The 111,991-nt window shown below is 66.0% G+C and carries 105 protein-coding genes, 1 tRNA gene and 1 pseudogene (1 of these 107 cut by a window edge); 52 read left to right on the plus strand and 55 right to left on the minus strand.

The window, feature by feature from the left end; all coding sequences use genetic code 11:
* Positions 1-161: 161 nt before the first annotated feature.
* Together ABIB42_RS15215 and ABIB42_RS15220 are read right to left on the minus strand one after the other, a co-directional pair.
* The gene (locus ABIB42_RS15215; protein WP_005664361.1) at positions 162-842 is read right to left on the minus strand and encodes a response regulator transcription factor; all 681 of its coding nucleotides are present in this window, start codon (positions 840-842) and stop codon (positions 162-164) included.
* A 123-nt stretch (positions 843-965) separates the two neighbouring features.
* Positions 966-2,096: an ATP-binding protein gene (locus ABIB42_RS15220; RefSeq protein WP_429248603.1), complete on the minus strand. Its 1,131-nt coding sequence runs from the start codon at positions 2,094-2,096 to the stop codon at positions 966-968.
* A gap of 182 nt (positions 2,097-2,278) precedes the next feature.
* Between ABIB42_RS15220 and ABIB42_RS15225 the strand changes: the two genes are divergently transcribed.
* Positions 2,279-2,527, plus strand: a complete 249-nt coding sequence (locus ABIB42_RS15225) for a DUF3297 family protein (RefSeq protein ID WP_005664358.1) — start codon at positions 2,279-2,281, stop codon at positions 2,525-2,527.
* Between the two features lie 85 nt (positions 2,528-2,612).
* Here ABIB42_RS15225 and ABIB42_RS15230 read toward each other — a convergent pair whose 3' ends face one another.
* On the minus strand, positions 2,613-5,726 hold the full coding sequence (locus ABIB42_RS15230; RefSeq protein ID WP_005664356.1) for a DEAD/DEAH box helicase: 3,114 nt from the start codon (positions 5,724-5,726) through the stop codon (positions 2,613-2,615).
* A 228-nt stretch (positions 5,727-5,954) separates the two neighbouring features.
* Here ABIB42_RS15230 and ABIB42_RS15235 point away from each other — a divergent pair, with 228 nt between their 5' ends.
* Positions 5,955-8,309 (plus strand): Tex family protein, encoded by a 2,355-nt coding sequence (locus tag ABIB42_RS15235; RefSeq protein WP_429248604.1) that lies wholly within the window; start codon positions 5,955-5,957, stop codon positions 8,307-8,309.
* 4 nt (positions 8,310-8,313) lie between these two features.
* Positions 8,314-8,760: a GNAT family N-acetyltransferase gene (locus ABIB42_RS15240; protein WP_429248605.1), complete on the plus strand. Its 447-nt coding sequence runs from the start codon at positions 8,314-8,316 to the stop codon at positions 8,758-8,760.
* 24 nt (positions 8,761-8,784) lie between these two features.
* Here the strand turns inward: ABIB42_RS15240 and ABIB42_RS15245 are convergent, their stop codons facing one another.
* Both ABIB42_RS15245 and ABIB42_RS15250 read right to left on the minus strand, forming a co-directional pair.
* Positions 8,785-9,069, minus strand: coding sequence for a hypothetical protein (locus tag ABIB42_RS15245; RefSeq protein WP_005664350.1), 285 nt, complete (start codon positions 9,067-9,069; stop codon positions 8,785-8,787).
* Positions 9,070-9,131: 62 nt separating this feature from the next.
* Entirely contained in the window at positions 9,132-9,443 is a 312-nt protein-coding gene (locus ABIB42_RS15250) for a hypothetical protein (RefSeq protein ID WP_005664348.1), read from the minus strand.
* Between the two features lie 171 nt (positions 9,444-9,614).
* On the opposite strand from ABIB42_RS15250, the gene grxD reads away from it, so the two are divergent.
* The gene (gene grxD / locus ABIB42_RS15255; protein WP_005664345.1) at positions 9,615-9,929 is read left to right on the plus strand and encodes a Grx4 family monothiol glutaredoxin; all 315 of its coding nucleotides are present in this window, start codon (positions 9,615-9,617) and stop codon (positions 9,927-9,929) included.
* A 4-nt stretch (positions 9,930-9,933) separates the two neighbouring features.
* Positions 9,934-10,527, plus strand: a complete 594-nt coding sequence (locus ABIB42_RS15260; RefSeq protein ID WP_071361026.1) for a UbiX family flavin prenyltransferase — start codon at positions 9,934-9,936, stop codon at positions 10,525-10,527.
* Between the two features lie 31 nt (positions 10,528-10,558).
* On the opposite strand, the gene ABIB42_RS15265 is transcribed toward ABIB42_RS15260, so the two are convergent.
* The 3 genes from ABIB42_RS15265 to ABIB42_RS15275 form a co-directional block, all read right to left on the minus strand.
* Positions 10,559-10,729 (minus strand): hypothetical protein, encoded by a 171-nt coding sequence (locus tag ABIB42_RS15265; protein WP_005664342.1) that lies wholly within the window; start codon positions 10,727-10,729, stop codon positions 10,559-10,561.
* A 127-nt stretch (positions 10,730-10,856) separates the two neighbouring features.
* On the minus strand, positions 10,857-11,276 hold the full coding sequence (locus ABIB42_RS15270; RefSeq protein ID WP_040775023.1) for a hypothetical protein: 420 nt from the start codon (positions 11,274-11,276) through the stop codon (positions 10,857-10,859).
* A 278-nt stretch (positions 11,277-11,554) separates the two neighbouring features.
* Entirely contained in the window at positions 11,555-12,607 is a 1,053-nt protein-coding gene (locus ABIB42_RS15275; protein ID WP_005664338.1) for an MBL fold metallo-hydrolase, read from the minus strand.
* Between the two features lie 136 nt (positions 12,608-12,743).
* Here ABIB42_RS15275 and ABIB42_RS15280 point away from each other — a divergent pair, with 136 nt between their 5' ends.
* Entirely contained in the window at positions 12,744-13,148 is a 405-nt protein-coding gene (locus ABIB42_RS15280) for a MerR family transcriptional regulator (protein ID WP_005664336.1), read from the plus strand.
* Positions 13,149-13,319: 171 nt separating this feature from the next.
* Here ABIB42_RS15280 and ABIB42_RS15285 read toward each other — a convergent pair whose 3' ends face one another.
* Complete coding sequence (locus tag ABIB42_RS15285; RefSeq protein WP_005664334.1) at positions 13,320-13,529, minus strand: hypothetical protein; 210 nt, start codon at positions 13,527-13,529, stop codon at positions 13,320-13,322.
* A gap of 613 nt (positions 13,530-14,142) precedes the next feature.
* On the opposite strand from ABIB42_RS15285, the gene ABIB42_RS15290 reads away from it, so the two are divergent.
* The 5 genes from ABIB42_RS15290 to ABIB42_RS15310 all read left to right on the plus strand — a co-directional run bounded on the left by ABIB42_RS15290 (position 14,143) and on the right by ABIB42_RS15310 (position 19,015).
* Complete coding sequence (locus ABIB42_RS15290) at positions 14,143-15,327, plus strand: isovaleryl-CoA dehydrogenase (RefSeq protein ID WP_005664332.1); 1,185 nt, start codon at positions 14,143-14,145, stop codon at positions 15,325-15,327.
* Positions 15,328-15,349: 22 nt separating this feature from the next.
* Positions 15,350-16,549 carry an acetyl-CoA C-acyltransferase gene (locus ABIB42_RS15295; protein WP_071361025.1) on the plus strand — a complete coding sequence of 400 codons (1,200 nt, stop codon included), beginning with the start codon at positions 15,350-15,352 and terminating at the stop codon, positions 16,547-16,549.
* Between the two features lie 74 nt (positions 16,550-16,623).
* A complete protein-coding gene (locus tag ABIB42_RS15300) occupies positions 16,624-17,292 on the plus strand; it encodes an SDR family oxidoreductase (protein WP_429248606.1) in 669 nt (222 codons plus the stop codon).
* A 35-nt stretch (positions 17,293-17,327) separates the two neighbouring features.
* On the plus strand, positions 17,328-18,467 hold the full coding sequence (locus ABIB42_RS15305; RefSeq protein WP_429248607.1) for an acyl-CoA dehydrogenase family protein: 1,140 nt from the start codon (positions 17,328-17,330) through the stop codon (positions 18,465-18,467).
* Complete coding sequence (locus tag ABIB42_RS15310; RefSeq protein ID WP_429248608.1) at positions 18,464-19,015, plus strand: GNAT family N-acetyltransferase; 552 nt, start codon at positions 18,464-18,466, stop codon at positions 19,013-19,015. The genes ABIB42_RS15305 and ABIB42_RS15310 overlap by 4 nt, the downstream gene beginning before the upstream one ends.
* On the opposite strand, the gene ABIB42_RS15315 is transcribed toward ABIB42_RS15310, so the two are convergent.
* The 3 genes from ABIB42_RS15315 to ABIB42_RS15325 form a co-directional block, all read right to left on the minus strand.
* Complete coding sequence (locus ABIB42_RS15315; protein ID WP_429248609.1) at positions 19,008-20,060, minus strand: S66 peptidase family protein; 1,053 nt, start codon at positions 20,058-20,060, stop codon at positions 19,008-19,010. The genes ABIB42_RS15310 and ABIB42_RS15315 overlap by 8 nt on opposite strands.
* An 83-nt stretch (positions 20,061-20,143) precedes the next feature.
* Positions 20,144-22,996 carry a TonB-dependent receptor domain-containing protein gene (locus ABIB42_RS15320; RefSeq protein ID WP_429248610.1) on the minus strand — a complete coding sequence of 951 codons (2,853 nt, stop codon included), beginning with the start codon at positions 22,994-22,996 and terminating at the stop codon, positions 20,144-20,146.
* A 219-nt stretch (positions 22,997-23,215) separates the two neighbouring features.
* Entirely contained in the window at positions 23,216-24,961 is a 1,746-nt protein-coding gene (locus ABIB42_RS15325) for an ABC transporter substrate-binding protein (RefSeq protein WP_005664318.1), read from the minus strand.
* 163 nt (positions 24,962-25,124) lie between these two features.
* Here ABIB42_RS15325 and ABIB42_RS15330 point away from each other — a divergent pair, with 163 nt between their 5' ends.
* The 3 genes from ABIB42_RS15330 (at position 25,125) to ABIB42_RS15340 (ending at position 29,148) form a co-directional block, all read left to right on the plus strand.
* On the plus strand, positions 25,125-26,363 hold the full coding sequence (locus tag ABIB42_RS15330) for a nucleoside recognition domain-containing protein (RefSeq protein WP_005664317.1): 1,239 nt from the start codon (positions 25,125-25,127) through the stop codon (positions 26,361-26,363).
* A gap of 10 nt (positions 26,364-26,373) precedes the next feature.
* A complete protein-coding gene (dacB, locus tag ABIB42_RS15335; RefSeq protein ID WP_429248611.1) occupies positions 26,374-27,834 on the plus strand; it encodes a D-alanyl-D-alanine carboxypeptidase/D-alanyl-D-alanine endopeptidase in 1,461 nt (486 codons plus the stop codon).
* Positions 27,835-28,011: 177 nt separating this feature from the next.
* Positions 28,012-29,148 carry a GGDEF domain-containing protein gene (locus ABIB42_RS15340; protein ID WP_429248612.1) on the plus strand — a complete coding sequence of 379 codons (1,137 nt, stop codon included), beginning with the start codon at positions 28,012-28,014 and terminating at the stop codon, positions 29,146-29,148.
* Here the strand turns inward: ABIB42_RS15340 and ABIB42_RS15345 are convergent, their stop codons facing one another.
* From ABIB42_RS15345 to ABIB42_RS15385, 9 genes and pseudogenes are all read right to left on the minus strand, one after another.
* Positions 29,149-29,760, minus strand: coding sequence for a M15 family metallopeptidase (locus tag ABIB42_RS15345; RefSeq protein WP_071361016.1), 612 nt, complete (start codon positions 29,758-29,760; stop codon positions 29,149-29,151).
* A gap of 3 nt (positions 29,761-29,763) precedes the next feature.
* Entirely contained in the window at positions 29,764-30,663 is a 900-nt protein-coding gene (locus ABIB42_RS15350; RefSeq protein ID WP_005664309.1) for a LysR family transcriptional regulator, read from the minus strand.
* A 325-nt stretch (positions 30,664-30,988) separates the two neighbouring features.
* Positions 30,989-31,753, minus strand: a pseudogene (locus tag ABIB42_RS15355) (N-acetylmuramoyl-L-alanine amidase); the annotation flags it as partial.
* A 28-nt stretch (positions 31,754-31,781) separates the two neighbouring features.
* On the minus strand, positions 31,782-32,699 hold the full coding sequence (locus tag ABIB42_RS15360; RefSeq protein WP_429248613.1) for an N-acetylglucosamine kinase: 918 nt from the start codon (positions 32,697-32,699) through the stop codon (positions 31,782-31,784).
* Between the two features lie 18 nt (positions 32,700-32,717).
* On the minus strand, positions 32,718-34,307 hold the full coding sequence (locus ABIB42_RS15365; RefSeq protein WP_169331313.1) for a glycoside hydrolase family 10 protein: 1,590 nt from the start codon (positions 34,305-34,307) through the stop codon (positions 32,718-32,720).
* A 33-nt stretch (positions 34,308-34,340) separates the two neighbouring features.
* The gene (locus ABIB42_RS15370) at positions 34,341-35,483 is read right to left on the minus strand and encodes an acyltransferase family protein (RefSeq protein ID WP_429248614.1); all 1,143 of its coding nucleotides are present in this window, start codon (positions 35,481-35,483) and stop codon (positions 34,341-34,343) included.
* 6 nt (positions 35,484-35,489) lie between these two features.
* On the minus strand, positions 35,490-36,755 hold the full coding sequence (locus ABIB42_RS15375; protein ID WP_005664299.1) for an MFS transporter: 1,266 nt from the start codon (positions 36,753-36,755) through the stop codon (positions 35,490-35,492).
* Positions 36,756-36,796: 41 nt separating this feature from the next.
* Positions 36,797-37,675 carry an N-acetylmuramic acid 6-phosphate etherase gene (gene murQ / locus ABIB42_RS15380; protein WP_005664298.1) on the minus strand — a complete coding sequence of 293 codons (879 nt, stop codon included), beginning with the start codon at positions 37,673-37,675 and terminating at the stop codon, positions 36,797-36,799.
* 95 nt (positions 37,676-37,770) lie between these two features.
* Complete coding sequence (locus ABIB42_RS15385) at positions 37,771-38,511, minus strand: GntR family transcriptional regulator (protein ID WP_005664296.1); 741 nt, start codon at positions 38,509-38,511, stop codon at positions 37,771-37,773.
* Between the two features lie 124 nt (positions 38,512-38,635).
* Between ABIB42_RS15385 and ABIB42_RS15390 the strand changes: the two genes are divergently transcribed.
* Positions 38,636-39,931 carry a serine hydrolase domain-containing protein gene (locus tag ABIB42_RS15390; RefSeq protein ID WP_005664294.1) on the plus strand — a complete coding sequence of 432 codons (1,296 nt, stop codon included), beginning with the start codon at positions 38,636-38,638 and terminating at the stop codon, positions 39,929-39,931.
* A 116-nt stretch (positions 39,932-40,047) separates the two neighbouring features.
* A complete protein-coding gene (locus ABIB42_RS15395) occupies positions 40,048-41,280 on the plus strand; it encodes a D-amino acid dehydrogenase (RefSeq protein WP_005664292.1) in 1,233 nt (410 codons plus the stop codon).
* 17 nt (positions 41,281-41,297) lie between these two features.
* Here the strand turns inward: ABIB42_RS15395 and ABIB42_RS15400 are convergent, their stop codons facing one another.
* Positions 41,298-41,600, minus strand: coding sequence for a HigA family addiction module antitoxin (locus ABIB42_RS15400; RefSeq protein WP_081589847.1), 303 nt, complete (start codon positions 41,598-41,600; stop codon positions 41,298-41,300).
* 168 nt (positions 41,601-41,768) lie between these two features.
* Here ABIB42_RS15400 and ABIB42_RS15405 point away from each other — a divergent pair, with 168 nt between their 5' ends.
* The 10 genes from ABIB42_RS15405 to ABIB42_RS15450 all read left to right on the plus strand — a co-directional run bounded on the left by ABIB42_RS15405 (position 41,769) and on the right by ABIB42_RS15450 (position 53,226).
* Positions 41,769-42,230, plus strand: coding sequence for a YchJ family protein (locus ABIB42_RS15405; protein WP_005664290.1), 462 nt, complete (start codon positions 41,769-41,771; stop codon positions 42,228-42,230).
* Positions 42,231-42,276: 46 nt separating this feature from the next.
* Positions 42,277-43,884, plus strand: a complete 1,608-nt coding sequence (locus tag ABIB42_RS15410) for a carboxyl transferase domain-containing protein (RefSeq protein WP_005664288.1) — start codon at positions 42,277-42,279, stop codon at positions 43,882-43,884.
* A 13-nt stretch (positions 43,885-43,897) separates the two neighbouring features.
* The gene (locus tag ABIB42_RS15415; protein WP_005664286.1) at positions 43,898-44,686 is read left to right on the plus strand and encodes an enoyl-CoA hydratase/isomerase family protein; all 789 of its coding nucleotides are present in this window, start codon (positions 43,898-43,900) and stop codon (positions 44,684-44,686) included.
* A 16-nt stretch (positions 44,687-44,702) separates the two neighbouring features.
* Positions 44,703-46,043, plus strand: a complete 1,341-nt coding sequence (gene bioA, locus ABIB42_RS15420) for an adenosylmethionine--8-amino-7-oxononanoate transaminase (protein ID WP_005664284.1) — start codon at positions 44,703-44,705, stop codon at positions 46,041-46,043.
* Between the two features lie 2 nt (positions 46,044-46,045).
* A complete protein-coding gene (gene bioF, locus ABIB42_RS15425; RefSeq protein ID WP_005664282.1) occupies positions 46,046-47,233 on the plus strand; it encodes an 8-amino-7-oxononanoate synthase in 1,188 nt (395 codons plus the stop codon).
* Positions 47,230-48,078 carry a dethiobiotin synthase gene (gene bioD / locus ABIB42_RS15430; protein WP_005664281.1) on the plus strand — a complete coding sequence of 283 codons (849 nt, stop codon included), beginning with the start codon at positions 47,230-47,232 and terminating at the stop codon, positions 48,076-48,078. Before bioF ends, bioD begins: the two co-directional genes overlap by 4 nt.
* A 19-nt stretch (positions 48,079-48,097) precedes the next feature.
* On the plus strand, positions 48,098-49,123 hold the full coding sequence (gene bioB, locus ABIB42_RS15435) for a biotin synthase BioB (RefSeq protein ID WP_081589885.1): 1,026 nt from the start codon (positions 48,098-48,100) through the stop codon (positions 49,121-49,123).
* 77 nt (positions 49,124-49,200) lie between these two features.
* Entirely contained in the window at positions 49,201-51,213 is a 2,013-nt protein-coding gene (locus tag ABIB42_RS15440) for an acetyl/propionyl/methylcrotonyl-CoA carboxylase subunit alpha (RefSeq protein ID WP_005664279.1), read from the plus strand.
* A 164-nt stretch (positions 51,214-51,377) separates the two neighbouring features.
* Positions 51,378-52,307 carry a 2-hydroxyacid dehydrogenase gene (locus ABIB42_RS15445; RefSeq protein WP_005664278.1) on the plus strand — a complete coding sequence of 310 codons (930 nt, stop codon included), beginning with the start codon at positions 51,378-51,380 and terminating at the stop codon, positions 52,305-52,307.
* A 1-nt stretch (position 52,308) separates the two neighbouring features.
* On the plus strand, positions 52,309-53,226 hold the full coding sequence (locus ABIB42_RS15450; protein ID WP_005664277.1) for a hydroxymethylglutaryl-CoA lyase: 918 nt from the start codon (positions 52,309-52,311) through the stop codon (positions 53,224-53,226).
* Between the two features lie 71 nt (positions 53,227-53,297).
* On the opposite strand, the gene ABIB42_RS15455 is transcribed toward ABIB42_RS15450, so the two are convergent.
* Positions 53,298-53,374, minus strand: a tRNA-Pro gene (locus tag ABIB42_RS15455).
* Between the two features lie 105 nt (positions 53,375-53,479).
* Between ABIB42_RS15455 and ABIB42_RS15460 the strand changes: the two genes are divergently transcribed.
* Positions 53,480-54,085, plus strand: a complete 606-nt coding sequence (locus ABIB42_RS15460) for a hypothetical protein (protein WP_157225432.1) — start codon at positions 53,480-53,482, stop codon at positions 54,083-54,085.
* A gap of 4 nt (positions 54,086-54,089) precedes the next feature.
* Here the strand turns inward: ABIB42_RS15460 and rsmI are convergent, their stop codons facing one another.
* Positions 54,090-54,995 (minus strand): 16S rRNA (cytidine(1402)-2'-O)-methyltransferase, encoded by a 906-nt coding sequence (gene rsmI, locus ABIB42_RS15465; protein ID WP_005664275.1) that lies wholly within the window; start codon positions 54,993-54,995, stop codon positions 54,090-54,092.
* An 11-nt stretch (positions 54,996-55,006) separates the two neighbouring features.
* Between rsmI and ABIB42_RS15470 the strand changes: the two genes are divergently transcribed.
* The 5 genes from ABIB42_RS15470 (at position 55,007) to ABIB42_RS15490 (ending at position 58,598) form a co-directional block, all read left to right on the plus strand.
* Positions 55,007-56,347, plus strand: coding sequence for a penicillin-binding protein activator (locus tag ABIB42_RS15470; RefSeq protein ID WP_005664274.1), 1,341 nt, complete (start codon positions 55,007-55,009; stop codon positions 56,345-56,347).
* Position 56,348: 1 nt separating this feature from the next.
* Positions 56,349-56,708, plus strand: a complete 360-nt coding sequence (locus ABIB42_RS15475; protein WP_005664273.1) for a YraN family protein — start codon at positions 56,349-56,351, stop codon at positions 56,706-56,708.
* Between the two features lie 56 nt (positions 56,709-56,764).
* A complete protein-coding gene (locus tag ABIB42_RS15480; RefSeq protein ID WP_005664272.1) occupies positions 56,765-57,361 on the plus strand; it encodes a phosphoheptose isomerase in 597 nt (198 codons plus the stop codon).
* On the plus strand, positions 57,354-57,998 hold the full coding sequence (locus tag ABIB42_RS15485) for a BON domain-containing protein (RefSeq protein ID WP_005664270.1): 645 nt from the start codon (positions 57,354-57,356) through the stop codon (positions 57,996-57,998). The genes ABIB42_RS15480 and ABIB42_RS15485 overlap by 8 nt, the downstream gene beginning before the upstream one ends.
* Positions 57,999-58,070: 72 nt before the next feature.
* A complete protein-coding gene (locus tag ABIB42_RS15490) occupies positions 58,071-58,598 on the plus strand; it encodes a TlpA disulfide reductase family protein (protein ID WP_005664269.1) in 528 nt (175 codons plus the stop codon).
* Between the two features lie 3 nt (positions 58,599-58,601).
* Here the strand turns inward: ABIB42_RS15490 and ABIB42_RS15495 are convergent, their stop codons facing one another.
* The 3 genes from ABIB42_RS15495 to ABIB42_RS15505 all read right to left on the minus strand — a co-directional run bounded on the left by ABIB42_RS15495 (position 58,602) and on the right by ABIB42_RS15505 (position 61,593).
* On the minus strand, positions 58,602-59,024 hold the full coding sequence (locus ABIB42_RS15495) for a PaaI family thioesterase (protein WP_143054479.1): 423 nt from the start codon (positions 59,022-59,024) through the stop codon (positions 58,602-58,604).
* Between the two features lie 83 nt (positions 59,025-59,107).
* Positions 59,108-61,123 carry a helicase-related protein gene (locus tag ABIB42_RS15500; protein ID WP_071361000.1) on the minus strand — a complete coding sequence of 672 codons (2,016 nt, stop codon included), beginning with the start codon at positions 61,121-61,123 and terminating at the stop codon, positions 59,108-59,110.
* Between the two features lie 62 nt (positions 61,124-61,185).
* Positions 61,186-61,593 (minus strand): rhodanese-like domain-containing protein, encoded by a 408-nt coding sequence (locus tag ABIB42_RS15505; protein WP_005664265.1) that lies wholly within the window; start codon positions 61,591-61,593, stop codon positions 61,186-61,188.
* Positions 61,594-61,683: 90 nt separating this feature from the next.
* On the opposite strand from ABIB42_RS15505, the gene ftrA reads away from it, so the two are divergent.
* On the plus strand, positions 61,684-62,676 hold the full coding sequence (gene ftrA / locus ABIB42_RS15510) for a transcriptional regulator FtrA (protein WP_429248615.1): 993 nt from the start codon (positions 61,684-61,686) through the stop codon (positions 62,674-62,676).
* On the opposite strand, the gene lipA is transcribed toward ftrA, so the two are convergent.
* The 7 genes from lipA to ABIB42_RS15545 all read right to left on the minus strand — a co-directional run bounded on the left by lipA (position 62,673) and on the right by ABIB42_RS15545 (position 68,232).
* Positions 62,673-63,665 carry a lipoyl synthase gene (lipA, locus tag ABIB42_RS15515; protein ID WP_071360997.1) on the minus strand — a complete coding sequence of 331 codons (993 nt, stop codon included), beginning with the start codon at positions 63,663-63,665 and terminating at the stop codon, positions 62,673-62,675. The two genes, ftrA and lipA, sit on opposite strands and share 4 nt — an antisense overlap.
* Before the next feature lie 24 nt (positions 63,666-63,689).
* On the minus strand, positions 63,690-64,385 hold the full coding sequence (gene lipB / locus ABIB42_RS15520) for a lipoyl(octanoyl) transferase LipB (protein ID WP_429248616.1): 696 nt from the start codon (positions 64,383-64,385) through the stop codon (positions 63,690-63,692).
* A 118-nt stretch (positions 64,386-64,503) separates the two neighbouring features.
* Entirely contained in the window at positions 64,504-64,770 is a 267-nt protein-coding gene (locus ABIB42_RS15525; protein WP_005664257.1) for a DUF493 family protein, read from the minus strand.
* A 47-nt stretch (positions 64,771-64,817) separates the two neighbouring features.
* Complete coding sequence (locus ABIB42_RS15530) at positions 64,818-66,734, minus strand: DUF6600 domain-containing protein (RefSeq protein ID WP_429248617.1); 1,917 nt, start codon at positions 66,732-66,734, stop codon at positions 64,818-64,820.
* A 136-nt stretch (positions 66,735-66,870) separates the two neighbouring features.
* Positions 66,871-67,509 carry a LysE family transporter gene (locus ABIB42_RS15535; RefSeq protein ID WP_005664254.1) on the minus strand — a complete coding sequence of 213 codons (639 nt, stop codon included), beginning with the start codon at positions 67,507-67,509 and terminating at the stop codon, positions 66,871-66,873.
* A gap of 124 nt (positions 67,510-67,633) precedes the next feature.
* On the minus strand, positions 67,634-67,921 hold the full coding sequence (locus ABIB42_RS15540; RefSeq protein WP_005664253.1) for an HU family DNA-binding protein: 288 nt from the start codon (positions 67,919-67,921) through the stop codon (positions 67,634-67,636).
* Between the two features lie 89 nt (positions 67,922-68,010).
* A complete protein-coding gene (locus ABIB42_RS15545; protein WP_005664251.1) occupies positions 68,011-68,232 on the minus strand; it encodes a BrnA antitoxin family protein in 222 nt (73 codons plus the stop codon).
* 219 nt (positions 68,233-68,451) lie between these two features.
* Here ABIB42_RS15545 and ABIB42_RS15550 point away from each other — a divergent pair, with 219 nt between their 5' ends.
* Positions 68,452-69,393, plus strand: a complete 942-nt coding sequence (locus ABIB42_RS15550) for a DUF808 domain-containing protein (protein ID WP_005664250.1) — start codon at positions 68,452-68,454, stop codon at positions 69,391-69,393.
* Between the two features lie 43 nt (positions 69,394-69,436).
* On the opposite strand, the gene ABIB42_RS15555 is transcribed toward ABIB42_RS15550, so the two are convergent.
* Positions 69,437-69,910, minus strand: coding sequence for a hypothetical protein (locus ABIB42_RS15555; RefSeq protein ID WP_071360994.1), 474 nt, complete (start codon positions 69,908-69,910; stop codon positions 69,437-69,439).
* Between the two features lie 36 nt (positions 69,911-69,946).
* Between ABIB42_RS15555 and ABIB42_RS15560 the strand changes: the two genes are divergently transcribed.
* The 3 genes from ABIB42_RS15560 to ABIB42_RS15570 all read left to right on the plus strand — a co-directional run bounded on the left by ABIB42_RS15560 (position 69,947) and on the right by ABIB42_RS15570 (position 73,009).
* Positions 69,947-71,239 (plus strand): SDR family oxidoreductase, encoded by a 1,293-nt coding sequence (locus ABIB42_RS15560; RefSeq protein WP_005664246.1) that lies wholly within the window; start codon positions 69,947-69,949, stop codon positions 71,237-71,239.
* A complete protein-coding gene (locus tag ABIB42_RS15565) occupies positions 71,239-71,703 on the plus strand; it encodes a DUF2269 family protein (RefSeq protein ID WP_005664245.1) in 465 nt (154 codons plus the stop codon). The genes ABIB42_RS15560 and ABIB42_RS15565 overlap by 1 nt, the downstream gene beginning before the upstream one ends.
* Before the next feature lie 280 nt (positions 71,704-71,983).
* Complete coding sequence (locus tag ABIB42_RS15570) at positions 71,984-73,009, plus strand: zinc-dependent alcohol dehydrogenase family protein (protein ID WP_005664241.1); 1,026 nt, start codon at positions 71,984-71,986, stop codon at positions 73,007-73,009.
* A 14-nt stretch (positions 73,010-73,023) separates the two neighbouring features.
* On the opposite strand, the gene ABIB42_RS15575 is transcribed toward ABIB42_RS15570, so the two are convergent.
* The 3 genes from ABIB42_RS15575 to ABIB42_RS15585 all read right to left on the minus strand — a co-directional run bounded on the left by ABIB42_RS15575 (position 73,024) and on the right by ABIB42_RS15585 (position 74,721).
* Positions 73,024-73,812, minus strand: a complete 789-nt coding sequence (locus ABIB42_RS15575) for a glutaminyl-peptide cyclotransferase (protein ID WP_219861899.1) — start codon at positions 73,810-73,812, stop codon at positions 73,024-73,026.
* A 64-nt stretch (positions 73,813-73,876) separates the two neighbouring features.
* Positions 73,877-74,281, minus strand: coding sequence for a DUF6644 family protein (locus tag ABIB42_RS15580; protein ID WP_005664237.1), 405 nt, complete (start codon positions 74,279-74,281; stop codon positions 73,877-73,879).
* Positions 74,282-74,364: 83 nt separating this feature from the next.
* Positions 74,365-74,721: a DUF6152 family protein gene (locus tag ABIB42_RS15585; RefSeq protein ID WP_005664235.1), complete on the minus strand. Its 357-nt coding sequence runs from the start codon at positions 74,719-74,721 to the stop codon at positions 74,365-74,367.
* Positions 74,722-74,871: 150 nt separating this feature from the next.
* On the opposite strand from ABIB42_RS15585, the gene ABIB42_RS15590 reads away from it, so the two are divergent.
* The gene (locus tag ABIB42_RS15590; protein WP_005664234.1) at positions 74,872-75,351 is read left to right on the plus strand and encodes a GNAT family N-acetyltransferase; all 480 of its coding nucleotides are present in this window, start codon (positions 74,872-74,874) and stop codon (positions 75,349-75,351) included.
* Between the two features lie 91 nt (positions 75,352-75,442).
* Positions 75,443-76,081, plus strand: coding sequence for a DUF6624 domain-containing protein (locus ABIB42_RS15595; RefSeq protein WP_429248618.1), 639 nt, complete (start codon positions 75,443-75,445; stop codon positions 76,079-76,081).
* On the opposite strand, the gene ABIB42_RS15600 is transcribed toward ABIB42_RS15595, so the two are convergent.
* From ABIB42_RS15600 to ABIB42_RS15610, 3 genes are all read right to left on the minus strand, one after another.
* On the minus strand, positions 76,041-76,802 hold the full coding sequence (locus ABIB42_RS15600) for an SDR family oxidoreductase (RefSeq protein WP_005664231.1): 762 nt from the start codon (positions 76,800-76,802) through the stop codon (positions 76,041-76,043). The two genes, ABIB42_RS15595 and ABIB42_RS15600, sit on opposite strands and share 41 nt — an antisense overlap.
* Positions 76,803-76,981: 179 nt before the next feature.
* Positions 76,982-77,635: an oxygen-insensitive NAD(P)H nitroreductase gene (gene nfsB / locus ABIB42_RS15605; protein ID WP_071360985.1), complete on the minus strand. Its 654-nt coding sequence runs from the start codon at positions 77,633-77,635 to the stop codon at positions 76,982-76,984.
* 47 nt (positions 77,636-77,682) lie between these two features.
* Positions 77,683-78,690 (minus strand): zinc-binding alcohol dehydrogenase family protein, encoded by a 1,008-nt coding sequence (locus ABIB42_RS15610; RefSeq protein WP_429248619.1) that lies wholly within the window; start codon positions 78,688-78,690, stop codon positions 77,683-77,685.
* Between the two features lie 108 nt (positions 78,691-78,798).
* Here ABIB42_RS15610 and ABIB42_RS15615 point away from each other — a divergent pair, with 108 nt between their 5' ends.
* Complete coding sequence (locus ABIB42_RS15615) at positions 78,799-79,713, plus strand: LysR family transcriptional regulator (RefSeq protein WP_429248620.1); 915 nt, start codon at positions 78,799-78,801, stop codon at positions 79,711-79,713.
* On the opposite strand, the gene ABIB42_RS15620 is transcribed toward ABIB42_RS15615, so the two are convergent.
* Together ABIB42_RS15620 and ABIB42_RS15625 are read right to left on the minus strand one after the other, a co-directional pair.
* A complete protein-coding gene (locus tag ABIB42_RS15620; RefSeq protein ID WP_005664222.1) occupies positions 79,710-80,993 on the minus strand; it encodes a metal-dependent hydrolase family protein in 1,284 nt (427 codons plus the stop codon). The genes ABIB42_RS15615 and ABIB42_RS15620 overlap by 4 nt on opposite strands.
* A 72-nt stretch (positions 80,994-81,065) precedes the next feature.
* A complete protein-coding gene (locus tag ABIB42_RS15625; protein WP_312486066.1) occupies positions 81,066-81,683 on the minus strand; it encodes a LysE/ArgO family amino acid transporter in 618 nt (205 codons plus the stop codon).
* A 96-nt stretch (positions 81,684-81,779) separates the two neighbouring features.
* Here ABIB42_RS15625 and ABIB42_RS15630 point away from each other — a divergent pair, with 96 nt between their 5' ends.
* Positions 81,780-82,673: a LysR family transcriptional regulator ArgP gene (locus ABIB42_RS15630; RefSeq protein WP_312486067.1), complete on the plus strand. Its 894-nt coding sequence runs from the start codon at positions 81,780-81,782 to the stop codon at positions 82,671-82,673.
* On the opposite strand, the gene ABIB42_RS15635 is transcribed toward ABIB42_RS15630, so the two are convergent.
* Both ABIB42_RS15635 and ABIB42_RS15640 read right to left on the minus strand, forming a co-directional pair.
* Complete coding sequence (locus ABIB42_RS15635; protein ID WP_312486068.1) at positions 82,598-83,065, minus strand: hypothetical protein; 468 nt, start codon at positions 83,063-83,065, stop codon at positions 82,598-82,600. The two genes, ABIB42_RS15630 and ABIB42_RS15635, sit on opposite strands and share 76 nt — an antisense overlap.
* Positions 83,066-83,188: 123 nt before the next feature.
* Complete coding sequence (locus ABIB42_RS15640; protein WP_429248621.1) at positions 83,189-85,453, minus strand: PhoX family protein; 2,265 nt, start codon at positions 85,451-85,453, stop codon at positions 83,189-83,191.
* A 221-nt stretch (positions 85,454-85,674) separates the two neighbouring features.
* Here ABIB42_RS15640 and ABIB42_RS15645 point away from each other — a divergent pair, with 221 nt between their 5' ends.
* Positions 85,675-88,014, plus strand: a complete 2,340-nt coding sequence (locus ABIB42_RS15645) for a PAS domain-containing protein (protein WP_429248622.1) — start codon at positions 85,675-85,677, stop codon at positions 88,012-88,014.
* A gap of 9 nt (positions 88,015-88,023) precedes the next feature.
* On the opposite strand, the gene ABIB42_RS15650 is transcribed toward ABIB42_RS15645, so the two are convergent.
* From ABIB42_RS15650 to tssE, 4 genes are all read right to left on the minus strand, one after another.
* Positions 88,024-88,431 (minus strand): DUF2750 domain-containing protein, encoded by a 408-nt coding sequence (locus ABIB42_RS15650; RefSeq protein ID WP_005664212.1) that lies wholly within the window; start codon positions 88,429-88,431, stop codon positions 88,024-88,026.
* Between the two features lie 70 nt (positions 88,432-88,501).
* Positions 88,502-89,641 carry a type VI secretion system baseplate subunit TssG gene (tssG, locus tag ABIB42_RS15655; RefSeq protein WP_429248623.1) on the minus strand — a complete coding sequence of 380 codons (1,140 nt, stop codon included), beginning with the start codon at positions 89,639-89,641 and terminating at the stop codon, positions 88,502-88,504.
* On the minus strand, positions 89,605-91,446 hold the full coding sequence (gene tssF, locus ABIB42_RS15660; protein WP_005664208.1) for a type VI secretion system baseplate subunit TssF: 1,842 nt from the start codon (positions 91,444-91,446) through the stop codon (positions 89,605-89,607). The genes tssG and tssF overlap by 37 nt, the downstream gene beginning before the upstream one ends.
* Before the next feature lies 1 nt (position 91,447).
* Positions 91,448-91,966, minus strand: coding sequence for a type VI secretion system baseplate subunit TssE (gene tssE / locus ABIB42_RS15665; RefSeq protein ID WP_429248624.1), 519 nt, complete (start codon positions 91,964-91,966; stop codon positions 91,448-91,450).
* Between the two features lie 149 nt (positions 91,967-92,115).
* Here tssE and tssK point away from each other — a divergent pair, with 149 nt between their 5' ends.
* The 8 genes from tssK (at position 92,116) to ABIB42_RS15705 (ending at position 101,689) form a co-directional block, all read left to right on the plus strand.
* The gene (tssK, locus tag ABIB42_RS15670; RefSeq protein WP_314436380.1) at positions 92,116-93,468 is read left to right on the plus strand and encodes a type VI secretion system baseplate subunit TssK; all 1,353 of its coding nucleotides are present in this window, start codon (positions 92,116-92,118) and stop codon (positions 93,466-93,468) included.
* A gap of 18 nt (positions 93,469-93,486) precedes the next feature.
* Positions 93,487-96,255, plus strand: a complete 2,769-nt coding sequence (locus ABIB42_RS15675) for a type VI secretion system Vgr family protein (protein WP_429248625.1) — start codon at positions 93,487-93,489, stop codon at positions 96,253-96,255.
* 20 nt (positions 96,256-96,275) lie between these two features.
* On the plus strand, positions 96,276-97,007 hold the full coding sequence (locus ABIB42_RS15680) for a hypothetical protein (protein WP_219861921.1): 732 nt from the start codon (positions 96,276-96,278) through the stop codon (positions 97,005-97,007).
* Between the two features lie 130 nt (positions 97,008-97,137).
* Complete coding sequence (locus tag ABIB42_RS15685) at positions 97,138-97,710, plus strand: hypothetical protein (protein ID WP_429248626.1); 573 nt, start codon at positions 97,138-97,140, stop codon at positions 97,708-97,710.
* 107 nt (positions 97,711-97,817) lie between these two features.
* Positions 97,818-98,081 (plus strand): PAAR domain-containing protein, encoded by a 264-nt coding sequence (locus ABIB42_RS15690; protein WP_071360974.1) that lies wholly within the window; start codon positions 97,818-97,820, stop codon positions 98,079-98,081.
* A 4-nt stretch (positions 98,082-98,085) separates the two neighbouring features.
* Positions 98,086-99,318: a hypothetical protein gene (locus tag ABIB42_RS15695; protein ID WP_005664195.1), complete on the plus strand. Its 1,233-nt coding sequence runs from the start codon at positions 98,086-98,088 to the stop codon at positions 99,316-99,318.
* Positions 99,315-100,805 carry a hypothetical protein gene (locus tag ABIB42_RS15700; RefSeq protein ID WP_005664193.1) on the plus strand — a complete coding sequence of 497 codons (1,491 nt, stop codon included), beginning with the start codon at positions 99,315-99,317 and terminating at the stop codon, positions 100,803-100,805. Before ABIB42_RS15695 ends, ABIB42_RS15700 begins: the two co-directional genes overlap by 4 nt.
* 146 nt (positions 100,806-100,951) lie before the next feature.
* Positions 100,952-101,689: a DNA-binding protein gene (locus ABIB42_RS15705; RefSeq protein ID WP_229409726.1), complete on the plus strand. Its 738-nt coding sequence runs from the start codon at positions 100,952-100,954 to the stop codon at positions 101,687-101,689.
* 115 nt (positions 101,690-101,804) lie between these two features.
* Here ABIB42_RS15705 and mqo read toward each other — a convergent pair whose 3' ends face one another.
* The 6 genes from mqo to ABIB42_RS15735 form a co-directional block, all read right to left on the minus strand.
* Complete coding sequence (gene mqo, locus ABIB42_RS15710) at positions 101,805-103,394, minus strand: malate dehydrogenase (quinone) (RefSeq protein ID WP_429248627.1); 1,590 nt, start codon at positions 103,392-103,394, stop codon at positions 101,805-101,807.
* A 476-nt stretch (positions 103,395-103,870) separates the two neighbouring features.
* The gene (locus ABIB42_RS15715) at positions 103,871-104,146 is read right to left on the minus strand and encodes a DUF6150 family protein (RefSeq protein WP_005664187.1); all 276 of its coding nucleotides are present in this window, start codon (positions 104,144-104,146) and stop codon (positions 103,871-103,873) included.
* 14 nt (positions 104,147-104,160) lie between these two features.
* Positions 104,161-105,309, minus strand: a complete 1,149-nt coding sequence (gene tssA, locus ABIB42_RS15720; protein WP_005664186.1) for a type VI secretion system protein TssA — start codon at positions 105,307-105,309, stop codon at positions 104,161-104,163.
* 148 nt (positions 105,310-105,457) lie between these two features.
* Positions 105,458-107,554 (minus strand): putative bifunctional diguanylate cyclase/phosphodiesterase, encoded by a 2,097-nt coding sequence (locus tag ABIB42_RS15725; RefSeq protein ID WP_429248628.1) that lies wholly within the window; start codon positions 107,552-107,554, stop codon positions 105,458-105,460.
* A 390-nt stretch (positions 107,555-107,944) separates the two neighbouring features.
* Complete coding sequence (locus ABIB42_RS15730; RefSeq protein ID WP_429248629.1) at positions 107,945-109,753, minus strand: amidohydrolase; 1,809 nt, start codon at positions 109,751-109,753, stop codon at positions 107,945-107,947.
* Between the two features lie 105 nt (positions 109,754-109,858).
* Entirely contained in the window at positions 109,859-110,728 is an 870-nt protein-coding gene (locus ABIB42_RS15735) for a LysR family transcriptional regulator (RefSeq protein WP_005664180.1), read from the minus strand.
* A gap of 133 nt (positions 110,729-110,861) precedes the next feature.
* Here ABIB42_RS15735 and ABIB42_RS15740 point away from each other — a divergent pair, with 133 nt between their 5' ends.
* A complete protein-coding gene (locus ABIB42_RS15740) occupies positions 110,862-111,608 on the plus strand; it encodes a glucose 1-dehydrogenase (protein ID WP_005664177.1) in 747 nt (248 codons plus the stop codon).
* A protein-coding gene (locus tag ABIB42_RS15745) for an NAD(P)-dependent oxidoreductase (RefSeq protein WP_005664175.1) crosses the window boundary here: on the plus strand, positions 111,608-111,991 show its beginning. 465 nt of this gene lie beyond the right edge of the window; 384 of the gene's 849 nt are visible here — the first part of the coding sequence; the start codon lies at positions 111,608-111,610; its stop codon lies beyond the right edge, outside the window. Before ABIB42_RS15740 ends, ABIB42_RS15745 begins: the two co-directional genes overlap by 1 nt.

A 111,991-nucleotide genomic window follows, 5' to 3' on the forward strand; every position in this document is an offset into this window, starting at 1 on the left:
GGGATGGCATCAGAAAGCATGGCCGAAAGTTAACATTTCTGAGCCACGTTTACAACGAAAAAATGCCGCAAAGATCGTTAACTTAGCGGCATTAGACTCTGACCCTAATTGTCCGAGCGGCTATTGGCCAATAATTCGACGCTGACCCTAATTAACCCTGATTAGGAGAGGGTGAAGCCGGCGGAGAGGCTGTAGCCTTCGCCATAGGCGCTGCGCAGGGGGAGGTCCTGGCCGAGGCCGGAACGGGCTTTCTTGCGCAGGCGGTAGACCAGCATGTCGACCCGGCGGCTGGCGTCCGGGTCTTCGCCGCCCATGCCTGCCACGATCACGTGGCGCGGCACCGGACGGGTATTGATCGTCAACAGGTGCAGGAAATTGCACTCTTTTTCGGTCAGGTCGATCACCTTGCCCATCAGCTCGAGCTGGCGCGCGCTCACGCGCAGGGTCCACTTGCTCGGCGTCGGGACCGGATCGGGCGGACGCACGCGCCGGTCCAGGGCTTCGATGTGGGCCGCCAGTTCGGGGAACTTGATCGGCTTGGTCAAATAATGGTCGGCGCCCAGGCGCAGGCCCAGGATGCGGTGGTCGAACGCCACCCGGCCCGTCAGCACCAGCAGGCCGATCTCGGGATACAGCTGGCGCATGCGCGGAATGACATTGAAACCGTCCTCGTCCGGCAAGCCAAGGTCGAGCACGACCACCGCGGCCGGGGTGCGCGTCAGCGCCGCCCACATCTCGCTGGCGGTCCTGGCGATCGTCACTTCATGGTCGAGCTCCTTCAGGAACTCGGCCATGTCGTCGGCGTATTCGCCATTGTCTTCAACAATCAGTATCTGCGTCATTCCTTGGCCGTAGTGTTCTTTAACCCGACAATGATACCAATGGTAGCGTTATCCTTGCCGGGTCGCGGTCCGATTATCGTTGCTGAGGCGGTCTGAAGCAAGGAGTTGTTCCTCTATAACTCCCTAAAGGCTCAAAGCAGGCATCCATAAACGGAATTCGGCGCCCGCCCCTTCCTCTCCCGGCGCCAGGCTCAGCACACCGCCATGCACCTCGACGATCGAGCGCGCCATGTACAGACCGAGGCCGCTGCCGGGCAGGCCGGCGGCGTTGCGGCCGCGGTAGCCCTTGTCGAAGACCCGCGCCACGTCCTCCGGCGGCACGCCGGCGCCGCCGTCCAGCACCGCCAGCTCGACCCCGCCGCCGCTGCGCCGCGCACGCAGGATCACGGGCGCCGACGGCGGCGAAAACGCCAATGCATTATCGATCAAGACCTTGAGCGCCAGGCGCAGGCCTTCCGGCTCCCCGCGCAGGGTCAGTGGCAGTTCTTCCAGCCGCAGCGCGGCTTCGCGGCCGGCCGCGCGGATCTGGACGGCGCCGCTGTCGACCAGGTCGCTCACGGTGATCGTGTTCGGCTGCCGCGCGCGGCCGAGCGCGGCCATGCGATCCGGCGACAGGTATTCATCGAGCATCCCGATCAGGCGGTCGACCGCGGCGCCGATCTTGCGGTAGCGCGTGCGCGTGGGCTCGTCGGCGTGGCTCGACGTCGCCTCGAGGCGCTGGATGGCGCCGTCGATCGTGGCCAGCGGGGTGCGGAATTCGTGATTGAGCATGCTGGCAAAACGCTTCTGCTCGCTTTGGTGGGCGCGTCGCGCCGACAGGTCGCGCAGCAGCCCGACCAGGGTCGCGCCATGGTCGGCAACACCGTCGGCAGAGCCGTCGACCAAGGCCGTGGCCAGGCCTTCCAGCGCCAGCGGCCGGCCCTCGGCGTCGAACAGGTCGAATTCGCGCTGGCTGCGCGCGCCGGGCGCGCCGCCGGCCGCCTCGCGCAGCCAGGCCGCGAGCGGCGCCAGGGGCGAGACGGCGTCGCCGTCGAGCGCACGCTGCAGCGCCTCGCGGTCGAAGCCGCTCAGTGCGCCGAAGGCGGGGCTGAGATACACGAAGCGGTGCGCCGGCAGCGCGATGGCGAAGGCGACATCGCCGCCCAGTTCGGCGATCGCGCGGAACTGCCCGGCCGGCAGCGCATCGTCGTCAGGGCGGCCCGCGATGGGAGGGGAGCCTGGCGACGAGGCGGCGGCATGGGGGCTGGACTTCATCGGGCTCTTTCTTGACCAACTAGCAAGGATGTCAGGTTTACCATCAAGTATACAGCCATGAAACAGTGTTTGTGAAATATCTCTCGATGGGCACGCCATGATTCGGGCCAGGCCCGGGCCAAAGGCCGCCCGCGCAAAGAAATGCGCCATGTCCCGGCGAGTTGAGGGATAATTCGCGCACCATGAACGATACCGCAACCCTCCCCCCGCTCCCAGACCGGCTGTCGATCGATCCGAGCAGCCCTTTCCACAACCGTGACGTGTTCCAGCGCGAAATCGGCATCCGCTTCAACGACAAGGATCGCTACGACGTCGAAGAATATTGCCTCAGCGAAGGCTGGATCAAGGTCGCCGCCGGCAAGACCCTCGACCGCCGCGGCAAGCCGATGCTCATCAAGCTCAAGGGCAAGGTCGAAGCCTTCTACAAATAAGCTGTCTTGACAGCGTCGCACGCGGCCTTGCGCCGCGTGCTTTCTTTTCGGCCGCGCTCACGCCAGCGAGCGCGGCCCCATCCAATCAGTCGTCCAGCGGCGCGAAGATCGCCTGCAGGTCTTCCTGCGTCAGCGCCATCTTCTGCGATTCGCCTTCGGACAGGATCGACTGCGCCAGCTCCGACTTCTTCTGCTGCAGCTGCTGGATTTTTTCTTCCAGCGTGCCTTTCGCGATCAACTTGTACACGAACACGGGCTTGTCTTGCCCGATGCGCCAGGCGCGGTCGGTCGCTTGGTTCTCGGCCGCCGGGTTCCACCACGGGTCGTAGTGGATCACGGTGTCGGCCGCTGTGAGATTGAGTCCTACACCGCCGGCTTTCAGGCTGATCAGGAAGATCGGCACCGCGCCCTGCTGGAAGGCCGCCACCTGGGCCGAGCGGTCGCGCGTCTCGCCGGTCAGGATCGCGTACGGGATGTTGCGCGCGTCGAGTTCTTCCTCGATCAGGCCGAGCATGCTGGTGAACTGCGAGAACACGAGGATCTTGCGGCCCTCGCCCAGCAGGTCTTCGACCATCTGCATCAGGTCCAGCAGCTTGGCCGACACGGCGGCCGTGTTCTTCTTGGACGGCATCGCCTTCACCAGGCGCGGATCGCAGCAGACCTGGCGCAGCTTGAGCAAGGCCTCGAGGATGACGATCTGGCTGCGCGCCACGCCCTTGCGGTCGATCTCGTCGCGCACCTTCTTGTCCATCGCCAGGCGCACGGTCTCGTACAGGTCGCGCTGCGGGCCGGCCAGCTCGATGCGGCGCACCATCTCGGTTTTCTCCGGCAGCTCCTTGGCCACGTGGTCTTTCGTGCGGCGCAGCAGGAAGGGACGGATGCGGCGGTTCAGCAGGGTGCGGCGCACCGGGTCGTCCTGGCGCTCGATCGGATGGCGGAACTGCGTGTTGAAGGTCTTCTCGTCGCCCAGGAGGCCCGGGAGCAGGAAGTGGAACTGCGACCACAATTCGCCCAGGTGGTTCTCGAGCGGGGTGCCCGACAGGCACAGGCGGTGGCGGGCGTCGAGCGAGCCGGCCGTCTGCGCCGCCTTGGAGCGGGTGTTCTTGATGTAGTGCGATTCGTCGAGGATCACCAGGTGATAGTGGTGCTTGCGCAGTTCTTCTTCGTCGCGCGGCAGCAGCGCATAGGTGGTCAGGACGATGTCGGCGTCGTCGATCTGGTCGAACAGGTCCATGCGCTCCTTGCCCTGCAGGAGCAGCACCTTGAGGCTCGGCGCGAAGCGCGCGGCTTCGTCGAACCAGTTGGCCATCAGGCTGGTCGGGGCGATCACCAGGGCCGGGCTGGTAAGACGGCCGGCCTCTTTCTCGGTGAGGATGTGGGCCAGCGTCTGCACCGTTTTACCGAGACCCATGTCGTCGGCCAGGATGCCGCCCAGGTCGTACTCGCGCAGGAACTGCATCCAGGACAGGCCGTCGAGCTGGTAATCACGGAGGGTCGCTTGCAGGCCCTTGGGCGCTTCGACCTTCTTGACCGCGCCGAACTGGCTCAGCTTGCGGCCGGTCTCGCGCAGGCGCTCGCCGCCGGTCCAGCGCAGCTCGACGCCGCGCGCCAATTCTTCGAGGCGCGCCGCATCGAGGGTCGACAGGCGCAGCTTGCCCTTGATCTTGTCGTTGAAGTACAGCTCGCCCAGGGTGGCGAGGATCGGCTTGAGGCGGCCCCACGGCAGCGCCACGCGCACGCCGTCAGGCAGGACGGCCAACATCTGGTCGGCCTCGGCATGGGCGGCCAGCACGGCAGGGTCGAATTCGAGCGGCGCGCTGCGGATCAGCTGCACCAGCACCGGCAGCAGCGGCACGCGCTTCTTCGCCACCACGATGCCCAGCTCCAGCTCGAACCAGGCGTTGCCTGCTTCGGCCGGCTCGTCGATGTCGGCATACCAGTCTTCGACCGGTACGACGTCATACCGGTACTTGTTAGATTTCTGCAGGTGCCAGCCGGCGTCGGACAGCGCGTCGACGTCGTTCTCGGCAAAGCGCAGCCAGTGCGCCTGGCTTTCGAGCTGCAGCGCGCCGGCCATGGCGTTGAACGGGGCGGTGACCGGCTTGCGGAAGCCGATCTCGCCCAGTTTATCGAGGGCGTCGCTCTCGGCCTTCGGGTCGCGTTCGATGATTTCGGTGAGGTCGCCGATCTGGCGCACCACGCGCTGCGACGGGTCGAACGAGACGCGCTGGCCGTCGTAGTCGAAGGCCAGCACGGCGAAGTCTTGCCAGCGCGTGACGTTGCCGTCGGCCAGCTGCACGGCATCGAGCAGCAGGTGCGGAATCGGCTTGACGTCATTGCGCAGGCGCTGGGTCAGCGGTTGCGGCAATGGCATCAGCTGCTGCAGGCCGTGGGCCAGCAGCAGCTGCGAGACGCGTTTCTTGTCGGTGCCGGTCAGGGCCGGGGCTTGCGCCACCAGGGCCTGCAGTTCGGCCAGCGAGATGTCGATGCCGCCGCGATTGAGTTCGAGCGGCCCGCAGGACAGATTGTCGATGTACCACGGCGGATCGGTCGGCAGCATGTAGTCGATCTGGTCGGCCGCGCTGTGGGTGGCGGCGCCACCGACCGGCTCCACCGACCACCCGAGCTTGGACACCCGGCCTTCGTCGCGCCAGGCCAGGCTGGCCAGGCGGGTCGGGCCACCCTGCAACGGATAGACAAGGCCGCTGGCCATGTCGGACCACGAGTTCGCCCACAGCAGCTTGCCCTGATCGAGCAGCATCTGCAGCAGGATCGCGCCCACCTTGCCCTTGGGTTCGGTGGCGCTGGTGCCCTGGGCCGACCCGCTGCGCATGGCGATGAAGAAGCGCACCAGGTCGACGTCGTCGCCTTCGAGGTAGGCGGGCGGCGCCGACAGCAGCGAGAACACTTCGCTGACCGGGCTGGCCGCGGCCACGTCGCCGTTCGGACGCAGGCGCGCCTTGCACAGGCACAGCGCGACGTGGCGGCCGCCGCTGGTGGGCGCCATGACATAGACGAACTTGTATTGCGCGGCCTTGGGGTCGACGACTTCATCGGTCAGCTTCGGCTGGGGATGGGCCGCGGCCTCGACCCGTTGCAGCCAGCTCACCACCGGCGCCGGAAGGGCCGGGGAACGTGCGGGAGCGCGGACCGGAGGTGCGTCGCTGGCTTTCTCGCGAAGATAATCGACTGTGGTCATTGGGTCTCGTGGCTTCGTATCAAAAAAGGCAATAAACGGCATTATCTCGCATACGATCACTTCCGTTTTGTTCGGAATCGCACGTAGCGGACAAATCTCATCCGTGCGCAGTGCGCACGCTTTCTCGTCAACCGGTTGTTCTCTCATGTCCGCGACACGCTGTCAAGACTGGCGCATCGTCGATGAGCGCGTATCATTGGCCGCTTGATCTTCGATACAACGATTCACATGCTGCCCTCCATCGAACAACGCCTCGCCCAAGAACTCGCCGCCCGCCCGGCCCAGGTGGCCGCCGCCATCGCCTTGCTCGACGAAGGCGCCACCGTGCCCTTCATCGCCCGCTATCGCAAGGAAGCCACGGGCGGTCTCGACGACACCCAGCTGCGCCTGCTCGAAGAACGCCTGCGTTACCTGCGCGAGCTCGAAGACCGGCGCGCCACCATCGTCGCGTCGATCACGGAACAGAACAAGATGACGCCCGAGCTGATGCAGGCGATCGCCATGGCGGAAGACAAGACCCGCCTCGAAGACCTGTACCTGCCCTACAAGCAGAAGCGCCGCACCAAGGCCCAGATCGCGATCGAGGCCGGCCTGGCGCCGCTGGCGGATAGCCTGCTGGCCGATCCGACCCTGAACCCGGAAGAAGTGGCAAACGGCTACCTGCGCGAGGCATTCACCAATGCCGATGGCGGCGCCAACCCCGGCGTGGCGGACGCCAAGGCGGCCCTGGACGGCGCGCGCCAGATCCTGATGGAGCGTTTTGCGGAAGACGCAGAACTGCTGCAATCGCTGCGCGAGTACGTGCAGGAGCACGGCGTGGTCGAATCGAAGGTCGTCGCCGGCAAGGAAGACGAGGGCGAAAAGTTCGCCGACTACTTCGACTACAACGAGCCCCTGGGCGCCGTGCCGTCGCACCGTGCGCTGGCCCTGCTGCGCGGCCGCCGCGAGGGCGTGCTGGACGTGAGCCTGCGCCTGGATTCGGAACCCGAGAAGCCGAAGTGGGATGCGCCGCTGAACCCGTGCGAGGGCCGCATCGCGGCGCGCTTCGGCATCAAGGCGCAAGGCCGCCCGGCCGACAAGTGGCTGCAGGACACCGCGCGCTGGACCTGGCGCGTGAAAAGCTTCATGCACCTGGACACCGAGTTGATGGGCGCCCTGCGCGACAAGGCCGAACTGGACGCGATCGGCGTCTTCGCGCGCAACCTGAAAGCGCTGCTGCTGGCGGCGCCGGCCGGACAGCGCGCCACCATGGGCCTCGATCCGGGCCTGCGCACCGGCGTCAAGGTGGCCGTGGTCGACGCCACCGGCAAGGTGGTCGACACCGCCACCGTCTATCCGCACCAGCCGCGCAACGACTGGCATGGCGCGCTGCACACGCTGGGCCAGCTGGCGGCCAGGCACAAGGTGTCGCTGATCTCGATCGGCAACGGCACCGGCTCGCGCGAGACCGACAAGCTGGCGCAAGACCTGATCAAACAGAGTCAGGAACTCAAGCTGACCAAGATCGTGGTCTCGGAAGCGGGCGCCTCGGTGTATTCGGCGTCCGAATTCGCGTCGCGCGAACTGCCCGACATGGACGTCTCGCTGCGCGGCGCGGTCTCGATCGCGCGCCGCCTGCAGGATCCGCTGGCCGAACTGGTCAAGATCGATCCGAAGTCGATCGGCGTCGGCCAGTACCAGCACGACGTCTCGCAGACCCAGCTCGCGCGCTCGCTCGACGCGGTGGTCGAGGATTGCGTGAACGCGGTGGGCGTGGACGTGAACACCGCCTCGGCGCCGCTGCTGGCGCGGGTCTCGGGCCTGTCGAATACCGTGGCCCAGGGCATCGTGGCCTACCGCGACGCCAACGGCGCGTTCGCCTCGCGCGCCGCGCTCAAGAAGGTGCCGCGCCTGGGCGACAAGACCTTCGAGCAGGCGGCCGGCTTCTTGCGCATCGTGAACGGCGCCAATCCGCTGGACGCGTCGGCGGTGCACCCGGAATCGTATCCGGTGGTCGAGAAGATCCTGGCCGACGTCAAGCGCGACGTCAAATCGCTGATCGGCGACGGCCCCTTGCTGAAAGCCCTGTCTCCGTCGAAGTACGCGGACGAGAAATTCGGCGTGCCGACCGTGAGCGACATCCTGAAGGAGCTGGAAAAGCCGGGCCGCGACCCGCGTCCGGAATTCATCACCGCCACCTTCAAGGAAGGCGTGGAAGAGATCTCGGACCTGCGTCCGGACATGATCCTGGAAGGCGTGGTGACCAACGTCGCCGCCTTCGGCGCCTTCGTGGACATCGGCGTGCACCAGGACGGGCTGGTGCACATCTCGGCGCTGTCGAACACCTTCGTGAAGGATCCGCACACGGTGGTCAAGGCCGGCCAGGTGGTCAAGGTCAAGGTGCTGGAAGTCGACCCCAAGCGCAAGCGCATCGCGCTGACCATGCGCCTGGCGGACAGCGCGCCGCAGGCGGGTGCGCGGCCTGAGCAGCGCGGCGATCGTAGCGACGCCAAGCGCGTGGCCCAGCACCAGCGCCAGGAACGTTCGGCGCCGCCGTCCAACAATGCGATGGCGGACGCCTTCGCCAAGCTGCGCGGAAAATAAGCGGATGCCGCGGCTGGCCAGCGTCGATCCGGACAGCCCCGATGCAAGGCAGCTGATCGCCGAGCTCGACGCGGCGCTGGCCGCCATCACGGGCGACAGCGGCGCCTCGTCGTTCGATCCGCAGGATTGCCGTGGGGCCGGCGCGGTCTTCGTGATCGCCTATGACGCGCAAGGCGTCGCGGTCGGCTGCGGCGCGCTGCGATCGCTCGAAGGCGAGGTGGGTGAAATCAAGCGGATGTATGCGCGTGCCGGCAGCGGCGCCGGCGCGCCCATTCTGGCCGAGCTGGAACGGCGTGCCGCTGCCTGCGGCTACCGCCGGTTATCGCTGTCGACGCGGCGCGTGAACGTGCGCGCGGTCGACTTCTATGAACGGCACGGTTACGTGGAAGTGCCGCCTTACGGCCGCTACGTCGGCCGCGCCGTGTCGATCTGCCTGGGCAGGCAGCTGTGAGCGCTCATCTTGTGAGCGCTCATCTCAGGCGTGCTTCATGAACATGCCGATCAGGTAGACCGTCAGGCAGCCGAAACCGATCAGGAGCATGCGCGCCTGCGGGATGGCCGGCAGGCCGGTCTTCTTGATGTGCACGGCGTCGCGCACCAGCAGCACGGCATACACCAGGGCCGCCACGCCGGACAGGATGTCGCCCACGCTGGAGCGTGTGACGCCGCTATAAATGTTCAGCAGGCCGGGAATGCCCAGCAGGGCGGCGATCACGAAGTTCATGTTCGGCGATGGTACGCGCGGGCGGGGTTGCTGCATCGTTACTCCAATAATCTGAATGACAAACCGGGCGATCATACCGCAATGCCGGCCGCATGCCGTCACATCCCGGGCAGTCTCAGGGTCGCGCCCTGGGTCATGATCTTCACCAGGAAGCTGCCGACGAAGGCGCCGAAGCAGATGTAGCCGATCAGGGTGACGCGCGGCGACGCCAGCAGCGCCGTGCGGCCGGCCCGGCGCTGCAATGCGCACCAGGCCAGGTACAGCGCCATCATCAGCGGCCCGAGCGCGAAGAAGATGCCGGCGAACCAGCCACGCGAGAGGGCGCTGGCGATATCGAACAAGGCGGGCAGCCCCAGCACGGCCGCGAACACCCACATGGCCACTGGAGGCAAGGTAGCAAACGTCTTCATCGTGTTTCTTGGTAATCTTTAACTGGTCGATGATACCGCAGACCACCGGCGGTCGACGGCGATATGAACTTGGCCCACCACCTGCGTGGGGGCGACTTGGCCAACTTTGTCGGCCAAGTCGTTATAGAATGTCGCCATCTACTTATTCCTTTTCTTCAAAGGCAAAATCAAATGAGCGACGTGCAAACCTGGATCAAAGAAACCGTGACCTCCACCCCGGTCGTGCTGTTCATGAAGGGCACCGCCCAGTTCCCGCAGTGCGGCTTCTCGGGCCGCGCCATCCAGATCCTGAAAGCCTGCGGTGTTGACAACGTTGCCACCGTCAATGTGCTGGACGACGCCGAAGTTCGCCAGGGCATCAAGGACTACTCGAACTGGCCGACCATTCCCCAGCTGTACGTGAAGGGCGAGTTCATCGGCGGCACCGACATCATGAACGAGATGTACGAATCCGGCGAACTGCAGACCTTGCTGAAGAACGGCTGAGCGCATGGCCGAACGTCCGCGCCGGATTATCATCGCCATCACCGGCGCGACCGGCGCGACCTACGGCGTGCAGCTGCTGCGGCGGCTGCACGGCGCCCCGGGCGTCGAGACCCACTTGGTCGTTTCCGACGCCGCCTCCCTCACCCTGCACCAGGAACTCGGCCTGCAGCGGCGCGACGCCGAAGCGCTGGCCCACGTCGTCCACCGCAACCGCGACGTCGGCGCCTCGATCGCCAGCGGCTCGTTCCAGACCGACGGCATGGTGATCGCCCCCTGTTCGATGAAAACGCTGGCAGCGGTCGCGCATGGTTTTTCTGACAACCTTGTGACACGCGCGGCCGACGTGATCCTCAAGGAACGCCGGCGCCTGGTCCTGATGGTGCGCGAAACGCCCTTCAACCTGGCCCACTTGCGCAATATGACGGCCGTGACCGAAATGGGCGGCATCGTCTTCCCTCCCCTGCCCAGCTTCTATCATCGGCCGGCGACGATCGCGGACATGGTCGAGCACACGGTGGACCGTGTCGTGGATTTATTAGGGATAGAGAATGCCCAGGCCGCCCGCTGGGGCGGCATGAAGGGCGAACAAGACGCCTGAACGCGCGCCAGCGTCCTGCCGGCGCACGCGTTCAGCGTTTGTCGTCGTACTTGTCTTGGGACTTCTTCAACTCGCGCGCCTCTTCAAGCATTCGGCGCCGGGCATTGCGTTCTCGCATGACCTCGGCATGACGCGCTGCCGTCATGGGGGGCGCCGTCATCAAATCCTTGAGCTGGGCGGTATTGGCGTAGTTGTTTCGCATGCGTCAGCTGCTCCTGGGTAGACCTGGGGCGGTGGCGGACATGCTGCCACCTGAACAGATTATGACCCAGCTGCGGCCGTTTGTGCGGCCCGGCATGACGAAAAGTGCAAGCCCCTGCGGGGCAGGCTTACTTTGCTTCCGCTTTCTGGTGGTTCATGCGCACCAGCATGCGGATGAACTCGCGCGCCAGCTGGCGGTGGTGTTCATCCAGGCGCTGCAGGTCGGCGATCAGTTTGACGTCGGCCGATTCGAAGCGAGCGCCACCACCGTTGGCGGCGTCAAGGCTGGCGGCCTGCTCGGCGCCGCCGAAGCGCAGCCAGTCGGCCGGCACGCCCAGCCACTGGGCGATCATGCGCAGCTTTTCCTGGGTGGGAATGGCTTCGCCTACCAGCCATTTACGGGCCGCGTGAACCGTGATCGGACGGCCTTCGAAGCGGATATTAAATTCTCGGGCAAGGCGGGTCGGACTGTCGGGCGAGTAGTGTGCGTTCTTCAGGGCCTGCTGCAGTCGCTCACTGAAGCTCTCCCGTTCATTCGTTGAATTCATCGTGATACTGGGTTGTTGAGACTGGACGGGCGGCTTCTCCATCCCTTGCGGATGAGAAGCCATGGGGTCCAAATCATACAACTAAAATGTAACAATGATGTGGTTTTTTAAGAGTTTTTACGCTCAGTGCAACTAATACCCAACAGCAATACAGCCAAGTAGGATTTCCACAAAATTTTCTATTATTCGAAATGAATAAGTCTACGCACCATTACTTAGACAGGATGACTGGAATGCACGTACCAAAAAAATTGTATCCAATGGTTACAATTTAAATGTTAGATTTGTTGAAATCTCACTACGCCGTCGTGACCAATCATGCGGCGTAGGCGACCGTCGCGCCACAGCTTGTGCAGGTGGGCCAGCGCCTCGCCCAGCGCAAAGCTGAGCTGGTGCGCGTCGAGCGGCCTCCGGAACATGATCGGCACGATGTCGGTCGCCGAGCGTGGCGCGGCGCAGGCCGCGATCACCTCGGCCAGGCGCGCCGTGTGGTGCTCGCGCAGCTGGGCGATGCGGGTATGCAGGCCGCGGAAGGGCTTGCCGTGCGACGGCAGCACCAGCACGTCCTCGGGCAGGTCGGCGAATTTCGACAGTGAGTCGAGATAGAGCTGGAGCGGATTGCCCTCGGGCTCGACCGCGAATACCGAGACATTGGTCGAGATCCGCGGCAACACCATATCGCCCGAGACCAGCACGTTCAGCGCCGCGCAGTAGAGCGAAGCATGTTCCGGCGAGTGGCCGAAGCCGGTGATCACGCGCCACGCCTGGCCGCCGATCGTGACGACCTGCCCATCCTGCAGCCGGGTATAGGCTTGCGGCACCGACGGCACCAGCGAAGGATAGTAATTGCGGCGGCTGCGCATCTGGTCCAGCATCGCCGCATCGACCAGGCCGTGGCGTTCGAAATGGGGAATGGCCGACGGCCCATCCACGCCCGGCAGCGCCGCCGCCATCATGCGCATGAAGCCGAACTCGCCGGTGGTGGTCCAGAACGGCGCCCCAAAACGCGTGCACAGCCAGCCGGACAGGCCGACGTGGTCGGGATGACAATGCGTCGCGATCAGGCGCAGCAGCGGCCGGCCATCCAGCCCCCCGGCCAATACCTGTTCCCAGGCGGCGCGGGTGGCGTCGGTGCTGGCGCCGGTATCGACCAGGCTCCAGCCGCGCCGCTCCTCGAGTTCGTCTTCCAGCAGCCACACATTGACATGGTCCAGCGCAAACGGCAACGGCATGCGCGCCCAGCGCAGGCCCGGCATGACCTCGTGCACGGCGCCGGGAACAGGGATGGTGTCGCCAAATGGATAATCCAGCTGGGCTTCGAGGGCATTCATGGCATTCTTTTCATTTTCCGGGTCGGTGGACCGCGCTACAATGTGGCGAAACCGACAGTTAACGTAAACGGCAATCACGGTATCATTTTTCGATTCTAAGCGATTCCGCCAGCGTTTCCCAATTGCCTTAAATCTCATGCCCACTACCTATACCATTGCCGAACTGGCGCGCGAATTCGACATCACCGCAAGGGCGATCCGTTTTTATGAAGACCAGGGCCTGCTCAGCCCCAAGCGCGAAGGCGTGGGCGGACGCAACCGCGTGTACACCCCGCGCGACCGCACCCGCCTGAAACTGACCCTGCGCGGCAAGCGCCTCGGCCTGACGCTGTCCGAAATTAAGAGCATCGTCGACATGTATGAGTCGCCAAGGGACACCGTGGCACAGATCAACCGCTTCCTGGGCGTGCTGGCCCAGCAGCGTCTGACCCTGGAACAGCAGCGCGCTGACATCGAGATGGCGCTGGAAGAGATTTCGGCCCACGAGGAAGAATGCCGTCGCCTGCTGAGCGAGGACGAGGCGGCGCGCGACACGGCGTGACATTCGCCTGGTCCGCGGCAAGGCCTGCAGTGATTCAGCCGATCAAAAGTGGTTGATCAACTCAACTGTCGCAGCACGAAGACATTCAATCCGCAATGGCGATCGACGCCGTGCGGATTGCATGCATGCTGTTCAGGGTTCCGGTTCCAGGAGTCGGAACGATCTCGTGAACTAGATATTGAAGCATCCCCCCGCCCATCCTGAATTAGCCTTGCGGAATTCGGCGAGCGCCGTCCGGCATTGACCCAATGTCGCGTATTTCCCGATACTCTTGAGATTCTGATTATTGCTCTGCCAAACCTTCAATTCGTAATGCGCCGTATTGGCGAACGCAAAGGTGGCACTCGTTGACAGCAATAGGATAAGCAATAGCGTTTTCATGGTTTGTCTCCAGCTATGATTGGCAGCCATCAGAACTTTGTACGCGACAGAATTTCCTCGACCTCCTTCCCGTTATTCCCCCCTGTTCGGCGCCCAGACCGCGGCGCGACCCGGACCATGTCTGCTCCCCTGTCGAGCGCATTGTTCTGGATTGGCTGGGAGCATCACTAAGGCTTTGCGAGCGCTGAACGGGCAATAAGATCCAGCAAAGAAAACAACCACATATTGCCATAAAAAAATCTTTATTTTTCATCCGTGGCGATATGACGTAGTGCGTTGTTTGAGGATAACAACAAAGGCGACTCGATGGCCACCTTATGGTGTAAATACCACATTTAACATTTATCAATCTGCCCCATTCCTTTTCTGCCTTTTAAGAATCGTAGAATCGCCGTTTTCTACCCTGTTCAATAACCAGACATTTATTCTTGGTGAATGCATTTATTGTCATTCTCATCAGCGTGACGTCCGTGCTGGTGCGGCGGGCTTGTCGCCGGTTGAAGAGGCTGTCGTAGACCACTTCACTTTACGTTTACGTTAACGTAACAGGCGAGTATGATATTCCTTCACTGGCTGCCCACTCTGCCCAACCACCGTTCACCGTGAGGACGACATGCTGCATCTCCCAGGCTTGACCTTTGACCATGGCGAAGACATCGCCGCGCTGCGCGAAGCAGTCCAACAATTCGCGGCGAGCGAAATCGCCCCGCGCGCGGCGGAGATCGACCGCAGCGACCAGTTCCCGATGGACTTGTGGAAGAAGATGGGCGAACTGGGCCTGCTGGGCATCACCGTCGGCGAGGAATACGGCGGCGCCAATATGGGTTACCTGGCGCACATCGTGGCCATGGAAGAAATCTCGCGCGCCTCGGCCTCGGTCGGCCTGTCCTACGGCGCCCATTCGAACCTGTGCGTCAACCAGATCAAGCGCAACGGCACCGAGGAACAAAAACGTCGCTATCTGCCGCAACTGATCTCGGGCGAGCACGTCGGCGCGCTGGCGATGTCCGAGCCGAATGCCGGTTCCGACGTGGTCAGCATGAAGCTGCGCGCCGACCTCAAGGGCGATCGTTACGTCCTGAACGGCAACAAGATGTGGATCACCAACGGTCCGGATGCCGACACCCTGGTGGTGTACGCCAAGACCGACCTCGAGGCGGGCCCGCGCGGCATGACCGCCTTCCTGATCGAAAAAGGCTTCAAGGGCTTCTCGATCGCGCAGAAACTGGACAAGCTGGGCATGCGCGGCTCGCACACCGGCGAACTGGTGTTCCAGGATTGCGAAGTACCTGTGGAAAACGTGCTGGGCGGCGTCGGCAAGGGCGTCAACGTCCTGATGTCGGGGCTGGACTTCGAACGCACCGTGCTGTCCGGCGGCCCGCTGGGCATCATGTCGGCCTGCATGGACGCCGTGGTGCCGTACATCCACGAGCGCAAGCAGTTCGGCCAGGCGATCGGTGAGTTCCAGCTGATGCAGGGCAAGATCGCCGACATGTATTCGACCATGATGGCTTGCCGCGCCTATGTGTATGCCGTGGGCCAGGCCTGCGACCGCGCAACGATGCCGGAACAAGTGCGCGCCCTGCGCAAGGACGCCGCCGGCGCCATCCTGTACAGCGCCGAAAAGGCCACCTGGATGGCGGGCGAAGCGATCCAGACCCTGGGCGGCAACGGCTACATCAACGAATACCCGGTCGGCCGCCTGTGGCGCGACGCCAAGCTGTACGAGATCGGCGCCGGCACCAGCGAAATCCGTCGCATGCTGATCGGCCGCGAGCTGTTCGGCGAAACCATGTAACCCTTCATTGGAGACAGATACCATGAACGATCCAGTCGTCATCGTCGGCGCAGCGCGCACCCCGATGGGCGCCTTCCAGGGCGATTTTTCTTCCAAGACCGCGAGCGACCTCGGCGCGGTGGCGATCAAGGCCGCGGTCGAGCGCGCCGGCGTCGCCCCTGACGCGGTCGAGCACGTCTACTTCGGCAACTGCCTGATGGCGGGCCAGGGCCAGGCCCCGGCGCGCCAGGCGCTGATCAAGGCCGGGCTGCCGCTGTCGACCGGCGCCGTCACGCTGTCCAAGATGTGCGGCTCGGCGATGCAGGCCGCCATCTTCGCCCACGACCAGCTGGTGGCCGGCAGCGCCGACATCGTGGTCGCCGGCGGCATGGAGTCGATGACCAATGCGCCCTACCTGATCCCGAAGGCGCGCGGCGGCTACCGCATCGGCCACGCGCCGATGTTCGACCACATGATGCTCGACGGCCTGGAAGACGCCTACTCGCGCAACGAGAAGACCGGCGAAGGCCGCTCGATGGGCACCTTCGCCGAAGAGTGCGTGGCGACGTACCAGTTCACGCGCGAGGAGCAGGACGCGTTCGCGATCGCCTCGGTCAAGCGTGCGCAGGCCGCCAGCCTCGAGGGCGGCTTCGACTGGGAAATCGCCCCGGTCAGCGTCACCAGCCGCGCCGGCGACACCGTGATCGACAAGGACGAAGGCCCGCTCAAGGCCAAGGTCGACAAGATCCCGTCGCTCAAGCCTGCGTTCAAGAAGGATGGCACCGTGACCGCCGCCTCGTCGTCGTCGATCAACGACGGCGCCGCCGCGCTGGTGATGATGCGCGAATCGAAGGCCAAGGAACTGGGACTGACGCCGATCGCGCGCGTGCTGGGCCACGCCACCCACGCGCAGGAGCCGAACCTGTTCACCACCGCCCCGATCGGCGCGATGCACAAGCTCTTCAAGAAGACCGGCTGGACGGCCGGCGACGTCGACCTGTTCGAGATCAACGAAGCCTTCGCCGCGGTGCCGATGGCCGCCATGCGCGACCTCGACATCCCGCATGGCAAGGTCAACGTCCACGGCGGCGCCTGCGCGCTGGGCCACCCGATCGGCGCCTCCGGCGCGCGCATCATCGTCACCCTGCTCGGCGCGCTCAAGCGCAGCGGCGGCAAGCGCGGCGTGGCTTCGCTGTGCATCGGCGGCGGCGAGGCCACCGCGATGGCGATCGAGCTGGTGTAATCCTTCGACCAGCGCGGCAATGATGAACGAACCATGCGAACATTGAGGATTCAACCGTTCACAGGGAGTTCATCATGCCAACCGCACTGATCATCGGCGCCTCGCGCGGCATCGGCCACGAAATGGTCCGCCAGTACCGCGCGGACGGCTGGCGCGTCATCGCCACTGCGCGCAAGCAGGAAGATTGCGACGAGCTGGTTCATATGGGCGCAGTGGCGCACCAGCTGGACGTCACGAGCGCCGAATCGATCGCCGCGCTCGGCTGGCGCCTGGACGATGAAAAGATCGATAGCGCCTGGCTGGTGGCGGGTGTCTACGGCCCGGATCACGGCAGCTTCCCGACCGGCCCGGAATTCGACGCCGTCATGCACACCAACGTGCTGGCCGCGATGCGACTGATCCCCATCATCGGCCCGCTGCTGGCCGACACGCGCGGCAAGCTGGCGGTGGTTTCCTCGCGCATGGGATCGATCGGAGAGCGCACGGGCACCGAAGGCACGCTGTACCGCGCCAGCAAGGCGGCGCTCAACTCCGTGCTGAAGGACGCGTCGATCACCTATGGCGCGCAAGGCGTCACCTGCGTCGCCTTCCATCCGGGCTGGGTCCAGACCGATATGGGCGGTTCGGGCGCCAGCCTGACGCCGGAGCACAGCGTGCGCGACCTGCGCGCTACCCTGGCGAAGGTGGACGCCAGCGCCAACGGCAGCTTCCTGAACCACGACGGCGCCGCCATCGCCTGGTAGGCAATCACTACACATAAAAAGACACACGAGACACCATGATCCTGAGCGAAGAACACCAGATGATCCGCGACGCCCTGCGCAGCTTTGCGCAGGAGCGCCTGGCCCCCAACGCCGCGCGCTGGGACCGCGAACACCATTTCCCGAAAGAGGAACTGAAGGAACTGGCGGCCCTGGGCGCCTTCGGCGTGGCGGTGCCGGAGCAGTATGGCGGCGCGGGCCTGGACTACGTGTCGCTGGCGCTGGTGCTCGAAGAGATCGCGGCCGGCGACGGCGGCACCTCGACCATCATCTCGGTCAACAACTGCCCCGTGTGCAGCATCGCCATGATGTATGCGAACGAAGAGCAAAAAGCACGCTGGCTGCGCCCTCTCGCCCAGGGAGAGCTGCTGGGCGCCTTCGCCCTCACCGAACCGCACACCGGCAGCGATGCGGCGGCGCTGCGCACCACAGCAGTACGTGACAAAGGCGGTGACGGCGACAGCTACGTCATCAACGGCGCCAAGCAGTTCATCACCAGCGGCAAGCATGGCGACGTGGCCATCGTCATGGCCGTCACCGACAAGGCGGCCGGCAAGAAGGGCATCAGCGCCTTCTGGGTGCCGACCGATACGCCCGGCTACATCGTGGCCGGCATCGAGCAGAAGATGGGCCAGCACTCGTCGGACACGGCGCAGATCGTGTTCGACAACTGCCGTATCCCGGCGGCCAACCTGATCGGCGAGGAAGGCATGGGCTACAAGATCGCCCTGTCCGGGCTGGAGGGCGGCCGCATCGGCATCGCCTCGCAATCGGTCGGCATGGCGCGCGCGGCCTACGAGGCGGCGCTCGGCTATGCGAAGGAACGCGAGAGTTTCGGCAAGCCGATCTTCGAGCACCAGGCGGTGCAGTTCCGCCTGGCCGAGATGGCGATGAAGATCGAAGCCGCGCGCCAGCTGATCCTGCACGCCGCCGCGATGAAGGATGCGGGCCTGCCCTGCCTGAAGGAGGCGGCGATGGCCAAGCTGTTCGCGTCAGAGATGGCCGAGAACGTGGTGTCGAGCGCGATGCAGGTGTTCGGCGGCTATGGCTACGTGGCCGACTTCCCGGTCGAGCGCATCTACCGCGACGTGCGCGTGTGCCAGATCTATGAAGGCACCAGCGATATCCAGAAGATCCTGATCGCGCGCGCGCTGTGAGCCTGCCCTTACTGCGGATCGTGCCGCTCGAGCCCGAGCGGCTGGCGCAGCTGTTCCAGTATCTCGACGACCAGCTGCAGGAAAATGGCCGCGGCGGCATGCCGCTGTTCCAGCCGCTGTCGCGCCTCCAGTCGCGCGTGCCGCCCGAGAAGGCGGCGGCCTTCGCGGCCAGCTTCTCGGTGCCGTTCGGCCAGCCGGGCTGGCGCCATATGTGGATCGCGCTCGACACGCTGGGGGCGATCGCGGGCCATGTCGACCTGCGCGCGCGGTCCGATCCAGCTTCCAGCCACCGCGCGCTGCTGGGCATGGGGGTGCAGCGCGACTACCGGCGCTTTGGACTGGGCCGGCAACTGGTCGAGACGGCGCTGGCCTGGGCTGCCGCCACGCCGCCGCTCGAATGGGTCGACCTCGACGTGCTGTCGGTAAACCTCCCCGCGCGCCGGCTGTACGAACGCGCCGGCTTCGTCGTCACGGGCGAGGTGCCCGACCTGTACCGCATCGATGGCGAATCGCACGGCTCGGTCATGATGAGCCGGCGCGTCAGGTAACGGCAGGCTCCAGCAGCGTGATCGTCTGCGCCCGTGTATCGATCCGCGCCTGGATCCCCATCGGCAGGGTGAACTGGTTGCGGATATGCCCGATCGAATAGCCCGACACCGCCGGAATCGTCAGCGGATGCAGGTGCAGGCCCAGGGTCCGCTCCAGCGTCAATGAAATGTCTTCGTGCTCCGGCCCGCAGTTCTCGCAAATGCCCACCACCAGCGCCGCCGCGTTCTTGAAGCCGCCCGCCAGGTCGAGCTGGGTCATCCAGCGGTCGATCCGGTACGGCGCTTCGTTCACCTCTTCCAGGAACAGGATGCTGCCCGCGATGTCGGCCGCATACGGCGTGCCGGCCAGCGCCGCCACCAGCGACAGGTTGCCGCCCATGAGCGGACCGGTGGCCACGCCGTGGGTGAAGGTGTGGACGCCGAAATGCGGCTCGCTCGCGGCGCGCTGCGCGTTCTCGTGCGACATCGGGATCGTGTAGCCTGCCTGCGGCTCGGTCAGCACCGCCATCATGTGCTGGCTCGAATACGCCGTCATCGTCGACGAGGCCACCGGGCCGTGGAAGGTCACCAGGCCGGTCTGTTTAAAAATCGCGAGATGCAGCGCCGTGATGTCTGAATAGCCGACCAGGACCTTGGGGTTGCGGCGAATGAGCTCGTAGTCGAGGCTCGAGACCAGCGAGATGCAGCCCGAGCCGCCGCGGATCGGCCAGATCGCTTTCACTTCCGGATCGAGGAACATCGCATGCAGGTCGGCCAGGCGCTGCTGCACCGAGCCGGCATAGTTGCCGAACACTTCGCGCAGATAGGCGCCCGTCTTGACCTTGAAACCCAGCGCTTCGATATTGCGCACCGCCTTCTCGATGGCGCGGTCGTTGGTATAACCGCCGGGCGCGATCAGGCCGACGGTGTCGCCGCGCTTCAGGCGCGGTGGTTTGATGAGTTTTTTCATGGGGCGTGAGGGGTGCTGGCGCGCTGCGGCAAGGCCGGGCAAGGCAAGGGACAAGGCGGCGGCGATGGCGCCAAAGCTGCGACGGCTGATCTTCATGCGTGAGGCAGGACTCCAGATGAACAAAGGCCCGCGCCGGGAGGCCGAAAACCTCCATGGCGCGGGCCCTCAGTGTAGGCCAATCAGAAGAACTTGTAGTTGGCCATCAGGGTGAACGAGCGGCCCCGTGGATCGGCGACGCGCGGTTCCCAGCTGCTGCCGGCGCCGGTGTTGCTGTCGTAGGTGATCGCGAACGGCGGATCTTCGTCCAGCAGGTTCTTGACGCCCGCGGTCAGGGTCAGGTTCTGGAAGCCCGTGTAGTTCACCGACAGGTTGAAGATCGAATAGTCGTCGACCTTGCTGCTGTAGTTCGACGGCACGATGCGACCGCTGGCCACGCCCGGCAGCACCTGGTCTTCATAGCCCGAACGGTAGATGTTCTGCAGCATGCCGCTCCAGTTGCCCTGCTTGTAGGTGACGTAGGCGCTATGCTTCCACTTCAGGCCCAGGTCGCCGGTGAACAGGAAGCGGCCCACTTCGCTTTCGCCGAATTCCGAGTTCTTCGTGGCGCGCGACTTCTTCTCGAGCAGGCGCGAGCCGTCCAGGCCCACGGTCCACACGGCGCCGGTGCTGAACTTGCCGTTCAGGCGGGCGCCGACTTCGACGCCGCGCGTGATGCGCTCGCCGGCATTGAGCCAGCGCTGGTCGATCGCCACCAGGTTACCGGCCGGGTCGCGGAAGAACTGGTCCTGGAACAGATTGTAGTTCTCGACCATGGTCGCCACGTTGAACGAGTCGATCGTGTCGTACTTGCGGATCTCCCACAGGTCGGCATTGGCCGAGAAGTAGTTGGTCGGCTCGAACACCACGCCCAGGCTGCCCTGTTTCGCGGTTTCCGGTCCCAGCGTATTCTTGCCACCGGTCAGCGTGATCGGATTGACGGCATCGCAGCCCGGCACGGTGGAATCGACGCGGCCGATCGGGCAGGTGGCCGGGTCGGCCAGATCCTTGCCTGCATACGGCGACTCGGTCACGCCGTTGAACAGCTGGTTGAACGACGGTGCGCGGAAGCTTTCGTTGTACGAGCCGCGGAACATCAGTTGCGGGATCGGCTGGTAGCGGAACGACACCTTCGGATTCGTGGTGGCGCCGAAGCCCGTGTAGTCGTCGCGGCGGATGGCGAAGGTCAGTTCCAGCGCCTGGGTCACCGGCACCAGCACCTCGGCGTAGATCGCCTTGATGTCGCGCTTGACCTGGTCGAGCGCGTTGACGTCGTCGAACGGCGCGTTCAGGATCGCCGGACGCGCGTCGGCGGCGCGGCGGTCGCCATTGAACTTGTATTCCTCGCGGCGCAGGTCGGTGCCCAGCGCGGCCATGACGGGGCCGGCCGGCAGGTTGAACAGTTCGCCCGAAATCGCGGCATCGAACTGCGTCATGGTCACTTTGCCGCCATACATCACCACGCCGGCGGCCGAGGTGGCGCGGATCGCGTCGATCGCTTCCTGGCTCTGGCTCTGGCCCGGCAGCAGGAACGGGTTCACGATGCCCGAACCCAGCACGTCGGCCAGCGCCCGGGTGTAGTTGTAGCCGGTGCCCAGCGTCGAATCCGATTCGCTGAAGGCGCGCGACAGGCCCACGCGGTAGTCGTAGCGCTTGCCGAACAGGCTCAATGGTCCGTCGGCGCCCAGCAGCAGGCGGCCGGCCTTGGTCTCGGTCTCGATCTCGCGGTTGCCGCACTCCATGCAGCGCCAGCGGTAGGCGATCGGCAGGCCGTAGTTGGCCGAGATGCTCGGGAAGACCTTGACCAGCGCGTTGTACACGTCGTCGTAGGCGGCGCCGGTGCTTGGGTAGAACGAGGTCGGACCGAAGGTCGAGGCGGAAGGAGAAATCTGATTCGGCGAGAAGCGCTTGGCTACTTCGACGCGCGAGGCCACGCCTTCGGCATAGAACTCGTGCTCGCCCATGCGGAAGGTGGCGCGCGCCAGCGCATTCGAATTCTTGACCGGCTGCTGCAGCACGGCGGCGCGGCCGGTATCCCAGGCGCAGCCATAGGCGGCGCCCGGCGAATCCCAGAGCTTCTCGTCGTAGGCGCCCATGCCGTCGATGCTGTCGCAGCCAGGGCCGCCCGGCAGGTCGAGCAGGCTGATGCCGTTGTAGGCCACGGTGCCGCCGCCCGGGATGGTCGGACCGGTGCCGGTGCGCGACAGCAGGGTCGGCGCCAGGGTGGTGGCGAAGATGTTGCCGCTCGGCGTGCCGCGGGTATCGACCGACACGCCGCGGTTCGGCTGGAAGGTATTCACGAAATCACGCTGGTCGCCGCGCAGCGCCTTGTTCTCGCTGTGCGCGGCCGTCACCAGCACGTTCCAGCCCTGGGTGTCGAGGTCGCCCCAGCCGCCGGTGATGGTGGCGCGGCCGATTTCGCCGCCGCTCTCTTCGGCGATGTCGGTGAAGGCCTGGGCTTCCAGGCCCTTGTAGTTCTTGCGCAGGATGAAGTTGATCACGCCGCCGATCGCGTCGGTGCCATACACGGCCGAGGCGCCGTCCTTCAGCACTTCGACGCGCTCGACCGCCGCCATCGGGATCGAGTTCAGGTCGACCGCCGAGCCCTTCATGCCGTGGGTCGCGACGCGGCGGCCGTTGAGCAGCACCAGGGTCGAATCGGAACCCTGGCCGCGCAGGTTGGCGCTCGAGGCGCCGTTGTTGCCGCGCTGGGCGCCGGACGTCACGTCGGCGTTCGACGCCAGGTTGTCGGAACCGTTGCCGTTGACGTTCAGGGTCGCGATCAGCTGCTCGGCCGTCACGATGCCCTGGTCCTCGAGCTGTTTGCGCGAAATGATTTCAACCGGCAGCGCACCTTCCTTGGCGATGCGCTTGATGCTCGAGCCGGTGATTTCCACCCGCTGCATCGACGCTTCCGCCTGTGCCTGCGCTTGTGCCACGATCGGGGCGGCAGCGCCCATCAAGGCCATCCACTGTGCCAGCTCTTTTAATTTCACCGTGTTTCTCCTAACGTTTCCCTTGGCGGTCTTGGGCCAGTCTGGTGCACCGCAGGGGTGCGGCGCCTGGCCTGCTCTCTTCGTAATGGCTAGTTCGCTCTTAGCATTACGTTATGTTGTGAATTCAGAGTACGCCCACAAAAATCTCAGGTGCCAATGAATTATCTGGAGGGCAGTATAACCAGCAGGAATATTTTATTTAGGAAAAACTAACGGAATCTATCGCTTAGCTCTGGCGGAGCGTGCTCTTTGCGCAACATCGACATCGAGGTAACGCCAGGTCGTGAATTCGACCGGATGCCGTTTGTAGTTTTTCAACCACGGATGACGCAGGTCGCCGGACAGCACATGGGTCAACGGCACCCATGGGTTATAGGCGTGGATGAGCTGATTCATCTCGAAATACAGCTGGTTGCGCTGCGCACCATCGCCGAGCAGACGCGCTCTTTCGTAGCGCACGTTGTACTCGGGCAGGTTGAAACGCGCGTAGTTGGCGCGGCCCGCATTGGGTCCGTACAGCAGCTGGTAAAAATTGTCGCCGTCGGGGAAGTCGGCAATCCAGTTACTTTCGAACATCTGCACCGTGCCCAGGCGCGACGCCTTGATGATCTCGGTCTTCTTGTCCGACTTGAACACCACGCGCAGGCCGATCGCGTTCAGGCATTTTCTCCACAACTCGTCGCGCAGGCGGCCGCCGACGGTGGCTTCGCTGTGCATCGTGAGCGTCAGCGGCTTGCCACCAGGCGCGCGCCGGAAACCATCGGCATCGCGCCCGTCGTAGCCATGGCGGTCCAGCAGCGCGTTGGCCAGCGCCGGGTTGTAGGGCACCGGGCTGCGGTAATCCGGATCGTAGCCGAGCACGTTCGGCGGCAGCGGCGATTCGGCCTTGATCGCGAATCCCTTCTTGAGCAGCGCGATGTCTTCCGCGCTGTTATACGACATCGAGATCGCGCGCCGCAGCGCTACCCTGTCCTTTCCGTAGCCGCCGACCACCGGGTCGTTCATGTTCATCCACATGTAATAGGTCTGCAGCACCGGGAAGCGCGACAGCACGATGCCGCGCGCCGCCAGCTCGGGTTTGAGTTCGCCATCGCGCACCACCATCTCGGTCATCGATTCGGGAATCTGTTCCAGGTAGTCGTATTCGCCATTCAGGAAGCCCAGCATGCGGCCCTGGAATTCCTCGGCGATCTTCACGTCGATCCGGTCCACCCGCGGCAGGCGTTTTCCGTTCAGGGCGGCGGCAATCGCCCGGTCTTCCGGGTCGTCTCCCGGCGTGGCATGGAACACGGCCGTCGAATAGGGATTCGCCAGCAGGACGATGCGGTCGCTGCGCTTCCATTCCTTGACCATGAAGGGGCCGGTGCCGACCGGATGGTTGCCGGCCTGGCCCGGATAGGCCTCGATCACCTCGCGCGCCACCACGCCGGTGGCCGGGGTGGCGAGATAGAACAGGAAGTTGTTGTCGGGCGCGGCCAGGCGGATGCGCAGGGTGTAGCGGTCGACCGCCTCCACCTGCTTGCCTTCGAGCATATACGACCAGGGCGACCTGAGCGACGGGTCGCGCAGGCGCTCGAGGCTGTAGACATAGTCGGCGGCGGTGACTTCGCGCTTCACGCCCTTGAAGGCCGGGTCGGGCGTGAAATGGATGCCGGGGCGGATGCGGAAGGTATACGTCAGGCCGTCGGCGCTCACCTGGGGCATCGCAGTTACCGTGTTCGGCCGCAGCTTGGCCGGCCGCGCCAGGTAGTCGTAGCGCAGCAGCGGATCGAACAGGTTTTCCAGCAGCGACAGGGTGGCGTTGTCGGACGCCATCGCCGGGTCGAGCCCCGTTTCGCTGGTGGACAGGAACATGCGCAGCACTTTTTGCTCCGACTGCGCCGGCGGCTGCGCCTGGGCTCCGGCCGCCTGCGCACCAAGGCAGGACAGGGTGAATACAAGGGCGGCGGCGTAGCGGAATGTCATGACGGCGGGGCGTGTTGGGCGTTGCGTATCATAGGCCGGCGCCCTGCCCGAGGCAACGCTCATAACTTTTGCACATGGTGCGGCTGCATTCTTTCATCCACGCGGCTTGCCCTCAGCCCCTGTCCACTGCACAATCGTGCGATACCCAGCAGCGACCTACTTCATGGCACTCAATTACATCTGGACTGGCTTCTTCCTCGTCGGCTTCATCGCAGCGCTATTCCAATGGCTGTTCCTCGGCGATACCGAGATTTTCAAGCGCATCATCGACGGCACCTTCGACTCGGCCAAGATGGCCGTGATGGACATCGCCCTGCCGCTCGCCGGCGTGATGACCTTCTGGCTGGGCATCATGAACGTCGGCGAAAAGGCCGGCGCCATCAACCTGTTCGCGCGCGTGATCGCGCCCTTCTTTTCGCGCATCTTCCCCGGCGTGCCGCGGGACCATCCGGCCAATGGCCACATGGTGATGAACTTCTCGGCCAATATGCTGGGGCTGGACAACGCCGCCACGCCCTTCGGCCTGAAGGCGATGGAAAGCCTGCAGTCGATCAACCCGAAGAAGGACGAGGCCAGCGACGCCCAGCTGATGTTCCTGGTGATCCAGACCTCCGGCCTGACCATCATCCCGCTGGCCGTCATGGCCCAGCGCGCGGTGCTCGGCGCCGCCAATCCGGCCGACATCTTCATCCCGACCCTGATCGCCACCTATACCGCCACCATCTTCAGCATCATCGCGGTGGGCATCCGCCAGCGCATCAATATGTTCGACCCGGTGGTCTTTGCCTGGATCGGCGGCACCGCCGCGCTGATCGCGTCGATGGTGTTCAGTTTTACCTACTTCCTCGATAAATCGCAGATCCAGCTGGTGTCGACCGTGGTCGCCAACCTGGTGCTGTTCTCGGTGATCGCCGCCTTCATGACCGGGGCCCTGATGAAAAAGGTGAACGTGTTCGAGGCCTTCATCGAAGGCGCCAAGGGCGGAGTCGAGACCGCGATCAAGATCATCCCCTACCTGGTCGGCATGATCGTCGCGATCAGCGTGGTGCGCAACTCCGGCATCCTGGGCCTGATCGTGAACGGCTTCGCCTGGGTGTTCGCCTCGCTCGGCCTGCAGACCGACTTCGTCGGCGCGCTGCCGACCGCGCTCATGAAGTCGCTGTCGGGCAGCGGCGCGCGCGCCATGATGATCGATGCGATCAATACCTACGGCGTCGATTCCTTCGTCGGCCGCCTGGCCAGCATCCTGCAGGGCGCCTCGGACACCACTTTCTACATCATCGCCCTGTATTTCGGCTCGGTCGGCATCCGCAAGACCCGCTATGCGGTCAGCTATGGCCTGCTGGCCGACCTGATCGGCATCGTCGCCGCCATCTTCGTCGCCTATCTCTTCTTCGGTTAAAAGGAACAGCATGCTCCAACGCTCCGTCTTCGCTCTTGCCGCGCTCTTCACGAGCATCTCGTTCGCCCACGCCCAGCTGCCGCAACCGGTGGCCCAGGCGCTGCAGCAGAACGGCATCGGGCAGGACGAGATCGGGGTGCTGGTGCTGCGCGGCGACGCCACCGTGCTGGAACACCGGGCCGGCCTGCCGATGCAGCCGGCATCGACCATGAAGCTGGTGACGACCCTGGTCGGCCTGGAACGCCTGGGCCCCGCCTTCCGCGGCCGCACCGAGCTGCGCACCACTGGCCAGGTCGAGGACGGCGTGCTGCGCGGGAGCCTGTACATGAAGGGCGGCGCCGATGCCGACTTATCCGGCGAACACATCGCCGACATGCTGCGCGCGCTGCGCTACGAGGGCATCGAACGCATCGAGGGCGACCTGGTGCTCGACCGCGCCCTGTTCCAGCCGGACCGTCCGGATGTCGGCCTGCCGCCGTTCGACGAGTCGCCCGAAGCGTATTACAACGTGATCCCCGACGCCCTGCTGGTCAACAAGAACATGCTGCAGCTCGACATGCGCTCCACCGCGTCAACCCTGCGGCTGCGCATGCATCCGCAACTGGAGCGGGTCTCGGTGGCCTCCGAGATGACCCTGGTCGACGCCGACTGCGCCCAATGGGAGGCCGGCTGGAAGCTGCCCGAGGCGCAGCGCCAGCCCGATGGCCGCATCAAGGTGGTCTTGCGCGGCACCTTTCCGAAGAACTGCAACCGCAGCTACGGCGTCAACGTGCTCGATCGCGACGATTACGTGAGCCGCCTGGTGCGCCAGGCCTGGAGCGATCAAGGAGGCGTGCTGAGCGGCCGCACCATCACCGGCGCGACGCCGCTTGACGCCCGTCTGCTCGCCGCCCACGTGTCGCGGCTGCTGCCGGAACTGGTGCGCGACACCAACAAGCCTTCCGACAACGCGCTGGCGCGCACCCTGTTCCTGAGCCTGGGCAGCCTGCAGGCCGATCCGGTGGCGGGCAGCCTGGCGCTGCCGCTGGCCGGGGAATCGACCTTCGCCCGCGCCGACGCCGCCGTGCGCGCCTGGCTGCGCGAAAAGCAGATCGACGACACCGGCTTCGTGATCGACAACGGCTCCGGCCTGTCGCGCATCGAGCGCATCAGCGCGCAGCAGATGGCGCGCCTGTTGCAGGCCGGGCTGCGCAGCCCCTGGGCGCCGGAATTCCAGTCCAGCATCCCGATCGGCGCGGTCGACGGCACCATGCGCCGCCGCCTGCAGGACAGCCCCGCCGCCGGCCGCGCGCGCCTCAAGACAGGCTCGCTGCGCAACGTCACCGCCCTGGCCGGCTACGTGCCGGACGCGAGCGGCATTCCTTGCGTGTTCGTGGCGATGATCAACAGCGAGCAAAGCGGCAATGGCCGCGGACGCATCGTGCTCGACACGCTGGTGGACTGGGTGGCGCGCTCGGGCGCGGCGCCCTGAACCGGGAATGCACAGGTAAACAATGCTGTCGAAACAAGGTCACTATCGAATTACTATAATTCGTTAGTTTTCGATAGCAAAAGCTGACACAATAGCGGCCTGGTGTGTGTCCCGCGCTCCGGTTCCGCCTCCGCAGGACGCGTTGCCGACCTTCAAGTTTGGCTGTCCTGATCATCCATGAAATTCCATCCCCTGACCGGAGAATTCGCGCGCGCCGCAGACGAGACCGAATTCCTGAACAGTCAGCTCCCCCGTACGCGCTCGCTGCTCGGCTTCACGCTGCTGTTCTGCGTCGTGTTTTTCCAGTTCTTCTTCCTGACCGATATCGCGGCGCTGGGCCTGGACACCGCGCTCAGGGAGACCCTGCCGGCGCGCCTGGGCGTGGCCCTCAATGGCGGCGTCTGCGCCTGGCTGGCCTATCGCCGTCCGCTGTCCATACGCGGCACCCGGCTGGCCGCGTCGAGCGCCGAGATCCTGTCGCTGGGCTGCTTCATGGTGGTCGCGCTGGCCCGTCCGAACGAGGTGCACTGGCATACGCTGTCGATGGTGGTGATCCAGGTCGTGATCTACCTGTACATCCCGAACCGGCTGGCCTACGCCACCGCGATCGCGAGCGGCGGCGTCATCGTCTTCCTGGCGCTGGTGCACACCCTGCTGCCGCCGCGGCCGGTGGCCGACCTGCTCACCATGGGCATGCTGCTGGCGATGATCAACACCTTCGGCATCCTGGCGGCGCGCCGTTTCAACCGGGTGGCGCGCGAGGAATTCCGGCTGCAGACGCAATTGAAGCGCCTGGCCGAGCGCGACCAGCTCACCGGCTGCTACAACCGCCACTACCTGAACGACCATCTGCTGGGCGCCGAGCTGGCGCGGGCGCGGCGCTTCGGCCATCCGGTCTCGGTGGTGCTGTGCGATATCGATCACTTCAAGCACATCAACGACACCTTCGGCCACCACCAGGGCGACCACGTGATCCAGAACTTCGCCACCCTGCTGCAGCGGATGACGCGCCAGGGCGTCGATGCGGTGGTGCGCTACGGCGGCGAGGAATTCCTGCTGATCCTGCCCGAGACCGGGCCGGCGGGGGCGACCGTCCTGGCCGACCGCCTGCGCGATGCCTTCGCCGCCAGCACCTTCACGGTCGACGGCGAACCGGTGCCGACCAGCGCCAGCTTCGGCGTGGCCGCCTTCGATTTCGCCAGCGCCGACCTGCGCGTCACCCTGCCCGACCTGATCGTGGCGGCCGACAAGCAGCTGTATGCGGCCAAGCGCAACGGCCGCAACCGGGTCGAGTCGGTCGAGCTGGCCGCGTAACTACAGCACCCGGCGGAAGGTCGCGCGCACCAGGTCGCGGTCGCCGCAATCGAAGTGCCACCATTCGGTCTTGATGCCCAGGAAGCCGGCCTGCAGCATCGCCGTGCGTAGCAGGCGGCGGTTGGCCAGCTGCTGCTCGGTCAGTTGCCCGGCCAGCAAAAAGCCTTCTTCCAGCGCCGGATGCGACAGCTCCGTCATGTCGTCGAAGCCGGTGCCCATGTCCAGTTCGACGCCGTCGGCATCGAGCAAGGTGATGTCGAGCGCCATGCCGTAGGAGTGGATCGAGCCGCGCGCCGGATCGGCCAGATACAGGCGCAGGTCGGTGCCCTCGAGCGCATCCCACAACTGCTGCTGGACGCGCTGCGGACGCAGGGCGTCCAGCACCAGCGGCTTCAAGCCGGGCGCATGCACGGCCAGCCAGGCCACCGCGCGCTCGAGCGCCGCCGCCGCCTCGACGTGCAGCCAGGCGCAGTCGTAGGGCGAATACAGGTCGCGTCCGACGAAGTTGTTGGCCGTGGCGTAGCGCAGGTCGACGTCGATGCCGGCGATGCTGTCCAGGTGGCGAAATTCGGGGCTGCCGGCGATGTCCTCGCTGGCGAGGGTAAGCGTCATGGTCTACTTTTGTTCAAGGCAGGCGCGCGCGGTCGCGCCGATGCAGTTAGCCAGCTCGCGCGCCCCGTGCGACAGGGGCGAATGGCTGGCGGTGAGCAGGTACAGGTGCACCGGGATCGATGGCGACCACTGGCGGCACTGCACCTTGCTTGGGGCCGCCGAAGCGGCGGTGAACGGGTCGAGGATGGCGGTGCCGGCGCCGGCCTCCACCAGCGAGCGCGCGATCTGGTAAGTCTGCACCACGGTGCGGAACACCGGCTGCACACCCTGGGCCTCGCAGGCGGCGACGACCATCTCGCCCAGCGGATCGCGGTCGGCCAGGCCGATCAGTTCGCCGCTCAGGTCTTCGGCCGAGATCGGCTTCTTGCATTCGTCGTCGGTCCAGGTGCCGGCGGGCGCCACCACGGTCAGCAGGCCGTGGGCGATCGGCTCGGCCACGATGCCGGGATGGCGCGGATCCTGCAGCGACAGCGCGAGGTCGGCTTCGCCCAGGCGCAGCGCATTGACGATCTCGCTCGTGTGATGCGTTGCAAGCTCACAACGGGTTTCGGGAAAATCGCGGCGCCAGGCCGTCATCCCCACCGGCAGCACGCTGACCGCGATGGTCGGCGTCGACACCAGGCGCACGGTCTCGACCGCGCGGCCCTTGAGGCTGGCGGCCAGGCGGCGGATGCCCTGCAGGTCGCGGTTCAGTTTCTCGGTTTCGGCGAACAGGCGGTGCGCTTCCGGCTTGGGATACAGCTTGCCGCGCACGCGCTCGAACAGCGGCATGCCCAGCTGCAGCTCGGCGTGCTGCAGCACCTTGGTCACCGCCGGCTGGGAGATATGCAGCACCTGGGCGGCGCCGCTGATGGTGCCGACTTGCATGATGGCGTGGAATACCTCGATATGACGCAGACGCATTGCTTCATCCTTCAGTAGAAAACCCACCCCGCATACGCACAGGGTGGATGGGCGAAGGATACAGCGAAAATTGCTGTACGGCGATGGGTCACGGTGTATTCACTGGCGGCGTGGCAGGCACGGGCGCAGGCACCGGCGCGGTCGGCGGCACGTTCTCCAGCGCGCCCGGCAGCGGCTCGGCAGTCGGGGCCGGCGCCGATGGCGGCACTGGCGTACCGACCGGCGGCATGGGCGCCGGCATGGGCGCCGGCGCTTGCTGCGGCAGCGGCAGCGGCTGGGCCGGGATCACCGGCATCGGCGGCGGCGGAGTGCCGGCCGGCGTGGTCAGCACTTCGAGCAGCGCCGCCGTCTCGGCGTCCGGATTGCCGGAAATGTCCAGCGGACGGTATTTCATCTGGAATGCCGCCAGCGTGGTGCGGGTGGCTTCGTCGTACACGCCGCTTTGCACAATGCCGAAACCGTGGGTCGCCAGCTTGCGCTGGAACCAGCCGACGTCGGGCAGCAGGGCGTCGAAGGCCGGGCGCACGGCCGCCACGCGGGCGGCGTCCGGCCACAGCACCAGGCCCTCTTGCGCCAGGCGCTGCCACGGAAATTGCGGACCCGGATCCTGCTTCCTCAGCGGCGCGATGTCGCTGTGGCCCAGCACGTTCTCGGGCGCGATACCGTGGCGCTGGACAATGTCTTTTACCAGCGGAACCAGGGCGTCCACCTGCGCCTGCGGGAACGGCGCATAGACGCGGCCGGTCGGCGTGTCCTTCCAGCCGGCGTTGACGATCTCGATGCCGATCGAGCTGTTGTTCAGCTGGGTGAAGTTCTTCCAGCTCGAGTTGCCGGCATGCCAGGCGGCGCGGTTCTCGTCGACCAGGCGATAGATCTTCGGCGTCGCCTCGTCGGTCAGCAGGTAGTGCGAGCTGACCTGCTGCTCGGTCAGGATCTTGATCGAGCTCGGCGTGTTGGCGACCGTGTAATGCAGCACCAGGAAGCGCGCCCGGCTCGACTGGCCCTTGGCGGTATAGGTGGTGTCGTAGCGCGGGACGGTGGAGCAGCCCGCCAGCACGGTCAGGGCGAGTAAGGCGGCGATCGATTTCATCTTGTTCTCCTTGGTGGTTTCTTGTCGTTCAACCCAGCGCCAGGCGCGCGGCCGCGTGGTGGGCGCGCAATCCGGTCTGCGCGAAGTCGATATTCGGGGGCAGCGCTGCGCGCATGGTGTCGGCGATCAGCGGATGCAGTTCGGCGGCGCGTCCGCTCAAGGCCACCGGACGCGCCCCGAAGCGCGCGATCAAGGCCGACGCCAGGCGCGCCAGTTCGCGGCCGGCATCGGCCAGGATGGCGCGCGCCGCCGGATCGCTTTGCGCGCTGGCGGCGACGGCCAGCGCCAGCTTGCCGACCGTCCCGCGCTCGCTTTGATAGATGAACTTTCGCGATTCGGCCCAGTCCGATCCGCCGACGTATTCGAACACGGCATGCGCCATCGGCGAATCCCGCCAGCAGCCAGGACGTTCGTCCTCATTGCGCCAGATGTGGCGCAGCGCTTCGCGCGCGATCCAGAAGCCGCCGCCGCCATCGTCCAGCACCACGCCGCGGCCGCCGGCGCGGTGGAACACGTCGTGCTCGTCGATGAAGGCCCCGATCGAACCGGTGCCGGCATAGACCAGGTAACCTTCGCCCGGCGCGAAGCTGGCGCGGTAGGCGATCTCGATGTCGTTGCACAAGGTGACCGCGCCCGGCGCCACGCCCAGCAAGGCGGCCAGCCAGCCCTGCAGCAGTTCGCCATCGCCGCCGAAGCCGGTCAGGCCGGCCTGCACCCGCACCGGGTTCGCATGCTGCAATACCGCCGCCGCCAGCCGTTCGAAGGTGGCGCGCACGGCGTCGCGGCCGTGGGGCGTGGCCATCTGCAGGGCGGAGAGACCGTCGACCGTGCCCTCGGCCAGGATCGCGCCGCCGGGCGCCGCCAGCGCCCAGCGGGTCTGGGTGCCGCCGGCGTCGATGCCCAGGCCGGCGCCTGCTACGCGCAGAATGTCTTGATCAGTCGGCATACCGTGATGCTACCCGCATTATGGTTTCGACCACACACGCACGCGCTCGCCCTCGTTGCCGAGGCGGTCGACCGCGCTCACCACGACGATCTCGGCCGGGCCGAGGCGTTCGTCGTCGGAAATCGTCCAGGTCGCGCGCGCCGCCGGCGCCACGGCGAAGCGCCATTCATTGCCGTGGCGGGCCCAGATCGCATACAGGGCATTGCCCTTGCCCGCCTTCAGGCTCAGGTCGACCGATCTGGCGCCGCGGGTCGCCTTGATCGCGGGCGTGCCGGGCCGCGTGCTGCCCAGCCACGGCGTGGCCGGCACCAGCGCCTGGCCGGTGTAGCGGGTCGTGCGCAGCTGGTCGCTGATGCCCTTGCGGTTCTGCATCAGGGCCACCATGCTGAAGTGGATGTGGCCGGTGGCCAGCGGACGCGAACGGGTCACGCTGACCTGCTGCAGCACTTCGTCCGGCTCGTAGTCGCGGGTCGGCGCGCCGATGCGGCTGGTGAACAGACCCGGCCAGATATGGCGGCCGAGCGGGTTCTGGCCGATCCAGTAGTCCAGCAGCACGTCATAGGCCTGGCCCGGCGGCTTGATCGGCCAGTACAGCTGCGGCACGAAGTAGTCGAGCCAGCCCTCCTGCAGCCACAGTTCGGCGTCGGCATACAGCTTGTCGTATTGCGAGAAGCCGACGATGCCAGGCGGACGGCGGTCGGGCCGGCCCAGGCCGAAGGGGCTGATGCCGAAGCGCACCCAGCTTTTTTCGGCATGGATGCCCTTGTACATGGCCTCGATCAGGCGGTTGACATTGTCGCGGCGCCAGTCGGCGCGCGCCAATGTGCCGCCGCTCTTCAGGTAGCGCTGCCAGGCCGGATCGTCGGGGAAGTCCAGTTCGGCCCTGGCCGCGCGGCCATCCAGCGCGGCGGCATTGCCGGCCACGGCCGGCGTGGCCTCGATCGGGTAGGGATAGAAATAGTCGTCGATGTGCACGCCGTCGATGTCGTAGCGGCGCACGACGTCGAGGATCACGTCCATGGTCTGCTTGACGGCTTCCGGCTCGCCCGGGTCCATCCACATGAACTTGCCATAGCGCTTGACGATGTCGGGATTGGTGTTGGTGATGTGGTTCGGCGCCGACTGCGAGCGCGCCGCGTCCATGCGCGCACGGTAGGGGTTGAACCAGGCGTGCAGCTCGAGGCCGCGCGCATGCGCCTGGTCGATCCAGAACTTGAGCGGATCGTAGGCCGGCATTGGCGGTTTGCCTTGCGCGCCGCTCAGGTACTCGGTCCACGGCTCGATCTTCGACGGATAGATCGCATCGGCCGAAGGACGCACCTGCAGCACGATCGCATTCAGGTTCAGCGACTTGGCGCGGTCGAGGATGGCGATGGCTTCCTGCTGCTGCTTGGCGGACGACAGGCCGGGCTTGCTGGGCCAGTCGATATTGGCGACGGTCGAGACCCAGGCGGCGCGCAGCTCGCGCGGCGCGGCGGGCGGGTCGTCGCCGCCGCTGGTTTCGGCGACCGGCACGTCGCGGGTGAGCGGCTTGGTGCCGCAGCCGGCCAGCAGACCGCCCAGGGCGAAGGCGCTGGCCATGCCGAGCGTGAAAGCGCGTTTGTTCATATCGGGAAGCAAAGTGGCTCCTTTGTGTTCTGTTCAGACTTTGACGAACCAGCGCTTGCGCCACATGCACCAGGCAATGGCAAACATGCAGGCGTTGAAAGCGATGGCGTACAGTAATGAGGTGTTGCGTGGGTCCAGCGGCAGCGCGGCGAACGGCGCGTACAGGAGTCGGCCGAGCGCGAGCTGGCTACCGTCCGGCTGCGTGAGTTGGATCAAACCGAGCATCTTGGCGATGAGGCCGGATAAAGCGAAGATGAACAGCGCGTTCATGCCGTAGATGACGAAGGGGGTGCTCAGGCGCTGCATGCGCTCGCGCAGTGCCGTTGACGGCGCCGCGTCCAGCAGCCAGTAGCTGGCGCCGAAGGCCAGCAGCGCCCAGCCGCTCATCAACAGGCAGAACGATGGCGTCCACAGGCTTTTATTGATCGGCATGAGGACCGCGTCGAGCGTGGAGCCCAGCGCCAGGCAGGCCAGGCCGGAGAGCATCAGCCACACCACCTGCTCGACCCGCGGCAGCGCCGAGAGCAGCAGGCGGCCGGCCAGCACGCCGAACAACAGGCTGCACACGGCCGGGAGCGTGGACACCAGGCCTTCCGGGTCCCAGGTCTTCGCCTGCGCCCACAGGTGGCCGTCCATCAGCGCGCGGTCGATCCAGGCGCCGACATCCCGGCCCGGCTCCAGGTTGCCTGCGCCGATGCCGGGCACCGGCACCAGCAGCATCAGCACGCTGTACAGCGCCAGCAGCAGGAAGACGGCGAGCGCCTGGCCGCGCCACGTCAGGTAGACCACCAGCGGCGCCGCCAGCAAGGTGCACAGGGCGATGCGCTGCAGCACGCCGGGAATGCGCACGCTGTCGAAATCGAAACGCGGGATCAGGTTGAGCAGGAAGCCGATCAGGAAGATCAACGCGGCACGCTTGGCCAGCTTGAGGAGCAGCTGCGGCTTGTGCGCGCCGGCGGCGGCCAGGCGGCCCAGCGACAGCGCCATCGCGACGCCGCCAATGAATAAAAAGAAAGGGAAGATGGTGTCGGTGAACGTCCACCCATGCCAGGCCGCATGCGCGAGCTGCGCATGCAGGTGGCCCCAGTCGCCCGGATTATTCACGAGCACCATCGCGGCGATGGTGAAGCCGCGGAAGGCGTCGAGCGATGTCAGGCGCACCGGTGCGTCGATCATGGCCCGTTATTTTTTCCCGAATTCGGGATCGATCTTCACCAGCGCCGCCACGATGAATGCGGGGATCGTCGCCAGGCAGGTCCAGATGAAGAAGTGCTTGTAGCCCAGGTATTCCTGCAGGTCGCCGCTCCACATGCCCGGCACCATCATGCCCAGCGCCATCAGGCCGGTGCAGATTGCATAGTGCGCGGTTTTATTGGGACCATCGGCCACCATGATCATGTACATCATCATGGCCGTGAAGCCGAAGCCGTAGCCGAACTGCTCGAGCGCGAGGAAGGCGGACACCGTCACCAGGTCGGTGGGCTGCGTCTGCGACAGATAGACGAACACCAGGTCCGGCAGGTGGATCGCGAACACCATCAGCCACAGGCAGCGCTTGAGCCCCAGGCGCGAGATCAGCCAGCCGCCGGCCAGGCCGCCCAGCGTCAGCGCGATGATGCCGACCGTGCCGTAGGCGATGCCGTATTCGGCGGTGGTGAGCCCCAGGCCGCCTTCGCTGACCGGGTCCTTCAGGAACGGCGCCACGAGCTTGAGCAGCTGGGCCTCGCCCAGGCGGAAGGTGAGGATGAAGGCGACGATCATCCAGATGTCGCGCTTCCTGAAGAAGGCGGCGAAGGTGCCGAAGAAGTCGCGCAGCGGATTATTGGTGGTCGGGGCGGGACGGTCGTCCTCGGGCACCGGCAGCACGAACTGGTGCCAGGCGAATGCGGCGAAGAAGATCCCGGCCAGTACGTAGAACACGATCGCCCAGGCTTGCCTGACGTCGCCCAGGCTCACGGCCAGGTAGCCGGCCAGCACCACCAGCGGGCCTTGCCCGACCAGGGTCGCCAGGCGATAGAAGGTGCTGCGCACGCCGACGAAGGCGGCCTGCTGCTGCTGGCGCAGGCCCAGCATGTAGAAGCCGTCGGCCGAGATGTCATGGGTGGCCGAGCTGAACGCCATGATCCACATGACGGCCAGGCTGACGGCGAAAAAGGCCGGTGTGTGCAATACGGTGCCGACCGCGATCAGCGAAGCGCCGACCACGATCTGCAACAGCACGGTCCAGCGGCGCTTGGTGCCGAACATGTCGACGATGGGCGACCACAGCGGCTTGACGACCCACGGCAGGTACAGCAGGCTGGTGTAGAAGGCGATGTCGGAATTCGAGATCCCCATGTCCTTGTACATGATGACGGTCAGGTTCATCACCACGACATAGGGGATGGCCTGGGCGAAGTACAGGGACGGCACCCACAGCCATGGGCGGTTCGCTTGCGGTTTCTGCATGTCTCTTTCTTGTGCCCTTAGGCAAGGCTGCGGAAACGCGCTTACGCGAGCGCCTGGCGCACGCTGCCGCGCGCCGCTTCCAGCAGCGCTTGCGCCTGCTCGACACTGGTTTGTTTGGACAAGGCCACGATGGCGGTCTTGACGTGGAATCCGCATTGCTCCAGCACCGCCCGCGCGGCCTCCTCGTCGGCGCCGGTGGCGAAGCTGGTGAGGCGGATCGCGCGCCGTACCAGTTTGGCATTGGTAGCCTTCAAGTCTACCATCAGGTTGCCGTAGACCTTGTTCAAACGCACCATCAGCGCGCTGGAAAAGGTGTTCAGCGCGATCTTTTGCGAGGTGCCGGCCTTCAGGCGCGTGCTGCCCGAGACCACTTCCGGCCCGGTGTCCAGGGTGATGCCGATTTCGGCTTCCCGCGTGACCGGCGCGTCCGGGTTGTTGGCGAAGCCGATCGTCAGCGCGCCGACCGCGCGCGCGGCCCGGATCGCGCCCAGCACATACGGCGTGCCGCCCGATGCGGCGATCGCCAGCACCACGTCGTCCGGCCCCACGTTCACGCCCTCCAGGTCCGCGCCGCCCTGCTCCACGTCGTCTTCGGCCCCTTCGACCGCGACGAACATCGCGTCGCTCCCGCCGGCCAGCAGCGCCACCGCGCGTCCATGCGGCCAGGAGAAGGTCGGGTACAGCTCGACGCTGTCGAGCACGCCGAGGCGGCCCGAGGTGCCGGCGCCGACATAGATCAGGCGTCCGCCCGCCTCCATGCGCGGCAGCGCGGCGGTGACGGCGGCGGCGATGCGCGGCGCGGCCTTGCGCACCGCCTCGACGGCCTGGAACTGGTCGTCGACGAAGACGTTCACCAGTTCGGTGGTCGGATACTGGTCGAGGGCGGCGTGCGCCTGGGAAGGGGTTTCGGTATTGAGCATCGCCGTGTCTCGAGGATGGAATTGTGATGAAACCAGTGTAATACCAATTCGGCAAGCCATCCCATGAAAGGATCGGCCGCCGCCATGCCGCGAGGTTATGCGGGTCGGCGCAGCTCAGCCACGAAGTCGTAGTGATCGCTGCGGCAGTAGGAATGGGTCAGCTCGACCGGCTCGCCCGATTCCAGGTAGCCGACGCGGGTGATGAACAGCACCGCGCGGCCTTCCGGCACGTCCAGGCGCGCCGCCAGCTCGGCGTCGGCGTTCATGGCGCGGATATGCTGCAGCGCGCGCACCGGCATGTGGCCGGTCTTGCCGAGGTGGGCGTACAGCGAGGCGGCCACGCCATCGGGACGCGGCAGCACCGTGGCCGGGATCACGCTGACCTCGTAGGCCATCACGACGTCGTCGGCCAGGCGCAGGCGTTCCAGGCGCGCCACCCGCGCGCCGGGCGAGAGGCCCAGCGAGAGCTGCTCGTCGGCGTCGGCCAAGACCACTTCGCGGCGCAGCCACTCGGAGCGCGGGGTGTAGCCGCGCTGCTGCAGTTGTTCCGAAAAACTCGACAAGTTCGACAGCGGCTGCTCGATGCGCGGCGCGATATAGTTGCCCGAGCCGCGACGGCGCACCACGAGGCCCTGCTCGACCAGCTGGTCGATCGCCTTGCGCGCGGTGACGCGCGAGACGTCGAGCTGTTCGGACAGCATGCGTTCGGAGGGCAGCGCCTGGTCGGCCTGGTAGCGGCCGTCGCGCACGTCCTGCGCCAGCTTGCGCGCCAGCTGCATGTAGAGGGGAGAATTGTCGTCCAGGTTGACCTGGAATCCGGGACCGGGGGTGTTCATACCGTGGAAGCATACCACTTGAGACCAATACAAAAGAGTTATGGCGTCCCCACGGCTATTCATTAGGCAAGGGTTTCGGGCTGTCCGTATCCTGATCCCGCAAACTCAATAAAAAAGGAATGACATGAATCACGGCAGGCGATCCCTGCTCGGCATGGTCATGCTGGGCGCGATGGAACCGCTGTTCGCGGCGATGCCGCCGGCGTCCGGCGGTGTGGCCTCGCTCGACGCCGAGCTGGCTGCCATCGCCGATGATCCCGCCTTCCCGCTGGCCAGCCTGTCGGTGGTGGCCCTGCGCGCCGGTCGGCCGGTGTACGAAGGCGCGTTCGGGCGCCGCACCATCGGCAACGGCGCCATGCCCGACCGTCCCGCCACACCGGATACTTTGTTCCGCATCGCCTCGATCTCGAAGCTGGTCACCACGCTCGGCCTGATGCGCCTGCTGGAAGACGGCAAGGTCGATCTCGATGCCGACGTCTCGGACTACCTCGGTTTCGACTTGCGCAATCCGCATTTCGCCAACCAGGCGATCACCCTGCGCCACCTGTTGCTGCATACCTCCTCGCTGCGCGACGACGCCGGCTACTTCTGGCCGGCCACGACCGCGCTGAAGGACGTGCGGCCCGCCTGGTCGAGCCTCGCCGGCCCTGACGGCGCCTATTACAGCTACTGCAACCTGGGCTTCGGCCTGATCGGCACGATCATGGAGCGCGTGACCGGCGAACGCTTCGACCGCCTGATGGCGCGCCTGCTGTTGCAGCCGCTCGGCCTGCAGGCCGGCTACAATCCGTCCGAACTGCCGAAGGCGGCGCAGGACCGGCTGGCGACCATCTACCGCAAGCGCGCGGTGGACAGCGACACCTGGCAATCCGACGGCCCCTGGGTCGCGCAGGTCGACGCCCCCGGCATCCAGCCGCCGCCCGGCCTGGCCGGCTACGTGCCGGGCACGAACGCCACGCCGTTCAGCCCGACCGGCGGCCTGCGCATCTCGGCGCGCGACCTTGGCGTCGTCATGCGCATGCTGATGGCGGGCGGCGTGCATGACGGCAAGCGCCTGCTGCAACAAGCGACGCTCGACCGGATGTTCGCCCGCCACTGGCGTTACGACGGCGTCGGCGGCAACGGCAACCCGCTGGGCAGCATCCTCAGCCCGCGCGGCCTGGGCAACGCCCACTATCCCGACCGTCCCGGGATGTGGCTGACGCCCGGCTTCGACGCGGTGGGCCACCTGGGCGACGCCTACGGCCTGCGCTCGGTCTTCGCCATGGACCGCGCCAGTGGCAACGGCATCGTGGTGCTGGCCGGCGGCAGCGCGCGTGACCCGTCGACCGATCCGGGCCGCGATTCCTCGCTGGCGCGCTACGAGGAACGCGTGCTGGCAAGTGTTTACCGGCGCGCCATCCTCGGCCAATCTTCGTGAACGCTCGCGCAAATGCGTACATATATGCCGGTTATGACTGTTCGCCCACCATTCATTGGCGGGCCGTCCAACCAGCCTCTAAGCTCTCTCCCCCAATCTGAACAAACGAGTCTGGCATGCAGCACATCATCGTGATCGGCGGCGGCGTCGTCGGCCTGGCATCGGCCTGGTGGCTGGTGGAAGCCGGCTACGGCGTCACCCTGCTCGAGCGCGCGCCGGAAGTCGGCAGCGGCGCCAGCTACGGCAACGGCGGCCAGCTCAGCTACCGCTACGTCTCGCCGCTGGCCGACGCAGGCATTCCGCTCAAGGCCGTCAAATGGCTGTTCCAGGCCGACGGCCCGCTGCGCTTCAAGCCGGAGGCCGACCTGCGCCAGTACCGCTGGCTGGCCAGCTTCCTGGCCCACTGCCGCGCCGACGTCAACCGCCGCACCACGGCCAAGCTGCTCGAGCTGGGAGAATGCTCGCGCCGCGCGATGGGGCAGCTCGATCTGGTGGTGCCGCCCGAATCCTTCCACTGGCGCGACGCCGGCAAGCTGGTGGTCTACCGCTCGCGCGAGGTGTTCGAGGCAGCGGCGTCGAAACCCGGCGCCGGCCAGGTCTGGTCGCCCGAAGAGTGCGGCGCGCGCGAACCGGCGCTGGCGGCAAGCCAGCACCTGCTGGCCGGCGGCATCTACAACGCCGGCGAGGCGGTGGCCGACTGCCACGCCTTCTGCCTGGCCCTGGCCGGGCGCCTGCGAGAACACCCGCGCTTTCGCGGCTTCGTCCATGGCGAGGCGCGCGGGCTGTACGCCGAGCGCGGACGCATCCGCGGCGTCGAGACGGCCGGCGGCCTGCTCACGGCGGACGCCTACGTGCTGGCGGCCGGGATCCAGAGCCGCGACCTGGCCGGATCGATCGGCATCGACCTGCCGCTGTATCCGCTCAAGGGCTACAGCCTGTCCGCCCCGATCCGCCAGGACGACGTGGCGCCCGAGATCAGCGTCACCGACTTCGAACGCAAGGTGCTGTATGCGCGCATCGGCGACCGGCTGCGGGTGGCGGCGATGGTCGACATGGTGGGCGAGGACCTGCGCCACGATCCGAAGCGGGTCGAGGGCCTGACGCGCCAGGTGCGCGACACCATGCCGCGCGCGGCGGATTATTCGCAGGTCTCGGTGTGGGCGGGCTTGCGGCCGGCCACGCCGAGCAGCGCGCCGATCATCGGGGCCACCCGGTATGACAATCTGTGGCTGAACGTCGGGCACGGGCCGTTGGGGTTTACGTTTGCCTGCGGGACGGCGGCGGTGCTGGCCGACCTGGTGCAGGGGAAGGCGCCGCCGTTTGGGTTGGATGGGTTGACGCTGCGTTAATAAATTCCGTTCATGCGTCAACGGCTACAACGTGGCTGGATCATCTTGGTGATCGATTCTCCAGACAGGGACTTGGCTGTTTGAAGCTCGTACATCATCTGCAAGTTCAACCAGAACTCTGGAGTCGTTCCGAAGTAACGTGAAAGGCGCAACGCCATGATTGGACTGATACCAGACTTTTCGCGCCTGATTCTATTCACTTGTGCGGGACTGACGAGCAACGCGACGGCTAATGCATCACCTGACATTTTCAGTGGCACCAAATATTCTTCACGCAGAACCTCTCCAGGATGAACTGGCCGCATTCGATTGGCAAACATATAAGCTCCAGTACAAGTCCATACCCAACTGCTGAATTTTTTAGCTGCGGTCCACTTTTACGATGAAATAGACACTTCGCCTGTCTATACGTTCCAGCAATTATCCTTGGCGCCGGAGTCATGCAGCCCGCATGACCCACAGTCGCGAAATCGCGGATAATTGCCGCCATGTCCACCCGTCCCACCTCTCCCTGCCCCTGCGGCGGCCCCGCGTTCGCGCAATGCTGCGGACCCTACCTGGCCGGCGCGGCCCTGCCGCCGACCGCCGAAACCCTGATGCGCTCGCGGTATACCGCATTCACGCTCAAGGACGAGTCCTATCTGGTTGCCACCTGGCATCCAAGTACCCGCCCGCAGGAAGCGATCATCGACGAGTCCGAGCCCATGCGCTGGCTCGGACTCGAGATAAAAACTGCTTTACGTTTACGTCAACGTAAAGCAGAATTGCCGGACGATCCAGAGCAAGACCCGAACCGTATCAACGAGGATAGCGTCGAATTCGTCGCCCGCTTCAAGGTTGGCGGCCGTGCGCACCGCCTGCACGAAGTCAGCCGCTTCGTGCGCGAACCCGGCCCGGATGGCGCGCTTCGCTGGTTCTACCTGGACGGCAGTTTCCCTGACAAGAAGTAGCGCCGCGAGAGGCGGACAAAAAAGAGACGAAAGCAGAGGACGGCACATGCCCCAGATCGAGAGCAAACTGAACCCGCGCGGCGAGGACTTCAAGACCAATGCCGCGGCAATGCAGGCGGTGGTGGACGACTTGCGCGCGCGCGTTGCCCAGATGTCCCAGGGCGGTGGCGAAGCGGCCTGCGCCAAGCACGTTGCGCGCGGCAAGCTGCTGCCGCGCGAGCGCGTCGAACACCTGCTCGATCCGGGTACGCCCTTCCTCGAATTCTCGCAGCTGGCCGCCTATGAGATGTATGACGGCGCCGCCCCCAGCGCCGGCATCATCACCGGCATCGGCCGCGTATCGGGCCAGGAATGCGTGATCGTCTGTAACGATGCCACCGTCAAGGGCGGCACCTATTACCCGATGACGGTGAAAAAACACCTGCGCGCGCAGGAGATCGCCGAGCAGAACAACCTGCCCTGCATCTACCTGGTCGACTCGGGCGGCGCCAACCTGCCGAACCAGGACGACGTCTTCCCCGACCGCGACCACTTCGGCCGCATCTTCTACAACCAGGCGAACCTGTCGGCCAAGGGCATCCCGCAGATCGCCGTGGTGATGGGTTCGTGCACCGCCGGCGGCGCCTACGTGCCGGCGATGAGCGACGAGTCGATCATCGTCAAGGAACAGGGCACGATCTTCCTCGGCGGCCCGCCGCTGGTGAAGGCCGCGACCGGCGAAGTGGTCAGTGCCGAAGACCTGGGCGGCGGCGACGTCCACACCCGCCTGTCGGGCGTGGCCGACCACCTGGCCCAGAACGATCCGCATGCGCTGGCGCTGGCGCGCACCATCGTCTCGAACCTGAACCGGGTCAAGCCGGTGCAGGGCGCGCTGCGCGAGAGCGTGGAGCCGAAGTACGCCCCTGAAGAACTGTATGGCGTCATTCCGGTCGATACCCGCAAGCCCTTCGACGTGCGCGAAGTGATCGCGCGCGTGGTGGACGGTAGCGAATTCGACGAATTCAAGGCGAGATATGGCACCACGCTGGTGTGCGGCTTCGCCCACATCTACGGCATGAAGGTCGGCATCATCGCCAACAACGGCATCCTGTTCTCCGAGTCCGCCTTGAAAGGCGCCCACTTCATCGAACTGTGCTGCCAGCGCAAGATCCCGCTCGTCTTTTTGCAGAACATCACCGGCTTCATGGTCGGCCGCAAGTACGAAAACGAAGGCATCGCCCGCAACGGCGCCAAGATGGTCACCGCCGTCGCCACCGCCTCGGTGCCGAAGTTCACCATCATCATCGGCGGCTCCTTCGGCGCAGGCAACTACGGCATGTGCGGCCGCGCGTTCTCGCCGCGCTTCCTGTGGATGTGGCCGAACGCGCGCATCTCGGTGATGGGCGGAGATCAGGCGGCGTCGGTGCTGGCCACCGTCAAGCGCGATGGGCTGGAAGCGAAAGGCGGCCAGTGGTCGCCCGAAGAAGAAGCCGCGTTCAAGCAGCCGATCAAGGACCAGTACGAACACCAGGGCCACCCCTACTATGCCAGCGCGCGCCTGTGGGACGATGGCGTGATCGATCCGGTTGATACGCGCATGGTGCTGGGCCTGGGCTTATCAAGCGCCATGAACAAGCCGATCGAGGACACGAAGTTCGGCGTGTTCCGCATGTAAGGGAGAGATGAATATGGACTATCAGACCCTCACCATCGCGATCGCCGACAAGGTCGCCACCGTCACCCTGAACCGCCCCGAGCTGCGCAACGCCTTCAACGAGCACGCGATCGCCGAACTGGCGCTGGCCTTCGATGAACTGGGCCGGAGCGACACGGTGCGCGCCATCGTCCTGGCCGCGAACGGTCCGGCCTTCTGCGCCGGCGCCGACCTGAACTGGATGAAGAAGATGGCCGGCTACTCGCATGAAGAAAACCAGGAAGATGCGCTGCGCCTGGCCGACATGCTGCGCACGATCTACCTGTGCCCGAAGCCCACCGTGGCCAAGGTGCAGGGCGACTGCTACGCCGGCGGCATGGGGCTGGTGGCCGCCTGCGACATCGTCGTCGCCATCGACACCGCCGGTTTTTGCCTGTCCGAAGTGAAGCTCGGCCTGATTCCGGCTACCATCTCGCCTTACGTGATCAAGGCCATGGGCGAGCAGGCCGCGCGCCGCTACTTCTTGACGGCCGAACGTTTCGATGCGCTTGAGGCGCGCCGCATCGGCTTCGCGCATGAAGTGGTGGCCGCCGACGCGCTCGACGCGACGGTCGCCGGCATTGCCCGCGCCCTGGTCAACAACAGCCCGAACGCCCTGAAGGAAGCCAAGACGCTGGTGCGCGACATCGTCGGCAAACCAGTCGACGATGCGCTGCTGCTCGATACCGCCGGCCGCATCGCCGCCATCCGCGCCTCACTGGAAGGGCGGGAAGGCGTGGCTTCCTTCCTTGAAAAACGCAAGCCCACATGGCTGCAATCATAGATATTGGAATACAGAAGTGACTCAATCGACCTCCTCCGAGTGGATCGCGCGCAGCCTGCGCAGCGTATGGCATCCCTGCACGCAAATGCAGCATCACGAGGAGGTGCCGCTGATCGCGGTCAGCCATGGCAAGGGCCCGTGGCTCTATGACTATGACGGCAAGCGCTACCTGGACGGCATCAGCTCGTGGTGGGTCAATCTGTTCGGCCATGCGAACCCGCGCATCAACGCCGCGCTGAAAGACCAGCTGGACAAGCTCGAACACGCGATGCTGGCCGGCTTCACGCATGCGCCGGTGGTCGAGCTGGCCGAACGCCTGTCGAAGCTGACCGGCCACGCGCTGGGCCACGCCACTTTCGCCTCGGATGGCGCTTCCGCGGTCGAGATCGCGATGAAGATGAGCTTCCACGCCTGGCGCAATGCCGGCAAGCCGGCCAAACAGGAATTCGTCTGCCTGCAAGGCAGCTACCACGGCGAGACCATCGGCGCGCTGTCGGTCACCGACGTCCCGCTGTTCAAGGATGCCTATGGCCCGCTGCTGCGCGCCTCCCACGTGGTGAGCGCGCCCGACGCGCGCAACGCGGGCGAAGGCGAAACCGCCCAGGACGTGGCGCGCCGCGCGATCCTGGAAGTGAAGGAACTGTTCGAGCAGCGCGGCGACAACATCGCGGCCATCATCGTCGAACCGCTGGTGCAGTGCGCGACCGGCATGGCGATGTACGACCCGCTCTACCTCAAGTTGCTGCGCGACCTGTGCGACCAGCACCATGTGCACCTGATCGCCGACGAGATCGCGGTCGGCTGCGGGCGCACCGGCACCTTCTTCGCCTGCGAACAGGCGTCGATCTGGCCCGACTTCATGTGCCTGTCGAAAGGCATCAGCGGCGGCTACCTGCCGCTGTCGCTGGTGCTCACCCGCGACGACATCTACCAGGCCTTCTACAGCGAAGACATCACGCGCGGCTTCCTGCACTCGCACTCGTACACCGGCAATCCGCTGGCCTGCCGCGCCGCGCTGGCCACGCTCGACATCTTCGAGGAAGACGATGTCTTGAACCGCAATCGCGAACTGGCCACCAAAATGACGATCGCGCTGGCGCCGCTGGCGGAACACGAGCGCGCCCGCCACTTCCGCCAGCGCGGCATGATCTTCGCGTTCGACGCCATCGAGCCGGACAAGGATCGCGCCTCGACCTTCTCGCGCCGCTTCTTCTCCACCGCGGTCGAGAACGAACTGCTGCTGCGCCCGATCGGCCGCACCGTCTACCTGATGCCGCCCTATGTGCTGGACGACGAGGACGTCGCCGGCCTGGCCGCGCGCACCATCAAGACCTTCGAATCGGTGATTGCTGCGTGACCATGAACCTGATTGCCGCCATCGACCGCAAGCTCGACGCGCTCGCCGCCCACAGCCTGGTGCGCAAGCGTCGCGTGACCGACGGCGCCTGCGCGCCGCGCCAACGGGTTGACGATCGTATGCTGCTGGCCTTCTGCAGCAACGACTACCTCGGCCTGGCGTCGCATCCCGTGGTCATCGAAGCATTGCGCGCGGGCGCCACTTTGTACGGCGCCGGCAGCGGCGCCTCGCACCTGGTGTCGGGCCACGGCCGCGCCCACCACGTGCTGGAAGAGCGCCTGGCCGAGTGGATGGCGCCGCACCTGCAACAGGCGCGCGCGCTCACGCTGTGCACCGGCTATATGGCCAACCTCGCGATCCTGACCGCGCTGGGCCTGGATGCCGATGCGACGATCTTCTCGGAGGAGCTGAACCACGCCTCGCTGATCGACGGCGCGCGCCTGGCGAAGGCCGGCGTCACCGTTTATCCGCATGGCGACGTCGATGCGCTCGAGGCGCAACTGAAGGCCAGCACCGCCGCCACGAAAATCGTCGTCACCGACAGCGTCTTCAGCATGGACGGCAACCTGGCCCCGCTGCCGGCGCTGCTGGCCGTGTGCGAGCGTCACGGCGCCTGGCTGGTGGTCGACGACGCCCATGGCTTCGGCGTGCTGGGGACGAACGGCCGCGGCGCGCTCGAACACTTCGGCCTGCGCTCGCCCAACCTGGTGTATATGGGCACGCTCGGCAAGGCGGCCGGCGTCGGCGGCGCCTTCGTCGCCGCGCACGCCAGCGTCATCGAATTGCTGGTGCAGCGCGCCCGTCCCTACATCTACACCACGGCCTGCCCGCCGGCCCTCGCGCACGCCCTGCTCGCCAGCCTTGATATCATTGGCGGCGCCGAAGGAGAATCACGACGCGCCCACCTGGCGGGGCTGGTCAGGCAGTTGCGCGAGTCGCTGGATTTCCAACGTTGGAAACTGGCGGCGTCGACCACCGCGATCCAGCCCGTCATCATCGGCAGCAACGACGCCGCGCTGCGCGCCTCCGCCGCCCTGCATGAACAGGGCCTGTGGGTGCCGGCGATCCGCCCGCCGACCGTGGCGCCGGGCACGGCGCGCCTGCGCGTGACCTTGTCGGCCGCCCACGGCATCGACGACGTCGCGCAACTGGCGCAGGCGCTCAACAGACTGGAAAAGGCCGCACCATGAACAACCCGAACAACCTGAACGACAATGACGACCCGATCGCGGCGCCGCCCGCTGCGGTGCCAGAGGTCGACCTCCACGAGCCGGCTCATAGACCGGAACTTGAGCCAGAGCTCGAGGCGCGCGCCATCGACGGCCTGCCTTCGCGCTTCGCCTGCTTCGTCACCGGCACCGACACCGAGATCGGCAAGACCCTGGTCTCGAGCGCCATCCTGCACAAGCTCGCCGCCAGCGGCGTGCGCGCCTGCGGCATGAAGCCGGTGGCGGCCGGCGCCGAACTGCGCGACGGCGAACTGCATAACGACGACGCCGACATGCTGGTCGCTGCCGGCAACGTGCACCTGCCGTCGTCGATCACGACGCCGTATATGCTGCGCGAACCGGCGGCGCCGCACATCGCCGCCGCGCTGGAAAACGTCACCATCGAATCGGCGCCGATCATCGCCGCCTTCGCCGAGATCCAGGCCGCCTCCGACGCGGTCGTGGTCGAGGGCGTGGGCGGCTTCCGGGTGCCGTTCAACGACAACTTCGACAGCGCCGACCTGGCCGCGCAACTGAACCTGCCGGTGATCCTGGTGGTCGGCATGCGCCTGGGCTGCATCAGCCACGCCCTGCTCACGGTCGAAGCGATCGTGGCGCGCGGGTTGGTGCTGGCCGGCTGGGTCGCCAACACGGCCGACCCGAATATGAGGTTCGAGCAAGAGAACATCGAGGCGCTGGCACAGCGCATCCCGGCGCCGCTGCTGGGCCGCGTGCCGCGCCTGCAAACACCGACGGCCGCCGCGGCGGCCGAATTCATCGATCTCGCTGGACTGCCGGGATGGCCGTCCACGCGAGGCCAGTCCTGAAGGAACCACCATGTCCAATATGAACACCGTCGCCCTGCACCGCCCGGCGGCCCCGATCAAACCAGCGGAAAACGCCACCTGGCCGCTGGCCGACGTGCTCGCGCTGTTCGAGCTGCCATTCCCGGAACTGATGCACCGCGCCTCGACCCTGCACCGCGAATACTTCCCGGACGGCGACGTCGAACTGGCGACCCTGCTGTCGATCAAGACCGGCGGCTGCGAGGAAGACTGCGGCTACTGCCCGCAGGCGGCGCGCTACGACACCGGCGTCGAAGCCAAGAAGATCCTCGACATCGACACCGTGCTGGACGCGGCGCGCGCGGCGAAGGCCAGCGGCGCGACGCGCTTCTGCATGGGCGCCGCCTGGCGCAGCCCGAAGGAGCGCGACATGGAAAAGGTCGAGACCATGGTGCGCGAAGTGAAGGCGCTGGGCATGGAGACCTGCGCCACGCTGGGCATGCTCGAAGCCGGCCAGGCCGAGCAGCTGAAAAAAGCGGGCCTGGACTACTACAACCACAATATCGACACCGCGCCTGACTTTTACAACAACGTCATTTCGACCCGCGAATACCAGGACCGCCTGGACACGCTGGGCCGCGTGCGCGAAGCGGGCCTGAAGGTCTGCTGCGGCGGCATCGTCGGCATGGGCGAGACGCGCGAGCAGCGCGCCGGCCTGATCGCCCAGCTGGCCAACCTGAACCCGTATCCGGAATCGGTGCCGGTCAACCACCTGGTGCAGGTCGAGGGCACGCCGCTGCACGGCCTCGACAAGCTGGACCCGATCGAATTCGTGCGCACCATCGCGGTCGCGCGCATCACCATGCCGCAAGCGCGCGTGCGCCTGTCGGCGGGCCGTCGCGAGCTGGGCGAAGCGGTGCAGGCGATGTGCTTCATGGCCGGCGCCAACTCGATCTTCTACGGCGACAAGCTGCTCACCACCGACAATCCGGAAGCCGACGACGACCGCGTGCTGCTCGAGAAGCTGGGCCTCAAGACGCGCGCTGCCACGCTCGATTCGGTACAGAAGGAAGCTTGCGGCTGCTGATGCAGCACCCTGCGCGGCCGGGGAGACACGGCCGCGCCCACAATTCGTCCGAACAACCATCAGCGAAAGATAAGCGCATGTTCACCAAGATCCTCATCGCCAACCGTGGCGAAATTGCCTGCCGTGTCGCCGCCACCGCGCGCCGCATGGGTATTCGTACCGTCGCCGTGTATTCCGAGGCCGACGCCGGCGCCAAGCACGTCGCGGTGTGCGATGAGGCGGTCCTGATCGGCCCCGCGGCCGCCAAGGACAGCTATCTGCGTGGCAGCAAGATCATCGAGGTGGCCAGGGCCACCGGCGCCCAGGCGATCCATCCGGGCTACGGCTTCCTGTCCGAGAACGCCGAGTTCGCGGAGGCGGTGCAGGCCGCCGGACTGGTGTTCATCGGCCCGCCGGCTTCCTCGATGCGCGCGATGGGCTCGAAGTCGGCCGCCAAGCAGCTGATGGAGAGCGCCAACGTGCCGCTGGTGCCGGGCTACCATGGCGACGAGCAGAGTCCGGATTTACTGCATATGCAGGCCGACCGCATTGGTTACCCGGTGCTGCTCAAGGCCAGCGCCGGCGGCGGCGGCAAGGGCATGCGCGTGGTCGAGCGTTCGGAAGATTTCGAAGCCGCGCTGGCCTCGTGCAAGCGCGAGGCGATCTCCAGCTTCGGCGACGACAAGGTGCTGGTCGAGAAGTACCTGATCCGCCCGCGCCACATCGAGATCCAGGTCTTCGCCGACAGCCTGGGCGGTTGCGTCTACCTGCACGAGCGCGACTGCTCGGTGCAACGCCGCCACCAGAAAGTGCTGGAAGAAGCGCCGGCCCCGGGCATGCCGGCGGACCGTCGCGCGGCCATGGGCGAAGCGGCGGTGAATGCCGCGCGCGCGGTCGGCTACGTCGGCGCCGGCACGGTGGAATTCATCGCCAACCAGGACGGTTCGTTCTACTTCATGGAGATGAACACCCGCCTGCAGGTCGAGCATCCGGTGACGGAAATGATCACCGGGCTAGATCTGGTCGAATGGCAGTTGCGCGTCGCCTTTGGCGAGCCGCTGCCGAAGAAACAGCATGAACTCGGCATCCACGGCCACGCGATCGAGGCGCGCGTGTATGCCGAGAATCCCGAAAAAGGCTTCCTGCCGTCGATCGGCGCCTTGCGCCACATGGACGTGCCGCAGGCGGTGGCGTTCGAGCTCGGCGCGGATGCAATGCATCCCGCCGCCGTGCGCGTCGACTCCGGCGTACGCGAAGGCGATGCGATCTCGCCGTTCTACGACCCGATGATCGCCAAGCTGATCGTCTGGGGCGCGGACCGCACGCAGGCGCTGGCGCGCATGTCGCAGGCGCTGGCCGAGTTCCGCATCGTCGGCCTGGCCACCAATATCGCCTTCCTGAAACGCCTGGTCGAAGGCGAAGCGTTCGCTAGCGCCGACCTGGATACGGGTTTGATCGAGCGCAATCATTCCTCACTTTTCCCGCCACCGGCCCCGGCCCCGCTCGGCGCGCTGGCCCTGGCCGCGCTTGCGCTCGTCAACAGCGAAACCGCGCACGGCGCTGCCAATGATGCCGACCCATGGAGCCAGGCCCGTGGCTGGCGCATGAATGGCGACTACCGCCGCACCCTGTCCTTCAGCGACGAGCACGGCGATTACCGTGTCGGTCTGACTTATCTCAATAGTGCGTGGGAAATTGACCTTGATAAGCAGCGCCAGCGCATCGAACTAATCTCGCGGAACGATGCCGAGCTGACGCTGCGGCTGGGAGAAACTGCCGTGCATGGCTGCGTGCGCCGCGATGGCGACATGTTCCACGTGTTTAGCGGTGGCCGCCATCACACCCTGACGTACAATGACCCGATGGCACATGCCGGTGAGATTGAATCGGCGGGCGGTCGCCTGACGGCGCCGATGCCGGGCAAGGTGGTCGCGGTACTGGCCCAGTCCGGCAAGGACGTCAAACAGGGCGAGCCGCTGGTGATCATGGAAGCGATGAAGATGGAACACACGATTTCCGCGCCGAGCGACGGCCTGGTGGAAGAAGTGCTGTACCAGGTCGGCGACCAGGTGGCGGATGGCGCGCCGCTGCTGGCCTTCAAGGCGGCGTAAGCAAGACCCATAAAGGGCACCTCGAAAAACCGTCGCGAGCGGCAGCAGTTTCGGGTGAGAAGCGCAGCTGTACTGGAGTACAGCGAGCATCGCAGACCGAAAATGCAACGCGCAGCAGGTTTTTCGAGGTGCCAGAACCACCCTGACAAAAACGAGGGGGAGACATGCGCATTGTCCTGTACCGGGGCGATGGCGTCATCGAGCCGTGGGAACGCGAGTTCTCGGCCATGATGCCAGGCGTCGAAACGGTCACCTGGAAGGAGGGCCAGTTGCTGCCCCCCTGCGATTACGCGGTATTGTGGAACCCGGCGCCCGGCCTGCTGGCGCAGCTGGACGAGGTCAAGGCGATCTTCCTGATGGGCGCCGGCGTCGACGCCGTGCTCAAGTTCGGCGAGACGCTGCCGCGCGTGCCGCTGGTGCGCCTGGGCGACGCCGGCATGGGCGTGCAGATGGCCGAGTACGTGGCGCACGCCGTGCTGCGCTACTTCAGGCGCTTCGACGAATACGAACAGCAGGCACGGCACGGCGCCTGGAATCCGCTGCCCCAGCATCCGAAAGAGTCGTTCACGATCGGCGTCATGGGACTGGGCAAGCTCGGCATGCCGGTGGTCGAGGCGATGCGCCATTTCGGCTTTCCGGTGCGCGGCTGGAGCCGCAGCCCGAAGGACATCCCCGGGGTGCCGACCTATGCCGGCATGGAGGGGCTCGACGACTTTTTACACGGCACGCGGGTGCTGGTCTGCCTGCTGCCGCTCACCGCGGACACGACCAACCTGCTCGACCGCCACCGGCTGGGCAAGCTGGCGCCCGGCGCCTATCTGATCAACGTCTCGCGCGGCGCGATCCTGGCCGAGCCCGACCTGATGACGCTGATCCGCTCGGGGCACATCGCCGGCGCCACGCTCGACGTGTTCCGCCACGAGCCGCTGCCGGCCCCGCATCCGTTCTGGAACGAACCGCGCATCGCCCTCACCCCGCATATCTCGGCGCTCACCATGCGCCTCGACGCCGTGCGCCAGATCGCCGCCAAGATCGGCGCCCTGGAAGACGGCGAACCGGTCGACGACCTGGTCGACCGCCAACTTGGATACTGAGATGAACCAGCCTGCATTGCCCACCAAAGTCAAGATCGTCGAAGTCGGCCCGCGCGACGGCCTGCAGAACGAGAAGGAAGCGCTGAGCGCCGACGTGAAAGTCGAACTGGTCGAGCGCCTGGCGCGCGCCGGCTTCGTCAACGTGGAAGCGGCCGCCTTCGTGTCGCCGAAATGGGTGCCGCAGATGGCGACCAGCGCCGAGGTGCTGGCGCGCATCGCGCGCCAGCCCGGCACCATCTATTCGGCGCTGGTGCCGAATATGCAGGGCTTCGAGGCCGCGCTTGCCGGCGGGGCCGACGAGGTGGTCGTGTTCGGCGCGGCCTCCGAAGCCTTCTCGCAAAAGAACATCAACTGCTCGATCGCCGAGTCGATCGCCCGCTTCGAGCCGGTGGCGCGCGCGGCGAAGGAACACGGCCTGCGCCTGCGCGGCTCGATCAGCACCGCCTTCGGCTGCCCCTACCAGGGCGAGGTGCCGCTTGACGCCGTCGGCGACGTGGTGGCGCGCATGCGCGACCTGGGCTGTGACGAGATCGACATCGCCGACACCATCGGCGTCTCGACCGCGCGCAAGACCCAGGCCGTGATGCTGCGCGCGGCGCGCGAATTCCCGATCGCCCAGCTGGCCGGCCACTTCCACGACACCTATGGCCAGGCGCTGGCCAACATCTATGCGGCGATGGAGGTGGGCGTGGCGATCTTCCACTCCTCGGTGGCCGGCCTGGGCGGCTGCCCCTATGCCAAGGGCGCGACCGGCAACGTGGCGACCGAGGACGTGCTGTACCTGATGCAGGGGCTGGGCATCGAGACCGGCGTGGATCTCGACCAGGTGGTCGATGCCGGCCTGTTCATCTCGCAGCAGCTGGGCCGCAAGAGCATCAGCCGCGCCGGCAACGCGATCGCGGCCAAGCGCGCCGGATGAATCGTCGGGGTGGACGGCACCCCACAACGAAAAAAGCCGACAACTCACGTTGTCGGCTTTTCTCTTAATGCTGGTCGGAGTACAAGGATTCGAACCTTGGACCCCCTGGTCCCAAACCAGGTGCGCTACCGGGCTGCGCTACACTCCGAAGAAGCGAGATAATATCGGTTTCGCGTGACCTGGTCAAGTTTTCGTTGCAAAATAGCGAGCTGGTAGTTTTCTGAAGTTAAGTTGAGGTATGTATGTCATGCATATGGCTCTGAACTTTGGCGACCCGGTCAGCCTGCAACGAGGCAACCGGCGCATCGTCATCGGCGTCGCGGTATCGATCGCGGTGCACGCATTATTCCTGCTGGCGTACCGGAATACGACGTTCAAGACCATGGAGATCGCGCCGGCCGAGCCGACTGTGCTGTCCGTCATGATCGCCCCTCCGGCGCCGCCACCGCCACCACCCGCGCCGGAAATCGTTCGTCCCCCGGCGCCAGCCCCCAGCGCCGCCGCTGCACCACGCACGACCCGGCCTGCGCCGCCACAAGCCGTGATCGCGGTCCCGGAAAGTTCACGCGCCGAGCCCGATCCGTTCGTCGTGCAACAGGAAGAAACCGCGGAACCAGCGCCGAAGTTCGACATGAACGCGGCGCGCGCGGTGGCGCGCGCGAATGCCCACCTGCGCGACCCGTCGAAGGAAGGCACGGCGCTCGCGCAATTCCCCGAGCCGGCGCTGCAGACCGAATCCAAGCTGGCGCGCGGCATCCGCGAAGCCAAGCGGCCCGATTGCAAGGACGGCCTTCCGGGCGGGCTGCTGGCGCCGATTTATTTACTGATGGAGAAAAAGGATTCGGGCTGCAAGTGGTAAGCCGTCATTCACCCTTGATCTGCAGCGCACGCTCGTAGAGCGCATTCTTCTTGCGCCCCGTGATCTGCGCCGCCAGGTTCGCCGCCTGCTTCACGCTGCACTCGCTCAACAGGATCTGCAGCACGCGCTCGGCCTCGGCATCTTCGGCGTCCGTGGCCTCGACGGCGCCGGCCACCAGCACCACGAATTCGCCGCGCTCGCGGTGCTGGTCGGCCGTGACCCAGGCGCGCGCATCCTTCAGTTCGCAGCGGTGCACTTCCTCGAACATCTTGCTCAGCTCGCGGGCGAACACCACCTGCCGGGTCGGCTCGAAAGCCGCCGCCAGCGCCTCGACGCAATCGACGATGCGATGCGGCGCCTCATAGAACACCAGGGTCGAGGTCTCGCGCGCCAACGGCGCCAGCGCCGCCTCGCGGCCCTTGGCCTTGGCCGGCAGGAAGCCGACGAAGTGGAAGCGGTCGTTCACCAGGCCGCTGGCCGACAGCGCCGCGATCGCGGCCGAGGGACCCGGCAGCGGCACCACGTTCAGGCCCGCGCTGCGCACCGCATCGACGATGCGCGCGCCGGGATCGGACACGCCCGGCGTGCCGGCGTCGGACACCAGCGCCACGCGTTGTCCGGCGCGCAGGCGCTCGACGATTTTCTCGGCCACTTCGCGCTCGTTGTGCTGGTGCGCGGCGATGGTCGGCTGGGACAGGCCGAAGCGCTGCAGCAGCGCACCGGTCTTGCGCGTGTCCTCGCAGGCGACCACGTCGCTGAGGGCCAGCAGGTGTAAAGCACGCAGGGTGATGTCGGTGACGTTGCCGATCGGAGTAGCCACGACGTACAGCGTTGCGGTAGGATAGGACTGCTGGGCCGCCTCGCCCATGACGGGAAGTCGGGCGATGTCGATGGTCTGCTGATCTGTCATAAAGGGTTCCGATGCTGAAGAAAAAAAATCTACCGGGCTTGCTCGCGGCCGCCGTCATTACACTCTTGGCAGGCTGCGGCAGCACGCCGCTGCCTCCCGATACCGGTTGCGGCATGCCAGGCGGAGTGTGCGGTCCTGCGACGCCGGTGACGAATGCGCCGCCACCGGCGCCAGCTTACACGCCGCCGCCGCGCGAAGAAAGTGGCGTACAGACCAATCCGGTCGAACTGCCGCCGAGCGCCGGCGGCGGCCCGCGCGCCGCGGCGCCATCGTCGGCGCCGTACAGCGGCCCGGCCGTGCGCGTGGCGCTGCTGCTGCCGCTCGAGTCGCAGGCGCTGGCCCAGCCGGCCGAAGCGGTGCGCGCCGGCTTCATGGCCGCCCACGACCAGCAGCGCGAAGGCGTCACCGTCAACCTGGTGCCCACCGGCGACTCGACGCAGGCCGCGCTCGACGCCTATCGCGGCGCGGCCGAGCAGAACGATATCGTGGTCGGTCCGCTGGCGCGGTCCGCCGTGGCGGCCCTGGCCACCAGCGGCGCGGTCAACAAGCCGACCATCGCCCTGAACCACCCGCAAGTCAATTCCCCGCTGCCGCGCCAGATGCTCGTCATCGGCCTGTCGCTCGAAGACGAAGCGCGCCAGGTGGCCGAGTGGGCCGCGAGCGAGCAGCCGGTCGGCCAGGCCCTGGTGCTGACCGGCCGCGCCGCCTGGCAGCAACGCCTGTCGGGCGCCTTCAGCCAGCGCTGGGCCGAACTGGGCCGCATGCACGCGACGGTCGAACTGCCGGCCGAAGGCGGCTACGTCGACGGCAATGCGCTGGCCGAGCTGCGCGCCCGTTTGTCGGCCGAGCCGCCGCAGCTGGTGTATGCCGCCCTCGACGCCAACGGCCTGCGCCAGGTGCGCATGGCGATCGGCACCTCGCTGCCGACCTATGGCACCGCCTCGGTCAATCCGGGCCTCGACATGTCCAGCGTGCCGGCCGAACTGGTCGGCGTGCGCTTCCTCGACCTGCCCTGGACCGTACAGCCCGACCATCCGGCCGTCGCCGGCTATCCGCGCTGGAGCAATGGCGGCCAGGGGCTCGATCCGCAGCGCCTGTACGCGCTCGGCATCGACGCCTACCGCATCGCGCGCGAACTGGCGCAACGCCCCACCGGCGCGTTCGAACTCGATGGCGCCACCGGCCGCCTGTCGGTGAACGTCGGCCAGGGCGATCGCGCCTTCCGCCGCGTCGAGACCGGCGTCGTGGTGCGCGACAATGGCCCGACTGAAGAAATCCTCACCGACGATGCCGGCGGCGACAGCCTTCCGCGCCCGCGCCGCGTGTTCGAACCGGTCGCGACCGGTTTATGAAATGTGGCCCTTGCGCCTGTCCCGACGGCAGGCCCAGGGCCGGGAATGGGAACGCGCCGCCCTCGATTACTTAAAACACCATAAACTGTCCCGGGTCGAGGAGAATTTTCGCTGCAAGGGCGGCGAGATCGACCTGATCATGCGCGATGGCGCAACCCTGGTGTTCGTCGAGGTGCGCCAGCGCGCCGACCGCGCACACGGCGGCGCCGCCGCCAGCATCACCCCTGCCAAGATCCACCGCCTGGTCTGTGCGGCGCAAGTCTATCTGTTGCGTTTTCCCGTCACTCCTCCCTGCCGTTTCGACCTGGTCGCCATCGATGGCGAGCATATCGAATGGTTGCGGAACATCATTGAAGTGTAAGCAATTTTTACTGCGCTTGCTCAGGTGGGGTTGCCGCTGCACTATAATCCTCGGCTATGAATACTCAACGCATCCTCGCTCACTTCCAGGAGAGCGCCGACCTGAAGATGAAGTCGGCCGCCACCCTGGCTCCTTCCATTTCGGCGGCGGTAGAACTCATGTTCAGCGCCCTCTCCAACGGCAACAAGATCCTGGCCTGCGGCAACGGCGGTTCGGCCGCCGACTGCCAGCACTTCGCGGCCGAGCTGGTCGGCCGTTTCGAGCGCGAGCGCTTCCCGCTGCCGGCGATCGCCCTGACCACCGACACCTCGATCCTGACCGCGGTCGGCAACGACTACAGCTTCAAGGAGATCTTCTCGAAGCAGGTGCAGGCATTCGGCCAGGCGGGCGACATCCTGCTGGCGATTTCGACCTCGGGCAACTCGGCCAACGTGCTGGCCGCGGTCGAGGCGGCCCTGGAGCGCGAGATGCGCATCGTGGCCTTCACCGGCAAGGACGGCGGCCAGTTGGGCAAGCTGCTGACCGACGCCGACGTGCACATCAACGTCCAGCATGCGCGCACCGCGCGCATCCAGGAAGTCCACCTGTGCGCCATTCACTGCATCTGCGACGGCATCGACGTCGCGCTGTTCGGAGGAGACGAGAATGCGTAACACCCGCCGGCCCATGGCCGCGCTATTGACCAAAGTCGTGCTGGGCACCGCCCTGGCGGCATCGCTGTCGGGCTGCTTCGGCCTGATCGTCGGCGCCGGCGTGGCCGGCGCCGTGTCCACGGTCGACCGCCGCACGCTGGGCGCCCAGACCGAGGACAAGTCGATCACGGTCAAGGCCGAGCTGGAAATGCGCAAAGTCACCGGCGATGCCGGCAACGTCAACGTCACCAGCTTCAACCGCCGCGTGCTGCTGACCGGCGAAGTGCGCGACGAAGCCATGAAGCAGGCGGCCGAGCGCGAAGTGCGCAAGATCGCCAACGTGGTGTCGGTCATCAACGAGCTGGCGGTCTCCGGTTCGTCGAGCTACACCTCGCGCTCGAACGACGCGCTGATCACCACCAAGGTCAAGACCAGCCTGGTCGACATGAAGACCGTGTCGGCGATCTCGTTCAAGGTCACCACCGAACGCGGCGTGGTCTACCTGATGGGCCTCGTCACTCCGCGCGAAGGCAATATCGCCGCCGATGTCGCCAAGGGCGTCTCGGGCGTCACCCGCGTGGTGAAGATCTTTGAATACATCAACGAAGAAGATCCGCGCGTGCGGCAGAACAGCCCGGCGCAGGCTTCGCTGGATTAAACAAGGCCTTCATCAGCCCACCAGAAGCGGCAGGACTATAATGGTCCTGCCGTTTTTTCATATCGACCGACCATGACCGCTCCCACGCATTCATCCGCTACCCGTTCCTGGTTCAAGCCCGCCGCCATCGGCGCCGTGGTGCTCGCCCTGGCCGGCATCGGCTACGCCTCGTTCAGCAGCACCACGCAGGCGCCCGACGTCACCTTCATCAGCATCGCCGGAGAAAAGATCAGCACCCAATCCTTGCGCGGCAAGGTCGTGATGGTCAACTTCTGGGCCACTTCCTGCGTCACCTGCGTCAAGGAGATGCCGGACATGGTCGCGACCTACAACAAGTACAAGGACCAGGGCCTGGAATTCGTCGCGGTCGCGATGCAGTACGACCGCCCCGACTACGTGCTGAACTTCACCGAGCAGCGCAAGCTGCCGTTCAAGGTGGCGCTGGATTCGGCCGGCGACATCGCGCGCCAGTTCGGCGACGTCACCCTGACCCCGACCACCTTCCTGATCGACAAAGAGGGCCGCATCCTCAAGACCTATGTGGGCGAGCCGGACTTCGCGGCCGTCCACAAGCTGATCGAGAAGGAACTGGCCGGCTGAGGCTCAGGCTTTCGGATACAGGATCATCTGGGTGCAGCGGAACAGGGCGATGGTCTTGCCGCTGGCCTGGTCCGTGACGGTGGCGTCCCACACCTGCGTGGTGCGGCCCAGGTGCACCGCGGTGGCGGTGCAGGCCAAGGTGCCTTCGCGCGCGGTGCCCAGGTGGTTCGATTTCAGTTCGATGGTGGTGAAATTCTGGGCGCCTTCCGGCAGGTTGCTGACGCAGCCATAGCCGGCGCAGGTGTCGGCCAGGGTGACCACGCTGCCGGCGTGCAGGTAGCCATTGGGCGCCAGCAGCTGCGGCTCGACCTTCATCTCGGCGGACAGCTTGCCGGGGCTGACGTCAGTGATGCGGATGCCCAGGTGGCCAGGGAGGAACTTGGCGCCGAACTCGTTGAAGGCTTCCGGGGTGTACTTGGTATTCACGTGTGTCTCGATGTTGTTGTAAAAAACGGCATCGTACACCGGGATCGTTCCACCGGGTCGAGTGATGCTTCTACTCGGCCGGCTCAACGGCGCTTGGCGCCACCCTGTCGTCCGCCCTGCTTGCCTCCCTGCTTGCTCCCCTGGCGCCTGCGCGCCGCCGAATTCTGCTGCTGCAGCATCGCGTCGACCCGCTCCGACGCCTCGCGCGCCAGCTCCTGGGCCAGCTCGATGCTCGGGAAGTATTCCGGCTCGCGGTAGCCCAGCCAGGCATAGGCCGAATACACGCGGCAGGTGTCCTCGACCTCTTGCAGGTTCATGTAGAACAGGTGCTGCGGATTCGGGTTCGGCTGCAGCTTGACCACCTTCTTCTTGGCCAGCGACAGCGCCCAGTGTTCCCAGGCGCTTTGCAGCACCGGCACGCGGCTCGAGATCGGCACCAGCGACAGCATGAATTTTTCCGCCACCGACAAGGGCAGCGTGTCGAGCCATTCGGCGCGCTCGTTCTGCTCCTCGGTGATGCGCGGGTAGAAGAAGCCGTCCGGCACGTCGATATTGTGCACGAAGCGTTTCAGGAGCTTGACCAGCGAGGTCTCGCCGGTCACCGCCGCGATGCGGTGCAGCTGCTCGAGCGACGGCGCGACTGCGAAGCCGGTGGCGGCCACCGGCGGGATCTTTTCCTTCATCAGCGCGCGCATCACCTGGTGGGTGTCGTCGTCGTAGCCGGCGACGAAGCCCTCCTCGTGCACGCCGTAGCGCCCTGCCCGGCCCGCGATCTGCTTGGCCAGCGCCGCCGGGATCTCTTCTTCCTCATAGCCGTTGTACTTGACCGTGGTGGTCATCACGATGCGCGCGATCGGCATGTTCAGGCCCATCGCCAGCGCGTCGGTGCCGACCACGATGTCGGCCTGCCCTTCGCGGAAGCGCTCGGCCTGGGCCCGGCGCACCTCGGGCGACAGGTTGCCGTAGACCGTCGCCACCGACAGGCCCTTCTCGGTGATCATGTCGCGCCACATCAAGACCTCGCGCCGCGAAAAGCAGATCACGGCGTCGCCGCGGCGCAGGTTCGACAGCTTGCGCACGCTGGACGGCTCCATCGACAATGGCCCCATGCGCTTGAGCACATGGACTTCGAGCGGCACTTCCAGGCGCTCGGCCAGCGCCTCGATCGCGCGCCGCGCTTCCGGCGCGCCGACCAGGTACACGACGTTCGCCGGCGCTCCGACCACGGCGGTGGTCCAGGCCGCGCCGCGGTCGCGGTCGGCCAGCATCTGGATCTCGTCGATCACCGCGACTTCCACCGGTGTCTTGGTGTCGAGCATCTCGACCGTGCTGGCGACGTGTGTCGCGCCTTCTTCGAGGCGCCGTTCCTCGCCGGTGATCAGGCTGACCTTGATCGGCTCGCCGTGCGGACGCGCGGCCTGCAGGCGCTCGTAGTTTTCCAGCGCCAGCAGGCGCAGCGGCGCCAGATACACGCCGCTGCCGGCCTTGGCGAGCGCTTCCATCGCGCGGTGGGTCTTGCCCGAGTTGGTGGGCCCCAGCAGGGCGATGAACTTGCGCTGCATGCGGCTGGCCACCTCGAACGAGCGCGGATACTCGGCCAGGTTGATGCTTTCCTTGGTGCGCGCCGCATGGCGCTCTTCCTCTTCGCGCTCGACCGCGTGGGTCAGGCGCTGCGAGATGCGCTGGAACACGTACTCGGCCGGCTCCGACGTTTCCAGCTCGTCGAGCACGTCGAGAAACAGCATCGGGTCCCAGCCGAACTGGTCGGCATCCTCGGCGATGTCGCGCACGAATTCCTCGGCTTCGAGGTGCAGGCGCTGCAGGTCTTTCTGGTCGGTGCGTTCTTCGATCAGCTCGCGCCGCGCCAGCAAGTCCATCTTGCGCCACTTGCTCGGCTTGGCCAGCACGCCGCGCGCCGGCACCAGGCGGTAGGGCACGCGCAGGCCTTCGTACTGCACCTCGCCGGAAAAGCGCAGGAACACGCGGCCTTCGAGCTTGACCAGCTCGATGCCGCGCGCGGCCAGGCCGAGTTCGCGCTCGAGGAAGGCGTCGTCGTTCTCGAGGTTGTCGGAAGAAAGATTGTCGTGGTGGTTGCTCATGAGTGAATGCGTCAGAATCGCTTGCCGCCACTATAGCGCGTAAGCGACCGACGCATTGTCCGTCAGGCGCCCCCGTCTTTCACGAGCGCATAGCCTTCATCGACCCAGCCCCTGACGCCGCCGATCATCAGCTTGACCGGCCGCCCCAGCCCCGCCAGGCGCGCGGCGCCGCGGTGCGCGCCATTGCAATGCGGGCCGGCGCAGTAGACGACGAACAGCGTGTCCATCGGATAATCGCGCAGCTTGACCTCGACCAGCTTCGCGTGCGGCATGTTCAGGGCGCCCGGCACGTGGCCGGCCGCGTACAGCGCGGGACCGCGCACGTCGAACAGGACGAAGTCGGGGTGGCCGCCCTCGAAGGCCGCATGCACGTCGGCGCAGTCGGTCTCGTATTCGAACGCCGCGCTGAAATGCGCCAGCGCCCTGTCGCTCGGCGCCGCCGGAACCGCGGAAACGGGTGAAGTCATCATGGTTGCTCCTCGTTGAAAGAGCCTGCAGTGTGGCAGCGAACGAGGGGCCGGGGCAGGTGGCGGGACGACAGAAACTGGTAACATCGCGCCATGCCCCACCATGTCGCCATCCTCGTCTACGACGGCCTGTGCACCTTCGAATTCGGCTGCGCGGTGGAGCTGTTCGCCCTCGAGCGGCCAGAGCTCGGCGTGCCCTGGTACACGCATGCGGTGTGCGCCCTAGACCCCGGCCCGCTGCGCGCGATGGGCGGCTTGAGCGTCGTCGCGCCGCACGGCCTGGAGGCGCTCGACGCCGCCGACACGATCGTCATTCCCGGCTGGCGCGACGCGGCGGAGCCGCCGCCGCCAAGCCTGGTCGACGCGCTGCGCCGCGCCCAAGCCCGCGGCGCGCGGCTGTGCGCGATCTGTTCCGGCAGCTTCGTGCTGGCCCATGCCGGCCTGCTGGACGGCCGCAGGGCGACCACCCACTGGCGCTATCTCGAGCGGCTCGCGGCGGACTTCCCGCAAGTAGAAGTGGAGCAGGGCGTGCTGTACGTGCAGGACGGCCGCATCGTGACGTCGGCCGGTTCCGCCGCCGGTCTGGACATGCTGCTGCACGTGGTGCGCAGCGACTTCGGCGCCGAGCTGGCGAGCCGCGTGGCGCAGCGCCTGGTGATCCCGGCCCACCGCGACGGCGACCAGGCCCAGCTCGTGGCGCGCCCGCTGCCGCCGGGCGAGCGCAACGCGATCGCGCAGCTGATGGATTGGGTAAGAGAAAACGTGCGGGCGGGGCACACGGTGGAGTCGATGGCGGCCCGGGCGCGAATGGGCACGCGCACCTTCCAGCGCCGCTTCAAGGACGTCACCGGCGTGACGCCGCTGGCCTGGCTGGTGCGCGAGCGGGTCGCGCTGGCGGAAAGGATACTGGAGACGCGCCCAAGCCTGTCCATCGACGCCGTCGCCGACCTCGCCGGCCTGGGGTCGGCCGAATCGCTGCGGCGGCACTTCAGGAACCATGGCCTGCCGCCGCCGGCACGCTGTCGCCGGCTGGGCAGGGCGGCTGCCGGGGCAGCCGAAGTGGCCGGGCTGGCCGGGCTGGCTTAGGCGGCGACGCCCGCCTCGTGCGCCTGCTGGTCGGCGTGGTACGACGAGCGCACCATTGCGCCCACGGCCGCGTGCACGAAGCCCATTTCATAGGCTTTTTCTTCGAACATCTTGAAGACATCGGGATGCACGTAGCGGCGCACCGGCAGGTGCGAGTTGGTCGGCGCCAGGTACTGGCCGATGGTGAGCATGTCGATGTCGTGCTCGCGCATGTCGCGCATGACTTCCAGGATCTCTTCGTCGGTCTCGCCCAGGCCGACCATCAGGCCCGACTTGGTGACCGCGCTCGGGTACATCTTCTTGAAGTCGCGCAGCAGCACCAGCGAGTGCTTGTAGTCGGCGCCCGGACGCGCTTCCTTGTACAGGCGCGGCACGGTTTCCAGGTTGTGGTTCATCACGTCCGGCAGGCCGTCGGCGAAGATGTTCAATGCTTTTTCGAGGCGGCCGCGGAAATCGGGCACCAGCACTTCGATCTTGGTGTTCGGCGACAGCGCGCGGGTCTTCTGGATGCACTCGACGAAGTGGCCGGCGCCGCCGTCGCGCAGGTCGTCGCGGTCGACCGAGGTGATCACGACGTAGGACAGGCGCAGGTCGGCGATGGTCTTGGCCAGGTTGCCCGGCTCATTCACATCCAGCGGATCCGGGCGGCCGTGGCCGACGTCGCAGAACGGGCAGCGGCGGGTGCACTTGTCGCCCATGATCATGAAGGTCGCGGTGCCCTTGCCGAAGCATTCGCCGATGTTCGGGCAGCTGGCTTCCTCGCACACCGTCACCAGCTTGTTGGCGCGCAGGATGTCCTTGATTTCGTAGAAGCGCGACGAGGCGGTGGCGGCCTTGACGCGGATCCAGTCCGGCTTTTTCAGGCGCTCGACGTCCGCGATCGGCACGATCTTGATCGGGATGCGCGACGTCTTGCTGGCGCCTTTCTGCTTTTCGCTGGCGTTGTAGGCGGATGCGGAGGCGATGCCGGTGTCGATTTCGGAAGTCATTTGGCTCGTTGCCCCAGAAGGGCGTCAGTTGGTTTGTTCGGTTGGGACCGTGTCTGGCACGGGCGACTGGCCGAGATGCCCGGTCAGGGCCCTGGCCAGCGCCTGCTGGACATCGGCCAGCGGCGCCTCGACGCCCATGGTGCGCATGTCGACCGTGGCCAGTCCCGAATAGCCGCACGGGTTGATCCAGGTGAACGGGGCCAGGTCCATGCCCACGTTCAGCGATACGCCGTGATAGGTGCAGCCGTTGCCGCGCACCTTGAGGCCGAGCGCGGCGATCTTGGCGCCCTTGCGCGGGCCCTCGGCGATATAGATGCCGGGCGCGCCGGCGATGCGCTCACCGGCCAGATTATACGCCCCTAATACATCGATGACCGCCTGTTCGATTTTTTCCACGAACTGGCGCGCATACAGCTTGCCGCCCGGCTTGTTGCGGCGCAAGTCCATCAACAGGTAGATCACGACCTGGCCGGGGCCGTGGTACGTGACCTCGCCGCCGCGGTCGGTCTGGACCACCGGGACGCCGTGCGGCGCCAGCACGTGGCCCGGATCGGCGCCCAGGCCCAGCGTGAACACGGGCGGGTGCTCGACGATCCACAGTTCGTCCCGGGTCTCGGGCGTGCGCGCGTCGGTGAAGGCGCGCATGGCGGCGAAGGTGGGTTCGTAGTCGGCGCGGCCGAGTTCACGGACGAGCGGCGCGGCGGGGTGGATCGAAGACATGGAATCGGGGGCGAGGCATCGGGCCATAGTATGGACAGCCCTGTCATTATAAGCCAGCACGATGGGGCGTGCCTGCCGAACAGGCAGCCTGCCCCGTTGACGAGATGGCAAGCCGCCCTTACAGGACCATCTTGACCATCGGGTGGGTCGACAGGGTGCGGTACACCTCGTCCAGCATCTCGCGGCTGGTGGCGGTGACGGTGACGGTCAGGCCGGTGTAGTTGCCCTTGGCCGAAGGACGGGTTTCCAGCTTGCCTTCATGGAAAGTCGGATCCAGCTGGGTCACCAGCGCGACGATGGTGGGAGCGAAATCGATATGGGTCGCGCCCATCACCTTGATCGGGAATTCGCTCGGGTATTCGATGAGGGATTCTTTCGGGTCCATGACTAATCCTGTGTAAATGCGCATTGTAGCCAATGCCGGCGTTTTCCTCAGCGTTCCTGAATTTGCCGGCCGCGCGCATCCGTATGGGCGCGCTGCTCGCCGCCGCCGCGCGGGGTGAAGGCCGGCGCGGACGGTTGCGGGCGCGGCGCGGGCGGGGCGACCATCTGCGGCGGCGGGGCGGGCCGTGGCGGCGGCGCGGCAACCATGTGCGGCGGCGGACGCACGTCGGGCCGCGGCATCGGTCGCGGTTCGGGGCGAGCAAACGCCGGCGCCGTAGTGGGCGCCATGGCCGGCGGGCGCTGCTGCTGCAGTTGCTGGCCGCGTTCGGCCCGCTCGCGCATGCGTTCGCGCTGCTCGCGTTCGCGCTCGGCGTGGCGCCCGAAACTCATGCGGTCGGCCTGCATGCGGTTGTCCAGGTCGCGCTGCATGCGGTCGCGCTCTTCCTGCTGGCGCACGACGCGCTCCTGCTGCTGCAAGCGTTCGCGCGACAGGCGCTCGTTGCTCTCGCGCTGGCGCGCCATCGGGTCCGTCTCGAGGCGGCCGCGATCCTGCACGAAGCCGTCGCGCGTCACCTGGCCGGTCTCCAGGCGCTGGCGCACCTCGCGCCGCTCGAGCAGGTCGCGCCGTTCGTTGTTCCCACGGTTCCAGTCGGCGCGCGCCACCAGCGGCGGCGGCGGGGCGCTGCCCGGTCCGCGCGGCAGCGCGAAGTTCGCGCGGTCGGGGCGCGGCGCGCGCGGCACGACCACCGGCCCGCGACCGCCGAAGTGCTCGCGCGGCACCACGGTCAGGCCCTGGTGTCCCGGCCGCTGCTGGGCCGCGCGGCGGGTGGCGTGGCGCCAGTCGTTCAGGCGCCGCAGGCGCTCGCTGGACAGGCGGTAGCCGGGCACGTAGCGGTCGTAGGGGCTGAGCGGATACCAGCCATGCGCGTGCAGGTCGTGCGAGGCGAAGCCGACGCTCCAGTTGCCGCCGCCGACCCAGCCGACCAGCGCCGGCGACCATACCGGCCGCCGCTCGAGACGGCCCGGGGCCCAGGCCCAACGGTTGCGCACCTGCACCCAGCGGCCGTAGTGGAAGGGCGCATAGCCCCATGGCGCATTGTCGACCCAGGTCCAGCCCCACGGCGCGATATAGCTCCACTGGCCGTCACGGTAGGGCGTCCAGTCGGATGCCACCACGGTGGGCGTCCACAGGCTGCCGTAGTCGGAGTGGGTGCTCCAGCTGCCGTAGCGGTCGAGCTCTTCGTAGCCGGTCATCTCGGTGCCGATGTGGCGCGACGACTGCCCGGCCACCAGCGCCTGGTCGCGCGTGAGGGCCCAGTCGTCGAATTCGTCGCGCCGCGCCTGGCGCGTGCTCACGTCCTCGTCGCGTACCTCGGCGCTGCGGCCGGCGCGCACGGTGAGGCTGGCGCCGGCGCCGTCGACCTGGGCCTCGCCATCGAGCACGCTCACCAGGCTGGTGTCGGGCACGCGGTCGGCGTCCACGCGCAGGCGGCCCGGCTGGGTCAGGCGCACGGTCGCCTGGGCCGTGCGCAGTTCGAACTCGGGCGCCACCTCGCTGTTCATGACGCGGATGCTGGCGCTGCCGAAGTGCAGGCGCAGGCGCAGGCGGTCGTCGTCCAGTTCGGTGAACTCGAGCGAGCTGTCGCCGTCCAGGCGGATCGAGGTGGAGCCGATGCGGATCTCGGTGCGGGCGCCGGGCGAAGTCGTGACGAGGTTGCGCGTGGTGACCGGCCAGTTGACCACGGCGGCGGCGCTCTCGGCGCCGACGTCACCGCCGATCTCGACCTGGCCCTGGACCAGGGAAACGCGGCCCACCCGGCCCGGCGGCTCGGTTTCCATGACGCCGTTGCCGGTCGCTTCGACCTGCCCTGGCGGATCGGTCTGCAGCACGGTCTGCGCGGACGCGCAGGTGGAAATCGCAGCCAGGGCGAGCAGGGCGGCGGTATGGACGAGGCGATGGGTCATGATATGCTCCAGGATGGAACGCGGACGGGGTGGTTCAGCCTCATTACAACGCTCGAGCTCCCACGCGGACAACGCGGGTTACACAAAGTTGCATCTGCCGGCTTAGCGGAAATAGTAGCCGGCGCCATGCACATTGTCAGGCCGGCTGGCGCTTGACGAAGAACAGCATCGAGCCGATCAGCACCAGCACCGCGCCGAACACGCGGTTCTGCAGGCGCATGTGGCGTGGATCGCGCATGAAGCGCTGCATCGAGGCGGCCAGGGCGGCGTAGCCGTGCATCACGATCGAATCGATCGCCACCATGGTCACGCCCAGGATCGCCAGCTGGGTGAGCAGCGGCGCATCCTTGGCGATGAATTGCGGCAGCACGGCGACCATGAAGATGATGCCCTTCGGGTTCGTGGTATTGGTGAGAAAGCCGGTCAGCACGCGCTTGCCGAAGGACGGATGCGCTTCCAGGCCGGCGGTCGACGCCGTCGGGCCGGGCGCCGGGGCGGCGCGCCACTGGCTGATGCCGAGATAGATCAGGTACAGCGCGCCGATCACCTTGACCGCCGTGAAGGCGACCGAGGATGCCAGCAGCAGCGAACCGACGCCGGCGCCGGCGATGACCAGCACCAGGACCAGGCCCAGCTGCAGGCCGAGGACGGTCGCGCTGGCCTTCTTGAGGCCGTAGGCCAGGCCATGCGACATCGACAGGACCGCGCCGGAACCGGGCGAAATGGCGATCAGCGAACCGGCGATGACGAAGGCGATCCAGGTGGCGAAGCTCATGGTGGTGAAAAATGAATGGTGCTGCGGAAGGAGGGGGAAGACGACTGCCGGGGAGGCAAGAAACGACACATTCAGCCAGCGCGCGCGACCCGCGAACGGGCCGCGACGCGAGGCCGGGTACTGATTACTTCTTCTTGGTCGGGTTGACCGCTGCCTTCAGGGTCGCGCCAGCCGAGAAACGCGGGCTCTTCGACGCCGCGATCTTGATCACTTCGCCGGTGGCAGGGTTACGGCCCTTGCGTGCGGCGCGCTTGGTCACCGAGAAGGTGCCGAAGCCGGTGATGCCCACCGTGTCGCCCTTTTTCAGGCGCTCGGTGATGATCTCGATGATGGTGTTCACGGCGTCGCCAGCGGCAGCGCCCGACATCTCGGTGCGCTTCGCGAATTCTGCGATCAGTTCGCCTTTTTTCATAAATCCCTCCGGGGTTAAAAGAGCGGGAAGATTAGCATAAATATTGCTATGTGTAATGCCGCTCCCCGAGGGAAATTTGAAAGGAAGCCTTATGCGACGCCAGATTCGATGACCGGACCGCTCAAACGGTTGCGCAGCGCGGCGTTGATCAGGGTCTGGTAACCGGTGCCGCAACGCTCGGACAAGTTGCGGAATTCCTTCAGCACCTCGTCGTCGAGATAGATCGTGATGCGGGTCTTGCGCTTCGGCGGACGGGCACGGCGGACCGGAGCGGAAGTGGAAGCGGCAGGCTGGATCGAATCGGTATGCATTGGATGATCTCCTTCGTTTGGGGGGACGAGGCTGCAGTGCCGCAACCTTCAGCGTTGCACTATACGTATGCAGACCGGCAGTCGCCCGGCAAAAGCGACGAGATGCAGATTTCCAGGCATGAAATGCAAAAAGCCGCGCCGAACGGCGCCGCGAACCGTGTAGCGAGCATTTGGCGGCTCGGTTAATATCGTAGCAACTTGACATGAAGGAGCAGAACTATGGCTGGAGTCGGCTTACTTGCACTCCTGGACGATATCGCCACCATCCTCGACGACGTCGCCGCGATGAGCAAGATTGCGGCCAAGAAAACCGCGGGCGTGCTGGGCGACGACCTGGCGCTCAATGCGCAGCAAGTCTCGGGCGTGAAAGCCGATCGCGAGCTGCCGGTGGTCTGGGCGGTGGCCAAGGGATCGATGGTCAACAAGGCGATCCTGGTGCCGGCCGCCCTGGCGATCTCGGTCTTCCTGCCCTGGCTGATCACGCCGCTGCTGATGATCGGCGGCGCCTTCCTGTGCTTCGAGGGCTTCGAGAAACTGGCGCACAAATACCTGCACAGCGCGCAGGACGAGGCCCGGCACAAGGCGCAGCACGAGGCGGCCGTGGCCAACCAGGCGATCGACATCGTCCAGCTCGAGAAAGACAAGATCAAGGGCGCGGTGCGCACCGACTTCATCCTGTCGGCCGAGATCATCGTGATCTCGCTCGGCACCGTGGCCGGCGTGGCGCTCGGACAGCAGGCCCTGGTGCTGACCGTCATCGCAGTGGTGATGACGGTCGGCGTCTATGGCCTGGTGGCCGCCATCGTCAAGATGGATGACGCCGGCCTGCACCTGAGCAAGAGCCAGAGCGGCGCCGCCCGTAGCTTGGGCAAGGGTTTGCTGGCAGCCGCGCCACGCCTGATGAAGATCCTGGCGGTGGTCGGCACCGCCGCCATGTTCCTGGTCGGCGGCGGCATCATCTCGCATGGGGTGCCGGCGCTGCACCACTTTTCGCAGGGAGCGGCCGCCGCGGTAGCCGATGTGCCGACGGTCGGTGGGGTGCTGGCCTTCCTGGCGCCGATCCTGGTCGATGCCCTGGTCGGCGTGCTGGTGGGCGCCGTGGTGCTGGGCGTGGTGACGCTGGTGCAGCGCATGCGCGGCAAGAAGGCGGCCGCGCACTGATCCCGTTCACCGGCGCGGGCATCCAGCCCGCGCCGCTCACCATTCATTTCGGCGGTTCGTTCTTGCGCGACATGATGGCGCCGATCGCCAGTCCGATCGCAAACCCCGCATACACCACGCCCAGCGCATTGCGCGACAGGCGCTTTTCATAGCCCGGCTGCAGCGGCCGCGGCGTCAGCTTGTAGTCGGTGAAGGCCGCGAACGCGGAGGTCGCCGCCGAGGCGGCGGCAATGGCCATCGGGTTCTTGCCGTCCATCACACCCCCGAGCGCGCGTTCGAACACGAACGACCAGAAGGTCGCGCTGGCATGGTGGATCAGGTAGCCGGGAACCGTGTAGCGCAGCGAGAAGCGGTCGCGGTAGCCTGCTTTATGGCCATGCACATAGTGGCTGACGGCATTGGTCGGTGCATAGGCGCTGCCGGTCTGCATCTTGCCGACCACGGACATCGCCACCGTCGACAGGATGCTCGAAGTCGCCCCGGAGATGAGTGCGCGCTGTAATGCCGTATTTTCCATACAATCCTCTTTTACTTGATGTGAAGGGAAGCACGGATGCGGATTTTGCTGACGGGGGCGAGCGGTTTCATCGGGCAACATTTGCTGCAGGCGTTGCTCACCGAAGGCCACCACGTCGTGTGCGCGGTGAGAGCACCTGAAGCGAAGCTTCCGAAAAGCGCTGACCCGCGCTTGAGCACTATCCACGCCGATTTTTCCAAAGATACCGATAAATCCACCTGGCTGGCGCGCCTGTCGCATATCGACGTCGTGATCAACACGGTCGGCATTTTCCGCGAAAGCGGACGCCAGGATTTCGCCCGCCTGCACCGCGACACGCCGCGCGCGCTGTTCGCCGCCTGCGCCGAATCGCACGACGTGCAGATGGTGATTCAACTGTCGGCGCTGGGCGCCGACCGCGATGCGACGACGCCCTACCACCTGTCCAAGCGCGATGCCGACGACTACCTGGCCTCGCTGCCGCTGCGCTCCTACATCGTCCAGCCCTCGCTCGTGTATGGCCGCGACGGCGCCAGCGCGCGCACCTTCCGCACCCTGGCCAGCATGCCGTTCACGCTGCGCTTCGGCAGCAAGCCGCAGCTGGTGCAACCGATCCACGTCGACGACCTGGCGCTGGCCATCGTCGGCCTGCTCAAGCACCGCCTGCCGATGGCGCCGGGAGCGGGCACCTCGATGCGGGTGCCGCTGGTGGGGCCGCAGGCGATGCCGTTCACCGACTATCTCGGCCTGCTGCGCTCATCGATGGGCATGGGGCGCCAGCGTGTGCTGCCCCTGCCGGGACCGGTGGCGCGGCTGGCGGCCGCCGTCCTGCCGGGTTCGCTCATCAGCCGCGATGCGCTGAGCATGCTGGACCGCGACAACACGGGCGACGTCATGCAGACGGCGATGCTGCTCGGCCATCTGCCGCGCTCACCGGATGAATTCATCGGCGACCCGGACGGCGAACGCGCGCGCGCCAAGCTCGGCTGGCTGCTGCCGATGCTCCGCTACAGCATCGCGGCGGTGTGGATCCTGACCGCGATCGTCTCCTTCGGCCTGTATCCGGTCGAGGCCAGCTACGAGCTGCTGGCGCGCACCGGCATTCCTCCCGACCTGCAGCCATTGATGCTGTATGGCGCCGCCAGCTTCGACCTGCTGCTGGGGCTTGGCATCCTGTTCCTGGCGCGGCGGCGCTGGCTATGGCTCGCACAATTGGGCCTGATCGGGTTTTATACGATCGTGATAGCGTTCAAGCTGCCTGAATTCCTGCTGCATCCCTACGGGCCGCTGACCAAGAACCTGCCGATGCTGGCGGCGATCTGGCTGCTGTATCAACTCGAGGAAAAATAATGGATTACGTGGTGCTGAAATGGCTGCATATCGTCTCGTCGACGCTGCTGTTCGGCACCGGCATCGGATCGGCCTGGTACATGCTGTTCGCGAACGTCAGCCGCGACGTGCGGGCGATCGCGGTGGTGGCGAAATACGTCGTCATCGCCGACTGGCTGTTCACGGCCACCACCGCCATCCTGCAGCCGCTGACGGGCTTCTACATGATCCACCTGGCCGGCTATCCGCTGCACAGCAAATGGATCATGTGGTCGATCATCCTGTACGTGATCGCCGGCGCCTGCTGGCTGCCGGTGGTGTGGCTGCAGATCCGCATGCGCGACATGGCGGCGGAGGCGGCGCGGCTCGATACGCCGTTACCGGCGCTGTACTGGCGTTATTTCAGGATCTGGGTGACGCTGGGCGTGCCGGCGTTCGCGGCGTTCATCGTGATTTTCTGGCTGATGGTGGCCAAGCCGGTGTAACGGGAGTGGGCTGCATCCTTCGTATCGAAATACGTTTTCGCCACCGTCCACCCGCCCCAGACGCCCACGCCAAAGGCGATGAAGGCAGCGACTCCGAGTACTGTTTTAAGCAATTTCCAAGCTGCTTGTTCTTCCATGTTCTACCTCTTGCGGGTTGCAACCAAGAATCCTAATTTATCATAAACCCGACACTCGACAGACGCGCGACTGGCGAGCGTCCCGCCCTCGGCCAGCCGCGTACAATGGCCCGCGTACCGATCAACCAGAAGGAGATTTACGCATGCGGGCTTACCAGATTCTTCACGGCGCGAACATCGACGGCCTCCAGTGCATCGACTACCCGGAGCGCGACCTCGGCCTGGGCGAGGTGCGCATCCGCGTGCACGCCGTCTCGCTCAACTACCGCGACCTGATGGTCGCCGGCGGCAACTACCTGGTCTCGGTCGAGGACCCCATCATCCCGTGCTCGGACGGCGCCGGCGAAGTGCTGGCGGTCGGTCCCGGCGTGACCCGGGTGCAGGTCGGTGACCGCGTGGCCGGCTCCTTCTTCCCGCACTGGCTGGAAGGCGGGCCGACGCCTGACAAGGTGCGTCACGGCCTGGGCGGCGACATCGACGGCATGCTGGCCGAAGAAGTCATCCTGCACGAGGACGCGCTGGCCATCATCCCGGCCGGCCTGTCCTTCATCGAGGCATCGACCATGCCGTGCGCCGCGGTCACCGCCTGGAACGCGATCTTCGTCTCCAGCAATCATGTCAAGCCGGGCGATACCGTGCTGCTGCTGGGCACCGGCGGCGTCTCGATCCTCGGCCTGCAACTGGCGCGCGCGGCGGGCCTGCGCGCCATCGTCACCTCGTCCAGCGACGACAAGCTGGCGCGGGCGCGCGCGCTGGGCGCCCACCACACGATCAATTACCAGGCGATTCCCGAGTGGCACGACGAGGTGCTGCACCTCACCCACGGCGTCGGCGCCCAGGTGGTGCTGGAAGTGGGCGGCAAGGGGACGGTGAACAAATCGGTGTCGAGCGCCGCGATGGGCGGGACCGTCGCCGTCATCGGCGGCGTCAGCGGTTTCGGCGGTGAAGTCAATCCGGCCTCGCTGCTGGCCAGCGCCAAGCGCCTGGTGGGCATCTATGTCGGCAGCCGCGCCATGCTGGAAGACGTGATGCGCTTCGTGGACGTGAGCGGCGTCAAGCCGGTGATCGATCGCGTGTTCCCGTTCGGCCAGGCCCAGGAGGCGTATCGCCACATGGCGTCCGGCGCGCACTTCGGCAAGGTCGTGATCGACGTCACCGACCGCTCCTAGATCAGCAGCGCAGCTTACTTTCGAAGCTTCGGCACCAGCTCGATCTCGAACAGCTTGGGCCACAGCTTGCCGGTGACGAACAGGCGCTTGCCCTTGCCATCCCAGGCGATGCCGTTGAGGACGGCATCGACCTCCTTCGTGCCGCGCTGGTCGGGCGGCAGCAGGCCGGTGAGATCGATCACCCCGAGCACCTTGCCGCTGTCGGGGTCGATGCGGGCGATGAGTTCGCTGCCCCAGATGTTCGAGTACAGCTCGCCGTCGACCATTTCGAGTTCGTTCAGGCGCTCGACCGGGCGGCCCTCGCTCGTGACCTGCACCCGGCGCAGCTCCTTCATCGTCTTCGGATCGAGGATGCGGATGAAGGAACTGCCGTCGCTCATGTATAGCTGCCTGGCATCGCTGGCCAGGCCCCAGCCTTCTCCCTCGTACTTGAAGCTCTGCTTGAGCTTGAAGGTCTTGAGGTCGAACACATAGCCGACCTGCGAAGTCCAGGTCAGGCCGACCAGGTGGTTGCCCACCGCGGTCGACCCTTCGCCAAACACTTCCTTCGGCAAATCGGCCTTCTGCACCACCTTGCCGGTCTTGAGCTCCACCTTGCGGATCGTCGAGCGGCCATACTGGCCGGTGCTTTCGTACAGGTGGCCGTCACGGTAGAACAAGCCTTGCGTGAAAGCCTGGGGATCGTGGGGGTAGGTATTCTTGACAATGAAACCGTAGACCGGCGGCGCGGCCTGGGCGGCGCCCGCGCTCATGCAGGCGATGGCGCAGGCGACGGCGAAGGTGGAAAACTGTTTGAGCATCATGGTTGACTGAAAAAGCGGCAACAGACTGTAGCACGATCGCCATCGGTTCGCCCTCGCCTGCGCTTCAGACATACGCCAGCAGGCGCCCGCAGGCGATCACGGCGATCCAGAGCAGCAGCGACAGCGCCGCATGCAGCCTGGCCCAGGCCGGCGCGCCGGCCGGCCAGCTGGCGGCCCCGCGCCAGGGGCCGGCATGAAAGACGAGAGCATTGACGCCGGCCGCCACGATCAGCGCCAGCTTGAGCAGGAACACCCCGTTAGCCAGCAGCTCGGGCTGGGTCGAGAACATCAGCAAGCCGCTCGGCACGATCAGCAGCAGCCCGAACCAGGACCACGGCAGCAGGTGGCGCGCCAGCGCCTGCACCGGCACGGCGCGGCCGAAGCCGAGCAGGCGCAGGTCGAACATCGCCGCCGCCCCCACCAGCACGGTGAAGCCGACGATGTGGACGATCTCGACGATCGGATACAACCACGGATCGTCGCGCAGGGCCTGCGCCAGCGGCGTCGCGGCGGCCCAGGCGGCCGCCTCCTGGACAAAGTCCGGCGCGACGCTCAGCGCAGCTCCGTGACCTTGTCGCCGACGGTGATGCGCTCGGCGCGCAACTCATCGGCCTTGCTGCGATTGGGATAGCCGTAGACGGTGACCTTGTTGCCGACGGCCAGCATGTCCTTTGCCAGGCCGCGGTTTTCCATCCGTCCCGGCGGCGCCAGCACCACGAGCCAGGTCTTGTCGGCTGTCTTGAGGCGCACGAAGCCGTGCGGCTGCTGGTAACCGGATTCTTCGATGGTGCCGGTCAGCTGTTGGGGTTGCTTGGCATCGTATTCGCTCCAGCCGTGGTGGGCGGAAGCGGTGGCCGCGGCGGACAGCAGGGCGGCCAGCACGAGTGTGCGCTTCAAAAGCAGTTTCATTGGCTTGCTCCAGAAGAAGAAATCCATGACGAATGCAGCATCCCAGCATAACGCCGGCGCCAGACCATGGGCGCACGGCTGCTCTGCAGGAGACGGCGACCCAGGCCGCCGGTGTAGTATGAATATATTGCCATTATTCAAGGAGACAGCATGCCATCGCGCCGCCCTGCCACCCAGGCCGACCTGTCGACATTATGGGAATTGCGCACCCGGGCGGTGCGCGCCGGTTGCTCCGGCCATTACCCGGCCGCGGTGATCGACATCTGGTGCGCCGCCCCGGCTCCCGCCTCGTTGCCCTTGCTGATCCAGACCGGCGGCGCCGTCGTGGCCGAGGAAGAAGGACAGATCGTGGGCTACGCCGTGCTGAACCTGGAGACCGGCGAGCTCAATGCCGCCTTCGTCGAGCCGAGCCACCAGGGCCGCGGCATCGCCCTGCAATTGCTGCGGCAGCTCGAATCGATGGCGCGCGAACGCGGACTGGCCCGCCTGTTCGTCTCGGCCTCGCTCAATGCGGCGCCGTTCTACGAGCGCGCCGGCTTCGTGTCGCTGCGCGAAGAGCTGTATCCGCACCGCTGCGGGGTCGACCTCAAGTCGGTGTTCATGGAAAAGCAGCTAGCCCGGCCTTCCTGAGACGGCGGCTCATGCAGGACGAATGGACCAGTGCGCCGGCGCCGCGTACACTCGGCCATTCGTCCACTTCGCCCCAACGCCGATGCACCGTTTGTCGCCCCTCCTGGGGATCGCGATTTCCGCCATCCTGACCGCCCTGCCAGCCCACGCCGCCTGCGACGACTATCCGCAACAACTCGCCACACGGGTCAGCGCCGACCAGGCCCTGCGCGCACGACTCGACTTCAGCCGGATGGATGATCCAGACCAGAAGAAGCTGATGCAGCAAATGGGCATCGTCGACCGTGCCAACACAGCGTGGATGAAAGCCGCGTTCGAGCAATGCGGTTTTCCGGACAAGGACAAGCATGGCGAGAAGGCCCAGGGCAACGCCTGGCTGCTGGTCCAGCATGCCGACCACGACGTGGCGTTCCAGAAGTACACCCTGTCGCTGCTCGAAAAGATGGCCGCGCAGCGCGGCGAACCGGTGCGCCGCAGCTTCGCCTACCTCGCGGACCGGGTCGCGGTAGCCGAAAAACGGCCGCAGCTGTATGGGACGCAGTTGATGGCGCCGGCCGAGCGGCCCTGCGAGTTCGACTTCAACACGATGGACGACCGCGAGAAAGTGGAAGCGCGGCGCGCCGCCCTGGGGCTGCCGCCGCTCGACATCTACAAAGAGATCGTCCTGGAGAATGCGAACTGCGTGCCGTCTAGTGCGTCGGAATCGGGTTCGCCGCCAGATAGGCATTGAACTCATTGACCAGCTTGTGCTCGCCCGGCCCCGCGTTGTCGCGCATCGGCTGGGCCGACTCCACCACCACTTCTTCCTTGTCGGTCGCAAGACCCGCCATGGTCTGGGCAATGAAATCCTCCAGCGGCATGGCGCGCGGATCGTCGCCCTTGTGGATCAGATCCGTGTTCACCCAGGGCGGAGCGATTTCCTGCAAGGTCACCGAGGTGTCGCGCAGCATGAAGCGCTGCGACAGCGTGTACGAGTGCAGCGCCGCCTTGGTGGCCGAATACACGGCGGTCGAGGCCAGCGGCACGTAGGCCAGCACCGAGGTGTTGTTGACGATGGTGGCGCGCGGCTGCTGCTTCAGGTGGCCCAGCAGCGCGGAACTCATGCGGATCGGGCCGAGCAGGTTGGTGGTGACCGTCGACAGCATCGTGTCTTCGTCGATCTCGCCGGCCGCATCGTCGAAGGGCATGATGCCGGCGTTGTTGATCAATACGTTCAGATTCGGGAAATCCTGCGTCACCTGGGCCGCGACGCGCTTGATGCTGGCGGCGTTGGCGATGTCCAGCGCCACCGCATGCATGCCCGGATTGGCTTTGACCACCTCGTCCAGCAGCGCCTTGCGGCGGCCCGCGATGATCACGGTATTGCCCAGCTTGTGAAAGGCTTCCGCCAGGCCGCGACCGATGCCCGAGGCGCCGCCGGTGATCAGGATGGTGTTGTCATTCATTTGCATGGTCTTCTCCCTGGTTGGTGTTTCGCTGTTGATGTGAACAGTCTACGGAGAAGTAACATGTCGGTTTGGCCGTATATCCCTCGATTTCAGCCATCATGCGAATAACCGGATTCGAGGGAGACGCACAAACAACAACGGCGTGCATCGCTGCACGCCGTCGCGAACTAACCCGCAGCCGATCAGATGAAGGTGAAGGTCGCTTCCTGCGTCAGGCGCGATTTCGGCAGGCCGGCATTGAAATCGCTTTCCGACGAATAGCCGAAGCTCACCAGCACCAGGCTGGTCAGGCCTTTCGCGTTCAGGCCGAACTCCTCGTCCAGGATCTTCTGGTCGAAGCCTTCCATCGGAGTCGCGTCGATCTCGAGCGTGGCCGCGCCGAGGAGCGCCGTGCCCAGCGCCAGGTAGACCTGCTTTTCGAGCCACTGCGCCACGTCCTTGCCGCCGAAGCGGTGCTGGCGCACATAGCCGCGGCGTCCCGCGTCCTGGCCGGCGCGCGCGGCGTCATCGCGGAAGCGGCCATCGCGTTGTTCCTGGTCCAGCAGCGCTTCCAGGTGCGCCTCGTCCATGTCGATGCGCGAGCACAGCACGATCACGTGCGAAGCGTCGTTGATCTTGGCTGCGTTGTAGCTGTAGCCGCCCTGCGCCGCCTTGGCGATGCGCGCGCGGCCTTCCGGCGTGTTGGCGACGACGAAGTGCCACGGCTGCGAATTGACCGACGACGGGCTGCTGCGCAGCAGGTCGTACACTTGCTGCATCACTTCTTCGGGGATGCGGCGCTCTGCATCGTAGGCTTTGGCGGTATGGCGTTTTTGTGCGGCCGACAGGATATTCATGGTGTTCCTTCTGATAATGAATCCGACGATCTTAAGCGATCTGCAGCTTAAAAGTCTTCAAGGACGATTTTTCCGATCGCGCGGTTGCTCTCGATGAGGGCGTGGGCGCGGCGCAGGTTGGCGGCGTTGATCGTGCCGAAGTGCTCGCCCAGGGTGGTGGTCAGGGCGCCGTCCTCGATCATCGCGGCCACCCGGTTCAGCAGCTCGTGCTGGCGCACCATGTCGGCCGTCTCGAACATCGAGCGGGTGAACATCAGCTCCCAGTGCAGCGAGATCGACTTGCGCTTGAGCGGCACCGCGTCGAGCGTGGCCGGATCGTCGATCAGCGCCAGCTGGCCCTGCGGCGCCAGCGCGTCGATGATGTCTTGATAATGGCGGTCGGTGTGGGTCAGGCTGATCACGATGTCGACGTTGGCGAAGCCCAGCTCTTCCAGTTGCGGCTGCATCGGGCGGGTGTGGTCGACCGTGTGGTGGGCGCCCAGCCTGGTCACCCATTCGCGGGTGGCGTCGCGCGAGGCGCTGCCGATCACGGTGAGTTTGGTGAGCCGGCGCGCGAGCTGGGTCAGGATCGAACCGACGCCGCCGCCGGCGCCGACGATCAGGAGCGACTTGCCTTCACCGCCGCCTTCCGGCACGCGCAGGCGGTCGAACAGCAACTCCCAGGCCGTGATCGAGGTCAGGGGCAGGGCGGCCGCTTCGGCGAAGCCCAGATTGGCGGGCTTCCTGCCGACGATGCGCTCGTCGACCGCCTGGAACTGGCTGTTGGAGCCGGGGCGGACGATCGAGCCGGCATAGAACACTTCGTCGCCCGGCGCGAACAGGGTCACGTTGGCGCCCACGGCGCGCACGATGCCGCTGGCGTCCCAGCCCAGCACGCGCGGCTCGTTCACCGCGACGCCCAGGCGGATCTTGGTGTCGACCGGGTTGACCGAGACGGCGCGCACTTCGACCAGCAGGTCGTGCGGGCCGGCCAGCGGCATCGGCAGTTCGGTGTCGAGCAGGGCCTGCGGGTCGTCGATGGGCAGGCCGTGTTGGGTATAGACTATCGCTTTCATTTTCTTCTCCAGGCATAAAGTGAGCAGGGCAGTGAAGACCATTTTAGGGATGCATCAACCGGCGAAACAGTGCCATGGCAGAGTTTCACTTTCACTGTGGAAGAGAAAATGATCCGCCTGGACGACCTGTCGCTGTTCGTGCGCGCCGCCGCCCTGGGCAGCTTTTCGCAGGCCGCGCGCGAGGTGAACCTGCTGCCCGGCCAGGCCAGCGCGGCGATCCAGAGGCTGGAACGCGAACTCGACGTCCGCCTGTTCGCGCGCTCGACGCGCAGCCTGCGCCTGACCGACGAGGGCAAGCGCTACCTGCCCTTTGCCCAGGATGCGCTGCAGGCGTTGCGTGACGGCCATGACGGCATGCGCGGCGAGAATGCGTCCCTGTCCGGCACCTTGCAGGTGGCGGCGCCGTCCGATTTCGGCCGCAACGTGCTGCTGCCGTGGATCGCCGAGTTCCGGCGCGCCCACCCGGGCCTGGACATCCAGCTGCTGGTGTCGGACCAGGTGGCGGACGTGTTCCGCGACCCGGTCGACATCGCGCTGCGCTACGGCCAGATCGATGACGCGAGCTTCATCGCGCTGCCGGTGGCGCCAGAGAACCGGCGGGTGCTGATCGCGTCTCCCGCTTACCTGGAACGACACGGCCGTCCGCGGGCGCTGGCCGACCTGGCCTCACACAGCTGCCTGGCCTACCGCCTGCGCGGGCGCATCTATGACCGCTGGTGCTTTCCGCTGCCCGAAGGAGACCAGGTGGCGCAGGTCAAGGGATCGCTGGTGAGCGACGACGCCGACGTGGTGCGGCGCTGGGCCGTCGCCGGCGAAGGCATCGCCTATAAATCCTGGCTCGACGTCTGCGAGGACGTGACGGCGGGAAGGCTCGAGGTGGTCTTGCCGGACATGCCCGGCGAAGCCACCCCATTGAACCTGGTGTGCCCGCACCGCAAGCAGTTCTCGCCCGCGGTGAAGCTGTTGCATGCGCTCCTGAAGGAGCGCTGCGCTCCATTGCTGGAGCGGCTGGGCGACGTTTAGAGCGCGCCGCCCTTGACGACGGCGCCGCCCTGGATCACGGCCGCCGGCGCTTCCAGCAGGGTGACGTCCACGAGCGGATCGCCCTTCACCGCCACCATGTCGGCATAGCGGCCCGGCTCGACGACGCCGATGTCCTTGCGCGCCAGCGCCTCGGCCGCGTTCACGGTGGCCGCCTGGATCGCCTGCAGCGGCGTCATCCCGTACTGGACCATCACGGCGAACTGCTTGGCGTTGCCGCCGTGCGGGTGCACGCCGGCGTCGGTGCCGAACACCATCTTGACCCCGGCCGCATGCGCCTTTTTGAAGTTCTGGCGCTGCAACTCGGTCACTTCGCGGTCCTTGCGCAGATTATCTTCCAGCACGCCGTTCTTCTTGCCTTCAAGCGCGGTATAGGTGCCGTTGTAGATGTCCATCGACAGCCAGGCGCCATGCTTTTTCGCCAAGGCGATGCCCTCGTCGTCGATCAGGCTCGCATGCTCGATCGTGTTGACGCCGGCGCGGATCGCGTCCTTGATGCCGGCCGCGCCGTGGGCGTGGGCCGCCACCTGCAGGCCCCACTGGTGCGCTTCCTCCACCGCGGCGCGCATCTCGGCCAGGTTCATCTGCTGCTGGCCCGGCTCGGTATTGCGCGAGAAGACGCCGCCGGTGGCGCAGATCTTGATCACCTGGGCGCCGTACTTGCGCAGCTCGCGCACCGACTTGCGCGCCTCGTCCGGGCTGTCGGCGTTGTACTTGTTCTTTTCCTCCATCGACGGCGGGAAGTAGGTGCTGTCGCAATGGCCGCCGGTGGCGCCGAACGACCAGGCGGCGGGCACGATGCGCGGACCGCGCACCTTGCCGGCGGCGATGGCCTGGCCCAGGCCGACGTCGTTCCAGTCCGAGGCGCCCAGGTTGCGCACCGTCGTGAAGCCGGCGTCCAGCGTCTTGCCCGCGTGGGCCACGGCCAGCGCCGACCAGAAGCGGTCGTTGTATTCGAGGCCGGTGTAGCCGCCATAGGTCGGATCCGAATCGAGGTGGACGTGCATGTCGATCAGGCCGGGCAGCAGGGTCATGCCGGGCAGGGCGATGCGGGTCGCGTCGGCGGCTGGCGGCGTCGCGGCATCCGGCTTGAGGCTGACGACCTTCCCGTCGCGCACCAGGATCTCGGGGTTCTGGATCATGCGGCCGCTCTTGACGTCGAGCAGGCGGTCGGCGCTGATGACGACATCCGCGGCATGGGCGGAAGACCAGCCGGCGGCGGCCAGGCACAGGGATAGGACGTTCAGGGTCAAGCGGTTCAAGCAGCCTCCGGGCAATGGATGGGTAAATAGCAACTTTACACCGGACAACATCTTACCCATCCATTTTTTTGCTCAGCTGTCTGTCAGCAGCAACGCCGCCAGCACCAGCATCATGGCGCCGGTAAGCGCCTCGAACACGCGCCACACCCCAGGGCGCGCCAGCACCGGGGCGAAGCGCTGCGCACCGACACCGATCGCCGTGAACCACAGGATCGAGGCCGTGATGGCGCCCAGGGCAAACGAGCCGCGCTCTTCAAGCGCCAGGCTGCTGCCGACGGCGCCCAGCAGCACCACGGTGTCGAGATAGACGTGCGGGTTGAGCAGCGACAGCGCCAGCACGGTCGCCAGCGCCGCGCCGAGGGTCTGGGTCTGCGCCGCCGGATCGGCGGCCAGCGAGGCGCCGCCGCGCAGGCTGCTCTTCCAGCAGCGCAGGCCATACCAGAGCAGGAAGGCGGCGCCGCCATAACGCGCCACCGACGTCAAGAGGGGCGACGCCTCGATCAGGGCGCCCAGGCCGGCAGTGCCGGCGGCGATCAGGATCACGTCGACCACGATGCAGGTGAGCACCGTCGGCAACACATGCCGTCCGCGCACCGCCGTGCGCAGCACATGGGCATTCTGGGCGCCGATGCCCATGATGAGGCCGGCGCCCAGGCCCAGCCCCTGTAGAAAAACCTGATGTGAGAACATGGCCGCCTCCTTTTGTAAAGGCGCCACTATCCCAGCCCGGCGGGTCTGATTCAATTATATTCATGATTATTCAAGCTACTTAAAAAAATCTAATCCATGAAGATCGATCCCCGTCGCAGCGCCGCCTTCCTGGCCGCCGTCGATTGCGGCAGCCTGGAAGGCGCCGCGGCCCAGCTCAAGGTGACGCCGTCGGCGATCTCGCAGCGCATCGCGGCGCTCGAGCAGGAGCTGGGCACGCCGCTGCTGGTGCGCAGCCGTCCCTGCCGTCCGACCGCGCCCGGCACGCGGCTGCTGCAATACCTGCGCCGCTCGACCCTGCTCGAATCGGAATTCCTGGCCGGGATGAAGGACGACCCCGGCCCGGCGCGGGTCACGCTGGCGGTCAACAACGACACCCTCGCCACCTGGCTGCTGCCGGTGCTGGCGCCGATCCTGGATGCGGAAGGCCTGCTGGTCGAATTCGTCCTCGACAACCAGGGCCATACCTTCGCGCTGCTGGAGGGGGGCCATGCGGTGGCCTGCATCTCGGGCGAGACCGAACCGATGCGCGGCTGCAGCGCCAACCCGCTCGGCGCGATGCGCTACCGGATGGTGGCCTCGCCTGCCTTTGCCCGGCGCTGGTTCCCGGAAGGGATGACGCGCGCCACGGCCCAGCGCGCGCCGCTGATGGTGTTCGACCGCAAGGACGCGATGCAGTCGTCCTTTTTGCTCACCCACTTCGGCCTGCCGGACGGCGCCTATCCCTTCCACTACGTGCCGGCCAGCGATCCCTTCTTCCAGGCGATCCGGCACGGCATGGGCTACGGCATGCTGCCGCTGGAGCAGTGCGGCGCCCTGCTGGATACGGGAGAACTGGTCGACCTGGCGCCGGCCTTGCACCACGACGTGCCGCTGTACTGGCACGCCTGGCGCATTCAGCCGCCGCGGCTGGAGCGCATGGGCGCGGCGCTGGTGAAGGCGGCGCGCGGCGTGCTGCTGCCGCTCGCCTGAGCGACCGGCCACCACTGCGCCACGCCCCACAGCAGCTCGGGGACCAGGAACAGCCACAGCACCGGCAGGTCCGCCTTCAGCATCGCCCAGCCTATCCAGAACGCGAACAGCAGCCGTCCGAGGCCGTCGAAGCGGCCCAGGCGCAGGCTGGGTTCCTTCAGGCGCACGGCGCACCACAGCAGCACCAGGGTGCCGAGAAGCGTGGATAACAACAGCTGCAGCGGCGCGAACGGCGGCAGCGGCGCGCCGCCCAGCCACACGTTCAGCGCCGACAGGCGGTCGAGCAGCAGGGCGAAGGTCCACGGCGTGGAGAAGGGCAGGATCTGGATAACGTCGTAGACGGCGCTGGCGCGCGCGAGGCGCAGATAAGTCGATAGTGGCAAGACAGGCATGGAAGGCTCCCGGTTGGACGCTCCGGTCGATGCTGACACGGGCCGGGCAGCCCCATCTTGCGCACAATAAAAAAATGGGCCGGCTGCTTGCGCAACCGGCCCGTTTTGTCTTACGGCCTTACATTACGAACCGATACGGCCGCCGTCGTTCTTGGTGATGACCAGGGTCGCCGAGCGCGGACGCTTGCCGGCGCCGTAACCCGCGTTCGCCGGCCACTGGCTGGTGTACTTGCTGGCATCGCCGATGTTGGCGGCGGCGGTGGTCTCGCCCGGGTGCTGGATGTTGACGAACAGCGCCTTGCCGTCCGGGGTCTCGGTGATGCCGGTCAGTTCGCAGCCGACCGGGCCGACCAGGAAGCGCTTGAGCGTATCGGCGCTGGCGGCCTTGCCCACGAAGGTGTCGACGCTCAGGGTCGAGCCGTCGGTCTTCGGATAAGTCAGGGTGACCTTCTTGCCGTCGCCGACCTTGCCCGGCAGGCCGGCCACCATCATGCAGTTGGTGACGTCGGTGTAGGCGCCATCGTCGGTCTGGAACCAGCAGATGCCGGTCGAGTTGCTGAAGGCCAGGCCGTCCGGGCTCGAGAAGTCCTGGTCGGCGGTCAGGCCCGACAGGTTGATGCGGGCGGCGTCGGCGGCGGCTTCGGCGCCGAACAGGTAGACGTCCCAGGCGAAGCCGGTGGAGGTCGAGCCGGCGTCTTCACGCACGCGGATGATGTGGCCGTTCGAGTTGCCCAGCTGGGCGGTCGAGCCCTTCATGTCGGTGTACGAACGCGGGTTGGCGGCGTCCGGAGCGACCTGGCTCGAGCTGCCCGGCTCGACGCGGCGGTTGCTGTTGTTGGTCAGCGTGTAGTAGATCTCGCCGGTGGCCGGGTTCACCGCGCACCATTCCGGACGGTCCATCCTGGTCGCGCCGACGGCGTCGGCGGCCAGGCGGGCGTTGACCAGCACGTCGGCCTGGTCGGCGAACTTGTAGGTCGCGTAGTTGGCGATGGCGCTGTTGGCGATGGTCAGCTCGATCCACTGGCCCTTGCCGTCGGCATTGAATTTGGCGACGTACAGCTTGCCGCTGTCGAGGTATTTGTCGCCGGTGGCGATACGATCGGGCGCGACGGCGTCGGCCGGGTTCCACGGTGCGGTCGACACGAACTTGTAGATGTATTCGCCGCGCGAATCGTCGCCCATGTAGACGGCCAGCGGCTGGCCGGCGGTCAGGCGGCCGAACGAGGCGCTTTCGTGGGCGAAGCGGCCCAGCGCGGTGCGCTTCTTGAGCGGGCGGGTCTTGTCGTAGGCGTCCATCTCGACGATGTAGCCTTCGCCGTTCAGTTCATTGCGGTAATCGTCGGTGCCGTCCGTCGACGTGCCCTTCTTGCTGATGTCCCAGCGCTGGTACTTGTCGTCCACGCCGCCGGTTTCCCAGCCGTGGCGCGAGGACGCGCCCTGCGACATGCCGTAGCGGTTGAGCGAAGCGACGCTCTTGTCGCCGCGCGCGGCGTTGTCGGTGCTCGAACGGGTGAAGTAGCCGGCCCAGTTCTCCTCGCCCGACAGATAGGTGTTCCACGGGGTGCGGCCGGTGCCGCAGTTATTGATGGTGCCGCGGAATTTGGTGCCGTCCGGCGAGTACTTGGTCTTGACCAGGGCATTGCCGCGCACCGGGCCCGAGATCTGGACTTCGGTCTGCTGGTGCACGCGGCGGTTGAAGTTCGAACCCTTCAGGTATTCCCACTTGCCGTTGTTGCTGCGCACTTCGAGGACCGACAGGCCGTGCAGGGCCATTTCCTTGTCCACCTCGAGGGCAGGGCGCGGCAGCGCATTGGTGCCGCCGTTGGCGTGCACGAAGAACGACGGCAGGCCTTCGTTGGTGGTGGCCTCATGGTTCATCGCCAGCAGGCCGCGGGTGGCGCCGGTGGTCGAGACGCCGCCGCTGTCGGACAGCGAGAAGAATTCCATGCCGTCGTGGTGGTCGCCAGCGCGGTTTTCGAAATCAGTATCGGTGCCGTCGTTCTTGTAGGCCGGGGTACTGCTGGTGAGCGGATCGCCCAGCGCGTACAGGACGGTAGCGGTATAGCCGGCCGGGACCACGACGGTGTCGGCCAGGCTCTTGCCCACGGCGGTGAAGCCGAGCAGCTTCTCGACCGGCGCCGGCGGCGGGGTGGTGCCGGTCGGCGGGTTGGTCGGCGGGGTGACAGGATCGTCGTCCGAACCGCCGCAGGCGGTCAGGCCGAAGCTGCCGAGCAGGGCGGTCGCGGCCGTCGCAGCGCTGCCGCGCAGCATGTTGCGGCGGCTCAGGCGGGTCTGGAGGACGGTGCTGAAGTGTTCGTTCGACGAGTTGTTCGAATCGATGTCGTCGTGGTCGACAGGCATGCGGGCGAAATCGGTCGGCTTGTTCACGGAAGTGGATCCTGTTTTCTAGTGTGGGAAAGGAAAGCCACTAAATGGTAGTAAGGCAACATGACGACTCCGTGACAGTTTGGTCACAGTTTGATGACACTGGTGCGGCACGCTTGTGCTTTTCTTAGCGGCATTTTTAATATTTATGTGTCATTCACCGGACGCGGACGCTCCCGGCCGGGCCGTTGTGGTATAGATGACGTTTTACCGGAAACAGACAGATGCAGGAAAACCGCGCCCCCACGCCGCAGCAGGACACGATCACCTTGGGATGGGCCCTGTTCGAAGCCATACCCGACTGCGTGAAACTGCTCGACATGGACGGCATGGTGTTGGCGATCAACCGCAACGGCCTGCTCTCGATGGAGATCGACGACGCCGGGACGGTGGGCGGCAAGCCGTGGAAGGCATATTGGCCGCAGCCGTCGCACGCAGCCATCGAGGCGGCCCTGGACGCGGCGCGCGCCGGCGGCACCGGGCACTTCAGCGCCGCCTGTCCGACGGTCAAGGGCAAGCCCAAATGGTGGGACGTGATGGTCACCCGCACCGCCGCGACCGGCGACCAGGAAACACGCCTGCTGGCGATCTCGCGCGACATCACCGAACAGGTGCGCGCCGAGGCCCTGCGCAAGGAGACCGAGCGCGCGCTGCACGCCAGCCGCGAGCGCTTCGAGAAGATCGTCAGCCAGGCCTCCACCGGGGTGGTGCAGATCGACACCGCGGGCCGCATCGTGCTGGCCAACCAGAAGTATTGCGAGATGGTGGGCCGCAGCGAGGCCGAGCTGCTCGGCATGAGCGTGGCCGAGGTCACCGCGCCGCAGTCGCGCGCCCAGACCCACGATGCGCTCGAGCGCCTGAAGGCCGGCGCCGCCGGCGTGGCGCTCGACAAGTATTACCTGCACAAGGACGGCTCGCTGGTCTCGGCCACCAGCAGCGTCAATGCGCTGCGCGGCCCCGACGGCGAGTTCCAGGGCCTGGTCGCGATCGTCCTCGACACCACCGGGAACAAGCAGGTCCAGGAGCAGCTGCGCGCCAGCGAAGAACGCTACCGCACCCTGTTCGAGTCGGTCGACCAGGGCTTCTGCATCTTCGAGACGATCTTCGACGCGGCCGGCAAGGCGGTCGACTACCGCTTCCTGGAGATGAACCCGATGTTCGAGCGCCACACCGGCCTGGTGGATGCGGCCGGCCGCACCGCGCGCGAGCTGCTGCCCGGCCTGGACGACTTCTGGTTCGAGACCTATGGCAGGGTGGCGCTGACCGGCATCCCCGCGCGCTTCGAGAACGAGGCCCCGGCCATGGGCCGCTGGTTCGACGTCTACGCCAACCGCATCGGCGGCCCGGACAGCCGCAAGGTGGCGCTGCTGTTTTCCGACGTCTCGGCGCGCAAGCGCTCCGAGGAAGAGCTGCGCCGGCTGGCCGCCGACCTGGCCGAGGCCGACCGCCGCAAGACCGAGTTCCTGGCCACGCTGGCGCACGAGCTGCGCAATCCCCTGGCGCCGATCCGCAACGGCCTGTCGGTGATGCGCCTGGGCGGCGACAATCCGGCGGCGGTCGGCAAGGTCAGGGAGATGATGGAACGCCAGGTCGGCCACATGGTGCACCTGATCGACGACCTGCTCGACGTGGCCCGCATCAGCGGCGGCAAGCTCGAACTCAAACGCCAGCGCGCCGACCTGCGCGCGATCCTGGCCAGCGCGGTCGAGACCAGCCTGCCGCTGATCGAGGCCGGCCAGCACGCGCTCGAGGTGGACGTGCCCGACCTGCCGCTGTTGATGGACGCCGACGCCACCCGCATCGCCCAGGTGGTGGCCAACCTGCTCAACAACGCCGCCAAGTACACGCCGGCGCGCGGGCATATCCGGCTGTCGGTGCGGCGCGAGGGGCTTGAAGCGGTGATCGCCGTCAGCGACACCGGCGTCGGGATCGCCGGCGACGCGCTGGCCGGCGTGTTCCAGATGTTCAACCAGATCGGCCGCACCGTCGACCGCTCGCAGGGCGGGCTCGGCATCGGCCTGTCGCTGGTGCGGCGCCTGGTCGAGATGCATGGCGGCAGCGTGGTCGCCGAGAGCGGCGGCCCGAACGCCGGCAGCGTGTTCACGGTGCGCCTGCCGCTGGCTGAGGTGTCCGACGATCAGGCCGCCCGCCCGCTGGGTTGGGACGCGCCGGCCGGCGACGGTGGCCCGGCCGGCGGCGGCGAGGCCGGTCTCAAAGTGCTGGTGGTGGACGACAACGTCGATGCCGCGCTGACGCTGTCGATGATCCTGGAAGCGTCGGGCCACGTCACCCGGGTGGCGCACGACGGCTACGGGGCGCTGGAGGCGGCGCGCGAGTTTCGTCCGCGCGTCGCCTTCCTCGACATCGGCATGCCGGGCATGAGCGGCTACGACACGGCGCGCGCGATCCGCGCCATGGAGGAACTGGATGGGGTCGTGCTGGTGGCCCTGACCGGCTGGGGCGCCGAAAGCGACCGCCAGCGCTCGAGCGAGGCCGGCTTCAACCACCATCTCACCAAGCCGGTGCAGCTGGCGGTGGTGGAGGAATTGCTGGCGCGGTTGTAAAACACGGAATCAGGTCCTGCGCAGCTCGTCCTCCAGGTCGCCGATCAGCTGGACCACGCTCGGCGTGATGCCCTTGTCGCCCGGGGTATAGAACACGCCCGGCAACACCCGGTCTTCTTCCAGCTGCGGCAGCAATTCGTCGATCAGCTCCTCGAGCGAGAACGCCTGGGCGTCATAGCCGTCCCATTCGTATTCGGCGCACAGGCTGGCGTAGTCGCTCGCCGGCCACATCGGAAACACCAGGGTGCCGTCGTCGGTCTTGGCCAGGGCCCAGCCGTCCTGGTACAGCCCCCACACCTCGCGCGCGTCGGCGACGCGCTTGATGAAGTACTCGTAGCGCTCCGGCCCCGGCAGCGTGACCACGGCGGCCAGCTGCTGGCCGCCCAGCTTGATCGCCGAGATGATACGTTCGCTCATCACCATTCCCGTTCATTGAGGCGCGAAGCCTGACATCGTCAGGATACGCCATCGGCGCCGGCAGGTGCGTTCAGCAGGCGTGCGGCGGCCGTCCGGCCGCGTTCAGGTCATAGCGCACGTCGTGGCGGTCGCCCGGCGGGGCGTCCAGCACCAGGAAGGCGTCCCAGCCGAGGCGGCCGGGATGCAGGTCGTCCAGCGTGGTGTTGTGGACGTCGGCGGCGCGCAGGACCACCTCGACTTCGTATTCGAGCGCGACGCCGGTGAACAGCGCCAGCACGCTCCCCAGGGCCCGCGCCGCCAGGCCGCCCGGCAAGAAGGCCTGGAAGCCGGCATGCGCCAGCGGCCCCACGACCAGGCGCAGGCGCAGGCTGCGCTGCCAGACGCGCGCGCCGGCGATCGCGCGCGCGCCGAGGACGGCGCTGTCCTGGCCCAGCGTGGTCTGCTGCGCCGGCGGCACGTCGTACCAGGAACCGACGAACTGCTCGGCCTCGACCTGTTCGCCGAAGTATTCCGACAGCACCCGCGCCAGCTGCACGGCGGACACCGGCCGGTGCCGGATCGCCGCCGCGAAATACCCGATCGATTCGTCCAGCACGGCGCCGTCGGCCGCGCCGGCCAGGCGCCGGCGCAGCGCGGCGTCGCCCAGGCCGGCCAGGGACAGCAGCAGGGGCAGGAAGGCATCCTGGCCGTCCAGCTGGTACTTGAACGGCAAGCGGTACTTGCGCCAGGCTTCGTAGAACAGCGCCAGCGAGCGGTTCGAGAACGCGTCCAGGAAGGCGCGCGGGCCCTGGTCCTCGTCTTCGTTCTTGTGGCGCGCCGCGTGCTCGGCGATGCGCTCGGTGTAGTGGGCCGGCAGCACGCCGTGCCCGCCCAGCAGGCCCATGAAGGCGGGGGTCAGGTGCACCCGGCGCAAGGTCCCTTCGCGCACCGCCTCGCCCAGCGCGGCGGCGTCGATCGGCAGGTCGAAGGGCATGCCGACCTCGAGGTCGCGCAGCTCGGGCTCGATGGCTTCCAGCTGGCTGGCCGGGAAGCCGAGGGAGAGGGTGTTCCGGAACCGCAGCATGTCGGGCACCAGGCCGTGCGGCCGGCGGCCGCGGCGCTTGAGCCATAGCTCGAGCACGCGCACCGCCTGGAAGAACTCGAAGCGCCACGGCTCGCGCAGCAGGCGCTCGATCACAGGAGGCTCAGTTCTCCGCTTCTCGGCCCGCATCGCAGCAGCTCCTCTCCGGATTGGTGGGACACGATCACCAGCTGGGTGAAGCTGTTGGCGTGCACGTACAGCGCCAGGAAGCGCTCGACGATGTGGGCGAAGGCATGGATGCCGCTGCCCACGAACGCTTCCTCGTCGATCGCGATCCTGACCTCGACCCCGCGCACCAGGCAGTTGAAGGGGTTCCCGGACAGCCAGGCGCTGGTGGGCGTATAGGCGATCGCATTGATGCCGCCGACCTGGCGCGTCGACGCCGCCGAGCGCGGCAGGTCGTGCAGGGCCAGCATCTCGCGGAAGGCGTCGACGCCGCCGTCAGCCAGCGACAGGTGGTTGAGCGAGAGCAGCGAGATCAGGCGCCAGTGCGCGCTGCGTCCGCGCGAGAAGCGCCAGGTGGGGCTGGGTTTGCGCAGGAAGGAAATCTCGCGCACGCCAGATCCGCCTTCGAGGAACAGGTCGCCGCCCGGCTGGCCGTAGCTGAGCAGCAGCGGCAGATCGCGGTTGGTGCAGGTCAGCTCCAGGTTCAGGGTCGTGGTCTCGACGTCGGCCGGGTCGAAGTCGATGTCGACGATCGAGATCTGGGTTTCGAAGCCCGGGCTGCGCTCGGCCATCGTGTCGTCGCGGCGCATGGCCCAGTAATGCCCGTTCTGCTCGGGCGTCTGCGCATGCTTGAGCGAATAGAAGGGCTGGAACCGCACCACCGTCTCGCCCTGCGGCGTCTGGCGCACCAGGTTGACCTCGTCGATCGCGTTGACCTCGTAGGCATAGGCGCGGCGCGCATCGGCCAGCACCGGATAGCTGGCCGTGGCATGGGTCAGGCGGATCGGTTCGCCGCGCTGGGCGAACAGGTTGATCACCGGCGTGCAGCCCGCCACCAGGTTGTTGGTCGACAGGGTGGACAGCATGCGCGCCAGGTTCGAGTCGCTGCGGATCCCGTTCAGGGCCAGGTGCACGGTGAGGCGGCGCGTGCCCGCGGGCAGGCTGCGCGCCAGCAGCGCCAGGTCGAGATCGACGAAATTGAACTTCTCGGGAAAGCAGAAGTATTCGGTCAGCAGGCGGTAGGCGGTGTGGGAACGGGCCGGGAAGTCGATCAGCGCGTCGTCCTCGATGAAGCCGGCGGCGCGCACCGGCAGCGCCGGCAGGGCGATCCAGTGGCCGCCCTCGGGCTGCGCATAGGCCGCGACCGTGCGCGCCAGCAGCGCGTCGCGCAGGGCCGCGCAGAACGACGGTTCGCCATCGAGGAACAGGCGCAGCGCCGGCAGGTCGATCGCCTCCAGGCCGCCGCCTTCGCAGCCAACGTTCAGGGACAGGCTGATGCTCGCGCTGGCGCCGGGCGGCAGGCGCACCGCATCCGGCGCGTGGATGATCGGCGAGAACACCGCCCGGCTCAGGACCAGCGGCGCCATCGCGACCGGGTACACGGTGCGGAAGATGCAGGTCACGCCGCGCACCGGGCGCGTGGTCAGCTTGGTGCCGCGCGGGATGGTGCTCACCGTGGTCTGCTGCTTGGCCGCGGCGGCGACGTCCAGGCGCGCGATCGAGCACGATGGAAAAGGCCGCAGGTAATGTGGATACAGCACATCGAACAGCGCCTCGGTGAACTCGGGATAGTCGTCGTCCAGGCGCTTGGCGATGCGCGCGTTCAGGAAGGCGAACGACTCGATCATGCGTTCGGTATGCGGGTCTTCGCATACTTCGCCGCTGATCGCCAGGCGCCCGGCGATGCGCGGATAGCGCTCGGCGAATTCGCGCAGGTTGCGCCGCAGGTAGGCCAGTTCGCTTTCGTAATAGGGTAGCAGGCGGTCCAACTCAGGCTCCCGCCATCGCCGATGCCGCCGCCGCCGCGCCCGCGCGGCCGGCCTTGCGGATGCTGTACTGGAGCGTGGACGGCTGCAGCACGGCGTCGAAGTTGACCGGCTCCTCCGACATGCTTCCCACCAGCACCGCCGTGATCGAAAAACCGAGGCGGTTGACCGAGGGCGCGCCGGCATCGCCCTGCATCTCGAGCAGCGCCTTCACGTTCTGCAGCCGCGGCTCGTGGCGCGCGATGGTGTTTTCGATGCAGGCGCAGATGTGGGCGCGGTCGGTGGGACTGGACAGCGAGCGGTCGGCGAAGTCGCACAGCCCATACCCGACCATCGACTTGCCGCATTCGGGAAAGACGGCCAGCGCGCCGTGCTGGATGGTCGAGCGCGTGTTGAGCAGCGCTTCGAGGTCGCGCGCGACCGCATCCTTCAGTTCCTCGACGTTCAGGCGCGCCACTACCACGCCATTGCGCAGCGGCTGGCCGAGCAGGCGGTCGAACAGGTCCGGCGTGAATCCTTTCATCGATCCCCCTCGTTGGCACAAGCTGGTGTTGCGCACCGAAGCATGTTGCCACGACGTTTAGCGCCAACCTTTGATCAAGTTCACATGCGCAACAGCATCTCGTCGTTATCGTTTCCTTTCGCAAAGAACAAGGTGTAGGAACAACAGCCATGACCAGCAAAGTCCTCTGGGGCGAAGGCCTGCTGCTGCGCCCGCAGCATTTCCAGCGCCAGGACGCCTATCACGAGCATTGCCTGTACAAGGGCGTCAAGGCGGCGCACCCGTATGCATGGGGGGTCGAGGGGCTCGAGATCGACCGCGAGGCGCTGGCGAGCGGCATGCTGCGCGTGCTGGGACTGTCGCTGCGCTTCCAGGACGGCGAGCTGTACGAGGCGCCCGGCCTCGACGAGCTGCCCGGCACCGTCGACCTGAGCGGCCTGCAGCAGTCGGTGCAGGCCGTGACGTATTACGCGGCGCTGCCGGGACTCAAGCCCTTCAATGCCAACTTCGTCCAGCCGGGGCAGGCGGCCACGCAGTCCGCCAGCACGACCCGCTTCATCCAGGCCAACGAAGAGACGCCCGACCTCTACACCCAGGCGGCGCCGGTGCAGCTGGCCTACCTGAAGCGCGCGCTGCGCCTGGTGTCCGAATTCGAGCCGCGCGACGCCTACATCCACTTTCCCTTGCTGCGCGTGCGCAGATGCGCCACCGGCGGCTTCGAGCTCGATCCGGCGCTGGTGCCGCCGTCGATGTCGCTGGGCGCCGCCCCGGCCCTGTTCCAGCAGTTGCGCCGCCTGCTCGACGCGCTGCAGGCCAAGGTCGGCGCGCTGTACGGCCACCACCGCGAGCCGACTCGCAACGTCATCGAATTCCGCTCGGGCGACATGTCCTCGTTCTGGCTGCTGCACACGGCCAGTTCGGCCTATGCGACGCTGTCGCACCATTTCAACCAGCCGGCGCTGCACCCCGAGCGCGTGTTCGAGGCGCTGCTGGACGTGGCCGGCGGCCTGATGACCTTTTCCAAGAGCTGGACCCTGTCCGATCTGCCGTCCTACCAGCACCACGATCCCGGCCCCGCCTTCGCCAGGCTGCACCAGATCATCCGCGAACTGCTCGACACCGTCATCTCGGCCAAGTACTTCGGCATCGCCCTGAACGAGGTGCGGCCCTGCTACCACATCGGCATGCTCGACTCGGGCAAGATCGACGACGACACCACCTTCTACATCGCCGTCTCGGCCGACATCCCGGCGGTGGAACTGGTCGACGTGGCGCCGCTGCGCTTCAAGGTCGGCGCCCCGGACGACGTCGAGAAATTCGTGCTCTCGGCCCTGCCCGGCGTGCGCCTGCAGTACACGCCACAGCCGCCGGCGGCGATCCCCGTGCGGCCCGACACCTGCTACTTCATCCTCGAGGCGAAAGGGGCGATGTACGAGCGCATGCTCAAGGCGCAGTCGATCTCGATCTACGTCCCGGCCGGCATGAAGGAGCTCAAGCTCGAGCTGCTGGCGGTGATGTCCTGAACGCGGAATAGCGCGCCGATGAGAGCCTTTCCCGCCCCCGCTTCGCTCGGCCTGTACGGCACGGGCCTGAGCCAGCACGCGCGGCTCCTCACCCTGGCCAGCAGCCAGCAAAGCGGCTTGCCGCAATCGCTGGTGGCGGAGCGCTTCGCGGGACGCGAGGCCGTCAACGAGCTGTTCCGCTTCGAGGTCGATGCGCTCAGCACCTCGACCGACCTCGACCTGTCTTCCTTCATCGGCGAAGAATTGACTGTCGGGCTGCTGCAGCCGGACGGCGGCCGGCGCGCCTGGCATGGCCTGTGTACGCAAGCGTCCTGGCTGGGCGCCGATGGCGGCGTCGCCCGCTACCGCCTGGTGCTCGAACCGGCGCTGGCGCTGTTGACGCTGCGGCGCGATTGCTACCTGTTCCAGAACAAGACGGTGCGCGACATCGTCTGTGAATTACTGGCCGATTATCCACAGGTGAACGTCGCGTTCGACGTGACGCAGGAACTGACGCCACGGCCCGTCTGCACCCAGTACCGCGAAAGCGATTACGCATTCTTCGCGCGGCTGCTGGCGTCCGAGGGCCTGAGCTGGCGCTTCGATCATTCTCCGTTCGAGACAGTGGCGGGCGCCGACCACGGCCAGGCGCGGCACCGGCTGGTGATCTTCGACCGGCGGGCGCGGATTCCCCCAATGCCCGGCGGCGCGACGTTGCGCTTTCATGGCGTGCGTGCGACCGAGCGCGACGATGCGATCGACGCCTTCCACGCAAGGCGCCGGGTAGCAGCCAACGGCGTCAGCATCAGCAGCTGGAACCCGGCCGTCTTGCTGGCGCCGGCGGCCGAACTGGGTTCGCACCTCGATGCCGGTGCCCTGCCCGCGCTCTCCATCCACGACGGCAGCGGCGAACGCATCGGCGGCGACACCGGCGCCGCGATGCGTGGTCACAGCGAGTTGATGCTGCTGGCGCTCGAGTTGGACAACAAGGTCTTCGAAGGCGCGGGCGCCGTGCGCCGGCTGGCGGCGGGACACGGCTTTAGCTTGACGCAGCACGACCGCTATCCGGCCGGCGCCAACGCCTTCACCGTGCTGTGGGTGCAACACGAGGCGCGCAACAACTTCGACACCGGCATCGCAGGCGCGTCGAAACAGGTCGAGAACGGCACTTACCGCAATACCTTCGCCTGCGTGCGCGACGTGGTGGCGCTGGTGCCGGCCGCGACCGCCGCGCCGCATCCCTGCACTAGCCTTGGGCCGCAGACCGCGCTGGTGGTCGGCTTGCCGAATGCGGTCGCCACCAGCACGCGCGATCATCAAGTAAAAGTCCAGTTCGCTTGGCAGCGTGGCGTCAATCCGAATCCCGGAGGCGTGGCGCACAACCTGGATGAACGGGGCAGCGCGCCGGGCAACGATGCTTCCGGCAGCTGGATACGGGTGGCCGAGGCGCTGGCCGGTCCGAACTGGGGCACGGTGTTCACGCCGCGCATCGGCACCGAGGTGCTGGTGGATTTTATTGAAGGCGATATCGACCGGCCAGTCATCGTCGCGCAGTTGCATAACGGCGTCGATCTGCCGCCCTTTCCGGCTGGGGTGGATTCCGGCGCCGAGCATGCCGGCGTGCTGTCGGGGATTCATAGCCGAAACTTCGATGGCGGGGGTTTCAATCAGTGGCAGGTGGACGATACGCCCGGACAGCTGCGCACGCGGCTGGCAAGCAGCAGCGCCGGCAGCGAACTCAACCTTGGCTATCTGGTCGAGCAGCCGCCCGGCACGTCACAGCGCGGGCGTTATCGCGGCAGCGGCTTCGAGCTGCGCACCGATGCCTGGACGGTCGTGCGCGGCGGTGAAGGCGTGCTGCTGTCGACCAGTGCGCGGCCGCAGCTCGGGAGTGGGATCACGTCGACGCAGATGGATGTGGCGGAGGCTGTGGCGCAGTTCAAGGCGGCGCAATCGCTGGGCGACGCGCTGCGCGATGCGGCGGGCCAGTCGCAGGCGCTGTTTAGTAGGGATGCAGCCAAGGCGCAGGAGGAATTCATCGCGCTGATCGATCCTCAGGCCAGGGGCAAGTACGACGGTGCGGTTGGGGGACAGACGGCGCTCAAGGCCAAGGCGGGGTCGCGCGAGCTCGATGGCGGGCAGCCAGTTGAAAAATTCGGGGCGGCGGTCGTGCTGATGGACTCGGCGGCCAGCATCAATTGGGCGACGCCGGCATCGACCGTGATCTATGCCGGCGGGCAGATGCAGTGGACGACGCAGTCGGATGTCCATATCGCCGCGGCGCATACGGTGTCGACTGTTGCAGGTGGCGCTGCCAGCCTGTTTTCGCATGCGGGCGGGATTCAAGCGATTGCGGCGAATGGACCGGTGTCGTTGCAGGCGCATACGGATCAGCTGGAGATTTTGGCGGACAAGGAAGTCACCGTGATGTCGGTGAATGACCGGATCGAGATCAAGGCGAAGGAAAAGATTGTGCTGCAGGCGGGCGAGTCGGCGATCACGCTGGAAGGTGGGGACATTACGTTCGCCTGTCCGGGGAAGTTTTCCGTCAAGGGCGGCAAACACCAATTTGATAAGGGCGAAGGCAGTCCATCCAGGTTAGGCAGCTTGCCCGATTCTAATGCAAACCTCTTTGATGAAGCTTTTACCGTGCGTGATAAAGCCACCGGCGCACCACTTGCTCATGTCGATTACAGAATCAAGCGCGAAGACGGAACGTTTGAGTATGGAAAAACGGATGAGAACGGCCTGACTCATATTGTCAGATCCGATAAGGAAGAAACCGTGACTATCGAGGTTAAAGAATGACAAGGATGCCGTCTCGGACAATGAAGTGGGCGAATATTGGAGCATCACGTACTTCGCCTGTTGACCATACAGCCAGAAAAAGCGTAGAGCTGGACGTCTTCTATCTTGTTATAGGCTTTGAAGTCAATAGTGTCGATGCATTCAAAAATAATACTCATGACATCGCAATTGATTATGGACACATGTTTTATTACCTAGTACAAAATACTAAAGTAATTCAATCCTTCAGCTTCGGTCCTGATGGGGCCGGGAAAGTAGGCTGGCTCAATAAAGGATTTAGCAAGGGAAAACAGATATATACAGTTGGCGCCATAAAAAAAGATGGGCAGAAAAATTCACGGCCCGGCACTGCTGATTACATGATTACGGAAAAAGTAAAATCCTTCAAAATTCCGATAAGTAGAAAACAAGCAGGGGCAGTAAATGAAAACACTACAAAAGCGCGAGTTGAAATATATAAAGGACAGTTGACTTATTCGGCAATTGTCAACGACACCTGTGCCGAAACTGCCAAGGAGATTCTTGATGATTCTGACATCGAGACACCCAACGGCTTCAGTTGGATCAAACATAGCAACATAGCTGACATTCCAATTGCCTACGCTGTCAATCCATACAAGTGGCATAAAGAATTTAAAGCCAAATATCAAGAAATTGTCTTTCATTCGGATCGCCACTGGATTCCTCTGATTGGCAATATTGATCCTATCTATGAAAATCCATCATTGGCAAAATCCGAACAAACTACTTGATGTGCTTATGATCTTAATGAGATATCTATTTCTACTAGCAGCCATTCCCATCATTATAAGCTGCAAGAAAGAGTCTTCTTCACAGATATCACAAAGCCTCACTGAAATTGATAAAAAAACGAGGGCCGGCATGACCCAGAAACCTATTATCAATAAATATGAAGACAAAGACATTCTAGAACTTCCGTCTATAGTTGAACTGAATGAAGAAGAACGATCATATTTAATGGGACTAGTTTCCTCCGTGCATCGCGTCATAGATGCAAGTTCCAATTTAGAAACTGAAGAATCCGAAATTCTGGGCGAAGGTAATTTTTTCTGGCCGAAAGATCCACAGGCACCCGTCATGCGATCTAAGTTTTATCACGAGAAAAATTTTCGGATGCGTGGAATCCACATAAACATCAGCAGGGAAGACAACGCGAAAAAATGGAATAAGGCTTGGATTTCAGCAACTCCCCGAAACTTTCCTATTGGGGTTTTCTCGATGAATCTGCCTGCGCAATTCTTTGACGACTATGTTCTCTTACGTTCAGAACAAGAACATCGCCCCGAATACAGGATAAAAGATCCATTAATCTTTGTTTTCGCCCTCAAAAATAATAGAAAAATCTCCATGAAACTTGAGGCACGAAGCGATGTGGCTAGTGTCGCCGATGCTTATCCCAAGAGCTTTCACTTACTCGTGCTTGAGCGCGAATGAGCGACCTCTACCTTATTAACTCACCATGGCCTGAATAAGCTGGGTCCCTGGTTAATCAAGTGAAATTCCAGACCACATAGTTGAAGTTATCCAGACGAGGAAAAACCATGGCAGGAGCACTGATCAGACTTGGCGACAAGACCTCGCACGGCGGCGTCGTGCTGGAAGCCTCGCCCAACAGCGATATCGACGGCGTCGGCATCGCCCGCATGGGCGACAGGACGAGCTGTCCCAAGCATGGCCCCGGGCCGATCATCGAAGGCGATGCGACCCTGATCGTCGACGGCAAGGCGGCCGCGCGGCATGGCGACAAGACCGCCTGCGGCGCGACGCTGATCGCCGGCCAGCAAACCACCATCGACCAGGTCTGAGCCCATGTCCACCACGACTACGCCGCCGGCCCCGGGCTGGCTCGGCCGCATCGGTGGCAGGCTGCTCGCGCGCCAGGCTGTCGCACAGGCCGCCGCCGCGCCGGCGGTGCAGCAGGACGCCGTCCAGGAGCGACGCTGCCCGACCTTGTCCATCCTCGCCGGCGCGCTGCGCACGCCGCATGGCGCATCCGCCGAAGAACTGGGCGCCGCGCTTGCCGCCAACAAGGTCGACGCCGACCTTGACCGCGAACTGGTGGACGACGACGGTTTCCCGGTCATGAGCGCACGCTGCGAACAGGCCGGCGACGAGGCGGTGCGCGAAGAGATCGCCGACTGGCTGGACTCGTGCGCCGCGCCGGCGCCGCCCTTTGGCGACGAGGGGTGGCGCGCGCTCGTTCTCGGCACGGCGGTCCTGCGCGAGCTCGCCGATCGCGCGGCAGGGCTGCTGGGCGCGGACGAAGACGCGCCTTTCACGCTGCAACTGGCCTTGGTGCTGCCGGACGACTGGCAGGTGGAACAACGCCAGGCGGCAGCGATGTGGTGCAGGCAGGTGCTGGCGCAGGCTGGCTGGCCCGCGGCGCGCATCGACGTCACCGAAGCCGCAGCTCCTGCGCCATTCATTGCCCGGCTGGCGCAGCAAACAGAAAAAAGCGCGGAGCCCGCGGCGACGATCCTGCTCGCCTTCTGCTCCCACATCGGCCAGGAGACGGTCGACCGATGGTCGGCCAACGGCACGCTGTTCACCTCCTTTCATCCGCGTGGCCGCATCCCCGGCGAAGGCGCGGCCGGCCTGCTGCTGGCGCCAGCGGCGAACGGCGCCGGCATTGCGCACGTCAGCCTGGAAGCCGACGCCTGCGATCCAGCATCCGCCAGCCTCAAACGCCTGTCGCCGCAGCGCCTGAACATGCTCGCCGGGCGCCTGCTGCAGGGCGCGGCGATCGCGCCGGCCGCCGTCGCCATGCTCGTCGCCGATGCCGGCGCCGACACGCGCCACGCGCTCGAACTGATGGAATTCGGCGACGCCACCACGCCGCACCTCGACAACGCCAGCGACATCGTCCGCCTCGGCCCGGCCTGCGGCACATGCGGCGCCGTGCCCTTCGTCGCCGCGCTGGCGCTGGCCGCGCACGCCGCGCTCGAACACGATGCGCCGCTGCTTTGCGTGGGCAACGACAGGCCGGACTTGCGGGCGCTGGCCCTGGTCCGCCCCGCTCCCAAGCCACAGGACACGCCATGAGTTCACCCTATTACGTGCCGTCGGGCCGCCTGCCGGCGCAGGCGATCGTCTCGACGGCGGCCTGCGCGCTGTTCGTCGTCATCCCGGCCTGGCTGTATGCCTGGCTGACGATCCACTCGCCGCTCATCCTGCTCAACTGGCTCGCCATGGGCGTCTTCGCGCTCGTCATGGGCGTGGCCGCGCGCGCGGTGGCGCGCCAGGCGAAGGCGCGCAACCCCATGTGGATGGGCAGATCGGGCCTGGCGATCGGCGTCGTGGGCTGGTACGCCCACTGGGCCGCCTGGCTTGCCATCGCCGACGCGGGCAGCTTCGCATCGCTGCTCGGCGCTCCGCAGGACATGTGGCGCTTCGGGATGGTGCTGGCGGAGAACGAAGTGCGCCACGTCGCGGGGATGCGGATCGAGGGCAGCGCGCTCGTCGCCGGCTGGGTCGTCGAATTCATCCTGCTGACCACCGTGCCCCGTTCGCTGGCGCGCGACGCGGCCGAGGAACCGTTCTGCGAGCTGAGCGACAGCTGGGCGACGCCGTTCGAGCTGCCGCGCAGATTCGCCTGGATCGAAGAACCCCATGTCGTCGTGCACCGGCTCGAAACCGCGCCCGGTGAACTGTTTTCGATCCTCGGCGCCAGCGTCGAGGCGGACGCCTCACGCTACAGCGCGGTGACGCTGTACCGCACCGGAGGCGACCCGTTCGTTTCGATCGACAACGTGAAGGTCGAGCGTGACGCAAAAAAGGAAAAGAAGACCACGCGGCCGGTCATCGCCTACCTGCGCCTGCCGGGCATGGATGCCGAACGGATCATCGAGGAATGCAGCGCACCGACCGCAATGAATGCAGGGGCGGCCCAGGCCGACCCGCCGGAACTGGCCGACGCCATCGACCATCTGGGCGCCGGCCGCCTGGAGGAAGCGCTGGCCGGCGCCATGCCCCATGCGGCGGCCACGCAGGACGGCTTGCGCATCGATGCGATCCGCCTGTGCGCGATGGCCAGCGCGCGCCTGGGGCGCTGGGCCGAATCGCTGCGCTACTGGAACGCCTTGTGCGACGAAGAGCCGAGCGCCTTCAACGCGCTGCAAACCGGATGCTGCTGCGCCATGACGGGCGACACGGCGCGCGGCGAAGAGTGGATCGCCTGGGCGCGCGAACGCAATGCCGCCTCGCGCGAAATGCCGGACCCGCAGATCGTGACCAGCTTCATCACTGCCCTGACCCAGTCGGGCCAGGCGGCGCGCGCGATGCCGTATCTCGAACAGATGCGCGCGATCTATACGGGCCTGGGCTGCCTTGATGCCACCTCGCTGTTCGTGCGCCGGGCGCCCCTGTTCGGCATCTTCCTGCAGAACAGCCTGCCCATCGTCCGCGCCGTGCTGGGCCAGGAGGAGGGACGCGCCTGGTACGCCGCGATGCTGCCGCATCTCGACGGGCCGGGAACCGAGGCGCTGGGCGCCTGGCTGGACGAGAATTTTGTCAGCATGGAAATGGAATAATCGCAGCCACGCCGGCCTCGGCCTGAAATAGCGGCAAATCCGCGACACTTGGTCGTATCGGGCGATGCTTTCGAGCAACTAAACCATCGTCTAGCGTATGATGGACAGCCCTACAACGAACATTCTGACGCGGTATGAAAACGGATATGGCACACCTGGACGTGACGCTCGGCGACGTCATCGAGGCGGCCAACACTCTCCAGAACGACAGGCAGCAAGTCACGATCGAGGCGGTGCGCGCCCTGATCGGCGCCGGGTCGACCAAGACCATCCACCAGCACCTGGCCACCTGGCGCGCCAGCCATGCGCAACCGGTCGAGACGCCGAAGGCCGAGATGCCGCCCGAGCTGCTCGCCGAACTGAGCCGCTGGGCCCAGCAGTATGCGCAGGATGCCGGCGCCGGCATGCGCGATGCGCTGGCGCGCGCCGAGAGCGACATGGATGCGCTGCTCGAAGCCGGCAATGCACTCGAAGCCGAGCGTGACGGCCTGAACGCCGAACTGAGCGATGCGCGGGTCGCGCGCGAACAGGCTCAGTTGATCGCGGATGAACGCAACGAAGAGATCGAGCGCCTGACGGCCGAGCTGCGCAATGCGCGCCAGATCGCCGCCGATGCGCTGGTCGGCAAGGCCAAGGATCAGTTGGCGATCGACGGCAAGGATGCCCAGCTGGCCGACCTGCGCCAGCAGCTCGAGCGCAACGTGGCGGCCACCGCGGCCGAGTCGGATGCGCGCCTGCGCGCCCAGATGGAGCTGGTCGGCGTCACGACCGAGCGCGACAACCTGGCGGCCGAGGTCAAGGAATTGCGCACCATGCTCGACAACTCGCGCAGCGAACGCAGCAATCTGCGCGCCGAACTCGAAGCCCTGCGCGCACGCAAATAAGCCTGCGTCGGCTGAAATACAAAAAGGCCTCGGTTCACTGAACCGAGGCCTTTTTTTTGTTGCATCACTGCTTGTTGAATGGCTGCGGCTCATGCCGCAGCCGTTCTCTACACCATTATTCCTGCGTTGCCGCCGGCACGTCCAGCGTGAACGCCTTCAGGCCCAGCGCAGCGCTGCTCTGCTGGCGGATCTGGTTGGCGAAGGCCGGATCGTCGTTCAGCTTGCGGCCGTACGAAGGAATCATTTCGTGCATCTTGGCTTGCCATTCCGGCGTTTCCAGCTTGTCGCGGAAGGCCGATGCCTTGAGCACCTTGAGCATGATCGGCGCGGCGGTCGAGGCGCTTGGCGATGCACCCAGCAGGGCGGTCACGGAGCCGTCAGCCGAGGCAACGACTTCGGTGCCGAACTGCAGCAGGCCACCCTTCTTCGGGTCGTCCTTGACGATCTGGACGCGCTGGCCGGCGTTGACCAGTTCCCAGTCTTCCATCTTGGCTTCCGGCAGGTACTCACGCAGGGTGGCCACGCGGTCTTCCTGCGAGTTCATCACCTGCTCGACCAGGTACTTAGTCAGCGGAATGTTGTCGATGCCAGCCTGCACCATCGGACGCACGTTGCCGGTGCCGATCGAGGCCGGCAGGTCGACCCACGAACCGTTCTTGAGGAACTTGGTCGAGAAGGTCGCGAACGGTCCGAACAGCAGGGCTTTCTTGCCGTCGATGATACGGGTGTCGAGGTGAGGCACCGACATCGGCGGCGAACCGACCGAGGCCTTGCCGTACACCTTGGCGTGGTGCGCTTCGATCAGCGCCTGGTTGGTGGTCACCAGCCATTGGCCGCCGACCGGAACGCCACCGTAGCCCTTGGCTTCAGGAATGCCGGTCTTTTCCAGCAGTGGCAGCGCGCCGCCGCCGGCGCCGATGAACACGAACTTCGCGCTCACGGTCTTGAGCTTGTTGTCCGCCAGATTCTTGACGGTCACGTTCCACAGGCCATCCTTGCCGCGCTTGATGTCTTCGACCTGGCTGCGCAGGTTCAGGGTCATGCCGTGGGTGCCGGTCAGGTGCTTGACCATGCTGCGGGTCAGGGTGCCGTAGTTGACGTCGGTACCGATGTCCATGCGGGTCGCGGCCACTTTCTGGTTCGCGTCGCGGCCGTTCATGACCAGCGGCGCCCACCTGCGGATCGTCTCGTGGTCTTCGGTGTACAGCATGCCCTTGAACAGGTTTTCCTTCTGCAGCGCATCGTAGCGCTTGCGCAGATAGTTGATGTTGTCGTCACCCCAGACAAAGGCCATGTGCGGCACGTTGTTGATGAAGGTGTTCGGCGCGCCCAGGTATTCCTTCTTGACCTGGTAGGCCCAGAACTGCTTCGAGATCTCGAACTGCTCGTTGATGTCGACGGCCTTCTTGGTGTCGATGGTACCGTCCGGCATTTCGGGCGTGTAGTTCAGCTCGGCGAAACCGGAGTGACCGGTGCCGGCATTGTTCATGGCGTCGGAGCTTTCGGCCGAGACCGAATCCATGCGCTCGAACATTTCGATCGTCAGTTCGGGATCGAGTTCCTTGAGCATGGTGCCGAGGGTGGCGCTCATGACGCCGGCGCCGATCAGGACGACGTCGACCGGCTTGTCATTGGAAGGAGCAGGGGCTTTGCTGCAAGATGCAACGATGAAGCAAGAAAGGACAACTAGAAGCGAGGTACGCATACGAGTATCACCTGAAAAATGTTTGCGATGGCCTGGCATGCAATCAGATTTAAAAAGTTCAACGGCTCGGTAAAGGAATGTTTCAACACCGCCTGCTGGCGGTATCGAAGCACCGATAAGGAACGGGTTGTCGGGACCTGTCGCGATCCGTGAGAACAGCAACAAAACTCGGCAACCGACGCATAGCGTAGGCAAGGCAACGGTGAACTGGATGACAGTCAAACCGGCCTTGCAGGCAACACGGATATGACGCGCTGACATGGATTGTCAGGCAGGCCAGTCGATATCCCTGGCGTCCATTGAGCGGGAAGTCCTATAGAGGACTGAGCGGAGTATAGCCCAAACAAATCAGGCTTGCGCGGACCACCCCCGGTAAACGTGGCCCTCTCAGTATTCGACCTGTGGCGGACTCAGTAGTAGTACCGAGTCCGCCTTGGCGGAACGACATCACGCCGGCCCGGCCGGCGTTACGCACGCTAGCGCAGGTGGATTGCGGGCGGCCGCGGACGCTGCCAGCCGGCCTCGTCCTGGTTCGGGACAAAAAAGATTTTCAGCTGGGCCATTCCCGGCGAAACGAAGAAGACGCGCACACTGGCGTCCTCGCGGTGCCGCGTGCTGTACCACAGCGCGTCGCCATGCGCCAGGCCGCGCGCCGCCACCCTGTGCACCAGCAGGTCGGCCATGCCGCGTTCGACCAGGGCGACGCGCAGGTCGGCGTCACCGAAATTGCTGGCCTGATAAATGATCGCCATTGCGTGCTCCTTGTTCAGTCTTTCTTGTCGGCCTGTCCGGGAGTGTCCAGGCCCATGACGTCGAAGATGTGGACCTGGCCGCCCCTGCGCAGGAACAGCTCCTGGTACAGCTCGGCGGCGTTCAGCTTCCCCCATTCGGCGGCGCGACGCACCAGGTAGGGCACCGGGCTGTGCGGGTCATCACGCTGCAGGAAGCTGGCCGCCTGCTCGAGCAGCGCATACGCTTCGGCGCGATCGCGTATGGCGGCGGGCTCCGCCATGGTGGTCCGCGGCAGGATGACGTCTGCCGGCGTCGCGGCCGCTTCCTCGGGCGCCGCGGGCACGGCCGGCTCCGCCGGAATCGGACTCGGCCGCGCATGACGCGGCAGGCCGCGCCGCTCGAGTTCGGCCTCGAACAGTCCACGTGCCTGTTCCATCACTCCGGCGAACATGCCGAAGGATGGCGCGCCTTCGTCCAATCTCGGCTCGAGCACGTCGGCCAGGTGCTTCAGCATCGCCAGGGCGTCGGCCAGGTCGCGCTCCATGTCGGCGCAGGTGTCGTCCGCCACCGCCGCGAGCGCCGCGGACAGATCGGCGCCGGACGGGCCTTCGACGTTGCCGCAGGAATCGGTCTGGCGCAAGTGTTCATGGCGGCGCGCGCGTTCCCAGTCGGCGAGGGTGAACGGCTGGCCCTGGTGACCGAAGGCCAGCGGCACCTGGCGCAGGATCGGGGACAGCGCGTGGTTGACCCAGTGGAAGATGTTGGCGCGGCGCTCGTAGGTGTCGGCGGCGCCCTGGGGATGGATGTCGTCCCAATACTGCTCGCACAGGCGCGTCATGAGGTGCAGGCCGCCGGCGATCGCCGCAAACCCATGTTGGTGGATCTGGGCCTCGAGCAGCCAGGCGGCCACCTGCAGGTCCTTGCCGTGGCGGACGAGGGCCTCGCACGAGATGTGCATGATCTTGTCCCAATCCGGGCGCCGCAATTCGCCCGTGAACGCGCCCATCGGCAGGCTGGCGTCGCCGGCGGTGCGCCACTGGCGGATCGCCCTGACGATGCCATCGCTGGCTGCCTGCCCGGCGCCGGGTTCGCCCTCGATCGGCGCCAGCAGTTTTTCGAATGGCATGCCGCAGGCGTTGGAAAAGGCCTGCTCGGCGCGCTGGATGAGGTGTTGGTCGATCATGGGCGATCCTGTGTCTATGCGAAAAATGCGGGCGGCTGCCGGCCCAGCCGCCATATCATGCGGTCACCGACGATGGCGTCGTGATGCATGGCAGTCGCTGGAAAATGTCGTTGTCCGTTTCATTATCGACTACGGCAAATGCGTCCAGTCAGACCGCAGGCCAGTCGAGCCGCTGCATCCGGTTCTCTGCCGCTTCCGGACGCCCGAACAGATAGCCCTGGAAGTGCGAGCAGCCTTCTTCCACCAGGCGCCGCAGCTGCTCCTCGGTCTCCACGCCCTCGGCCGTCGTCTCGATCAGCAGGCTGCTGGAGAGGCCGGTGATGGCGCGAATGATCGCCACCGCTTCCCGGCTCTGCCCGATCTCTTGCACGAACGACTTGTCGATCTTAATCTTGTCGAAGGGGAAAGAGCGCAGATAGCTCAGCGAGGAATAGCCGGTGCCGAAGTCGTCGAGCGAAATGCGCACACCCAGCTTCTTCAAGGCCTTCAGGGTGCGGATATTGCCATCGCTATTGTCGAGCAATACCGACTCGGTGATCTCGAGTTCCAGCCGCTCGGCGGCAAGGCCGGAATCGGCCAGCGCCAGCGCCACCATGCTCACCAGTTCGCTGCTCTTGAACTGGATCGGCGACAGGTTGACGGCGATCGTTTCGCCGTTGGTCCAGGTCGCCGCTTCCTGGCAAGCGAGGTTCAAGGCGCGCGCGCCGAGCTCGTGGATCAGGCCGGTTTCCTCGGCGATCGGTATGAAGTCGATCGGCGCAATCGCACCGCGCTCCGGATGCCGCCAGCGGATCAGGGCCTCATAGCCCGAGATGCGGTTGCCGGCCTTTTCGACGATCGGTTGATAGTGCATCTGCAGCTCGCCGCGGTGCAGCGCGCGGCGCAGGTCGATCTCGATCTGGCGCCGCACCCGCGCCGCCGCCTCCATCTCGGGCTGGAACACCTCGTGGCGGTTGCGGCCGTTGCGCTTGGCTTCATACAAGGCCATGTCTGCGTGCTGCAGCAATTGCTCGGCCGTGTTGCCGGCGGATGTGGACAAGGCGATGCCGACGCTGATGCCGACCGCGAAGCTGTGGCCCTCGATCGAGAATGCCGGCGCCACCGCCTCGATCAGGCGCTGCGCCGCCTGTTGCGCTTCTTCCAGGCGCTTGATGCGCGGCAGGACCACGGCGAACTCGTCGCCGCCCAGGCGCGCCAGCGTGTCCTGGTCGCGCAGGCATTTGCGCAGGCGGCCCGCCAGCGTCAAGAGGATCTTGTCGCCGAAGCCATGGCCGTAGGCGTCGTTGATGTTCTTGAAATTGTCCAGGTCGAGGCACAGGATGCCCACCCCGGAGTCATCCTCCGCGCTGTGCGAGAGCGCGCTCTCGAGGCGTGCGTTGAACAGGTTGCGGTTGGGCAGATTGGTCAGGCCGTCGTGCTGCGCCATGTGGTGGATTTGCGCATACGCGGCCAGCTCGTCGGTCACGTCTTCGGTGATGATCAGGACGTAATCGCCCTCGCCGTCGGGCTGCTTGCCCAGCACCGTGCGGCTGCGCAGGCTGCGCGGGCCGACCGAGGTTTCGACCAGCACGGCGTCGTCCAGCCCGACCCTGGTGGGCGCCGCATGCGCCGTCTGGCGCTCGACGTAGTCGGCCACGCTCGGGCTCAGGCAATCGCCGACTGGCAAGCCCTTGAGGTCGACATAGACCTGGGCGAACAGGCGCTGCGCCTGCTGGTTGGCCAGCAGAATGGTGCGCGATGCGACGTCCAGCACCAGCACGCTGGCCGGGATGTTGGCGATCACCGAATCGAGGAAGTGCGACAGCGAGGCCATCTGGCGGCTATAGGCTTCGGCCAGCTCCTTGGCCTCGACCAGCTTGCGCCGCTGCTGGTGGCGTTCGGTGATGTCGCGCGTGATCTTGGCAAAGCCGACCAGGGCGCCGTCATCGTCGCGGATGGCGTCGATCACGACGTGGGCCCAGAACGCGCTGCCATCCTTGCGCACACGCCAGCCCTGGTCTTCGAAGCGGCCGGTGCGGGTGGCGATCTCGAGGTTGATGTCGGGCAGGCCGGCCTCCCGGTCCTCGGCGCCGTAGAAGCACGCGTAGTGGCGGCCGACGATCTCGCCGGCGGTATAGCCCTTGGCGCGCTGGGCGCCGGCGTTCCAGCTGGAGACGACGCCGGTCGGCGTGAGCATGTAGATGGCGTAGTCGACCACGCCCTGGACGAGCAGGCGGTACATCAGGTCGGGGTTCTCGGCGTTCATGGGCGTAGCATTGGCAATCGGGCACCGGACAGACGCAGTGCGGCGTCCCTGGCCGCGTGGACGCGCCGGGGCGGTCGGTCAGGAGCTTGACTATACAGGATTTAGTTCTTTGTAGAACTATTTCCGGTGCGCGCTCCATACGGGTCGCGAGCGACCAGGCGCGGATTGCCGGTGTGCTCGTAGCGCAGGCGCAAGTCGCCTCCCAGCGTCAGGCGCACATGGTCCGCGAGCGGGCGGCCCTTCCAGCATGCGGTGCGGCTGCCTTGCCGGCCGCATCCCTGGCGCTGGGCCTTGACGTCGTCGTCGAAGCGCTACGGCTGGAACTGCGCGAGCGCGGCGTCGGCTGCCAGCAGCAAAGGAATGGCGAGCCAGGCCGCGTGCGCATTCACCTTACCGCGCCTGGTAATAGCCGCCGAAGTGCTTGATCGGCGACCACGCGGGCAGGATCTCGGGCAATGCCGGCGACAGCGAACCGTAGTCCTGTGCGCCGTACACCACCCGGCCATCCATGACCGTCAGGACCGAGGAAACGGACTTGATCTGGGCTTCCGGCACCGTAAAGTAATCCCGGTCGAGCAGCGCGAAGTCGGCGAGGTAGCCGGGGGCGATCATGCCCATCTCGGACTCGGTGTTCATGAACCACGCCGCATTGCGCGTAAACAGCTTGAGCGCTTCTTCACGTGTGAGGCGGTTATTCCGGGCCAGGATCTCGGCGCCGGAGATCGATTTGCCGGACACCATCCAGCTGATGCCGATCCACGGATTGAACGAGGCGGCGCGGAAGGCGTCGGTGGTCATGGCCAGCGGCACGCCGCTGTCGACGAGCTCGCGCAGGCGCGGGGTGATCAAGGCCTTGTCGCGGCCGTGGGTCTTGACGAAGCTGTCGCCATGCAGCGCCATCTTGGTGTCCAGGGCGATGCCGCCGCCCAGCGCCTTCACGCGGGCGACGTTGGCCGGACTGATGGTCTCGGCGTGTTCGAGGCTCCAGCGCAGGCCGTCGAGCGGCATCTTCTGGTCGAGCTTCTCGAGCGCATCGAGGAAGGGCGTGATGTTCTCGTCGTAGGTGATGTGCTCGCGGAAGGGAATGCGCCGCTGGACCAGCTTGGCGATGTCGCGCTCGACCAGTCGATGCATCTTGGAAGGCTCGATGATGACCGCCGGACGGTCGAAGTTTTCGTGGTCGTGCACCTCCACCGCCAGCAGCTCGCCGGCGCCTTGATAGGAATGACCATGGGCCAGGTGCGGGTGCAGGTTGTGGCCGGGAGCGATCGGCGCCGTCCTGGTGATCGCCGTGATCTGGGCATCCACCACGTTGAAGTCGGCGCCGTCGCCGAACTGGATGTCCATGAAGGGCATGCGGATGTTGAGGCGGTTGTCGCGGGCGAGGGCGTCCACGGTGCGCACGGCCTTGGGATAGCCGCGGAAGCCCGTGCCCGCATCGACGATCGACGTGACCCCGACACGGTTCAGACTATGCACCGTCTGGACCAGCGAGCTCACCTCTTCCTCCGGGGTGAGCTGGGGGACCATGGTTTCCATGGTGATGAAGGTGAACGTGAAGCCGTGGACCACGCCCGTAAAGCGGCCCTGCGCGTCTTTCTCCAGCTCGGTGCCCGGCAGGTTGGGGAACCTGTCGGTGCCGGCGCCGAGGGCGTCCAGCGCCTGCTGGTTCAGGAAGGCGCGGTTGTAGGCGTACTGCACGATGGGCGAACGGTTGGGGACGGCCTTGCGCAGTTCGTCCATGGTGGGGAAGCGGTTTTCCTCGAACTGGTAGGGAGACCAGCCGCCGATCACCTTCACCCAGTGGCCTTCCGGGGTGCGCCTGGCTTGCTCGCTCAGCATCTGCAGGGCCCGGCGCAGCGTGGGCACGCCGTCCCAGCGCAGGGTGTAGTTGTAGCCGCCCTCGTTGAGCACGTGGGTGTGGGCGTCGATGATGCCCGGGATGAGTCGGCGGCCGCGGGAATCGATGATTTTCGTGTTGGCGTTCTTCAGGCACAGCACGTCGGCATCGGTGCCGACCGAGTAGATGCGGCCGTTCTTGACGGCCACGGCGGATGCCGATGGTTGTGCCGGATTGCCGGTGTAGATCTTGGCGTTATGGACGATCAGGTCGGCGCCTGGCGTTTCCTGAATGGCTTGCGCGAAGGCGTTGTTCAGGCCACTTAATACCATGAGTCCGATGAATAAAATCGACTTCACTGCTGCTCCCCATTCGATGGATTGAAACCACATTGAATGAGAGAAGGTTACCTAGACGGTTCAGCACAGTCACTGATCGTTCCTGCTGTTAGCAGCACGATTCGATCATGGCGTTGTGCTCGAGGTATTCGACAGCATCGTAGCGGCGATATCCAGCATCGCCCGCAGGCGATCCATATGCCGCAGGTCGTGATGGTACCCCACCCAGATATCCCTGCCCGGGGGTTGGTCCGGCATGTCGATGCGCTGCAAGCCAGATAGCGCATCGCCAAGCGGCCTCGGCAGCACTGCAATGCCCATGCCTTGCAGGCACATCTGTGCCTGGACGGCCCGGCTCGTGCTCGTGAAGACCCGCCGCGACAGTGGAAACCTGTCGAGCAGCCAGGCGACATCGGGAAAGTGGGACTGCGCCGTATTCATGAGAACAAGGCCGACCGATGCCGGATCGGCCTGCAGTGCGGATGCGGTGTCGGCCGAGCCATACACACCATATGCCATGCTCATCAGGCGGCGCTGGACGATGTCCGGTTCGCTGAAAGGAACGAGGCGAAACGCCACATCGGCCTCGCGGCGCGACAGGTCGAGCAGGCGGTAGCTGGCGATGACTTCCGGCACGACCGCCGGATGGCGGCGCGTCAATTCGGCCAGGACAGGCGCCAACACATAGCCTGCGAACCACTCTGCCGAGGATATCCGCAACATGCCTTCGAGGCGGTCGTGATTACCCGCCAAACGTCTTTCCATGGCCAGCGCGGAATTTTCCATGGATTCGGCCAGCGCCAGCACGCCGTCCCCGGCATCCGTGAGCACCAATCCATCCCTGGTCCGGCGAAACAGCGCCTGCTGCGCCTCGTCTTCGAGCGCCTTGATCCGGCGGCCGACTGTCGGATGGCTCACACCCAGCGTCCGGGCGGCTTCACCGAACGATCCGCCGCGCACCACTGCCAGGAAGACGCGGACGTCGCTCCATTCCATGTCGTCGCTACCCGTTCAAAAATGTACTTGGAATATACATGGATGGCAGTTCTCAAACAATATCGTAAGGGGCACCATGGCGCTTCAAGCGTGCCGGCCCATTCCGGGCTGGCCTCATCCGGGATCGCAAGACATGAACAAGTTAGCAGACAAGGTCGCCATCGTGACGGGCGCGTCGAAAGGGATCGGCGCGGGCATCGCGCGCCGGCTCGCGGCCGATGGCGCGAAGGTCGTCGTCAATTACGCCTCGAGCAAGAGCGGTGCAGACAAGGTGGTCGCCGATATCGAAGCCGCCGGCGGGTTCGCGGTGGCGGTGGGCGCGGATGTCACCAACAAGACGGAGGTCGAAGCGCTGGTGAAGGCGGCGATCGACCATTTCGGGCGCCTGGACATCGTGGTCAACAACTCCGGCATCTACCAGTTCGCGCGGATCGAAGAGACCACCGAAGAACGCTATCGCAAGCAGTTCGACATCAACGTCCTCGGTCCGCTGCTGGTCAGCGCCGCCGCCGCGCCACACCTGGGCGAGGGCGGCAGCATCATCAACATCGGTTCCAACGTCACGAGCGTTCTTCCGGTCGAGAGCGCCATCTACAGCGGCACCAAGGGTGCGATCGACGTCATCACCGGCGTGCTGGCGCGCGAACTCGGTCCGCGCGGCATCCGCGTCAATGCGGTGAATCCCGGCCTGATCGAGACCGAAGGCACGCACACCGCCGGGGCAATCGGATCCGACTTCCAGACCTGGAACGAGGAACGGACACCGCTCGGCCGCAGCGGCCAGGTGCAGGACATCGCGCCGATCGTGTCCTTTCTGGCGTCAAGCGATGCCGGCTGGGTGACGGGCGAGATCGTCCTGGGTTCGGGAGGCATGCGCTGATGGAGATCGGCATCATCGGCCTGGGCGCCATGGGCCGCGCGATCGCGCGCAATCTGGCTGCGGCGGGGCATGCGGTGAAGGCGTGGAATCGTTCCGGTGGAGACGTCGCGGGCGTGCGGATGGTGGAGACGCCGGCGCAAGCGCTGCAGGCGGACGTCGCCTTGACGATGCTGTCCGACGATGCCGCGATCCGCAGTGTCTTGCTGGAGACCGGGGCGCTGGCGCAGGCGCGCAGAGGATTGGTGCACATCGTTGCATCGACCATCTCTGTCGCCTTCGCACGGGAACTCGTCGAATGTCACCGCACTGTGAAAATTGGCTACGTGGCCGCGCCGGTGCTGGGGCGGCCGGACGTTGCCGCCAAGGGGGAACTGCAGGTGCTG

This window comes from Massilia sp. UYP32 (assembly GCF_050434365.1).
Taxonomy (GTDB): Bacteria; Pseudomonadota; Gammaproteobacteria; order Burkholderiales; family Burkholderiaceae_D; genus Telluria; species Telluria timonae.

What these genes read in the sequence shown, in the direction of transcription:
- ABIB42_RS15275 (WP_005664338.1), bottom strand. Translation starts at nt 12,607, where the DNA reads ATGAATGCCCTCGAAGCCCAGCTGGATTATCCATTTGGCGACACCATC.
- tssG (WP_429248623.1), bottom strand. Translation starts at nt 89,641, where the DNA reads ATGCGGGCCGAGAAGCGGAGAACTGAGCCTCCTGTGATCGAGCGCCTG.
- ABIB42_RS15650 (WP_005664212.1), bottom strand. Translation starts at nt 88,431, where the DNA reads ATGAGCGAACGTATCATCTCGGCGATCAAGCTGGGCGGCCAGCAGCTG.
- lipA (WP_071360997.1), bottom strand. Translation starts at nt 63,665, where the DNA reads ATGACTTCCGAAATCGACACCGGCATCGCCTCCGCATCCGCCTACAAC.
- ABIB42_RS15280 (WP_005664336.1), top strand. Translation starts at nt 12,744, where the DNA reads ATGCCCACTACCTATACCATTGCCGAACTGGCGCGCGAATTCGACATC.
- ABIB42_RS15545 (WP_005664251.1), bottom strand. Translation starts at nt 68,232, where the DNA reads ATGCATACCGATTCGATCCAGCCTGCCGCTTCCACTTCCGCTCCGGTC.
- ABIB42_RS15340 (WP_429248612.1), top strand. Translation starts at nt 28,012, where the DNA reads ATGAAATTCCATCCCCTGACCGGAGAATTCGCGCGCGCCGCAGACGAG.
- ABIB42_RS15245 (WP_005664350.1), bottom strand. Translation starts at nt 9,069, where the DNA reads ATGCAGCAACCCCGCCCGCGCGTACCATCGCCGAACATGAACTTCGTG.
- ABIB42_RS15250 (WP_005664348.1), bottom strand. Translation starts at nt 9,443, where the DNA reads ATGAAGACGTTTGCTACCTTGCCTCCAGTGGCCATGTGGGTGTTCGCG.
- ABIB42_RS15225 (WP_005664358.1), top strand. Translation starts at nt 2,279, where the DNA reads ATGAACGATACCGCAACCCTCCCCCCGCTCCCAGACCGGCTGTCGATC.
- ABIB42_RS15615 (WP_429248620.1), top strand. Translation starts at nt 78,799, where the DNA reads ATGATCCGCCTGGACGACCTGTCGCTGTTCGTGCGCGCCGCCGCCCTG.
- ABIB42_RS15300 (WP_429248606.1), top strand. Translation starts at nt 16,624, where the DNA reads ATGCCAACCGCACTGATCATCGGCGCCTCGCGCGGCATCGGCCACGAA.
- ABIB42_RS15305 (WP_429248607.1), top strand. Translation starts at nt 17,328, where the DNA reads ATGATCCTGAGCGAAGAACACCAGATGATCCGCGACGCCCTGCGCAGC.
- ABIB42_RS15240 (WP_429248605.1), top strand. Translation starts at nt 8,314, where the DNA reads ATGCCGCGGCTGGCCAGCGTCGATCCGGACAGCCCCGATGCAAGGCAG.
- ABIB42_RS15525 (WP_005664257.1), bottom strand. Translation starts at nt 64,770, where the DNA reads ATGGACCCGAAAGAATCCCTCATCGAATACCCGAGCGAATTCCCGATC.
- ABIB42_RS15645 (WP_429248622.1), top strand. Translation starts at nt 85,675, where the DNA reads ATGCAGGAAAACCGCGCCCCCACGCCGCAGCAGGACACGATCACCTTG.
- ABIB42_RS15375 (WP_005664299.1), bottom strand. Translation starts at nt 36,755, where the DNA reads ATGCAGAAACCGCAAGCGAACCGCCCATGGCTGTGGGTGCCGTCCCTG.
- ABIB42_RS15215 (WP_005664361.1), bottom strand. Translation starts at nt 842, where the DNA reads ATGACGCAGATACTGATTGTTGAAGACAATGGCGAATACGCCGACGAC.
- ABIB42_RS15295 (WP_071361025.1), top strand. Translation starts at nt 15,350, where the DNA reads ATGAACGATCCAGTCGTCATCGTCGGCGCAGCGCGCACCCCGATGGGC.
- dacB (WP_429248611.1), top strand. Translation starts at nt 26,374, where the DNA reads ATGCTCCAACGCTCCGTCTTCGCTCTTGCCGCGCTCTTCACGAGCATC.
- ABIB42_RS15485 (WP_005664270.1), top strand. Translation starts at nt 57,354, where the DNA reads ATGCGTAACACCCGCCGGCCCATGGCCGCGCTATTGACCAAAGTCGTG.
- ABIB42_RS15220 (WP_429248603.1), bottom strand. Translation starts at nt 2,096, where the DNA reads ATGAAGTCCAGCCCCCATGCCGCCGCCTCGTCGCCAGGCTCCCCTCCC.
- ABIB42_RS15370 (WP_429248614.1), bottom strand. Translation starts at nt 35,483, where the DNA reads ATGATCGACGCACCGGTGCGCCTGACATCGCTCGACGCCTTCCGCGGC.
- ABIB42_RS15395 (WP_005664292.1), top strand. Translation starts at nt 40,048, where the DNA reads ATGCAGCACATCATCGTGATCGGCGGCGGCGTCGTCGGCCTGGCATCG.
- ABIB42_RS15285 (WP_005664334.1), bottom strand. Translation starts at nt 13,529, where the DNA reads ATGAAAACGCTATTGCTTATCCTATTGCTGTCAACGAGTGCCACCTTT.
- ABIB42_RS15570 (WP_005664241.1), top strand. Translation starts at nt 71,984, where the DNA reads ATGCGGGCTTACCAGATTCTTCACGGCGCGAACATCGACGGCCTCCAG.
- tssE (WP_429248624.1), bottom strand. Translation starts at nt 91,966, where the DNA reads ATGAAAGGATTCACGCCGGACCTGTTCGACCGCCTGCTCGGCCAGCCG.
- ABIB42_RS15685 (WP_429248626.1), top strand. Translation starts at nt 97,138, where the DNA reads ATGACCCAGAAACCTATTATCAATAAATATGAAGACAAAGACATTCTA.
- ABIB42_RS15330 (WP_005664317.1), top strand. Translation starts at nt 25,125, where the DNA reads ATGGCACTCAATTACATCTGGACTGGCTTCTTCCTCGTCGGCTTCATC.
- ABIB42_RS15690 (WP_071360974.1), top strand. Translation starts at nt 97,818, where the DNA reads ATGGCAGGAGCACTGATCAGACTTGGCGACAAGACCTCGCACGGCGGC.
- ABIB42_RS15360 (WP_429248613.1), bottom strand. Translation starts at nt 32,699, where the DNA reads ATGCCGACTGATCAAGACATTCTGCGCGTAGCAGGCGCCGGCCTGGGC.
- ABIB42_RS15590 (WP_005664234.1), top strand. Translation starts at nt 74,872, where the DNA reads ATGCCATCGCGCCGCCCTGCCACCCAGGCCGACCTGTCGACATTATGG.
- ABIB42_RS15265 (WP_005664342.1), bottom strand. Translation starts at nt 10,729, where the DNA reads ATGCGAAACAACTACGCCAATACCGCCCAGCTCAAGGATTTGATGACG.
- ABIB42_RS15345 (WP_071361016.1), bottom strand. Translation starts at nt 29,760, where the DNA reads ATGACGCTTACCCTCGCCAGCGAGGACATCGCCGGCAGCCCCGAATTT.
- ABIB42_RS15715 (WP_005664187.1), bottom strand. Translation starts at nt 104,146, where the DNA reads ATGGCGATCATTTATCAGGCCAGCAATTTCGGTGACGCCGACCTGCGC.
- ABIB42_RS15350 (WP_005664309.1), bottom strand. Translation starts at nt 30,663, where the DNA reads ATGCGTCTGCGTCATATCGAGGTATTCCACGCCATCATGCAAGTCGGC.
- nfsB (WP_071360985.1), bottom strand. Translation starts at nt 77,635, where the DNA reads ATGAATATCCTGTCGGCCGCACAAAAACGCCATACCGCCAAAGCCTAC.
- tssA (WP_005664186.1), bottom strand. Translation starts at nt 105,309, where the DNA reads ATGATCGACCAACACCTCATCCAGCGCGCCGAGCAGGCCTTTTCCAAC.
- grxD (WP_005664345.1), top strand. Translation starts at nt 9,615, where the DNA reads ATGAGCGACGTGCAAACCTGGATCAAAGAAACCGTGACCTCCACCCCG.
- ABIB42_RS15365 (WP_169331313.1), bottom strand. Translation starts at nt 34,307, where the DNA reads ATGAACAAACGCGCTTTCACGCTCGGCATGGCCAGCGCCTTCGCCCTG.
- ABIB42_RS15535 (WP_005664254.1), bottom strand. Translation starts at nt 67,509, where the DNA reads ATGAGCTTCGCCACCTGGATCGCCTTCGTCATCGCCGGTTCGCTGATC.
- mqo (WP_429248627.1), bottom strand. Translation starts at nt 103,394, where the DNA reads ATGCGTACCTCGCTTCTAGTTGTCCTTTCTTGCTTCATCGTTGCATCT.
- ABIB42_RS15385 (WP_005664296.1), bottom strand. Translation starts at nt 38,511, where the DNA reads ATGAACACCCCCGGTCCCGGATTCCAGGTCAACCTGGACGACAATTCT.
- ABIB42_RS15415 (WP_005664286.1), top strand. Translation starts at nt 43,898, where the DNA reads ATGGACTATCAGACCCTCACCATCGCGATCGCCGACAAGGTCGCCACC.
- ABIB42_RS15400 (WP_081589847.1), bottom strand. Translation starts at nt 41,600, where the DNA reads ATGTTTGCCAATCGAATGCGGCCAGTTCATCCTGGAGAGGTTCTGCGT.
- ftrA (WP_429248615.1), top strand. Translation starts at nt 61,684, where the DNA reads ATGCCCCACCATGTCGCCATCCTCGTCTACGACGGCCTGTGCACCTTC.
- ABIB42_RS15600 (WP_005664231.1), bottom strand. Translation starts at nt 76,802, where the DNA reads ATGCAAATGAATGACAACACCATCCTGATCACCGGCGGCGCCTCGGGC.
- ABIB42_RS15260 (WP_071361026.1), top strand. Translation starts at nt 9,934, where the DNA reads ATGGCCGAACGTCCGCGCCGGATTATCATCGCCATCACCGGCGCGACC.
- ABIB42_RS15680 (WP_219861921.1), top strand. Translation starts at nt 96,276, where the DNA reads ATGAAGTGGGCGAATATTGGAGCATCACGTACTTCGCCTGTTGACCAT.
- ABIB42_RS15565 (WP_005664245.1), top strand. Translation starts at nt 71,239, where the DNA reads ATGGATTACGTGGTGCTGAAATGGCTGCATATCGTCTCGTCGACGCTG.
- ABIB42_RS15630 (WP_312486067.1), top strand. Translation starts at nt 81,780, where the DNA reads ATGAAGATCGATCCCCGTCGCAGCGCCGCCTTCCTGGCCGCCGTCGAT.
- murQ (WP_005664298.1), bottom strand. Translation starts at nt 37,675, where the DNA reads ATGCTCAATACCGAAACCCCTTCCCAGGCGCACGCCGCCCTCGACCAG.
- ABIB42_RS15270 (WP_040775023.1), bottom strand. Translation starts at nt 11,276, where the DNA reads ATGAATTCAACGAATGAACGGGAGAGCTTCAGTGAGCGACTGCAGCAG.
- ABIB42_RS15315 (WP_429248609.1), bottom strand. Translation starts at nt 20,060, where the DNA reads ATGAAGATCAGCCGTCGCAGCTTTGGCGCCATCGCCGCCGCCTTGTCC.
- ABIB42_RS15230 (WP_005664356.1), bottom strand. Translation starts at nt 5,726, where the DNA reads ATGACCACAGTCGATTATCTTCGCGAGAAAGCCAGCGACGCACCTCCG.
- lipB (WP_429248616.1), bottom strand. Translation starts at nt 64,385, where the DNA reads ATGTCTTCGATCCACCCCGCCGCGCCGCTCGTCCGTGAACTCGGCCGC.
- ABIB42_RS15325 (WP_005664318.1), bottom strand. Translation starts at nt 24,961, where the DNA reads ATGACATTCCGCTACGCCGCCGCCCTTGTATTCACCCTGTCCTGCCTT.
- ABIB42_RS15475 (WP_005664273.1), top strand. Translation starts at nt 56,349, where the DNA reads ATGTGGCCCTTGCGCCTGTCCCGACGGCAGGCCCAGGGCCGGGAATGG.
- ABIB42_RS15505 (WP_005664265.1), bottom strand. Translation starts at nt 61,593, where the DNA reads ATGATGACTTCACCCGTTTCCGCGGTTCCGGCGGCGCCGAGCGACAGG.
- ABIB42_RS15585 (WP_005664235.1), bottom strand. Translation starts at nt 74,721, where the DNA reads ATGAAACTGCTTTTGAAGCGCACACTCGTGCTGGCCGCCCTGCTGTCC.
- ABIB42_RS15490 (WP_005664269.1), top strand. Translation starts at nt 58,071, where the DNA reads ATGACCGCTCCCACGCATTCATCCGCTACCCGTTCCTGGTTCAAGCCC.
- ABIB42_RS15610 (WP_429248619.1), bottom strand. Translation starts at nt 78,690, where the DNA reads ATGAAAGCGATAGTCTATACCCAACACGGCCTGCCCATCGACGACCCG.
- ABIB42_RS15555 (WP_071360994.1), bottom strand. Translation starts at nt 69,910, where the DNA reads ATGGAAAATACGGCATTACAGCGCGCACTCATCTCCGGGGCGACTTCG.
- ABIB42_RS15500 (WP_071361000.1), bottom strand. Translation starts at nt 61,123, where the DNA reads ATGAGCAACCACCACGACAATCTTTCTTCCGACAACCTCGAGAACGAC.
- rsmI (WP_005664275.1), bottom strand. Translation starts at nt 54,995, where the DNA reads ATGACAGATCAGCAGACCATCGACATCGCCCGACTTCCCGTCATGGGC.
- bioB (WP_081589885.1), top strand. Translation starts at nt 48,098, where the DNA reads ATGAACACCGTCGCCCTGCACCGCCCGGCGGCCCCGATCAAACCAGCG.
- bioD (WP_005664281.1), top strand. Translation starts at nt 47,230, where the DNA reads ATGAACAACCCGAACAACCTGAACGACAATGACGACCCGATCGCGGCG.
- ABIB42_RS15405 (WP_005664290.1), top strand. Translation starts at nt 41,769, where the DNA reads ATGTCCACCCGTCCCACCTCTCCCTGCCCCTGCGGCGGCCCCGCGTTC.
- ABIB42_RS15560 (WP_005664246.1), top strand. Translation starts at nt 69,947, where the DNA reads ATGCGGATTTTGCTGACGGGGGCGAGCGGTTTCATCGGGCAACATTTG.
- bioF (WP_005664282.1), top strand. Translation starts at nt 46,046, where the DNA reads ATGAACCTGATTGCCGCCATCGACCGCAAGCTCGACGCGCTCGCCGCC.
- ABIB42_RS15735 (WP_005664180.1), bottom strand. Translation starts at nt 110,728, where the DNA reads ATGGAATGGAGCGACGTCCGCGTCTTCCTGGCAGTGGTGCGCGGCGGA.
- ABIB42_RS15390 (WP_005664294.1), top strand. Translation starts at nt 38,636, where the DNA reads ATGAATCACGGCAGGCGATCCCTGCTCGGCATGGTCATGCTGGGCGCG.
- ABIB42_RS15550 (WP_005664250.1), top strand. Translation starts at nt 68,452, where the DNA reads ATGGCTGGAGTCGGCTTACTTGCACTCCTGGACGATATCGCCACCATC.
- ABIB42_RS15625 (WP_312486066.1), bottom strand. Translation starts at nt 81,683, where the DNA reads ATGTTCTCACATCAGGTTTTTCTACAGGGGCTGGGCCTGGGCGCCGGC.
- ABIB42_RS15675 (WP_429248625.1), top strand. Translation starts at nt 93,487, where the DNA reads ATGAGAGCCTTTCCCGCCCCCGCTTCGCTCGGCCTGTACGGCACGGGC.
- ABIB42_RS15470 (WP_005664274.1), top strand. Translation starts at nt 55,007, where the DNA reads ATGCTGAAGAAAAAAAATCTACCGGGCTTGCTCGCGGCCGCCGTCATT.
- ABIB42_RS15460 (WP_157225432.1), top strand. Translation starts at nt 53,480, where the DNA reads ATGGCTCTGAACTTTGGCGACCCGGTCAGCCTGCAACGAGGCAACCGG.
- ABIB42_RS15700 (WP_005664193.1), top strand. Translation starts at nt 99,315, where the DNA reads ATGAGTTCACCCTATTACGTGCCGTCGGGCCGCCTGCCGGCGCAGGCG.
- ABIB42_RS15740 (WP_005664177.1), top strand. Translation starts at nt 110,862, where the DNA reads ATGAACAAGTTAGCAGACAAGGTCGCCATCGTGACGGGCGCGTCGAAA.
- ABIB42_RS15410 (WP_005664288.1), top strand. Translation starts at nt 42,277, where the DNA reads ATGCCCCAGATCGAGAGCAAACTGAACCCGCGCGGCGAGGACTTCAAG.
- ABIB42_RS15575 (WP_219861899.1), bottom strand. Translation starts at nt 73,812, where the DNA reads ATGATGCTCAAACAGTTTTCCACCTTCGCCGTCGCCTGCGCCATCGCC.
- ABIB42_RS15705 (WP_229409726.1), top strand. Translation starts at nt 100,952, where the DNA reads ATGGCACACCTGGACGTGACGCTCGGCGACGTCATCGAGGCGGCCAAC.
- ABIB42_RS15635 (WP_312486068.1), bottom strand. Translation starts at nt 83,065, where the DNA reads ATGCCTGTCTTGCCACTATCGACTTATCTGCGCCTCGCGCGCGCCAGC.
- tssK (WP_314436380.1), top strand. Translation starts at nt 92,116, where the DNA reads ATGACCAGCAAAGTCCTCTGGGGCGAAGGCCTGCTGCTGCGCCCGCAG.
- ABIB42_RS15235 (WP_429248604.1), top strand. Translation starts at nt 5,955, where the DNA reads ATGCTGCCCTCCATCGAACAACGCCTCGCCCAAGAACTCGCCGCCCGC.
- ABIB42_RS15540 (WP_005664253.1), bottom strand. Translation starts at nt 67,921, where the DNA reads ATGAAAAAAGGCGAACTGATCGCAGAATTCGCGAAGCGCACCGAGATG.
- ABIB42_RS15290 (WP_005664332.1), top strand. Translation starts at nt 14,143, where the DNA reads ATGCTGCATCTCCCAGGCTTGACCTTTGACCATGGCGAAGACATCGCC.
- ABIB42_RS15445 (WP_005664278.1), top strand. Translation starts at nt 51,378, where the DNA reads ATGCGCATTGTCCTGTACCGGGGCGATGGCGTCATCGAGCCGTGGGAA.
- ABIB42_RS15530 (WP_429248617.1), bottom strand. Translation starts at nt 66,734, where the DNA reads ATGACCCATCGCCTCGTCCATACCGCCGCCCTGCTCGCCCTGGCTGCG.
- ABIB42_RS15695 (WP_005664195.1), top strand. Translation starts at nt 98,086, where the DNA reads ATGTCCACCACGACTACGCCGCCGGCCCCGGGCTGGCTCGGCCGCATC.
- ABIB42_RS15440 (WP_005664279.1), top strand. Translation starts at nt 49,201, where the DNA reads ATGTTCACCAAGATCCTCATCGCCAACCGTGGCGAAATTGCCTGCCGT.
- ABIB42_RS15480 (WP_005664272.1), top strand. Translation starts at nt 56,765, where the DNA reads ATGAATACTCAACGCATCCTCGCTCACTTCCAGGAGAGCGCCGACCTG.
- ABIB42_RS15450 (WP_005664277.1), top strand. Translation starts at nt 52,309, where the DNA reads ATGAACCAGCCTGCATTGCCCACCAAAGTCAAGATCGTCGAAGTCGGC.
- ABIB42_RS15725 (WP_429248628.1), bottom strand. Translation starts at nt 107,554, where the DNA reads ATGAACGCCGAGAACCCCGACCTGATGTACCGCCTGCTCGTCCAGGGC.